Genomic DNA, 115,343 nt, shown 5'->3' on the forward strand with positions numbered 1-115,343 from the left:
CCACTTGTTTCTTCTACAAGGTCTGGTGCACAATCAACTGAAAGGCCTGTGACAACATTCATGCTGACTAAAGGAAATCAAGGGCAGAATAAAGAGGTGTTTATCTTTCACATTAGAGAGGGAGGAAAAGGAGAGTTTAGTGAGAAAAAAATACCCATTAACCTACCAACAGTCAGTAAAATAACAGAAGTATGTATAAGTTTACAAGAGGAAAGAAGATCAGATTTTTTCGATGTAGAGAAGGTTAATAGATATAATTCCTTGGATAAGTATAGGCAGGGAAAAAGTTTTTTTGGTGGAGAGTGGAAAAACATTCCTTATCCTGCTGGGTTAAAGGAAACATTTGATGAGGTATTGAAGTCTCAGCTTGCTTCTTCACAAGATCAATCTCAATCAATAGGCAAGTATAAGGAGTTATTTGGAAAATTAGGTGAGACAGTGCTACCTTTTAAGGTTCTAATAGAAAAGGAAGCGCATACTCAAGCTATATCTCACGGAGCATTTAGCCACTATAGTGATATAAAGCTAGGAGAACTACAAGAAAACAGGGCATTAGTATTAACTGAGTTTCAAACAGGCAGAGGAAAACGTATTGATATGCTGGTTCATGGTATCAAATTTGCAGATCAAGCTAGCAGTGCTAAAGAATACGATCCAGTAGGGTTAGAGCTTAAAGGACCAAGGGAAGGCAAGACAGCTGATGCATTAAAAGATGAGGCAAACAAACAAATAGCCGATGAGTATAAGAAAGGTGTAACTTATAAGACGCTGACAGATGGGAAAAAAGTAGATTTTATAGGTGTTGTATTTGATAAAGGTGCGAATAATGCAGATTCCCTTATCTTAATGAGCAAAGATGCGTTTACTCCTGTTAAGGTAGTTCATAGTTCTATCTTTAGTATTAGTCAGCAGCAATGTTCTAAAGGAAGGAAACAGCGCAGTACAGGTATGGTCTGTATAGATTCACGTGATGAAGAAAAGATTACAGAGAAAGAAAAGGAAAAACTTATTAAAGAGTTGTCTGGTATTGAAGCTTATGACACAAAAATTATAACTATAGATTCTCCTCAAGTGAGTATTGATAGTGATAAGGTGAATATAAAATTCAAGGACAATGACGGTAATGGTAAAGAATTAATAATAGATAACGCTACAAATATTAAAAGTATAGAAAATTATATACTGGATAAGGAAAATCTTGAGATAAAGTTAAAAGTAAGCAGCGATAAAGAGTATGCTATAATAGAAGAAATTAAAGAGCAAGGTAGTGAATATTATTTAAAAATTGATGATTATAGAATAAAATTAGATAGTATATTTAAAGATGGAAAAGAGGTAGTCTTTGATAAATTACATCAACTATCAAATGATAAGCAGTTGTTAGAGAATAAAAAATACATTGAAGACATAGGTGGTGTTCAAACTAATCAAGATTACAATGATATTGTAAAGGAAATTAAACAGAGCTTATTAGCAAAAGAAGTTAGAGAAGATACTTTCGATAGGTTTAAAAGTCATTTTGATGATCTTGGTGAAAAAGTTTTTGCAGATTATATTAGTAATGTAGAAAGCAGCCTTAAAGAAAAAGGAATTGCATTTGATCGTGATAAATTTGATTCAGCAAAAATAAAAGGAGCAAAAGGTGGAAAGTTTTTTTCCCTCATGGCCATATATGACTTGTTTGATAGCATAAGTGATGCAACAACACTTGGACGGCATGATAATGATGCTCTGAAGCAAGTGTTTGGTATCAATGGCATACTAGATGCTATGGATGATGTTAGAGAGAGTATAAGTATTTCTCCTAATAGTAAAGTAGGAAAACTGATTGGTAAAATACCAGGGCCTGCACGTCAAGCTTTTGTTAAGGTTATCAGTAATCCTGTAGTTCAAAGTATTACATTTGCGACTATCGCTTATCAATTTGGATATAGTGTAAATGAAATAGCTCAAGGTAATAATCATCCATTAAATTATTATTGGACAGCTAGTAGTGGTATAAAACTAGCAAGCATGAGTATAAGGCCTATAAGTGCAGGAGTTAGTTTTACGATAAAAAGTGTAAGTGCTACTACTAAGATTTTAAGAGGGTTATCTGCTGCAGGCAAAGTTTTAGGAAGGGTAGCAGTAGTTACTATGGCTGCTGATGTATTGATAACAATTGGTGTAGAAATCCATGAAAGAATGGAATATACAAAAGCAATAGCAGAACAAGTACCTCTGTTACCTGGTAATGAGCAGGCAGAAGTCTTTTTTGCAAAGGTGATCAAGTTTTTTACAGGAAGAGATGTAGAAAAGGAATATGGGGATATAATTAGAGTAAAAGGTTATTTAAACCATGTAAAAGAAGTAGCTATTAAATTGTTAGATGATAATTATAATATAGCTGCAATTGTACAATATGTAATCTCTATTGAAGAAAAATATAGTGAGATAATTAGAGATGCAGATCGTATATGTCAACCGGGTCCAGCGTTCACGGGGTTCTGTCATCAGACGTGTGAGTTAGAAGAAAAATACAATAACATCTCTTTTAGTAATGTTAACACAGCTTCTAATGCGGAGAAAGATTTATCTTCCCTCGATATCTCTAAAACACTACCTATGAGATCTTATACTTTGGTTATGAATGAAGGTTGGGAAAGGTTTATCTGTAACATAAAAAACAATCCTAAATGTGATCAAGATATAGATAAAAAGAAGGTTTATGTTGTTAATACAGATGCAAAACATATTCCTCATCTAACAAAATATGAGTACGAAAATCTTGGTTTAAGAATTATAGATGCACCATTAAGAAAACCGACACAAAAATCTCAGTGCAGTAAAATAATTAATGAAAAGGGTGGTGGATTTTTTCCATGCAATATCAACAAAATCCATAGGAATTGTCAAGAGACCTTTACTCTCTCAGGTAAACCTTTTATTTTTACTAATCCAAAAAGGAAAGATTCTTCCCTTATAAAAAAGGGAACATACCCTAAAGACTCGGTACTGTATATTTCAGGGCCAAGGACATTAACAGCAGCAGCAAATTATCCGGCGGTAATGCATATTCCAGAAGGCAGTGATATACGTTATATTGGCTCAAAAAATAATGAAACTATTTTTATTATTAATAATTCTATATCTGGTACTCTTGAAGGTGGAGCAGGAAAAGAAAATACTGTAGTAATGAGTGTTAAAGCTAATGATATCGTTGCTGATTTGCACAACGGAATTATAAATTATAGTAACAGCAATAACATAAGATTGGTTAACACATATAACTACGTATCTAATTCTGACAACAAGCAAAATATTACTACTCATTGTGAAACAAGATTGATTAATGTGAAAAACGCAGAGATTTGGCAGAATTCATCTAACTGTACAGACAAAGATTATGAAGTTAGAGTAGTTAACAAAGAAAATCTGCATCACAGGGGATTAAAGCAGACAATATTTGTTGTTAATGAAGATAGTGATAATGCTAGGATAGTAAGTGATTTAGGTAGTACAGGAAAAATAAAAGGAAATATTGACGTAATAAGGATTCAAGTTGCTAATATCACACAGTGGAGAATAAATGAAAATATAGAGGAAAGTGGCTATAACTTAGATCTTTTAGCTGATGATATGCAAAGTATTGTTACAAGTACTAAAATCGGTGATTTTAACAATCTATCAATCGAAGTAAATTGCAATGGAATAACAGAATCTGTTGCAATACAAGATAAGTCTTTGTCTGATACAGTAGAAGATATTAGATACCAAAAATTGAAAAATTCAGGAAATGATATTAGTGGAGAGATAATACAAAATAGCGAAAAAAAGTTAAGAGCATTTATACAAGCAAGTATTCTAGATCAAGAATTGACTAATACTTATCAAGTTGCAAAAGATATTGCTAGTAAGAGTAATTTGGACATACCAATATCTCAAATAGAAGTTACCAAAAATTACATGGGAATACCTAGTGAAAAAGTGATAATTGCAGGTATGTACTCAGATCAGGTAATTGTTGATTTTAGCCCCAGTGGTTCTAATATAGCAAACAGTTATCAGAAATATCGTGGAAACGGAGGAGAGCTTAATTATAATAACTATATTATGGCGTGTAACCATCCTCAGGATGTGACAGTGGAAGGAGAAAATTTTCAACATAAGTATATCATCAAGCTACCAGAATATGATCATGAATTAAGCAGGGAAATTTCATCATCGCCGATAAGGCTCAATCTAAAAATAAAAAACAAAGTAACACCTTACCAAAGTATACCCTACGATGTTATCGATTTTGCTGAGTTGAATGTAACAGATATTGATAGTATAGGTATAGAAGAAGGTGAAAGGAGTTATATAAATGAATGTTATAACCAATCAATCTCTGACCTTACAGAGGACAGTTTAGAGATAAAAGATATTACAGTACTTGGTAGTAAAGGTACTAAATGGTCTTTATCTATTGGTTTAGTTGATTATTTTGAAAGTCTAGAGCATCAACAAGTTGTATTACGAATGAACAATGAGCTTTATAAAATTGATAGTACAAATTCAAAGCTTGAGCATGTAGAGATGGATCCTAACTCTTTCAGATATTATCAGCCAGATGAACAAGGATTACAGATTTATCATAATCAACCTATTGACAATAATGATGTTGGGTTGGTTGATTTTAGAGATAAGTCTATATTGGGTTTTGATATGGAGATTGCTGATGGTAGTTTAGTGCTATCATATGGAAATAGTACCATTGCAAAAGTAGAGAATTGGAATAGTTATCAACCAGCAAGAGAAATGATGTTTGCTTTTAATGATACGATGGTTTCTAATTTGAAATGCATAGTCTCTGCTTGTAATTCGAAAGATGTTATAGAGGACTTTAATAAGGAGAAAGTAACTTTATTAAAGGAGCACATGTTTGATGCTATAGTGCAAAACAATATTAATGAAGCTAAAGGTTTAATTAGAAAAATTGAAAGTATTAATACTGAAAGTAAGCATGAATTAACACCTTTATATATGGCTATTCAAGAAGGTAGATTGGACATAGTAGAAATTCTTTTTGAGAGAAAGTATTTTAGTATTAAAGATAAAGACGTCCATCCTCTTCACTTAGCTGTTCAGGAAGATAAATTAAATATAGCTAAGTTTCTTGTTGATAGAGGTGCTGATATTCAAGCTAGAGATAGTGATGGTAGAACACCTCTACGTATGGCTGCTTACAACGGTGATTTAGAGATGGTCAAATTCTTCCTTGATAAGAATGCTAGTATTGAAGCTAAAGGTAACGACCCATATAAGATGATGGGAGTAGTTGAGGGCGTAAAGAAGGAAATTATTAACCAAGCAGATACTGCACCTAATGTAAAAAGATGGGCAGAGTTTTTTGTAGAGAAGTTAAGATATTCAATAAAAAGTGTAGCAAAAGAGAAGCTAAAGGATGGCATGTTGCGTAATAGGTATAGTTCAGTTAATGAACTTGCTAATGAAATTTATAAATCAGATGGAAAGCTGTTTGATGATATAATTAAAGGAGTTATAAATGATGTGTATGGGAGGGTAGATACGAAAGAAACATTAAGTTATGTACGCAGTCATAATAATGCTGGTCAGCGTATATCAGGTTATGTAGCTGTGTTTGATGCAATGCAAAGAAATGATGATTTAAATAATAGTGCAATATTTAAGTTAGCTTACTCTATTAAAGAGGCAATGAGTTTTGATAAATATTCTAGTCTCGATTCAGAAAAAAGATCTGATCTTGAAAGGCTAAAAAGTAAATTACCAGAATCAGTAAAGAATATAGTATTTGCATCAAAAGTATGTATTAAAAATACTTATCAAAATGAATATTTATATGCTGCTGTTGATTGTTTTAATTATGACACAGAAAGGAGGAGAGCGTTTACTTGGGTTCCTGGGAAAAATGATAAACAAAGTGTGTGGAAGATTGAGCCTGATGGTGATAGCTTTCGTATAGTAAATGTTGAGTTTAATGAACATTTATATGCTGCTAGTAATTATTTTAATTATGATAATGATAGACGAATGGTATTTACTTGGATTCCAGGGGGACAAGTTACGCAAGGTGTATGGAAGATTGAGCCTAACGGTGATAAATGTAATATAAGGAATGTTAAGCATAATGAGTATTTGTATGCTGCTGATTATGCTAAATATGACAAAGATAGGAGAAGAGTATTTACTTGGGTTCCGGGGGGCAAGGTTACACAAGGTGTATGGAGAATAGAAGATTGTGGATCTACTGTAAGAAAAGGTAGAAGTCAGGTTGAAGGTACAAGCGCTGTGGACAATACTGGTGGGGCTTTTGCAGATGCAAGTTCTAATCAAAGCATAATAGAGCCTCCTGTTTGCGATGTTTCCGTGAATAGCCATTTTGGAAAAGGTGTTGATGTTAATACTACAGATGAAAATGGTTGGACACCACTACATTTAGCTGCATGGGAAGGTCAATTAGATGATGCTAAGTTATTAGTCAAGGAGGGAGCTGATATTAGTGCTGAGAATATTTTTGGTAGGAAACCTATACATGTTGCTGCTGAAAATAATAATACAAACATCATAGAGTTTTTTCTCAGTAAGGGAATGAACGTTGATGATACTGATAGGTATGGTAGAACGCCACTATACTGTGCTTCTTGGAATGGTCACTTAGGTGTAGTGAAGTACCTTGTAGAAAAGGGAGCTGACATTAATGCTCAGGACAAAGGTGGTGAGACATCGCTGGATGCTGCTACTGATCAAAAACATGAAGATGTTGTAGGGTATTTAAAACAAGTGCAGCTAGATCAAGAATTACTTATTGCAGCACAATATGGTAATTTTGATGAAGTTAGAGATCTTGTAAGTCAAGGGGCTAGCTTGAATACTAAGTATAGTAATGGGATGACTGTTATGCATTCTGCTGCTTATGGTGGTAATCTGGATATAGTAAAATATTTTGTAGCAGATGCAAAAAATAGCTTAGAAATTAAAGATAATGGCAGTAGAGTTCCCCTGCACTATGCTGCTTACAATGGTAAGCTAGATGTGGTAAAGTATTTTATAGATGAGGAGAAAGTTGATGTTAATCTAAAAGATAGTGATGGGCAGACAGCATTGCACATGGCTTCTGGTGGCGGCCATCTGGATGTAGTGGGGTATCTTGCAAGTAAGGGAGCAGATATCAAAGCTAAAGATAAGGATGGTAAAACACCGCTAGATATCGCCATCAACCGAAAGTATGATAGCGTCGTAAAATACTTAAAACAAGCTCAATTAAATGAGCAATTACTGGCTGCAGTGCAAGATAGTGATTTTAGTAAAGTAAAAGATCTCATAAATCTGGGTGCTGATGTTAATATTAAAGATAAGGATGGTAAAACACCTCTACATTATGCTTCACAGTCTTATCATCGTTTAGGTATGGTAAAGTATCTTATAAGTAAAGGAGCTGGCATCGATGTCAAGGATAACAGTGGTAGAACTCCCGAAAATGAGGCAGATGATACTAATTCTAATACAATGATGGAAGTTTTTATGCAAACACGCTTAGATAAAGAATTGTTACTTACTGTAAAAAATGAAAAGGATCTAAAGACAATCAATGATCTTATTGCTAAAGATATTGACGACAGAACGCATGGCGGGTTTTATTATACTTGGAGTGGTAACTTAGGCACAGTGGAGTTTCTTGTTAGTAAAGATGTGAGTGTTAATGCGACTGATAAATATGGCTGCACATTACTACACTGGGCTGCATTGAAAGGTCATTCAGATATCGCTAAGTTTTTAGTTGATAAGGGAGCTAATGTGAATGCTAAAGATATACTTGGCAGAACTCCTATGCACTTTGCTGTTATGAATAATCACAAGGATATTCAAGGTGTCTATGGTAGGGGGCCTATGTATACTGCTGCTGAGAACAATGATAAAGAAATTATAGAACTTTTCCTCATGAAAGGAGCGAGTATTAATGAGGCTGATAGAAATGGCGAGACGCCACTACACTTGGCTTCTTGGGGTGGTCATTTAGATGTGCTGCAATATCTTATAAATAGTGGAGCTAATGTTGATACTAAAGATAATAGTGGTAAAACATCTCTAGACATTGCTAGAGATAAAGGACATAATAATGTTGTAGAGTACTTACAACAAACACAGTCAAGTCTAAATAGGCAATTGTTAGCTGCAGTGCAAGGTGGTGGTTTTAATGAAGCTAAAGGTCTCATTGCCAAGGGTGCTAACATTGATACTAAGGACGAGGACGGCAGTACACTACTATATTCAGCTGCTGAAATAGGTGATTTAGATAGAATAAGGTTCCTTCTTGACAATGGTTCTAATATTGAAACTGAAAATGGGGAATATCAAGCAACTCCTTTACATGGAGCAGTTGCAAACTACAGGCTAGATGCAGTCAAGTTACTTCTTAGTCATGATGCTAATGTTAATGCTGAAGACAAAGGTCATTGGACACCTTTACACTATGCTGCTGGCACCGATAGACTTGATATAGTGAAGTCTCTTGTAGATGCTGGTGCTAATCTCAGTGCTACAGATGATTACGGTAAAACACCACTAGATATTGCTAAAGATAAAGGACATAGTAGTATTGTGAACTATTTAAAAGAAAGACTCGAGGAAGAAAGATCTGCACGACGCGAACGCCGTCATTTGCCAAGTGAATCCCTAAATTCAGTAGCAAGTAGTGGCACAAGATCATCTTCATGGATAAATGGTTTGTGTGGTTGGGCAAAAGAAAAAGGTGGTAAATTGGCATCAGATTTAGTAAATGGGTTATACAGAGGTACAGCTAAAGAATTAAAAGATTCTAAACTTACAGATATTCAAATGGACTCAAGCAATCAATGGAAATCAAAACAGCCTAGCTACGATCAAGCACAAGAGATGGAATTTCAATATATGTCAAAGTATGATGCTCGTAAAGGTAATGATAAGAATGCCGGTGCCTACAGCAAAAAACGTGGCAATGACAGGCAAGCAAAACAACAATATGAAAGCAAAATAAACAATAAACAGAGTGTTATTAGCGGGAGTGTTAATCAATCCAAAATTATAAGTAATGAAAAACAGCAGAAGTCAGGGGTTTTACATAATAAGTCAAAACCTACTTTATCTTACAATGGCAACAAAAACCATAGTTACTTTGATGATCGATCTAAAAAGATTAGTGAAAGAAAGGAGCACATAGTAAATCATAAACAGTTTGATAACAGCTCCTATGAACATAGTAACCAATACAAACCAATGATTAGTGCAAACAATAAATGGTCTGAAAAGATTAGTAATGAAAGAATAGATAGTAGAAAAATGATAGGTGGTGCAAATCAAAAACAACAAGGTTTTCATCAAAACCAGCAAAGTTCTCATAATTCTAAACATGCGCATTTAACAAGAGCTACAGTGCAAGTTGATGTACCAAGTACATTGTTTGCATTGAACATGTTGGCCATGAAAGCGACAAATCAGAAATTTAACAATATGCCATTACCTAAGAAAATCCAAAAGGGAATGCTGCATGCTGAAAAAGTTAGAGCTGAGACTTTAGGAAGAAAAGTTGGAGGAAGAATTGAAGGTACTTTATGGTTTACCAAATAAGTAAAAAAGGATGTCATTCTGTTTAACTCTTCAACTTTATCAGAAGGGAGATCAGTAGCAAGTTTGAGGGTTATAGATAGATAAAGTAGAAATTAGAGGTACAAGACTGAGATTAGGAAATAAGTGGTAATGTACTCTCCGTGTTAAACTTACAGTATGTATTTTTGATATGGAAGGCTGAATAGGAGGGTTTCGTTATGATAGTAATTTAGTATCTGTTCAGGGGAACGGTTTAAGAAACGATAGATAGAAGATTGTGAAAAGGGTTTAGTCCCTTTTGCTTCCATGTTAAGTATAACGAAATTATCCGCTCAAGGAATGTGTTTCCTTGCTCCGGTTGTGTAAAATATGAATTTTTGCGGTAAATGACAAAATGCCGTATTTGCCGTTCAGCATGATTGTTTGTCAGTGGAATGTTTTCTGGATCATCCAAAAATTTCCACATCATCGTTTCGGATTTCAAAATATTTTTTGCAACTCGAGAAGCTCCTATTGCTTCAGGTAAACGGGATATTTCTCTCAAGTAATACCTTGTACGTTTTCGCAACTTTCTGGTACGTCTAGTAAATCTTAAAACATCTATTTCACTTTTTAGTAAAGCTTTTTTCAGTGCAAATAATTCAGTAGCTACGTTTCTTAAGTAACAACCCAGAACTTTAACTTCAATATTCCAACTATGTGCTAATCTTTCAAAATCTCTTGATAAATGTGCCCAACAGATCTGCCTTTTTTCTTTAGCAAAATGGTTATATGCTGCATATCTGTCGGTTACTACTAGACTTTGATAGTCAAAAAATATGCTACCTTTTAAAACTTTCATTCCTCTTGAGTTTGCTAACTTAACAAAACTTGCCTCTTTACTGCTGAACATCCAGCACCATCCTTGCTTACCTTTATTGTAATGGCTAGTTTCATCTATATGTAAAACATTGCTTTCTTTTATCTCTTGTGCTATTTGCTCATATTTTTGCTTACATTTAGCTGCAACTCTAAATTCACTGTTTGAGATACTACCTACACTTATGTTTAAATTGAAAATGTCATTTATAATACTTGTTATTTCACGTTTGGAATTTTTATAAAACCCACTTAGTGCTGCAATTACTGACTTAATTCTCGGTCCAAATACATCTGGTGTAACGTTTTCTGGCAATTTACTACTTCTTCTTTTGCCGCACTTTTTACAACGTCCATGTTCTAATTGGTATTCCACTACATAAGACCTAATTTCTGGAAGATCAACTTTCTGATGAATATACGGTTTTTTGCATATTGTGATCTCCCCTCCACATTTGCAAGTAGATGACAACTTTACTTTTACCACTTCATCTACATCCATTTTAGCCCGATAATTGCCTTTGTGCCCGACCTGACCACCGACGTTCCTGTCGCTCTTTGGCTTGTCCTTTTTTATTTTGTACAACTCTCTAGAGCTTGGTAGAGATGAATTTTTTGAGTTTAAACCAAGCCTTTCCTTTAATTCAGCGTTCTCTATCCTCAGGGCTTTATTTTCTGCTTTTAAGTTTTCTACTTCTACTTCCAACTTCTCTATTTTTTGCTGTAAATTTTTGCAGAGCTCTGACCTTACCCAGAAAAAGTAGAGAGGAAGTTAAGCCATTTTTGAGGTAAAATAAAACATGATTATGAGGGCTTATTATGGTAAACAATAGAAAAAAATACACAGTGGAATTTAAATTAGAGGCAATAAAGTTGGTAAAGGAAACAGGGCAGCCAGCAAGCAAAATAGCTAAAGATTTAGGAATAGATAACAGTACACTAAGTGACTGGATAAAAAAATATAAAGAAAAAGGATCAATAGAAGAAGCATTTCCTGGCAAGGGAAAGTTGGCACCATGTGATAAAGAAAAGTTTGAATTAAAGAAAGAACTAACAAGAGTTACTAGAGAAAGAGACATTTTAAAAAAAGCCCTGGGATATTTTGCAAGTCACAAAGAGTAAAACATTTATTTATAAAAAAGCATAGAAACTACTATAAAGTACAGGAGTTATGCAGGGTTTTGAAAATATCTGCTAGCGGCTACTACAAATGGACTAGTAAGAAGAAAAGTAGCAAAGAATCAACAAGGGAGCAGCCTCTAGCAGACATTCAAAAAATATACCAAGCATCTAATTGTAGATATGGAGCACCTAAAATTCATGCTGAACTAAAGGCTTTAGGCAAAAATTGCAACATCAAAACAGTGCAGGATATCATGCAAAAAAATGGTATTCAAGCTAGACTGAGGCGAAGATTCAAAAGCAAAAAACAGCAGACTGACAATAGGGTTATAACTCCCAATATATTGGACCAAAACTTTACTACTAGTCAGCCAAATAAAGTATGGGTAACTGATATTACATACATAAAAACTAAGGATGGCTGGCTATATTTGGCAGCAATAATTGATCTATATTCACGTATGGTAGTTGGCTGGTCAATGAGTAGTACAATAACTAAGCGATTAGTTATAGATGCTTTATTGATGGCTGTTGATAAGCGCAAACCAGCCAAAGATCTGCTATTTCATAGTGATCAAGGTTCACAATATACCTCTAAAAATTATCAGTTTTTGCTGAACACAAAAAACATCATTTCCAGCATGAGTCACACAGGCTGTTGTTATGACAACTCTGTTGTTGAAAGCTTTTTCAGCTCACTCAAACGGGAGCTTCTTATTGATACTTCGCAACACTCTGCTCAGCAAATTAGAACTGCTATATTTGAGTACATAGAAATTTTTTATAACAAACAGCGTAGACATTCTACTATTAATTATTGCATTCCTGAGAAATTTGATTCATCATTTTCATAATAAAAATGGCTTAACTTCCTCTCTACTTTTTCTGGGTAAGGTCACTCTTCTAGATCAATCATATTACCTCACGTTTACCCTATGATTATCTTTTTGGTTTATCTTGTCTACCTATTTTGCCACTCCCCTGAACGGATACGTAATTTATATAATTCTATGTTCAATCTTTATAGCCATTTTAGACAGTTCACTAGATTCTTAATTAGGGAATATGTCTAACTTAGAGAAGGTTTTCATAAATGTTAAAGTGAATAATTATGTTTTTTCTTTGAGTTGTGAAATTTCAGAATTAGAGAGACCGGTAATTTGAGCTATAACATCTATAGATACACCGGCCTTGAGTGAGTTTTTTGCAACTTCAATTTTACCTTCAATTTTACCTTTTTCATGGCCGATTAGGATGCCTTCTTGTTTAGCATCATCGAGTTTTTGAGCAAGGACAGCCTGTTCATCACGAATACGCTTGATCTCTTGTTCATAGGCTATAAATTCTTTTTCTGACCAGTTGAACCTATTTAGTTCTTCATATGCTCTTTTAATTATTAGATCACTTCCTATTATTCTCTCTAGCTCTTCTTCACTAGTTTCATCTGCATATCTAAAGAAGTAGACCCATTTTTCAACTATACTTGAAAGCTGATCTTCTTTGGTTTTTGGAAATTTAGGCAACTCAATAAATATAAAGTAAAAATCTTTTAGATCATGCTCATTAGTATATTCATCGCGAATAGTATGCTTTGATTTATACTCAGATTTATTAGGAAACAGTACACAATCTGCTATAGCAATAAAGATAATTTCCTTAAGGTCTTGGTATTGATCACCTTTATCAGCTTGTCTTGAATAGGCTTTAGCTGCATAGTATTGGGCACGTTTTTCGAAGCCTTTGGTTTTAGCGACCTGCATCTCGCAAACGTACTGAATACCTGAAGAATCTCTACAGAGAACATCAACAATACTTTGTTTTTTAGAGGCAATATCAGGGTCTTGAATAGTACTTAAAAACTCTATATCCTGTATTGCATTTTTGCCAGTAAAGCCGAGAATATCGTTGAGGAAGTGAATGAGGATATCTTTATTCTTTTCAGTACCAAAGATACGGCGAAAGGCGACATCATTTTTGGGATCAAGAAACTTAGAAAGAGCCATAACGAACTAACCTAAAAAGCATTAATAATTATACACAATTCTGAAGAAATGTTCAACAATTAAACGTAGTTGATTTATGTTAACCTGTATAATATTTATGACAAACATCTCGATAAGGTACCAGATAGCACAAAAAGTAAGGAGCTGGAGGTTAAAACAAAAATATACTCTGAAAAACTTAGCAGACAAGGCAGGCATAAACTATCATACACTGATAAGATACGAGCAAGGAACATGTGGCATTCCAACTGAAAAGTTAAAAATCCTAGCAGAGGCGTTATCAATTAATGTTAGAAATCTCTTTCCAAGACGAAAAGTACTAAAAGAAAGTAGTTGTTTCGACAAAGCTAAGATTGAGGAAATGTATAATTTCATAGAAAAAACAGGAGGACACAAAGCAATTTATGCATTAGCCAAATCTGTTCGAGCTGAAGAAGAAAGTAATATAAAAGCAGCAAGAATAAGAATTGCAAAGAATCTAGTTAAGGCGGGGTTTGATACTGAGATTATCTATCGAGCAACGGGCTTATCAATTGAAGAATATGCTGATAGAGAGAGTATCGGTTGTACAAGCCAAAACGGAGGACAAGAGATAAAAAAGTGGAAGAGGATATACTCAAGAAGAATTAGCAAAAAAGCTAGATGTAGGACCCTCGCAGGTACATCATTATGAACAAGACTCTTTTAAGTGAAAGGTTATGGGAAATAGCAAAAGAACTATCAGTAGATGTTGAAGATCTGATAAAGGAATACAAAGAAAATGATTGCGAAGATGGTGAAACAGAAAATGAATTATTAAGTTGGGCAAGAGAATATAGAAAAATTGACAATCAAGAATCACTAGATGAACTGAATATATGGGTAGAATTTTTATTGCAAAGAAAGCAAATTTACAAAGAGAAGATTGATAAAATAGAGGGAATGAAAGTTGCAAATAATTTACTCAAGTTAGGTTTTTCTACTGATGTTATTTCTAAAATAGTAACAACTTCTTTTACATAAAGGGTTAATTTTCAATTAGATAAACAAGCATCTGTTAATATCTTAATTTTTTGATGAAAAAATAAGTAAAAAAGATTGAAAAATTGATTTGACTTCACTCGGAAGCTATGGCTTTATGCCAAGACTGCTAAAAAAGTAGCAGTAAACAATTAAAAACAATTTGTTATTAACGAGGAGTATATTTTATGAATAATAGTGAAAAACTTACAGAAGAAATAGAGAGAGTACTACAAAGCGGAGGAGGAAGTGCTCTATTTGATCGCGAAATAGTGGCAGTGCTTCTAGGAGCAGTTCATGACAGAAAGCAAGCACAAGATGTGACTAAAACTTTAATGGATAATTGCCCAGGAATAGGAGAAATTTTAGGGCGAGAAATCGATGACCTGAAAATGATAGACGGAATGACTGAACATGCAGCCGCAGCAATTGAATGTGTTAAAGAAGCTTACAAGAGGGCACTAAGAGAAGGGTTAAAGAGAGGCCCTGCAATGGATAGCCAAGAAAAGCTCATAGAATATGTAAGGGTAAGTATAGGCTTTTCAGCAAAAGAAGCTGTCCAGATAATATATTTGGATACACAGTACCGTTTGATAAGAGACGAAGTGTATTTTGGTACAATAGATGAGGTGCACCTATCTGAAAGGAAAGTGGTAAAAAAGGCATTATCAATGGAGGCAGCATCGATAATATTAGCACACGATCAACCACCTTAATACCCCATTCAACAACCAAAAAGAGATTACAGTTACAGATCCAACTCATCCGCTATTTGGCAGAACTTTTCCTATATCCTTTATCAGTTCAAGAGCCCATTGTAGTAGTAATGTATTTGTTATTCATCGTAATAACATAATTCTGCGTATCCCGTTTCTTGCTACCAACTTAGCCAGTAAGCAAGATTTTCTCACAAGTAAATTAACATGGGATTCATTATACGAATTTGTTTCTTTAGCAAAGGAGTATAAATTATGCCATGTAAACCAAATAGAGTGTGGAAAAAAATGCCGCAATGTCTCAAATCAGAAATTTTAGAAAACATATTATTAGTGTCCAAAGAGGTCATCCATGAATACATCAGAGCTAATTACAGCACAACATTTAACACGCGAAGCGATAATTTACATAAGACAATCAACACCTCATCAAGCACTGAGCAATCAAGAAAGTTTGGAGTTACAGTATGCGCTGAAACAAAGAGCTATTGATCTTGGGTGGAAAGCTGATAATATTGTTGTTATTGATAATGATCTCGGCTTAACAGGTGCTAGTGCTGAAAAGCGTGAAGGGTATAAAGAGATTCTCGCTAAAGTCACTTTATCAAAGGTAGGGATTATCCTATCCTACGATGTGACTCGTTTGTCACGTAATTGTTCTGATTGGTATCCGTTATTGGATATATGTGGCTATAAACAGTGTTTGATAGCTGATCGGGATGGTGTGTATGACCCTGGTACTATTAATGGTCGGTTGTTACTTGGTCTGAAAGGACAGCTTGCTGAAATGGAGTTATCTACTATAAGAGCCAGACTAAATGCTGGACTAGTAAATAAGGCAACCAGAGGAGATTTAGCCTTATCTCTTCCAGTGGGTTTCGTTCGTAACATTGATGATTCCGTGAGTAAGGATCCTAACCTTGAAGTTCAGCAGCATATTAAGCTTGTTTTTGACACTTTTCTAGAAAAACGAACAGCAGCACAAGTTGTAAGGTATTTTAACAATAACCAACTTACCATTCCTAGGTATGACAATTTTAAAGAAGTGCATTGGAAAAAACCAACTTTTGACGCAATTATCTCAATGCTCAAAAACCCTGCTTATGCTGGAGCATTTGCTTATGGTCGTTCTTGTACTACGCGTCACAAACTATCTTCTGCTAATAAAACAACAAAAAGACTACCAATGGAAGAATGGAAAGTTCTAATTAAAGATAAATACCCAGCTTACATAGATTGGGAAACCTTTACAAAGATTCAGATCATACTTAAAGATAATCATGCGGATTACCGTCGCTGTAGAACACGTGGAATAGCTAGACCAGGTGCAGCATTATTACATGGAATAATCTATTGTGGAGAATGTGGACACAAAATGATAGTACAGTATAAAGGAGGAAATCATTATAAATGCAGTTACCAACATCAACGTGATCTTTCCCCTTCATGTCAGTTTTTACCTGCTGATATTATTGATAATGAAGTAATTCCTAAATTTTTTGCAGCACTTAGTCAAATTGAGCTAGATGCTTATACTAAGGCTATTAACTCGCAGCTACAATCTGAACAAGAAATTAATAAAGCTCATTTACAACAGTTTGCAAAATGCAAGGATTATCAAGATAGTCAAAGTACAAGTCCAGGTGGACTTCTTATGTATATAAAGTGTGGTGAAAATGAATATCGCATTACTGGTGCTAATAATGATAATCTTCCTAATACTATATGTATAAAATCAATACTAAAGAAAAGTAAAGATGGTAAATATGTAAATGGCAATATAGTGCTTGTTGAAGAAGAGATTAAGCATGTGAAAAAAATGTTAGAATTAAATAATGATGGAGTGGTTAAAGTAGATAGTGTATCTGACAAGTCATTCGAAGTTCCAACGCTGGAGCAACCTAATTCCAATGTTACTAGTCATAATGCAACACAACAGGTGGTTAACAATGAGGGAGTGGCTACTGAACTAAAGAAGTTTTTTGATGCAGAAGATGATGGAGTTACACAACCAAGATCATTAACTACTGACCCAGCAGTAGAACAATCAACTCCTGTCTCCTCGTCTAAAGCTCCTACTAATGGTACGCTACCAAAAGTAGCAAGTCCTAGTGAAACTAAAAATGGTAGCAATAATGGTGCTGTTGTGCTGTATCAAATGCTACATGATCAAGGGAGACTGCACCCTTCTCCAGAATTATACGACTATTTGCTAAGAGCAAGTTTGGTAAAAGAAATGCTGTTTTGCAAGGTGGCACCAAACTCGTTATTTACTCAACCAATACCAAAACAAGTTACTGGTAATGATCATTCTCGTTAATTAATAACCACTATAACAACCCCTTCATAAAAGAGCACCTAAAGAGGTGCTCTTTTTTTCTTTCTTATACACACAAAAATCATATAGAATTGTAAACACAGTTTTTTCATTCTGATGCTTTTCAATTTTATAGTTCTGGTTGTCTCTCTATTACTATTTTTCTACATTATCGTAAAAAAACTGAGCGAAAAGAAAGCAAACCTTGAGGGTAATTTATGTAAATTAGAGCAAGAACTTCAAGAAACAAAGCAAAGTTTGCTTACGAAGAATGAAGAAATAGTTGATTTAAGGGTCAAAAGAGCAGAACTTGAAGTAACTCTGCAAAAAGAACGTGAGGAAAAGAAAAGAGAAATAGAATTACTGACAAAAGCAGAGGAGAGATTAACAAACACTTTTAAAGCACTGTCTCTTGATGCTTTGCAAACAAATAACAATAATTTTCTGAACTTAGCGAAGGAAGTAATTGATAGTAAATTAAAAGAAACAGAAAGTGATTTCAAGAAAAGACAAGCAACGATCAACGAAGTTGTAACTCCAATAAAAGAAAAATTAGAAAAATTCGATAATGAAATACGTGAGCTAGAAAAGGAGAGGGTAGGGGCCTATGAAGGTTTAAAGGAGCAAATTGGAGCACTGATGAACCAAACTTCCAGCCTTGCTAATGCCTTGAGAAAGCCCCACATTAGAGGAAAGTGGGGTGAAATGCAACTCAAAAGAGTGGTAGAAATGGCGGGAATGATTGAATATTGCGATTTTTTTACTCAGCCATCGGTAATTGATAAAAATGAGGATAATTTATTGCGTCCTGATTTAATAATCAAAATGCCATCTGGAAAGCAAATAATAATAGATGCTAAAGTGCCGCTTGATTCTTACATGGATGCTATATCACAAAATGATTTGCAAATACAAAAGGAGAAATTAAAGAATCATTCCCTGGCAATAAAAAAACATATAAATGACTTGGGTAAAAAAGAGTATTGGAATCAATTTGAAAATACGCCAGAACTTGTGGTGCTTTTCTTAACAGGGGAGGGGGTTTTTAGCGCAGCACTGGAATATGAGCCTGCTTTGATAGAGATTGGAGTGGAAAAAAAAGTGATCATTGCAACACCGATCACTTTAATTGCGCTGCTAAGAGCAATAGCATATGGATGGAAGCAAGAGATGATAGCTGAAAATGCAAAGAAAATCAGTGAACTAGGTCATATTTTATATGAGCGCATTTGCACAATGGGTGAAAACTTTGATAATTTGCGCAGGAGCTTAAAAGGTGCTGTCGATCATTATAATAAAACTGCTGGTTCGCTTGAAGCAAGGGTGTTTCCTGCTGCCCGAGAATTCAATAAGCTTGGTATACATGCAAAAAATAAAAGTTTAAGTACTGCAAAGGAATTAGAGTCTTTACCACGCAATTTACATACTGGAGAATTGAAAGTAGATTAGACTTCTATTGCACTAGCAAACAAAGAAAGTATTGTTTGTGGCGGAAAATTATTACTTAAATATTTCTCACTCAAGTTTCATTTTATTAACATATTAAGAAAAATTGACTTTTTGTCTAAAATAATATAAAATAAAATAATAGTTGGTGAGTATCCGTTCAGCGGAGTGGTAGAATAAGGTAGACAAGGTGATCTAAAAAGATAATCATAGAGCAAAAGTGAGATAATATGGTAAACCTTTTAGAACTTTGCAAAAATTTACAGCAAAAAATAGAGAAGTTAGAAGCAAAAATAGAAAAACTGGAAGCAGAGATAGAAAACTTGAAAGCAGAAAATAAAGCTTTAAAAATAGAGAATGCTGAATTAAAGGAAAGGCTCGGTTTAAATTCAAAAAACTCATCCCTGCCCAGCTCAAAAGAGCTATACAAAATAAAAAAGGACAAGCCAAAAAGCGAAAGGAATGTTGGCGGTCAGGTGGGCACAATGGCAATTATCGAGCTAAAATGAACGCAGATGAGGTGATAAAGATAGAGTTGCCTAATACTTGCGAATGCAGAGGGGAGATTGCAGTGTGTGAAAAACCATATATTCACCAAAAAGTTGATCTTCCGGAAATTAGGTCTTATGTAGTGGAATATCAGTTGGAACATGGCCGCTGTCGAAAATGTGGAAAAAGAAAAAGTAGCAAATTACCAGAAGGTGTTACATCAGATACATTTGGTCCAAAAGTTAAATCGATAATTGCAGCACTCAGCGGATTTTACAAGAATTCAAAGCGCGAAGTGGCTAGCATTATAAATGATATTTTTAATTTGAATATAAGTGTTGGCAGCATATCAAATAGTGAACATAGAGTTGCATCAAAATGCGAAAAAACATATGAGCAAATCGAACAAGAGATAAGTAGGAGTAAAGTTCTACATATTGATGAAACGAGCCATTATAACAAAGGTAAACTCGCTTGGTGTTGGATGTTTGCAAGCAATACGGCAAGTTTTGTAAGATTTACAGAATCAAGAGGAATGAAGGTTTTACAAAATAGTAAGTTCTGCAATCGCAATAGCTTAGTAGTAACCGACAGGTACGCAGCATACAACTACTTTGCCGATAAAAACAGGCAAATCTGTTGGGCACATTTATCAAGAGATTTTGAAACATAGTTGGAATATTGAAGTTAAAGTTCTGGGTTGTTACTTGAGAAACGTGGCCACTGAATTATTTGCACTAAAAAAAGCTTTACTAAAAAGTGAGATAAAGATTTGCCAAACGTGCAAGAAAGTTGCGAAAAAGTACAAGGTATTATTTGAAGGAAATATCTCGCTTACCTGAAGCAATTGAAGCTTCTCGAGTTGCGAAGAATATTTTGAAATCTGAAAGAATGATGTGGAAATTTTTAGATGACCCAGAAAATATTCCGCTGACAAATAACCATGTTGAACGGCAAATACGGCATTATGTCGTTTACCGTAAAAACTCATATTTTACACAATCGGAGCGAGGAACTTGAGCGGATAATTTCGTTATACTTAACATGGAAACAAATGGGTCTCAATCCTTTCCAAAACCTTCTATCTATTGTTTCTTAAACCACTCTGCTGAACGGATACGAATTATCTTATTTTAGATCAAAATTTCCCAAAAAATAAATGTAACAAACAAGATACCCACTTTAAATGGTGCTATATTGGGCCTTAACTTGACGCGTATGGTACGACCGACGCGGCGTTGGTGTTATACAACCGTTTATATCAAGGTACACTAGCCCTCGATACGTTTGAATAGTTGCATGGGACATATGTATGCACCCGTTTACAATCTTAAATCAATAAACTATCGAGGTTATTAATATGGTTACATCTTATCAAAACTTTATTGACATCGGAAAATTTAAAAATGTTGTTGCGGTTCACACACAGAAGAGTGTTGTCGAATTTGATAATAATGCTTCTGGTTGGCAACAATTGTTTAAAAAGTTTTCAGATATCTTACCTAATTCTTTAGTAACTTTAGAAAATACAGGGAATTGGTTTATCGCATTTTCTTATTGACAAGAATATCGCTGAGCTAATACCCAAAAGCTTTATCTTGTCTCACGGAACTTTAGCAAAGTCTAGATGCAATGGCTCTTGCTCAGTATGCGTCGTAGAACTCTTTCTCTATTTGTACCTACCTCTAAAGAACAATCAACTTTGTTTGTCAACGTTGTTACACAAATGAGAGCCCAAGAGAAATGTAGGTTCTGAAAATGACTATACAAAAAAAAGTTGCCAAAAAACCATTGACTTTTTTAACAGTCAGATAAATAAGCTCAATAATGCCATACAAAAAATCATTGATAAAAATCTAGAGTTACAGAAGCGCCAAAAAATTCTGAGAACAGTGCCAGGCAAAGTTATCTCAAGATTTTGTGTGTCTGATGCCAGAGCTTGGCTACTTAAACAGAAAAGAAGTAGCAAGTCTTGCTGGCGCATCCAAAAGAAAGTGGAAAAGCTATTGGTTATCGAAGAATAACAGGCGGTAGAAGCAATGTTCGTACTAACGGCTGCAATGGCTGCTGCAAAGTCCAAATCTGTTGTTTGATATAAAATTTTTCTATGATAAATTAGGGTGTTTATTGTCAAAAATGCATTTTCTAATTGAATAAAAATACAAAATTATAAACAAGAGTTGTAATAAAACTAAATTCAAAAAATTTAAAAAAAGCATAGTTGATATGACGTAGGGAGATCTAATTTGTGCCAGCTATATAACCATAGTAATAGTCGTCAAGCCTAAAAGTAGTTAGCTAATAGGTTTAATAAAAATTCACATATACAGGAAAGATTGGTAACATTACTTGAATAGAGACCGTTATTGTAATTATGCCGAAACGCACAGATATAGAATCTATATTAGTAATAGGAGCAGGCCCAATAGTTATAGGTCAGGCATGTGAGTTTGATTATTCCGGAACGCAAAGCTGTAAAGTATTAAAAAGTGAAGGTTATAAAGTCATTTTGGTTAACTCCAACCCCGCAACTATAATGACAGATCCTGAGTTTTCTGATGCAACTTATATTGAGCCGGTACTGCCTGAAATCATAGAGAAAATTATAATGAAGGAGATGCCAGATGCAATATTGCCAACAATGGGCGGGCAAACAGCACTCAATTGCGCAATAAAACTTGCAGATGATGGAGTGTTAGACAAATACAACGTAGAATTAATAGGGGTAAATAGAGAAGCAATAAAAAAAGCAGAGGATAGAGAGTTATTCCGTCAGTCCATGGATAAAATAGGGCTAAAATACCCCAAAAGTATCATTATAAAAAATCAAGAACAAATAAGAAGGGCTTTGGATTACATTGGATTACCAGCAATCATCCGCTCGTCATTCACCCTTGGTGGTGCAGGTAGCGGCATAGCATACAATAAAGAGGAGTTTTTCAATATTGCAGAAAGTGCTCTCAAAATTTCGCCAATAAATGAAGTTCAGATAGATGAATCAATTATCGGCTGGAAAGAATATGAAATGGAAGTTATCCGTGATTGTAAAGATAACTGCATAATAGTCTGTTCGATAGAAAATATTGATCCAATGGGAGTGCACACTGGGGATAGCATAACAGTTGCTCCTGCTTTGACTCTGCGTGACGTAGAATACCAACAGATGAGAAATGCATCTATAGCAGTGCTGAGAGAAATTGATGTTAGTGCCGGTGGTGCAAATGTGCAGTTTGCAGTGAATCCTAAAGAAGATGGAAGCCTCGTTGTGATTGAAATGAATCCAAGGGTTTCTCGCTCTTCTGCACTTGCTTCAAAAGCAACAGGTTATCCTATTGCAAAAGTTGTAACTAAACTTGCTATCGGCTATTCACTCGATGAGATACGTAATGATTGCGCTCCAGTTATACCTGCTGCATTTGAACCAGTGATTGATTACATCGTCACTAAAATTCCTCGTTTTGAATTTGAGAAGTTTAAGGGGACGAATTGTGAACTATCAACTTCCATGAAATCAGTGGGGGAAGTGATGTCGATCGGCCGCACTTTTAATGAGTCGCTGCAGAAAGCTTTTCGCTCGCTTGAAACTGGGCTTACGGGACTTAATGAAGTATTTCCTGAAAATACTGATATTGATCACATCAGATCTCAATTAGCAAAATTGCTGCCAAACAGATTACTGATTGCTGCTGACGCAATGCGTCATGGAATAAGCATAGAAGAAATAAATTCGATTACAGGATATGACTTATGGTTTTTGCAGAATATACAGCAAATTATATTAGCTGAACAAAAAATCAAGGAAAACGGCCTTCCTGAGACTGCATATGAAATGTTAGAGCTGAAAAAAATGGGGTTTTCAGATGCAAGATTGGCAAAATTAAGCAATAAGAAAGTAGAGCAAATTGAAGAAATAAGAAAAAAATTTGGCATTAAACAAGTTTATAAGCGTGTAGACACCTGTGCAGCTGAATTTGAATCGAGCACTGCTTATATGTATGGCTGTTATGAGGGAGACATTACAAATAGGACAGAATGCGAAGCGGACATTTCTGACCGAGAAAAGGTTGTCATTTTAGGAAGTGGTCCAAATCGCATTGGTCAAGGTATTGAGTTTGATTATGCATGCGTACATGCAGCTTCTGCCGCCAAAGAAATGGGGTATGAAACAATAATGATCAACTGTAATCCAGAAACCGTTTCAACTGATTATGATACCGCTGATCGTTTATATTTCGCCCCACTGATTGCAGAGGATGTGCTTGAAATACTAAGTAAAGAGCAAGAAAATGGCACACTGGTTGGTGTAATAGTTCAAATAGGTGGTCAAACACCTTTAAAGTTAGCCAAAGTGCTTAACGAGAGAGGTTTCAAAATTCTGGGAACTTCGTTTGATTCTATTGACCTTGCAGAAGATCGCATGAGGTTTAAAAACCTTGCTTTGCAACTTAATTTAAAACAACCTGAAAGTTCTATCTGCCATTCAGTAGAAGAAGCGTTAACCAACGCAGAAAAGGTGGGGTTTCCACTAGTAGTCAGGCCATCATATGTCCTCGGCGGTCAGTCTATGTCGATTAGACACGATACTCAGAGCTTTAAAGAGTATGTCTTGAATCAAACCAAAATTTTTGAACACGGATCGCTGCTTCTTGATAAATTTTTAGTCAATGCAGTTGAGGTTGACGTTGATGCTGTATGTGATGGGGAAAAAGTTTTCATTGCAGCGGTCATGGAGCATATTGAAGAAGCTGGTATCCACTCTGGCGATTCAACATGCTCAATACCGACAAATACATTGAGTGACGAAGTAATAAAAGAGATCGAGCTCCAAACTGAGAGAATAGCATTAGCATTAAAAGTGAAAGGTCTGATAAACATTCAGTTTGCTGTTCAAGAGAATAGACCTCTTGCAGAACCTGTTTGTGATGAGAAATTTTTAGGAAAAGTGCAGATGAGCACCACAGAATACTCGAATGTATTTGAGGAGCGCAGACAAGCTTTGACGACAAAATTGCCTTCAGAAATCGAGTTATGCAAGAGGTCTAGTGATGTATACATACTTGAAGTAAATTTACGAGCTAGTCGAACCGTTCCTTTTATTTCCAAGGTAATCAATATTCCTATTGCAAAGCTTGCCACTCAGGTTATTTTGGGTAAAAAATTGAATCAGGAAAACAAGCCTTTCAATCATTTTGCAGTTAAAGCTGCTGTTTTTCCATTCACGCGTTTTTCGGGAATTGACACTCTACTTGGTCCTGAAATGAAATCAACAGGAGAAGTAATGGGAATTGACTCATCGTTTGAAGCTGCACTTGCAAAAACGCACATGGCTGCAGGATACAAGTTACCAATAGAAGGAACAGCTCTGGTTTCAGTAAAAGATGATGATAAAGAGTATATATTGCCTGTTGCACGAATGTTGAAAGAACTGAGTTTTGAAATATATGCAACCAAAGGCACAGCTTTATATCTGAATAATAACGGCATTGCTGCAAAAGCTGTAAATAAAGTGAGAGAAGGCAGACCCCACATAGTTGATATGCTCAAAGATGGAAAAATAAATCTAGTAATCAATACTTCAAAAGGTGTGAAATCAGTCTCAGATAGCAAAGATATCAGGAGAACTGCTATTTTGCAAAATATAGCTTACAGCACCACAGCTTCTGGGAGTAAAGCGTTAGTGCTTGCAATTCAATATGTAAAGAATAGCAAATTGGAAGTGAAATCATTACAGCAGATACAAAACGTTTAAATATCAAAACTAAAATAATTCATTACTCTATCTCGAAATCGTGGTAGAGTAATGTAAGTCAAATTTCTTTACTGACTTGCCTATGTATTATAGTATTTATCAAAGAATTAATGGGTAATGGTTATATAACATGACTTATGAGATAAAAAAGCAACAAACAATAGACCAACAAATTCTTGAAAGTGATATAGAAGATCCGACGAAGTTCTCTCTTAATCAAGAGTATAACTTTGCCAAAAATGATTTGTCAAACAAAACAGATGAACACGAAAGTGATAATCGACTACAGAACTCTAGTGATCATGATTCAGATGATAGTTCCGCTGATAGACGCCTTACTGAATCAAGTGATTGGGACTCAAATTCGAGCTGTAATTCAGATTATTCTTGTTTTTCGGAAGATGGCTCACTTTTAATGGATCTAGAAATACTATTAACTGAAAATGAAAAGAAGCTGATTGGTAAATTTTGTAAGAAGATGAAAAAGGTGGAAGAAGAAAATAACAAAGGAAGTGCTTTAAAGCTTATTCAATACATAACAAATGAATACTTAAGGAAAGGGATAAGACTAAATTTATGTTATGGTGATCGTTATAGAACTGTAACAAATTTGATATTTGAAGAAATAATAGATGTTATTAAGAATGAAGGTCTATGCCCTAGCAGTAAAGCGCATGCATTTGGAGGTCAGGATGTTTCCTGTAACAATGAAGATCAAGATGATGACAACACGAATGAAGCACTGGAAGATGGTAATTTAGACATCATAAGAAACACCATTAGGGATTTATTGTTAAAAGGTGGGAAAGTAGAAAGAGGTCTCTTCGATGGTGGTGAGCTAGGACATGTAACTTCTGATTTTGGTTATGTAAATGATCTCTTTGCACAATGTGAGAAAATTGAAAACGATCTAAAAAATGTAGCATATGAAAGTATTGTAAACAAAAATGAGCAAGCTCAAAAGGACAAATTAGAATTAAAAGTAGAGATAGATAATGAGTGCTTTTGTATAAAATATCCACAAGATAGTACTGTTGAAGTTGCAAAAATCCTAAGCAATGAAAAGAATAAAGGTTTAAACTTAAGAGTTGGTATACTGCAAATTGGAGAAAGTATAGTAAGAGTTGAAAGCTACAACGGAAAAAGAAATTATCTGGATGTTTGTAAGCAAGGTGTAACATTATCTTTTGATAGTGAAGCAGGAAAAATCAGTATTCATCTAAATCCTAAGGAAAATAGTAATGAAATAGAAGTAGAGATTGATAAGGAGAGCGAAGCAAGGCTTAACGAGTTAGAAGATAAGGGGAAAAATTTAGGAGAAAACTGTCTTTTAGGAGGAAAAAGCGTTCTGGAAGCTATACGAGATGGAAATTTTGAAAGAAATAGAAGTATTATACCAACTAGCGTAATTGAACAGCCAAATGCTGCAACGAATATTCCACAATCTTACCTAGAGAACATTTCCCTGGACGTAGACAATCACAGAACTAAATAAGTAACCGTTCACTGTTAGACTGCATTCTGTGATTTTTAGCAAAACACGATCTTTCATTTGAGCTTTCTTCAATTTAAAATAAATACAGAAACTAGCTATCTTCAAAAATATGGTTGAATAATTATTAATAATAGTGTATAATTATTAATACTTTTAAGCACTTTGGCTATGGCTCTTTCAAAATTTCTCGATCCTCGCAATGATTTGTGTTTCAAAAAAATCTTTGGAACGGAAAAAAATAAGAATATTCTCATACATTTTTTGAATGATATCTTAGGATTTGCTGAGGTAAATGCAATACAAGAAGTTGAGTTCCTCAGTACTATTATGGATCCCGAAGTTGCCTCTGATAAACAAAGTATTGTTGATGTTCTCTGCAAAGATTCTATTGGTAATAGGTTTGTGATTGAGATGCAGCTTGCTCGTGATAAAGGTTTTGAGAAACGCGCTCAACTATATGCTGCTAAGGCTTACTCAAGACAATTAGATAAATCTGGAAATTACATTGATTTAAAGAAAGTCTTCTTTATTGCTATATCAAATTGTAACTTACTTCCTGAAGAAGTTGATTATATCTCTACTCATAATATACGTGATATAAAAACTAATGGACATTACTTAAAAGATTTTCAATTTGTCTTTATAGAATTGCCCAAATTTTCAAAAAGTAAAGTAGAGCAGTTAGAAAGTACAGTAGAAAGGTGGTGTTTCTTTTTTAAATACGCAGAAGAAACAACAGAAGAGGACTTAAAAGAGATAGCAGAAAAAGCGCCAATAATAAAGCTAGCATATGATGAGTTAGATAAGTTTCGTTGGAACGAAAAAGATTTAGTAGCTTACGAAGAAAGGATAATGGATCTACGCAAAGAAGAAGCTATTCTTGAATACAGACTTGATCTTGCTGAAGAGAAAGGTAGAGAGGAAGGTAGAAAAGAAAGGGAAATTGAAGTCGCAAAAGCAATGCTGACTAATAATGTTGATGTCAACACTATTGTCAAGTTTACTGGCCTTTCTATTAGTGAGATTGAAGAATTAAGTGAAAATCTGTGAACGGTTACACTAAACAATAGGCCTATCTATCATTCTAATGTGATTTCAGTTTTTTTTACGTGCAAACTCTCTAATCCCACCTTATAGTTAGGATAAATTAGAGAGACATTAAGATCTTTTTTAATTTTAACATTACTTACTTTTTTTGACCCTAAATAAAAACTCTGTGCATAATCTGGTAAGGAAGAAACCTCAATTGGCTCTGGAGGACTAACATTGAGAAGTTTGGCTGCATACATTATCACTTCAGATTGTGTAGTGGGTAAATCATCTGCACAATTGTATATTTCACCAGGTTTTATGTTTTGCATGGAAGAAAATAGAATGTTCGATATATCTTCAACGTGAATACGAGAAAAAAAATGCCCTTCTTTTTTCACATTTTTTGCTTTGCCAAGCTGCAAGTCAATTAACACGTTCCTACCAGGACCGTATATTCCAGCTAAACGAAAAATATGTACAGGCAGTTTGCTATTCAGCCACTTCTTTTCAGATCTAAGGCGCTTTTCTCCTCTGATTTCTATAGGTTTTGTTTCAGATTCCTCATTCACCCAATTACCAGAGTAATCACCATAAACGCTAGTTGCAGACAAATAACCAAACCATTTAACATTTTGCAGGCAATCACCATATCTCTCCATAACATCATCACCATCTGGAGGAATAGAAATTAAAACGTGCGTTGCGCTTTTAAGCAGATCTTGACTAACTTTCTCATAATTAAAGAGGATTACATTTTGTATATTTTTACTTCTTGATGTGCCACTGACTTTCCAACCTAAGTTCAGCAGTTTTTTCGATAAAAATTTAGCTACATATCCATAACCAAAGCAAAACAAGTGCATGAAAATTAATTTTTAAAATTCTTCTTGATAAATTCTACTCCTAATTTTATCCCCTCTTCATTAATAATATGCCCTAATGCATGAATTGGGTGCCCTTCAACATTTATTCCATTTTCTTTCAAAGCTTTAACCGCTAAGTCGAGGGACGAAAAAGGTACCACGTCGTCAGCATCACCATGGATAACACATATGTTAGGTTTTGACTTGATCTCTGGTGCAGTTTTTGAAGGTGAAAGAAACCTACCAGAGTATGCAACAACTGATGCACATGATTGAGAGCGGGTGAGAGCTGTATGTATTGCAAGCATTGCTCCTTGAGAAAATCCAACTAAAGAAAGTTGCGTATCTTTTAAATTAAGCTCCTTTAATTTTGTATCAATGAAATGATTTACAATTGATGTAGCATTTTTTACTCCATTATATAGCGCTTCCTCACTACGATCTTCCAAGCTGAACCACTGATAACCATCACCTATTTCTCTTTCAAACGGAGCATTGGGTGCTACAAAATATGACTCGGGTAAAAACTTGCTCATAACTTTAGCAAGGTGAATGAAATTATCGCCACTTGAGCCCCAACCATGTAAAAAAATAATCAAATTTTTCTTATTTCCGCCTGCACAAATTTCTTGGCCTTTAAGTTCAATCATTTCTTTTCCTTTTGCATTTATATTTTTATTTAACACTAATTTTCAAATTTGTAAAAACATACTGTAATTGCTGTTGAATGATGGAGAGACATACTCCATTATTTTATACCTATAGCTAACTGAAAAAAGGTGACCTTACCCAGAAAAAGTAGAGAGAAAGTTAAGACGTTTTTGTCATGAGAATGATGCATCAAATTGTGTAGGAATGCAATAATTAAGGGAGTGTTAAATAAACCATGCGCGTCAAGTTAAGGAAAAAAAGATATGAAGGAGATAGAATAATAAGGTATAAGTTCTCCCAGATATGTTTTTAGTGAGAGAACTAACGATGAATAAAATAGCTTGCCTATCAAATAACCTCAACAAATTTTTCAATGAAAGGGCAAATGAGGTATCAATTGAAACAGGATTTGTGAAAAGGAAGAGAAAACTGAGCGGTTCATCATTCATAAAAGCTATAATTTTTGGCAATATAGGAATTGAAAATTGCAGCATAGATACAATGTGCCAATTATTAAACGAAGAATCTGTGGTAATGACGAAACAGGGTTTAGATTTCAGATTTACTAAAGAAGCAGTGGAATTTATGAAAAGAATGTATAATGAATCTATGGCTTTATTTAAAAATATCTTGCAAGTTGATTGTAGAATCTTGCAGCAATTTAAAAGCGTCAAGTTATTGGATAGTAGCTATATTAGCCTGCCTAACAGTATGGAAAACCTGTATAAAGGGTATGGTACTAGTTACAAGGTTATGAGAGTAATACTAAGTCTGGAATAAAGTTGCAATTAGTTTTTGATTACTTAAATCAGACATTGGATCAACTTAACATAACGGAGGGAATAAGGTCAGATCAAGGTTATAGGGAGCATTTGATCGATATATCAAGTAATGATTTGCTAATATCTGACCTTGGTTATTTTGTGCCAAGTTCTTTTAAACAGATCAATGAAACGGGAGCTTATTTTATTAGTCGTTGATACCAATATATATGCTATAGAAACAAATCAAAAAATGGAATTATTGGAATGTTTAGGAGACAAGCTATTTTTAGAAACTGAGGTATTATTGGGAAAAGAAGCAAAGATTAGAGTAAGAATGATATGTCAGAAACTAACTGAAGAGCAGTCTATAGCCAGAAGAAGAAAAGCTAATAAATTGGCAAAATCGCATGGATATACATCTTCCAAAAGGAATCAAAAATTGTTGAACTGGTCAATATTCATAACTAATATTCCAGAGGATAAAATTAGCGCTGAGCAAGTATTAACAATCTACAGAGTAAGGTGGCAAATTGAGTTGTTATTTAAACTATACAAGAGCTATATAAGACTTGATGAACTAAAAGGGAAGCCACATAGAGTATTGTGTGAATTATATGCTAAATTATGGTATCCGTTCAGCGGAGTGGCAGAATAAGGTAGACAAGGTGATCTAAAAAGATAATCATAGAGCAAAAGTGAGGTAATGTGGTAAACCTTTTAGAACTTTGCAAAAATTTACAGCAAAAAATAGAAAAGTTAGAAGCAAAAATAGAAAGGCTGGAAAGAGAGAATGAAAGTTTAAAAGCAGAAAATAAAGCTTTAAAGATAGAGAACGCTGAATTAAAGGAAAGGCTCGGTTTAAACTCAAAAAATTCATCTCTGCCAAGCTCTAAAGAATTATACAAAATAAAGAAGGACAAGCCAAAAAGCGAAAGGAATATTGGCGTTCAGGTTGGGCATAAAGGAAGTTTTCGTGCCAAAATGGAAGCAGATAAAGTAGTAAAGATAGAGTTGCCCTATAGTTGCGAATGTGGTGGAGAGCTTGCAATAGGTGAAAAGCCGTATATTCACCAGAAAGTTGATCTGCAAGAAATTAAGCCGTATGTAGTAGAGTATCAGCGTGTGTCCAGAGAAGGTGAGTATGTTCAGTAGGAGTTAAACCTACTGAGATAAAAGTCGGAGTCCCGTAGCTTGGGTAGCAGCATGTAGGGAGACCAAAGTGTTGAAGCCTACCGACAACGTTATCGTAGGATAATGGCGAATTACCAGGCCGTAGCGAAAGCGAACACATAGGTGGCCTCGAAAGCTACAAGTCCTAAAGGCTGAGCCCACGTTGGTAGGGTGAAGGCAATATGGATAGCTGAAAACCCGAATGATACGGCATATCTACTTTAGCGGGGTGATAGTGATGGCATAGTAATGAGGACATATGAAGCAACTGGAGAAGCCCTACTCATCCCAGGGAGAAATACCTTGGAGTGGTAGGTTCTATAACTGGAAAACAGGAAATGAATCGAAGATGAAAGGGTGGCGGATGGGTGCGTAGTAGTGAAGAAGTGAGGTAACTCTCATGGAGCAAAGGCACCCTGCTAGTAGAAATCATTTAACAAAAGGAAGGTAAAGGTAAAAATGATAAAAATGCCAATAAAATTACAAGACCTGAGAAGGAACCAAAGCAAAGGCAGAACCGGAATGGCGATTCTGGGGAATCTATGTTCACGTCTGCAAGATGGAGACACTAGAAGAAGCATATAAGCTAATAAAGAAAAGTAATGGGGCACCAGGAATTGATGGGGTGACATTCAAATCGATAGAGGCAGAAGGCTTAGAAAAGTATCTTCAGCAAATAAGACACGAACTAATAACCAAAACCTATAGCCCAAATAGGAATCGGAGAAAGGAAATACCAAAAGTTGGGGGGAAACTCAGAACGTTGAACATACCCTGCATCCGGGATAGAATAGTGCAAAGTGCACTAAAGCTAATAATTGAACCAATATTTGAATCGGACTTTCAGGACGGATCGTATGGATATAGACCAAAGAGAAAAGCGCATGAAGCAATGAACAGAGTAGCGGAAGCAGTAATCAAAGGCAAAACAAAATGTATTGACGTAGATCTGAAATCCTACTTTGATAATGTGCGACATCATACTCTTATGGAAAAGATTTCCAAGAGGATAGATGACAAAGAAATCATGCACTTGATCAAGCTAATTCTCAAGGTAGGAGGGAAACGAGGAATAGCGCAAGGGTCACCAATTACTCCGCCAACAACGTTGCAAAAAACATAAAATTAGAGAAAAGCATTTCTCGAAAACTTCTGTGTCCAAAGACAAGAGTGCCATTTATTTATAGTGCCAACAATCAATTAACCATCAGTTTCAATGAATGATATGAACATATTATTTCAAGGAAAGTTCATGGGAAATAAGAGATTAGCTATACGGATTAGCTGTAGCTATGAAACTAACCGGTTGGCAGAAAAGTATTTGTTAGATACTTATGAAAAAGCCGTGTCAAAGCAAGTAAGCCAAAAAAATTTAAAACATAAAAATGGGATTCAAGGAGGATCAAATGGTAACAGTGAGTTTATATGCAAGAGTTTCTTCGGGGAAACAAGCACAAGAAAATACAATAGCAAGTCAAGTTGCAGCTTTAGAGAAGCAAATTAGTACGGATGGGTACAAATTATTAAGAGAGTATAAATTTATTGATAATGGCTAAAGTGGATCTAATTTAGTCCGTCCTGATCTAGAAAAGTTACGTGATAAAGTAACAGAAGGTAAAATTGATAGATTCATTCACCTGATCGCTTATCTAGGAAATATGCATATCAAATGGTATTACTTGAAGAATTTGAGAAAGCAGGAGCAGAAATGGTTTTCTTAAATTATGAGGTTAACGATAAACCAGAATCTCAATTGCTGTTGCAAATGCAAGGTATGATAGCAGAATATGAACGAGCGAAAATTATGGAACGAAGCCGTCGCGGAAAGATTTATGCGGCTAATAAAGGTTGTGTAAGCGTAATGGGAGGAGCTCCTTATGGTTATCGTTATATAGATAAATATATGGGAGGAGGACAAGCTTTATTTGAAATAAACGAAGAAGAAGCTAATGTTGTTCGGAAAGTATTTTTGTGGGTAGGAAGAGAAAGGACAAGTATTGGGGAAGTCGGCTAAATACTATGTCTATTATAACACGAACAGGAAAAAAGTGCTGGGATAGAAGTGTGATTTGGGGTATGTTAAAAAATCCTGCTTACAAAGGACAAGCGGCTTTTGGTAAAACAAAAGTAGGTGTAAAGTTACAACATATCAGACCACAGAAACATTCTTGTGAACAACCGAAAGATAATTACTCTACCTATTCTGTTGAAAAAGCAAATTGGATTTATGTTAAAGTGCCAAATATAGTGGACGAAGATATATTTGATATAGTTCAAGAACAATTAGCTGAGAATAGAAAAATAGCAAGGACAAGAGAAAGAGGAGCAAAACATTTACTACAAGGTTTAATCGTATGTAAGCGTTGTCGTTATGCATATTACGGAAGTCCTGTAAGAAATAAGCGAGGAGAAAAAGTTGATCATTATGCTTATTATCGTTGTATTGGTAGAGATTCTTACCGTTTTGGTGGTAATAAAATTTGTGATAATAAACACATTCGTACAGATGCATTAGAAACAGCTGTGTGGGAAGAGGTTAAGCATTTATTAAAAAATCCAAATAGGGTTTTAGAAGAATACAAACATAGACTTTCAGAGTTTAAAAAATCATCGTGGGATAAAAAAAGCGATTTACTAGAGAAACAAGAAAATAAATTAAAACGAGGTATTGCTAGACTTATTGATAGTGATGCTCAATAATCAAGAAGAATTTGAACCACGAATTAAAGCAATGAAACAAAGCTTAAAAACAATTGAAGAAGGGAAAAAAAGAATATTCGATCAAAAGAAATTAAAACAGGAATTAACTCTAGTTGTAACCAATTTAGAAGACTTTTCTTCTAATATTGCATTGAACCTTGATAACGCAGACTGGCTGTGATACTATCAGAACGTTAGTCAAGAGAATTGAAATTAATCTTGAGGATGTAAACGTGGTGTTTCGCGTAAAAGAACTACCAAACTCTTCTAGACATAATGGAGAAGAAAAGAAAAATTTGCAACGTTGTTGGCGGAGTAACTGGTGACCCTTGCGCTATTCCTTGTTTCCCTCCTACCTTGAGAATTAGCTTGATCAAGTGCATGATTTCTTTGTCATCTATCCTCTTGGAAATCTTTTCCATAAGAGTATGATGTCGCACATTATCAAAGTAGGAGTGCGACCCGAAGTCGTGATTTTGTGATGGTTAAATTCCATCTTCCCTAGACATCGGGGATAAAGTATGTCTCACATTTCAGAGACTGGCAACCTCTGGGATGCAAGCATGAGATAAAAGCGGGTAATGTTAAACCTTATAACAAATCCCTGCGAACAGAGTTGGATATGATTATGAGAAGAACCTATGTTTGAATTATCGTGATGATAAATATGCGAAATAAGGTTGATTACGCATAGACCAAAAGGTATGAAGTAAAGAGGAATTAAGGTTTCCTATCCTTAATTATTGATGTTCTCAGCTTCCGGTAAACAGTAGGGATCTAAGTCCAACGGGAAACAAAATTATGGAACGGGGTAACCATATAAATGCTCTTATATTCATCTGGATATAAGTAGGTTGCCAGCCATAAGCATTTATGTTGGAAGGATTGTCTAAGAAGCTAAAGCCTAAAGTAATACTTAGGATATGCAGACGTGGACACTATAATTTGGAGGGTAAAGTTGTGAGTAGTAGTGTATATGTTATGGACCAACAAAAAGTTAGGTATGAATGGAATGAAATTCCTTGGCGTAAGCTGGAGAAATTTTCATTTAAGCTACAAAAAAGAATTTACCGAGCTTCTAAATGTAATGATATCAAAAAGATGCATAATCTTCAGAGATTATTACTCAAATCGACAAGCGGGAAAATGCTTGCTGTTAGGAAAATTACTCAGGATAATAGAGGTAAAAAGACAGCAGGAGTTGATGGGAAAGCTAGCCTTAATCAAAAGGAAAGATTGCAATTAGCATATTCTTTAGATATAAGAGAAGAGGCTAAACCATCAAAACGTGTCTGGATTCCAAAACCTGGAAAAACTGAGAAGAGGCCATTGGGGATACCCACGATAACAGATCGAGCAAAACAAACGCTTGTAAAAATGGTGATAGAACCAGAATGGGAGGCAAAATTTGAGCAGAACACATATGGTTTTAGACCTGGTAGGTCATGTCATGATGCTATTGGAGCCATATTCAGTGCACTCAAACAGAAAACAGCATATTGTTTAGATGCTGATATTTCTGGATGTTTCGACAATATCAAACACTATGCATTGCTTGAAAAACTCAATACCACACCAACTTTAAGAAGCATTATAAAAGGATGGTTGAAAGCAGGTGTAGTAGAAAACAGAACTCTCCAACCAACTAGAAGTGGTACGATTCAAGGAGGAACTATTTCTCCATTATTAGCTTGTATAGCACTACACGGTCTGGAACAATATATTAAAGAGTGAACTTTTTCTATATAGAAAGAAAAAATTTGGTACAACATCGCATCAACGGGCACAGCAAACTCTCAGTATAATTTTTTACGCTGATGATTGTGCGCCGTAGAAACACGGGAAGTGTTGAAGCTGTGCAGTAGATGAGGGAGGACCCCTCGAGCCGGTTTGCAAGAGCAGGCTTCAAACAGCCATAAGCTGCTTTGGTAAGGTAGTGAGCGTTATGGAAAAGGCACAATTATGTGTCATGTGTGAAATAGAGAGACGAACGCAAGTGAACCACTGATGAAGTGTCGAAAGCGTAGAGACGACGTCAAAACCAGGGGGTAGTCGTTAACCTGGTACCGGGAGCTTGTTTACTGGGTAGCGGCATAGAGGTGGCGTGAATCTATTTTAGGCTATTGCATGGAACTACGGGAACCTGTCGTTTCGATGATAAGGGAGAAGTCCAAAGAGCTGATCTCTGAGGATGAGAGTACCGATGCGAAAAACAGGGGCGCGTAGTAGCGAAGGAGTTTCTGTAATGGAAATGGAGTGAAGGGATTTAGTTTTAATTGTTTTGTTAATCGTAATGGGAGGAATTAATGAATAAAACAAAGTCTTTTGATATACCAAAGCAACTGATTTGGAAAGCTTATAAACAAGTATCCAAAAATAAAGGTGCGGCAGGTGTAGATGAGGTCTCGATAACAAAGTTTGAGGAAAATCTAAAAGACAATCTATACAAACTATGGAATCGGATGTCATCCGGAAGTTATTTTCCAGAGCCTGTAAAAGCTGTAGCAGTACCGAAAGATACGGGAGGAGGACAAAGAATTTTAGGTGTTCCTTCAGTGTTCGACAGGATAGGGCAAACGGCTGCTTCTATGTATCTTGAGCCGCTAGTAGAGCCAAAATTCCACGAAGATTCATATGGTTATAGACCAAATAAATCAGCACTGGATGCGGTAGATACAGCACGCAAAAGATGCTGGAGGTACGATTGGACGATAGATCTTGATATATCTGGATTTTTCGACAATTTGGACCACCAATTGGCATTGCAAGCTATCAAGAAGCATACAGACTGCAAATGGATTATACTGTATGTTGAAAGGTGGATGAAAGCCCCTATTCAGCTAGCAGATGGCAGTAAGGTAGTTAGGGAAAAGGGAGTTCCGCAAGGAGGTTCTGTAAGCCCAATCATTTCTAACATATTTATGCATCATGCATTTGATATGTGGATGAGGCAAAACTACCCCACAATACCATTTGAGAGGTACGTAGATGATGCAATAGTGCACTGCAAAACCAAGAGACAGGCAGACTATATGAGGGAGGCAATCGAAAGAAGATTGGCACAATGCAAACTAAAGTTAAATCCTGAAAAGACAAGAATAGTGTATTGTAAGGATGACAGTAGGAGAGGTGAGTTTCCAACACAGAGCTTTGACTTTCTGGGTTACACGTTCAGACCTAGACTGGCAAAGAACAATAAAATAGGAAACTATTTTGTCTCATTTCTACCTGCAATTAGCAACAAAGCCAAGAAGAAGATTAGTCAAATCATAAGGTCATGGAGAATACACAGGCAAACATCAACAACTTTGGAGGAAATATCGAAGAAGGTAAACCCAATAGTCAGAGGCTGGCTATGGCAGGTTTTATAAATCGGAGATGTATACATCTCTCAGAAACATAGAGAGATACCTCATAAGATGGGTCAGGACAAAATACAAGAAACTTCGGGATCATGGAAGGCTAGCAAAGCAATTTCTAGGAAAAGTGAGAAAGAGGTCTCCAAATATTTTCTATCATTGGACACTTGGGTTAGGATCAAAAGGCTAAATAATGGGAGCTGTATAAACCGAGAGGTTTCCGTACAGTTCTGCGAGAGACTGGTGCATAAGTGTTGAAAGTATCAAAAATGGCGTGATATAAGATGATCGACAACATGTAAATTACCTCCTGATAGTAAAACAATTGAGCGTATAAAAGAATCATTAAGATCTAGTGTAAATTGCAATAATGCCATTTTAAATCCATGTAAATTGTTTTTAATTTTATAAACGAGAAACAGCAGGGCTGTAATAATAATCATATAAATATATACTTTCATTCCGTTCATGCTATGGCTCAAAAAGTGTTTATATCCAAGGTTTTGCTTTATAAATTTGAAGAATACTTCTATGTCCCACCTTCGCCTATACGCCTGTGCAACATCATAAGCAGGCATTGTAAACAAGTTAGTTAAAAACCTTATTTCATTTCCTGCCTTGTTTTTGATTTTTATCAAACGTAAGTTATGCTTTTCTGCAATTTTGCCCTGTGCGCGATAAAGATTAACTATTATATCTTCTAAAATTTCTGATCCATCTTGCTGTTGTCCTTGAATAACTTTACTCCTACTTACAACATCATGCTTTCTGCTTGTTTCAACTCTTGTTATAAATTTGTATTCCTTCTCATCAAACTCAGCAAAAGTTCCAACCTTTCTGATTCCCCTATCAAATAGCAAAATATCCTCTTTTTTAACTTTTGCTTCGTTGATTGCCCTTACCAGTGCTATGTCTTCACTACCTTCTTCTTGCCCTTTACAAAACCTTATACTTGTTGGCAATTGTCCTTTTAATCCCAGACTTACTTTGACTTATTACTTTGGTTACCTAACTTTAGTCCATCTTTTATAAGATACCCTGATAAATTTATGATTGTTGAATCAAATCTATGTAAATCATGTGACGTTTTTTTGGGCAACAATTTTTCAACTTTGTTTATCAGATCAATATATACTCCCTTAAAATAATCAGAACTTTTAACCTTTTCGACAAGCCACTTTATGTGACTGTACTTTTGTCATCATTTTTATCTATCACACACCTGTTTATTACCATTGCTAATGCTCTTAAGCTTGTTTTCTGACCCATTAATATTAACTTCATTAAGCCTTTAAATATGATTTTGCCCACTAACTTAGTATTGCATTTATCTATCTCACTTAATTTTCCTAGCCTTTCCAAATCCTTGTCTTTAATTAAGTTTAATATGCCTTCTATTTGATCCATTATTGCCTCCATTTTTCTGCAATAATAGCTCTTTATATCCTTTTTGTATTACTTTCAACACTTATGGAGGCTGGCGGGGAAGGTCCGCTGGTCTACTCTCCTATGATCACAAAATATCGGTGGCAGAGATATCAAGTATTACTGACAAATTACTGCCTGTAATCAATGAATGGCGGAGCCGTCCACTGCAATCAGTATATCCAATAGTGTTTATGGATGGGATGTTTTTTAAGATCAAGGAGGACGGACATTGCGTGAGTAAATGTATGTACAACATATTAGCAAAATGGCAGAAAAGAAGTACTGGGCTTTTATTTGGCTGAAAGTGAGGGAGCTAACTTTTGGTTGGGAGTACTAAATGATCTAAAAGAGAGAGAAGTAGAAGATATTCTAATTGCCTGCGTTGATGGGCTAAAAAGCTTTCCTGCAGCTATAAACAGCGTGTTCCCTAATGCGGAAGTACAGCTATGTATAGTGCATCAGATACGCAACTCACTGAAGTACGTGGCTAGTAAAGATGCAAAAAGTTTTTTGAGCGATTTAAAGAAGGTATATCAAGCTTCAAGCAGGGAAATTGCCGAGAATTATCTATTGGAATTGGGTGAAAAATGGGGCACAAAGTACCCTATGGTTTTGGCAGAATAACTGGGAAAATTTATCTGGTTACTTTAAGTATTCTGACCCAGTTAGGAGGATAATTTACACCACCAATCCCATAGAGGGGCTACACAGACAGATCAGAAAGTTCACTAAAACTAAGGGCTCGTTTACCAGCTTGTACAAACAGGTATATTGTGCTATAAAGAAAGTAGAGGAGAAATGGACGATGCCTGTACATGATTGGGCATTGACTATATCTCAGCTCGACATTTTCTTTCCTAACAGACTGAAAATTGAGTTAAACTAAAAATGCGGTTTGACACAGTTTATTTAACACTCCCAATGGCCTTGGCATCATTCTACCTTATCTAAAGCCATTTTATACCTTTTTATCCCTTCTGGGGAAACCTTTTTTCAGTTAGCTATAGATTACTTGTCTACCTTATTTGCCGTTCTCCTGAACGAATATACAGCAGCTATAAAAACTGTTTAATAGCCACCCAAAACCCTTATTTCCCACTCAAGTTCAACATTAAATTTATCCTTCACTGCATCTTTTACTCTGTTGCCAAGGTTTTCCAAGTCAGATGCAGTTGCATTATCGTAATTGAGCAAGAAGTTACAATGTTTCTTAGAGATTCTAGCTCCACCAATATTTAACCCTAGGCAGCCAGATTTATCAATTAACTCCCATGCTCGGTAGTTTTTTGGATTTTTGAATATGCACCCAGCAGTTTTTCCTCTCGTTGGCTGGCTTTTGTTTTTTTTATCGATAATTTCCTTTAACTTACTGAGTATAACCTCATGCTCTGAGTTTACTCCTTTAAACTCAGCTTCAACAAAAATCCAATTTCCTTTTAGGCTATGTCCACGGTAAAAATACCCCATTTCTTCGCTGGAGAACTCATATAGGTTTCCATCCTCTAGATTCACTGCTTTTATGGATTGTACAACGCTTGCGATGTCACTACCATACGCACCTGCATTCATTTCTATTCCGCCACCAACTGTTCCTGGAATTCCAACTAGAAACTCGAGTCCACTAATTTGTTGCTCTCCTGCAAAGTAAGCAAGGTTCCTGAGCAGCGCAGCTCCCCCAGCTACAATAGAGTTGTTACCCTTACTTTTAATATATGCAAACTCCTTACCTAATTTTACTGTTATTCCTCGAATGCCACTATCTCGTACTATTATGTTGGATGTTGCACCAATAACACTAACTGGCAGTTCAGTATTTTTAATCAAGTATGTTAAATCTTCAATATCACATGGTTTAAATAACACATCAGCTCGTCCACCGACGTTTAACCACGTCGCTTTAGACATTAAGATGTCATAACGATAGATTCCACGTACTTTAGGTAAGCTTATAAGCATTTTGATTTCAACTCTAGTCCTGCATTCATACCCATTTTCTCCGCATCTTCTATAAATGAAGTGCGCTCAGTGAAGTATATATTTTTTCCACTTGCTAACATACAACAAAGGTGTAGCATATTTTCGTTCACATATTCAGCCAAAGCTGCAAGTGGTGTAAAACATGAACCATTCACTGTCTTCATAAAACTGCGCTCTGATTTCACTCTTATAAAAGACATATTATTATTAATTTTCTCTAAAAGATCGATAATTTTTACATCATTCCTTCTACATTGAATACAAATCGCTCCCTGTCCCACTGCACTTAACATAACTTTTGGTGGCAATACCTCTGTAATTAAGTGATGCTTTTCTAATCTTATGAGTCCAGCTTCAGCCAAAATTATTCCATCAAAACTTTGATTTTGCAATCTAGTTGTTACATTTCCACGTAGCGGTACTATATTTAAATCTGGTCTAACATTTAACAACTGAACTTTTCTTCTTATTGAAGAAGTGGCAATAGTAGCCTGCTGTGGCAAAGACTCAAGGCTATTGTGTTTATGAGAAATAAACGCATCGCATGGACTTAGCCTTTCTAAAACACAAGGAATTGTTAAACCCCCTGAGAAAAACGCAGGCACATCCTTTAGCGAGTGAACTGCCATGTCTATATTATTTTCGAGCAATTCAGCCTCAATTTCTTTAATGAATAATCCTTTACCTCCTATTTCAGCAAGGTTTGCATTTGCATACTTGTCTCCGGAAGTTTTTATTTTAACAATTTCAATAGATAAGTTAGGAAAAGAATCCAGCAACTTTTGTTTTGCTTCCAAAGCCTGGGCAACTGCAAGCTTACTTCCTCTGGTACCTATTTTGACTAGCATGTGTACGATTGTTTGTCTGATGTCATTCAAGTAGCTGACTACTTGGATCCAGTTTAATTCATTATATAAACCTTTGCATTTATTGTACTTTAACTTAAAACCAAAAGCAACTTTGACTTTACAAAATAATAACCTTTTATATGCATAAATAAGCTTACTGGATTCTAGTGCCCTTTCTTGTCATCCAAGTAGCTGACACTGGTTCATTCTATAATGGTGTCATCCAAGTAGCCTTCTCTTCCTGTCATCCCAGTGCCCTGACTACTTGGATCCAGAAAAAAGGACGGTGTCATGACAAAAAAGGGAGCTGCTTGGATAACGCCCTTTCTAATGATATGGAATAAACACTTCCTAGTGGAGATCGCTTCAAATCATGCAGTTACGGTGCTTCTTTAAGAAGCACCACCTAGCTAATGTTTTTTGAAACTTTAGATCTATGATGTACACGTTCCTGTTGCTGCATCCCACTTTCCACCGTTAGCAGTACATCCTGCTGTGGTACAAGTCGTCTCTTTTCCTGTTATTGCCTTTACAACTGCAGGAGCACCAAAAAACACAGCAGTAAATGAACCGAATGCAAAAAGAGCTGGCCATGGCATTCTGCCAAATATTGCAAGCAAAGATTTGCAACGCTGTCACATAGCACGCTCCTACGGGCATGCTTGCACTGTACCTGGTGCTATTGCCTTTACAATCTTAGGAGCACCAAAAAATACAGCAGTAAACACACCTAATGCAAAAAGAGCTGGCCACGGCATTCTGCCAAATATTGCAAGCAATGCTGCACCTATTATCACTATCGTGATCATCGGCCCACCTAGGTCTTGAGTGTATTTTACTATACTGCATATTACTGTTGATGTTTCATCAGCATTTGCGTCAAACGCAAAGGAGAGAATTAACGCCACAAGTAGAAGAAATTTTTTCATTATGCCTCCTATAGTTCCTATTTCACTAGATTATCCTTCACTTTGATTAAGTTTGAGTAAATGATACAAGAAGTATCACTTACCCAATACTTTTATTTACACTTATACTTCCCTGATCCTACAGGGTCCTCTTGCAATGTTTTATTACCCGTACATGTCTCGCACTTACTTGCTGTGCCTGGTGCTATTTTTGAAACGACGGCAGGAGCACCAAAAAACACAGCAGTAAATGCACCGAGTGCAAAAAGAGCTGGCCACGGCATTCTGCCAAATATTGCAAGTAAAGCTGCACCTATTATCACTATTGTGATCATCGGCCCACCTAGGGTGTGAGTATAGCCCATTATTTTGCATATCACTGCTGATGTTGCATCTAGATCAGCACGCGCATCGAATGCAAAGGAGAGAATTAACGCCACAAGTAGAAGAAAATTTTTCATTATGCCTCCTATAGTTTCTATTTCACTAGATTATCCTTCACTTTGATTAAGTTTGAGTAAATGATACAAGAAGTATCACTTACCCAATACTTTTATTTACACTTATACTTCCCTGATCCTACAGGGTCCTCTTGCAATGTTTTATTACCCGTACATGTCTCGCACTTACTTGCTGTGCCTGGTGCTATTTTTGAAACGACGGCAGGAGCACCAAAAAACACAGCAGTAAATGCACCGAGTGCAAAAAGAGCTGGCCACGGCATTCTGCCAAATATTGCAAGTAAAGCTGCACCTATTATCACTATTGTGATCATCGGCCCACCTAGGGTGTGAGTATAGCCCATTATTTTGCATATCACTGCTGATGTTGCATCTAGATCAGCACGCGCATCGAATGCAAAGGAGAGAATTAACGCCACAAGTAGAAGAAAATTTTTCATTATGCCTCCTATAGTTTCTATTTCACTAGATTATCTTTCACTTTGATTAAGTTTGAGTAAATGATACAACTTGTATCATTTACCCAATACTTTTTACTGACACTTGTATACTCCATTTGCATCAGGCTTCAATGTTTGTCCACCAGTACATGTCTCGCACTTACTTGCTGTACCTGGTGCTATTTTTGAAACGACGGCAGGAGCACCAAAAAACACAGCAGTAAATGCACCGAGTGCAAAAAGAGCTGGCCACGGCATTCTGCCAAATATTGCAAGTAAAGCTGCACCTATTATCACTATTGTGATCATCGGCCCACCTATGCCGTGAGTATAACCAATTATTTTGCATATTACTGCTGATGTTGCATCTAGATCAGCACGTGCATCAAATGCAAAGGAGAGAATTAAAGCTACAAGTAGAAGAAAATTTTTCATTATGCCTCCGATAATTTCTATTTAACGCTGGATTATCTACCATTTCGATTAAATTTAAGTAAACGGTGAGGATTTTTTGCTTAAAAGTATCCTTTATTTCATTTAGAATACTTTTCTTGGTTCGTTTATATTACAGTGCTACAGAAATTTTACAGCATCGTTTATTGCCTTTATCGTGCTTTGATTGACACAATTCATAATGATGGAGTGGAGCATGCAGGGTATCTATCATTTTTAATCCTGTTATCGATATTCCCTTTTCTTATTGTTTTAATGGCTGTGGCGTCAACATTCGCAAATTTCTTAGACCAGTATAACATTGGCTGGGTATTTATCATTGATAACATGCCACAGGATATTTTGGCATCTTTGATGCCGCGTATCAGAGAGATAATATCAGGCCCGCCGCAAAGCTTACTAACTTTAGCAATTGTAGGCGCTGTTTGGACCGCCTCGTCAACAATTGAAGGGCTAAGAACAATATTGAACAAAGCTTATAAAGTTCCGGTTTCACCACCTTATATATTAAGAAGGTTGTTAAGTATACTACAATTTTTAGTGATCACGCTTATTATAACTCTAACTATAGTGTTCTCTACATTAGTGCCAATGCTAATTGATTTTTCCTATCAGGGGATTAGTTATACTAAATATCTCCTCATTGAATTTGTACTTTTCACAGTAGTCTCTTGGCTATATTTTATGTTGCCAAACATAAAACAAAATTTATCAGACGTCTTTCCTGGATCTTGTGTGGCTGTTATTCTTTGGACAATTTCTGCTTCAGCTTTCAAGCAATACTTAAAAGCTTCCTTTGATCAACTGAATTTGATATATGGAAGTTTAGGTGGTATGGTAGTGTCATTACTATTTTTTTATATGCTAAGTTTGATTTTTATATATGGAGCAAAATTTAATTTTCAGCTAAAATATTTCAATGAATCTCGCTAAGGAGAAAGAAATGGGTAAGTTAGAAGGTAAAGTAGCTTTAATCACCGGAGCTTCAGGTGAAATAGGCTCTGCTGTTGCAAAAAGATTTGTAAAAGAAGGTGCATGTGTGATTCTGATTTCAAGATCTCTTGATAATCTCAAGCCACTATATAATGAAATTGAAGAGCTTGAAGAATTTAAAGAAGGCTCTGTGAAATTAATTCAGCTTGACCTTTTAGACTTTGAGAATGTAAAGATACTGACAAACATGATAGAAAGTCTGAAATTATCAGAATCTGGAGCACTTGATATATTAGTTGCATGTACTGGAATTTTAGGCAAATTGAACCCTATTCACGACTGTGAGATTGAAGAGCTACAGAACGTAATGAATACAAATTTTACTGCCAATTGGTACTTACTAAAAAACTTAGATCCAATGCTAAAGAAGTCTAATGCTGGAAGAGTGATATTCATGACCTCAGAGGTGACACTTTCTCCTTCCTCTTATCCATATTGGATGCCGTATGCTGCAAGTAAAGTTGCACTAGAAATAATGGTGCAGATATATGCATCTGAGACAAAACATACAAAATTATGTGTAAATGCTGTATACACGAAAGGACCTGTGGGTAGTGAGCAGGCATTTCCTGGATCTGAATTGGTGTCACCTGATAAACTAACAGATAAATTTGTGGAGTTAGCTTCTAACGATTGCAGCGTATCAGGAAAAATCTTACCACTCAGCAAATCTCTCGAATAAATTACATATAGCTAACGACAATTTGAGAAGCCGTCATCCCGCTACTTGTTAGCGGGATCTAGAGATACCGCGGCAGTTGTAAGTTAAAAATATGTTATAAAAGAAACAAGAGGGAAGATAACTCTACTCACTATAGGAATAGCGGGCGTGTGCGACCGACGCGGCGTTGACAACCGTTTATATCAAGGTACACTAGCCCTCGATACGTTTGAATAGTTGCATGGGACATATGTATGCACCCGTTTACAATCTTAAATCAATAAACTATCGAGGTTATTAATATGGTTACATCTTATCAAAACTTTATTGGTATTGACATCGGAAAATTTAAAAATGTTGTTGCGGTTCACACACAGAAGAGTGTTGTCGAATTTGATAATAATGCTTCTGGTTGGCAACAATTGTTTAAAAAGTTTTCAGATATCTTACCTAATTCTTTAGTAACTTTAGAAAATACAGGGAATTGGTTTATCGCATTTTCTTATTGACAAGAATATCGCTGAGCTAATACCCAAAAGCTTTATCTTGTCTCACGGAACTTTAGCAAAATCTAGATGCAATGGCTCTTGCTCAGTATGCGTCATAGAACTCTTTCTCTATTTGTACCTACCTCTAAAGAACAATCAACTTTGTTTGTCAACGTCGTTACACAAATGAGGGCTCAAGAAAAATGTAGACTGGAAGCACCGGAAAATGACCATGTAAGGGAAAGTTGTCAAAAAACTATAGAATTCTTTAATAGTCAAATAGATGAACTCAATAATGCCATACAAAAAATCATTGATAAAAATCTAGAGTTATAGAAGCGCCAAAAAATTCTGAGAACAGTGCCAGGCAAAGTTATCTCAAGATTTTGTGTGTCTGATGCCAGAGCTTGGCTACTTAAACAGAAAAGAAGTAGCAAGTCTTGCTGGCGCATCCAAAAGAAAGTGGAAAAGTTATTGGTTATCGAAGAATAACAGGCGGTAGAAGCAATGTTCGTACTAACGGCTGCAATGGCTGCTGCAAAGTCCAAATCTGTTGTTTGATATAAAATTTTTCTATGATAAATTAGGGTGTTTATTGTCAAAAATGCATTTTCTAATTGAATAAAAATACAAAATTATAAACAAGAGTTGTAATAAAACTAAATTCAAAAAATTTAAAAAAAACATAGTTGATATGACGTAGGGAAACCTTTCTTGGGTTAGGTGTGCCGTAGAGACACAAAGAATGTTCAAGTAAGAGCAAACTAAGTGCAAAAGCTACGCAATAGATGAGGGTGGGCCCCTCGGAGCCGGTTTACAAGAGCAGGCTTCAAACAACCATAAACTGCTTTGGCAAGGTAGTGAGCGTTATGGAAAAGGCGCAATTATGCGTCATGTGTGAAATAGAGAGACGAATGCAAATGAACCACTGATAAAGTGTCGAAAGGAACTAGACGACGTCAAAACCAGGCTAACCTGGTATCGGGAGCTTGTTTACTGGATAGGTGGCGTCTGGCATAGAGGTGGCGTGAATCTATTTTGGGCTATTGCGTGGAACTGCGGGAACCTGTCGTTTCGATGATAAGGGAGAAATCCAAGGAGCTAAACTCCAAGGGTGAGAGTACCGATGCGGAAAACAGGGGCGCGTAGTAGTGAAGAAGTCTCTGTAATGGAGATGGAGCGAAGGGATTTAGTTTAGTTACTTGTCAACCAGAAATGGGATGAGCAATTGATTAAAACAGAGTCCTTGATTATGCTATAATTAGTAGCAAGGGCCGAATAATGGGAGCTGTGTGAGTCGAGAGGTTCATGCACAGTTCTGCGAGAGGCTGGCGGGGAAGGTCCGCCGGTCTACTCTCCCTATACCTGTTTTGCCACTCTTCTGAACGGATACTTTGAAAGTAGATCTATTATAGAATTGATATGAGCCTTATTTTACCTTAATCGTTTATAACCTTTGGCACTACGAAATACCCATGCTCAGGTTTTGTATTGGACAATATCTCTTCTTTAATGTTTTGAGAATTTATAACATCATCGCGTACATGAATGTCCTTGTCTATACTGCCATAACGCATAGGAGAAACACTTTCAGTATTAACTTGCAATAAAGTATCATGTATCCAATCCAGCATTGTCAGTTCTTTGGAGTAGTGATCAATCTCGTCATTTGATAACTTAATCCTTACAAGCTGTGCAATTTTAAGCATTTCTTCCTTGGTAATTGTTATTTTTCTCTTATTTGCAAATTCTATTAGTGAAGTAATAACGTCTTCTGTTGACTTAGCTGGCATCTTTACCTCCTTGGATGAAGTGAGTTAAAATATCTACGACCGAAACAACTTCTATTTTACCAGTTTTTTCAAGTTTGTGAAGTATGGTATCCGTAATCACTAATTTATCTAAAGAAGAGGAAGAAATTTTTTCAACTGCACTTCCTGAAAGCACGCCATGTGTGATGCATGAAATTACGGACTTTGCTCCGTGGCCTTTTAAAGCAAGGGCTACATTACACAATGTTCCACCAGAGTCAACTATATCATCAACAATGACACAATTTTTATTCGCAACTTCTCCTATTATGTTCATTACTTGAGATGTGCCTGCTTTCTCCCTATATTTATCTACTACAATAATCTTATCACTTAACCCTATCTTGTACTTTTCCTCTAAAGTCTTTGCAAAAGCACGTGCTCTGCCAATTGCTCCAACATCAGGTGCAACAATTGCCAAATTTTCCGTGTGTATACAGTCAACAAATGCTTCAAAGCAGTTCAAATTAGTTATCGGTACATCAAAGAATCCTTCAATTTGACTTGAGTGCAAATCAATCACTGCAACACTACTTGCACCTGCAGTTTGAATAAGATTTGCAACTAATTTGGCATTTAAAGCAGATTGCATATCATTGTTCTTGATAATTCTATCTTGCCTGCTATATCCATAATAAGGAATAATTACTACTATCCTTTTGGCTCCTAATCTATTTACTGCATCAATTATAAGCAAAAGCTCCATAAGGTTATCATTCACAGGGGGAGAAAGAGATTGTACTATATATACTTCTTGATTATATAGATCATTTGCTACTTCTACATTTACCTCGCCATCGGTAAACTTTGATATCTGAACAGAGGATGGTTGAACATCTAGCCGGTTAACTACTGATTCCCCTAATTCCTTACTAGCATTACCTATTATTATCTTCATAACGCACTAATTGAGTTTTTAAGATTATACAGAAATTATGAAATAATTGAAATGTAAGTTTCTTTATCTAGCATTCTTGTCGGCGAATTAGGTACCTCTTGTACAATGACCTGTCATTTTCACGCATTATTTCAATAAATAGGTCTAAATTGAAACAATTACACAAAATCCTGCTTTATATTTCAAGATAAATCGCTTTAATGAAATATAATTTACCTTACCACTTCGTTTTGATTCTTCAGTTCAACATAGGATAAATTACTCATACATTCTTCTAGTATTTCCTCCTTTTTATCATTACCTAGTCCACTGCTAAACCCCTGACACTTTTTCTCAAGAGCTAAGCGTGTAGCTATGATATACATTACTGTTTCAGGTGAGACCTTTGGTAATTCATTTCGGACTTTTTCTTGTTCTTCTTCAGAAAAATTACTGAGGTTTTCCCTGGCCATTTCAGGAAATTTTTGAGTAATCGTTTCTTTTATCATTCCACCAACTTCCTGTTTATTTAGTGTAATAACTACCGATGGATGCAAGCCAGATAAAGACTCAACCATTTTATTATATGTTCCACCAGCACAACTTTGACCGTGATTACCATAAGTTGTTGCTGCATCTATAAGACCTTTAATAAACATATCCTTTCTGTTTTTTATGTCCTCATTACTTAAAGGAATTTTTTGGTCTATCGTTCCTGTGTTTCTATCGTTGCAAGCTTTCCAACACAAAACAGCTGTTTGTTTTAGTGTTAATTTGCTATAACTATCTTTAAAACTATCTCCTGTTGTTTTATTAATAAACTCCAAGCATTTAAGCGCATGAGATTTTTCATCTTCTGTAAATTCGCTTGACTGCCTAATATACTCTTCAACTTCAGTTGTATTTCCTCTATTTAGTTGTGTATAGAATTCATCCTTACTTAGGTTCTCCTTATATTTTTCTATGAGTCTATCAACACTTAAATTTATACTAGAAACTGCACTTGGATCATGAGTAGTTTGTGCAACAAAAGGAAGAACATTAACTAAATCGTGCACGAGAAAGTGCCTTTCTTCTTCTGGAGCTTCTTGTATAAAATTAAAAACCTGCCGTATCTCCTCAGTGAGTGCTTGGTTTAGCAAACTTAAGAACAACATAGGCAGCACTAAAAGTATACAGGAAATAATAATACATACGGTTAAAATAGCTTGCAATATTACCCTAATGATATTTTTTGGCCAGGCCGATAATCTTGTTTCATTTTCTCCTGGTTTAAAAAAATAATCTACTAACCATGAATACAAAATGAACTGTACAAGAAAAAAGGATGGAGGAATCATACTTACCAGTAAAATTATGTTAATAAATTTTTTGATTTTACCAGTATTGTTATAAACATTTTGTACTCTTTCTCTTATAGCTTGTACTCTATTTTGCTGTTGATTATTATCTGCATCTGCTAACATATTATATTTCCTCTAAAGCGCCAGATCTAGTATATTATACCAATTCCCGCTATACAAGTAACGGATAGACAATAATGAAAAAAAGCCATACTGAATTAAGTAAAATAGCGAGGTTTAAATGGCATTAAGATCAAAATTATTGGATGAAAAAGTGGTTCACTAATAATGAGAATTGGTATTAGAAGCAATAGAAGAATCGATAAGGAAACTTGACAAAATGCTCTCAGAGCAAGGTAAAAAAGATGAGGATTGTAAATTATTAACTACTGCTTCAGGAGTTGGTATTATAGTAGCAATGACATTTAAAGCTGCGATCATATAGGTTTGAAACATCTTATACAGTTGGAGCCTATATGGGCAAAAAGTACGCTTCTGGAGAAGTTGACCGACATGGTAGTATATCAAAAATGGGTCCCATGGAATGTAGAAGTATGTTGTATGAAGCTGCACAAGTCTTACTTACAATCAGTAGGAAAAATTTCAAGTTGAGAAGCTGGGGTTGCGAAGAAAAAAGGGATGAAAAAAGCAATTGTAGCAGTAGCAAGAAAATTAGCTGTAATTATGCATAGAATGTTAGTCAATAAAACAGAATTTTGTTATTAGAAAATGTAGGAGGAGCATGAGTGCGCCAAGCAAAGTGCGTAAAGTCCAGTTGGTGAAAATCCAGGCAAAGCCTAGCCAGCAGCCTGGAACAAACCACTATGCTGCGCAAGGTAACGAGCGTAGTAAAGCTAGTGGAATGGACAACGCAGGGTACAACGAAAGTGAAGGTAATGAGTCCCGAAATTCTCGATGAAATAGAGGTCGACACTTTTCATGTAGTGGAAGACAGCAAGAAGGGTAACAATAAGGCAAGTTATCACTCACTCTATCGGGATCTGAGGCCGTATCATGTGTTGAGATGGAGTTTTCGTAAACTTGGGAGATCCTTTGCATTCCTATTAAGGTACGTTGGAACAAAGGCGAGGACTGACGGAAGATGCAAAGGAAGTCGGACTGACTGATAGTACTCAGCAACTGAATTAGGCACACCTCAGGGGGGAATAGTAAGTCCTATACTAGCTAATATATACTTGCATTATGTACTGGATTTGTGGTTTGAAAAGAAATTCAAGCCAAGATCTAAAGGTTATATGGAGCTAGTTAGGTATGCAGATGATCACCTGTTTTGCTGCGAAAGAGAAGAAGATGCTAAAGAACTCTTAGAGTCGCTGAAACAAAGGCTAGGAAAATTTGGACTGGAAATATCTGAAGACAAAACAAGAATAGTAAAGTTTGGCAAAAAGGAATAAGGGAGAAACGAAAAACGGAAAGTTTCAACTTTCTAGGATTCACCCATTATGGTACAAAAAGTCGTAAAGGTAGAGTAATGATAGGTCATAAAACCTCGAAAGAAAGTCTATCTAGAAAACTTAAAGAAACCAAAGAATGGGTGAAAAAGATCCGAAATAAGGTTCACCTTAGAGACTGGTGGCCAGTACTTAAAGCAAAACTAACAGGGCACTATAACTACTTCGGAGTTAGCGGAAATTACCGTTGGTTGAATAAATTCTTCTGGCAGATAATCAAGCTAGCGTATAAATGGATAAACCGACGTAGTCAGAAGAAGAGTATGAATTCAAAGCAATTTACACACTATCTACAAGTTAATCCATTACCAAAACCAAGAATATGCTACTCATTATATACAAAATAGGAAATGCTGTGAATACTACATTGTGGAGCCGTGTGCGGGAAAGCTGCAAGCACGGTTCTGGTGGGGGAGTCATAGCGATAAAACTTAATCAGGAGGATTTAAAACTATGACTTCTACCAAACAACAATAATTTTACTCAAGGTAGTAATGCCGATGGAAGGGATAAGCAAGATTGCAGAGTGAAGCTTAGACTTCGTAAACAACATGTTGCCGTCCACTTCCGCCTAACAAGTATAGTGCAGCTTGGCTAAAATATAGACTAGCCATATCAGACCGCGGAGAGAACCATGGAAGCGTGCTACTTTAATCTATGTAAAATTATTAAAGATTATGGAGGAAATATGCTATTTTGATTTGTGTAAAAATTATTGTTGACTCATGCGCAATTAGAGAACTCTGCAATGCCTCTTATTTGATTCACTAATAATGAGAATTGGTATTAGCTATAGAAAACTTGTATAGATTTTTTCTACTTCTGTGATATCATAAGCCTGTAATGATAAAATAAGCAAATATGGATAAGTCAGCGTATGAGATCATAGAACATGAGTATGATGTGGTAGTAGTGGGTGCAGGTGGAGCAGGGCTCAGAGCAACGCTTGGGATGGCTGCAACTAATTTTTCAGTTGCCTGCATTTCTAAAATTTTTCCTACACGAAGTCATACAGTTGCAGCACAAGGCGGAATTAGTGCAGCTTTAGGTAATATTGGTGAAGACGATTGGCGCTGGCATGCATATGACACAATAAAAGGTTCAGACTGGCTTGGTGATCAAGATGCAATAGAATATATGTGTAAAAACGCTGCTAAAGCTGTTATTGAACTTGAAAATTTTGGCGTACCTTTTTCCCGTACAGAAAATGGCAAAATATACCAGCGCTCTTTTGGTGGAATGACAACTCACTTTGGTAAAGGAAAATCAGCTCAACGCACTTGTGCGGCGGCAGATAAAACTGGGCACGCAATCCTTCACACTCTATATCAGCAGTGTCTTAAATTCAACGCTGAATTTTTTGTTGAATACTTTGTGATTGATTTAATTATGGATAGCGAAACCGGAGCATGCTGCGGAGTTCTTGCTTGGTCGCTATGCGACGGCACATTACATAAATTTCGTGCGCATAAAGTGGTGTTAGCAACAGGTGGATATGGACGTGTTTATTTCTCTGCAACAAGTGCGCATACCTGCACAGGTGATGGTAATGGCATGGTAGTAAGGGCTGGATTACCACTTGAAGATATGGAATTTGTACAATTTCATCCAACAGGAATATATGGCTCAGGGTGCTTGATGACAGAAGGGTGCCGTGGTGAAGGGGGATATCTTGTTAATTCTCAGGGCGAAAAGTTTATGGAACGCTACGCGCCAAAAGCAAAAGATTTAGCTTCCCGTGATGTGGTAAGTCGTGCAATAACAATTGAAATTAGAGAGGGAAGGGGAGTTGGACCGAAAAAAGATCACATGTATTTAACTATAGCACATCTTGATCCGGAAGTAATAAAACTCAGATTGCCGGGCATCAGCGAAACCGCAAGAACTTTTGCTGGAGTTGATGTCACTAAAGATCCAATACCGGTCATTCCGACTGTTCACTATAACATGGGTGGCATTCCAACCAATTATCATGGAGAAGTGATCACGCTGAAGCAAGGTAAGGAAGAAGTGGTAGATGGACTATTTGCAATTGGAGAAGCTGCGTGTGTCTCTGTGCACGGTGCAAATCGACTTGGTTCTAACTCGCTTCTTGATCTTGTGGTTTTTGGTAGAGCTGCAGCACTCAAAGCAAAAGAGAAACTAAAATCCTGTACATCACATAAAAAATTGAGCTCAGATTGTACAGATTGGATAATAGATAGGTTTAATAAAATGCGATTTGCTTCTGGAAAGTTTAGGGTGGCAAAAATACGCAGCGAAATGCAGAACACTATGCAAAAGTACGCATCAGTGTTCCGTGTTGCTGAAGTTTTAGAAGAAGGTAAAAAAGCTATAAAAAAGGTAGCAAAAATGATGCCTGATATTTCACTTGAGGATCGCAGTATGATGTGGAACAGTGATTTAGTTGAAGCACTGGAGCTTGCTAACATGATTCCACAAGCGGTTATTACCATGGAATGCGCAGCCAATCGAAAGGAGAGTAGAGGTGCCCATGCTCGTGAAGACTTTCCTGAACGTGATGACAAAAACTGGATGAAGCACACTATAGCGTGGCTCGAAGAAAAGAAAGGTCAAATTAACGTAAAAATTGATTATAAAAAAGTGGCTGAAAAAACTCTGAGCGATGAGATTGACTTCATCGCTCCGGAAAAGAGGGTATACTAAACTAGGAAACCTTCAACTCATCTGCGGGAGATTTTGTTGATGTATCTTTTATTTTACTTTTTGGATGCTTTGTCTGTCGGTCATTGTCAGTAGGGTTCTTTGTTTTATTAGTTAATTTCTCAAAACGTTTCTTAACACCACTAAACCCTAAAGTGAGAGCAAGACATGTAGCTATAGCAATAGCTGCGAGGAATAAAGCTGCAAGGGCTCCAATGTAACCCCGAGAGAGACCATATGCTACAGCTGAAATGAAAATAACCGTTGTTATGGATATTAATGTTTGACGGGTTCTCTTTGCTGGATCTATGTACTTTCCAGCAGCAAATACTGCTTTTCCTGTAGTAGATGCTGCTTTCCTTATGGAAGAACCTGCTCTTTCAATGCCAGACTGACATTTTTTTAAAGGAGTTTTACAGTGGTATTCTTCCTCAAGTTCCTCTTTCAATTCTCTAGCTTTTTCTTGTGCTTTATGCGGAGTCTTCGGATAATCTTTTAAACCACATAAAGTTAGATAATACTTTCTAGTATCAAATGCTTGACCTTCCAACTCCAGAGAACGGGGATCAGCGCCCATTTCTAGCAGCATTGCACAAAACTTCGTTGTATTGCTATAACTAACCGTTGGATCAAAAATTTTTCCTTTCTTTAGATATTTAATTCCTCCTTTCCTCGCTTTTGTTTTCAGCGCCACTTGTAGAGGCGTGTTTTCTTTCTGGTTGGTAGCATCTATAGCTTCTCTCAATTTATTTTGAGATATCACTCCTTTTTCTACTAAATTCAAAATCAACTCCAAATATGCAACTTTTTGCTCTCCTTTAAGTAAAGCAATATGATGTAAAGCATTGTTGCCATTTGTGTCTTTCAGGCTAATATCCGCCCCTTTTTGTAGTAACTCCTCAAAAAGTTTTTTATCATTATTTTCAATTGCTGAATGTAATTGATAATTATCATTACTATCTGGAGTATTTATGGTATACTCTATAATTTCTTTGGTTTTTGTTTCTGTATTGGTTTTTATTTCTGGCTTTAATTTAGATTTCTTTCCTTGCTCTGCTAATTTTTCTAAGAAATTACGGTAGTATGTCTTTTGCTCTTCTTTTAAGTATTGTAATTTTTCTTCAAACAACTGCAAATCATCAATATTTGCTCCTAATTTGAGCAATTGTATAGCAGATGCTATTGTATTGTCGTAGTGTGGTATAATAAGTTTTTTTAAAGGTTTTCTAGGTGTAAAACTATGTTTTTCTTTTGTTACTTTACTAAGTAACAATGCTTGCAGTGGTGTTTGACCGTTGCCATTTTTATCGTTTACAGCTTTTTCAAGTTGTGCTTTAAGTTGCTCTTTTCCTTCCTTCTTACTCACATCTAGTACTGTATTTAAGAAATAAAACTTTTGTTTTTTCTCTAATTGTGTAACTATTAGGTGTAAAATATTATTTTCCTTTTCATCTTTTACACTGCTAATATCCGTGCAATTTTCTAGATATTCTTCAAATTCCCTTTGATTCCCATTTTTGATTGCTTTGAATATTGGCCGTTCCTCATCAGTATATTGAACACTGCTGTTCATTATTCTGTTCTCTACTTCTTGGTTTTCATTTGCTGTGTGGGAAATTGGTATACCCGAAATGTGGTCTTTCTCATCAGCATCTTCAGCTTCGCTGCTGTTGCCGCTTTCAATTCCACTGTCTTCACTGTTACCCGTTCTCTACTTCTTGATCTTCGCTTATTGTGTTAGCACTACTGATTGAATGCTTCTTACTAGCGTCATGATCATCTTCAGCTTTGCTACTGTTGCCGCTTTCAATTCCACTGTCTTCACTTTCTATACTCCCTCTACGACTTTGAGCAATGTTATTAGAAAGATCCTTATTGCTGCTCTGGCTAATAATTTCTGAAATTACTTGTTCTATCTTCTCTTTTTTTATTTCCTCTAGTTCTTTTGACTGTTTGATTTTTTCTTTCAATACTGGAAGGAAGCGTTGAGTATAATAATACTTATAATATTTTTCTTGTTCTTCCGGTAATTCTCCTAATTTGGTCAATACTTCGGTTAATACCTTAGGACTAGCCCCTTTCTTGAACAGTCTCTTGCATTCTTTGAGAGTCCCGTCTTTCTTAATTTCTGGGTATAGGTGTTCGTGCTTTTCTCTTGTTACTTTTTCCGTTATAATGCTCAATAATTTATTGTTGTGTACTAAAGGTGTAGAATTTTCTTTTGTCATACCAAAGCCTCGCTAAAAATTAACTATTTGTGTATCTTTGTAGTTGTAGGTGTTAACAATTTGAGATTGAGAACTAACAACTAAAAAACTAGATTTAAATTTTAAAATGTTATATATGTAATCGAAATATAGGCGGAAGAGCGTTTCTGCTAGTATCATAGTTAAACCTCACTTCAACGATTATCTACTATTTTAAATGTTTAGTTTTAAGAAAGGGTGAATATTTATAGAACGTTCCCTACTAGCTTATTCATGAATTGACGTAGTATTGATACATCGCTCATTTTAGTAGCTGGGTTTTCTGTATATTCTGATTGACTTGATGATTTTTGCACCTCTTGCTCTTCTAAATCGTTGGACTTATTTTCTATATCCTTAACAGAGTTATTGCATTGTGTATCATTTTTTGGTGCGTTATCTTGAAGTGTAAGTTGCTTTTCTTCAGTAAACTTTCCTTTAATTTTTCCAAATCCTTCATAAATATTTTCTAAATTCAAGTAAATAAGATAACAAACTCCAATAACTGCTATAATAGATGAGGCAGTTGCAATTGTAATACTTCCTTGAGAAGCGCTGAATATTACCGCACAGGCTAAAGCAGTAAATACAAGCGTTGTCACTACTTTACAAACAACATTATTGACATACTTCACAATATCGCGTGCTTTTAACTTCTTGCCAAAATTGCACTTCAGTTCAGTTCTCATATCATCTGGAATAAGCGCTCTACCCATTGATTTCTCTATTCCTTTTATAATTTTATAATACTCTTTGCTCCATAATCTTTCGGGTAGTATTAACTGCTTTGGGTCAACACCATTTTGCACTAATTTTACACAGAACTTGATCGTGTTATCACGGCTCTTAGGATTGACCAAATTATGTTTATCTTTTGTCGTCTTAGTAATTAGCGCTACTTGTAGTGGTGTGCGTTCTTTTTCGTTAGTGGCGTTTGCAGCTTTACTAAATTTCTCTTTTTCCACCGAATTTAAAATCAACTTCAAACATGCAACTTTTTGTTCTCCTTTGAATGAAGCAATATAGTGCAGAGCATTTTTTCCATCTTTATCTTGCACAGTAATATCTGCACCATTTTGTAGAAATAGTTCTAGGGTTTCATACCTTTTAGTTTTTTCAAATTTTCTATCTGTACATGATCGATCCTCATTCTTTCCTTTTATATGCTGAAGCAGCTGATGAAGAGGTGTTAATCCTTCCCTGTTAGTAGTATTTACAGCATCATCTTTATCTGAAATCAACTTCAAACATGCAACTTTTTGTTCTCCTTTGAATGAAGCAATATAGTGCAGAGCATTTTTTTCATCTTTATCTTGCACAGTAATATCTGCACCATTTTGTAGAAATAACTCTAAGGCTTTATACCTGCCAGTATCCTTAAATTCTTTTTTTACTACATTTTTTATTTTATGTTTCAATGAAGGTTCTTTACTCTTTTCTTGTATGCGCTGGAGTACCAGATGGAGCGGTGTTTGCCCTTCTTTTTTATCATTTACAGCTTTTATAAATTGTTCTTTTTGGCTTGCTTTTAGCAATATATTGAGAAGTTTAAGTTTTTGTTTTGTTTCAGGTTTAACAATCAAGTGTAAAGCATTATTACCATCTGTGTCTTTAAGGCTAATATCTGCCCCTTTTTGCAATAACTCTTCAAAACGTTCTTTATCATTATCTTTAATTGCTAAATGTAATTGATAATTATCATTACTATCTGGAGTATTTATGGTACGTGGTATAATTTCTTTAATTTTTGCTTCTGTATTGATTTTTATTTCTGGCTTTAATTTAGATTTCTTTCCTTGCTCTGCTAATTTTTCTAAGAAATTACGGTAGTATGTCTTTTGCTCTTCTTTTAAGTCTTGTAATTTTTCTGTAGATAATCCTAAATTATCAGAGCTGGCTCCATGCTCTAACAATTTTGTAAGAAACTTAAGTGTGTTATCATTATTTTGGATCGTATGAGACTCATGTTTTTCTTTTGTTATCTTGTTAATTAGTGCCACCTGAAGAGCGTCCTGATTTTTACTATCAACAAGTTGTGCTAAATCTTCCTCGGTGACCGTTTTTATTAGGGTACCCAGAAACTTGCATTTCTGTTTCTTTTCCAACGACGCAATGAGGTGTAAAATATTATTTCCTTTTTCATCTTTTATGCTGCTAATATCCGTGCAATCTTTGAGATATTTTTTAAATTTCCTGTTATTTCCATTTTCGATTGCTTTTAATAATTGAACATTATTATGCGTTACTTTATGATCGTTTTCAACATCGCTACCGTAGCCACTCTCTGTTTCACTGTCCCTACGATCATTTTGGTTACAATATCTGCTATTACAAGTAATTTTTAAAATTATTTGCTTTACTCGATCTTTTGTTTCATTTGGTATTTTTTTCGATCGTTCTATTGCTTTATCTAGCACTGGAAGGAAGCATTGGACATAATACCTATAATATTTTTCTTGTTCTCTAAGTGATTCTTCTAATTTAGTTAATACTTCAGAGCTAGCACCTTCCTCAAATAACCTTTTACACTTCTTGAGGGTTCCATCTTGACCTCTTGGTTTTTCACGCTTATGTTCTTCTTTTTTTGCCTTTCTCTCTATAGTGCCATACAATTGCTCGTCTTTTCTATCCTGCTCTCGCTCTTGCTTTTTATTTTTATCTATGCATTCGTCTAATTTATTTGCATTAGTAGTTAGTGCGCTTAGATCTATACCCATACTAAAACCTCAATATTAAAAGCTGCGTATCTTTTGGCTGTAAGTATTAATATTTTTTTCTACTTAGACTAACAACCAAAAAGTTGAATTTAAGATTCAATTTTTTTAATTAAGTCAAACGTTGTATATAGCTAACGAAGCCCACTTCTGTCATCCTATGGCTTGACCATAGGATCCAGTTTAAAAAGATCTGGATTCCAGCGTCACGCGCTGGAATGACAACTTAAGATATCGCCTATAATTAACCATAAACATATTTCGGTAAACCTAAGTTACTTTTAGCTATATGTAGTTGAAATACAGATAGAAAGGCAGGTAAGAAGGCAGAAAATTAATTTCTGTGAGAAAATTTGCCGTCATAGTTGAACCTCACTTGAACAGTTGCTACTATTTTAACCGTTTAATCTTAAAAAATAATAAATATAGCTAAAGTGAGTAACTGCAAAACGTGCTACTAGCTAAAATATAGCTAAACTGACTTACGATAATTTGAAAAACAAAAATTCGTCATCCCGCTACTTGTTAGCGGGATCTATACCGCGAATGAATCCACAACTGTACGAACATTGCAATATGGGCCTACCAGAAGGGCAATACCTCTTATCCAAGTACCCTCTTCTTGTCATTCCAGTGCTTGACACTGGAATCCAGGAAACTTAATTGCAAGTAATGCATTGGGTTTGGTGAGTATGGGTTTTGCGTTATAGAATGAAGCACTTTTGGTGAATTTGTAAAGAAAACTGGATCCCAGTGTCAAGCACTGGGATGACACCCTCCTGGTAGGCCCATATTGCAATGTTCGTACAGTTATGGAATGAATCGCGGATGACGGTTCGCGGCGGTATAGCTATAGGATAAGAAACTATAGCTGCAAATATCCAAATTGATGTTTTTATCAGTCTTCCAGACTTGGTTTTTCTTTTAGTTTTTTAAGTCTTTCTTTATTTAGTATGGAGCTTATCTCTTCTACACTTTTATCAATATCATCATTGATTATTACATAATCATATTTATCACGTTTGCTTATCTCTTTTTGAGCTTCGGCTAATCTGCGCTCTATTTCGCTTGCATCATCACTATTACGCTTTTGCAAACGCAACCTAAGCTCTTCCATTGAAGGGGGAAGTATAAAAACACTCACAACTTTTTTTCTCATGAGCTTGAATAAGTGAAATGCCCCTTGCCAGTCTATGCTTAGTAAAACGCTTATTCCACTGCTCAGGTTTTGCTCTATAAAATCTCTTGGTATACCATAAAAATTCTCAAAAACTTTGGCGTATTCAAGCATCCGACCAGCTTTGCATAACTCGTGAAATTTTTCTTCGGTAACGAAAAAATAGTCTTTTCCATTTATTTCGCCGGGGCGAGGCTTGCGCGTAGTCGTAGAAACAGACCTAACTAAATTAGTTGATCGCTCAAGTAATTTTGCTGATATAGTAGTTTTTCCAGCTCCAGAAGGGGAGGATAGAACCAATAATACGCCCTCACTTTTTACGGTCATTTTTCTTTGCATTTTTTAACATGGCACTTTTTGGATCAGAGTTTAAAAAGCTAGAGCCTTCTAAATTAGAATTTGATAAATTGGTGCCAATAAGAGAAGAGTTATCAAAGACAGTATAGCGCAAATCGGTTTTTTCAAGATTTGCCTTATTCAAATTAACGTTTACAAACTTTGCTCTACTCAATGTTGAATTAGAAAAATCAGCATTTTCTAAATTCATATTCTTAAATTCAAAGTAAGAATAATTTACATTAAATTTTTCACCCTGTGATATTTTCTCTTGCAAATCTCCAATTGAAGTTATAGCATTTTCTAAACCTGCAAGTTTTTTCTGCCCTTGATTGTCAATCAAAATTGAATTATCAAACTTGCAATCTGTTAAATGAGCATCAGCAACTGAACTTTTATATATGCTTGAAGAGTGAAAAGACGTATCACTAATTGTTGAATTGCTCAAATTGCTAAGAAAAAAGCTAGTTTTCCTAAAGGCATTAGCGTGAAGCAAAGAAGATCTGAAATCGCTTTCAATAAAATTTGAATTAGTTACTTTTAAATTGGACCAACTCGAATTATCAGCTAATAAATTAAAGAATGTTGAATTTTCTATTTCACTGGAATCAATATTATGGCGAGAAAGTGTACTGTTATAAACTTGAGAGTCTTGGATTTTTATCTTATACATTGAAGTTGTAGAAAGGTCTGAATCTTCTATCTTCGCAGAGGTGAATAGTGAATGGTCAAAAAATGAGCCATTCATGTTAGAATTCGCAACTTTAGTATTATGAAACTTTCCGTGACGAATGTCAGCATTAGAGACATTAACTTGATGCAGTTCACTAAAACTAAAATCAATATTGGATAAATCAGCATCCTGAAGACTTGCTTCAGAAACATATACATGTTTTATCTTTGAACCATTTAGTATAGATTGAACAAAACTTGAATTATCGTCATTCACATAGGAAATTTGTGTGTTGCTTAAATTAGCTTCGTCGAAGTTACTGTTAATTATGATAGAAGAATTAAGGCAGGCATCGGAAAGATTGCTACCTGTAAAGTCTGATTCTTTTAACTCTGCACCATATATGTTAGCATTTTTTAATGAAGAAAATTGTATCTTTAATTTATATGCATCCACTCCAAAGAAACTTGCATTATCAAGGTTATTTTTCTGCATAACAGTATCGTTTATTTCACTATCATTAAAATTTACGTAGCTAACATTCGAGTTTGATAAGTTGGAGAGATTCATTTTCACATTCGAGAAATTAGTATGCAAACCAATTACGTTGTGCATACTCACTTTTTTAAGATCGGAATTGATAAAATCAGCATAACTAACATTAGACTGATCAAATACGATGTCTGTTAAGTTTGCAGAAACAAATTTTGTAAAACTCAAATTTGTACCTTTTATTTTAATGCCATGTAAATTAGCATTGGAGAAATTAGCACCACGTAAATCAACATTAATGAAAGACACGTCGGATAAATCGGTGTTAGAAAAATCGGCACCAATCAGACTTACTCCATCAAAAACAGATTTACTTAGGTACAGTTGGCTAAAATTAGCTCCATTTAAGTTAGAACCAAAACCTTTCTTAAAATCTTCTGGCACGCCCTCTTTGTGGCACTGCACCAAAAATTCAGCAAAGTCTTTTTTACTGTAAGATACGTATTTTGCATCATGTAGAGCGTTTAAAAAATCACTAACCTGATTTTTTTCATCATTTGTTTCGTTTCCATAACATAAATGACCAACTAAAATTAATATCAAAAATCTAATCATCTTGCTTATCGCACTGCGACTCATTGTTTTCTTTCGTTTTCACAGCCCAATCGTACATTGCTGAGCTTTCTTTATTGTCTATTTTTCTATCCTCCAAAAGGTGTGGCATCATTTCGGCAATCGCATTTATTATATTGATCTGCTTTTTTTCGATTGCTATATCAATTGGGGATTGAAAATTATTATTAACTACTCTAAGATCAGCGCCTTGTAATAAGAGAAAGCGCACTATGTCTACCTCACCTTGTTTAACTGAATAAATGAGAGGAGTATCACCCAATTTATTTCTAAACCTTAGTATCTCTTGAGTTGTTAATCCAATTTTTTCTAGCTTACTTATTATTCCTCTTAAGCAAGGTAAGTTATTTTTCTTAATACAGTAAAAAAATTGCTTACTGTAATCATCAATAAATACAGTTGTAGGAAGATGCTCATTAAGGCTATCATATTGTCGTTTATATACTAACTTGCTTTGTATATCTTTATGACCCCATTCTTTTATTGATTCTCTGTTTAGCTTTGTCCATTTTTGTAAATTTTTCTTTTCACTTTGCTCTTCTTCATCTTTTTTAGTTATAGGTTTTACTCTATTGCGGTTCTTAGAATTATTGTTTGTTTCTTTCACTTTTTTTTCTTCAAACTGATTCTCTACTTTTTCTTTTTTTCCCTCTAATAATTGACTCGCATCACTTTTTGAAAGTTCATTATCTTTTATATCAATCTTCTGATCAGCTTGTAGATTTTTTTGTGGGTCAGTTGTATTCTCATTTAAATCAGCACTTAAAGGCAAAGGCTCTGATTTCAAATCTTTATTCATTTCTTTATTGGCCACATTTGGTAAATTTCGAGCAAATTTGTCTGTGCTTTCTTCTAGCGGGTCATTTGGCAAATCTTTATCAATCCTTTCACCTTCACTTATAGTTTTTTCAACCACAGAAGCTTTATTCTCGTTGTGTTGCAGCTCCTCTTTATCGGTTACTCTTTTGCTCTCAGCCTCTTGTGTTTGTTTAGCATCGACGTTGCTTTTCAACTCATCTTTTTGATTTGTGCTATCTTGCTTCCTTGCACCTACATTTTCGTTTTTATGAACTGATTCAATTTTCTTTTCTTCAAATTGCTCTACAGCAAATAGGTTCAGTGATCCAAATACAACAACTAATAATACAAAGTATAAAATACTCTTCATAAATATTCCAAGCATAAGCTTAATTAAGATGATACTATAATCAAATGATTAATCTACAGTAAAAAATGCCTTAGGATTTTATTTATAAAAAACCAATAGATTTTTTGTATCTGTTCAGGGGCATCGCAAATATTGAAGCAAAGTGGTCAGTGCTTACTGTACGAACATTGTGATTTGAGAGCAATCTCCGCTAGGGAGGATGTCATCCTAGTGCCCAGACACTGGGATCCAGGAATTTTATTAAGTTGGTGAGTATAAAAGTAGCTAACCTTATGTTAAAACACAATATTTTTGGTGAGGGGTTGTATTAAAAGCTGGATTCCAGTGTCAAGCACTGCTGTCATAAAGGAACCAGTGTCAGCTACTTGCATGACACCCTGACAACCGTCATCCCGCTACTTGTTAGCGGGATCTATGCTAAGAGATACCGCGAATGAATCGCGGTATGACGTAGGACTGCTCCCCAGAAAGCTACACATTAAACCTAAAGTGCATTATATCACCATCTTGTACGATATAATCTCTGCCTTCAAAGCGAATTTTTCCTGCGTCTTTGCAAGCTGATTCACTTCCATACTTTATGTAGTCTGCAAAGCTTATAGTTTCTGCTTTTATGAAGCCTTTCTCAAAATCAGTGTGGATTACACCTGCTGCCTTATCAGCTGTTGATCCTATTTTTACTGGCCATGCCCGTGCTTCTTTGGGGCCCACAGTAAAGAAAGTTATCATACTCAGCACTTCATACATAATACGCGCTACTCCATCAAGGCCTGATTCTTGTAAGCCAAATTCTGACAAGAAACTCTGTTTTTCCTCTTCACTATCAAGATTTGCAATATCTGCTTCAAGTTTTGCTGAAATGCAATAAAATTTGCTTTTATTTTCCTCCGCCATTCTCTCTACCTTTTTAGATAATTCATTGCCAGTTATAACATTTGTATCTTCAACATTGCAAACGTACATAACGGGCTTTGTTGTCAGCAATTGAAGCGACTTCATCTCATCTCCATCGATATTCTCCAAGCTTCTTGCAGGGTTACCTAATTTTAAAGTAGCTAATACCTCCTGCATTAATTCAAGTTGTCTCTTTAGCTCTTTATCACCTTGTTTTGCTTTCTTTTCCAATTGAGGAAGCCTTTTTTCTATGCTATCAATATCAGCTAGGATTAATTCCATTTCCACCACTTCAGCATCTGATATTGGATCTATTTTACTGTGTACATGGCTGATATCGTCATCCGTAAAGCACCTGAGCAGATGAACAATGGCATCAACTTCTCTGATATGGCTTAAAAATTTATTGCCGAGCCCTTCACCTTTGCTCGCACCCTTTACCAGGCCTGCAATATCCACAACTTCTAATTGGTTATAGATTGTCTTCTCTGAACCGGCAATTGCTGCGATTTGTTTCAAACGCTGATCTTTTATCGAAATCTTGCCGATATTTGGCTCGATTGTGCAGAAAGGGTAGTTCGCAGCTTCGGCTGCACTTGACTCTGTAAGTGCATTAAATAAGGTTGATTTTCCTATGTTTGGTAACCCAACTATACCGCAGTTAAAGCTCATATTTGCTATGTAAAATTATAACTATTGCATAATTTAAAAATTTCTGCTATACTTAATTAGTTACTTATTGACAGTTTTGTTGGTATAGTAATATGTATTAAATTGAGGTAAAACCATGACTACAGCTCAGAAGCAGAAGCTACTAAGTGATTTTTACAATGTTGAAAGTGAAGTAACTTCTTTAAATAGTAATTCTTACCCTGACAATTTCTATGTAGGACAAGCAATTGGTAATGGAAGCTGCTTTTTTGACTCGTTTAGACAAAGTTTAGAGCAACAAAAGGGGATAGAAGTTACTGTCGAGCAGTTACGAGAAGACTGTAAAGAATTTGCACAAAACAATCCGCCAGAATGGTTTGTACATTCTATTGCTAACAGTTACGATAATGATGGCCAGCACCGTAGTGAAACTGTAGATGATTATACAGCAAACATTATGCGTAACGATAGATGGGGTGATCCTGAAGTTGAAGGCAGAATACTTTGTGAGAAGTATGATGTAAAATTGCATGTTATAGAGAACCAGACTGTTGATAACCAAGATCTGTCTTTGCATGAATTAATAGACAATTCAGGTTCAAAAAGTGCAGATGAATACAATAAAGTTGATTATGATGATAGTAGTATTGTGCATATAATAAACAAAGGCTATGCTCATTTCGAACCATTGCTTGATATAAACAAAAGTTTAGCAAAACAACTGCAAGAGGAAACCAAACTTAAACAAGAGCAAGAAGATTTCCTATTAGCAAAAAAACTGCAGCTAGATGAGATCTTAGAATATTGTAACGTTTCAAAAGACAACCCTAAGAGAGCAGAGGTTGAGAAGAGATTTGATGAGTTATTGGCAGAAAATGCTGATGGAAAAATTGGTGATGTTGTAGGGCAGTGCGTTAGTGATATAAAGCAGCGCATAGTACGCTCTGAAGAGCAAAACCCTTCAAGTTTACTAAGTTCAAGATGTGGTACGGAATCGATGGCAGAACAACCATTTCATCCACAACAAATACTTGTAAAATAAATTTTCATAGCCCTGTATATTTTTATATAGGGCTTTTGCAAGCATTTCATATAATATGAACTTGCAGTACGTACTAATCTAAATGCAAGTTGACCATGAAACTAGTTTAATCATTGATGCCATAGAGGAATTTGGTGGTGAGGCTAGGCTTGTCGGCGGGTGTGTGAGAGACTCAATTTTGCAACGTAATGTCCACGACATCGATTTAGCTACTAATTTGCTTCCAAATCAAACGATCAAAGCGCTAAAACTCCGTAATATAAAAACTATTCCAACTGGTCTGAAGCATGGAACTATTACTGCAATTTTAAACAAAAGATCCTTTGAGATCACAACGCTAAGGCATGATGTGAAATGTGACGGTAGGCATGCAAAAGTAGAATTTACCAATAATTGGCAAGCGGATGCTTCAAGGCGCGACTTTACATTTAACGCTCTATACGCAGATAAGCATGGCCATATATATGATTACTTTGGTGGTATCGAGGATTTAAAGGCGCGAAGGTTAAACTTTATAGGCAACGCTGAAGATAGAATTAAAGAAGACTATCTACGTATTTTAAGAGCATTTCGTTTTCATGCAAAAATATGTGTCGGAGATTTGAGTGATGAAATACTAAGCGTATGCAAAAAGCATTCGCATATGATCCAAAACCTCTCTGGAGAGAGAATAAGAGATGAAATACTTAAATTGCTGGAGTGCAATGATCCTTTTCCAACACTTAAGAGCATGCAAGAATCTGATGTTTTGCAAAAGATTATCCCAAAAGAAGTAAAATGTGAAATTCTGTCTTCGTCACTTCTTTTGGGCACTGATGCACTAGTAAAATTAGCGTTACTCCTTAGGACTACTAAAAAAAATGACAGGCTAAGTCTTGGAGAATATGTAAGCAAATTTTTACGTCTTTCGAACAAGCAAAAGAAAAAGCTGCTATTTTTACTATCCAACGATATCAAAACAGAACTCTCAGAAAAAGAGCAAAAAAAATACATATCTTTATTTGGTAGAGAACTATATTTTGATTTAGTAAAAATTTGTGGTGTTGAGTCTGGAGAAAATGTTGATAAATACATTTCGTTTGCTAATACATTCAATATTCCAAAATTTCCTTTATCTGGCGATGATTTAATAAGTATAGGTCACCAGCCAGGAAAAAGTTTAGGTAAAAACTTGGAATTGCTAAAACAACACTGGGAAGACAGCTCCTACACTTTAACAAAAGAGGAGCTGGTGCTTTATGCTAAGGATCTACTTTAGGCTACTCTCTGAGCATTCAATGAATGTACGCTTACAGTATTAGTGTGACTCATCGAGGAATTAGGTGTGTATTCTTTTTTAGCTTTTTCTGTTAATTGGTATTCGTTTACTCCTCCTTGAGTTTGATTACACATCCCCTGATCTGTAGATAAAAATTTATCTCTTATGCTTGATGTCAGTTGTAACTCTTGAATCTTATCTGAAAAAAATCTCATTCTAGCTTCTACTAGCCCTTTCACAACAATTTCTTTAAGTAATTCTCCTGAGTCGTTATTATTATTATTTTTGCTATTAAAGCTGTGCAAGATAGAGTCTACAATCTTATTTACCCCTTCCTGTTTGTTAAATTCTAATTTTTTTACGCATTTTCTAACAGAAGGTGACAACTTGGCTTTTAACGTGTCATTTCCTAGTTCTTTACCTACATTTTTTCCAATGTTACAATGTTCGTTGACAACTTTTTTTACCTTAGCTTCTATGATCTCCCTTGCGGATTTTTTCAAATTATTCTCCAATAATTCAAGCAGCTCACTGCTTTTAAATTTGCCATCATCTTGATTTGATAGAAATTTTATGGTTTTATTATGTACGTTATGGCAAAAGTGCTTTTCTTTAAATTCAGGAAACCCTTTTTTTAACTCCTCGTTTTTCCTAGATAAAAAGTTATTGAGATTCTTATCCCTAGAAAGCTTATTGGGCAAGTTTCGTAATTTTGAAAGAGTTGATTCAGTAGTTGATTTTGCAGTAGATGCTGCGCTTACCAAACTCACTGTATCTGACGCTTTAGTTTTTGTTTGTCCTTGTGATTTTTGAGTTTCTCCATCAATATCTTCTAACCTTTTATCAACATCCTTTAACTTTTCTTCCAACTTTTGTTGTTCTTGATTATTTAGTGGTAGTTGCTGCACTAACAATTCCATCACGCTCAAAGAAGTTTTATTTAAGGTATCACCTATTCCAGCTAATTCCCATTCTTTACTTTCTTCTAAGATCTGCACCTGTTTTTGTAATTTAGAAACCTCATTTTCTGAGCTCTTTTTCTCTACTTCAGCAGCACTTAATTGACTACTTAAATCTTTCAATTTACTTTCTAAATCAATTCTTTCTCCAGTTGTTGTTTAGATTCCTGAGCACTTTGCAAGTGTTTTCTAAGATCCTCTACTTTAGCTTCCATTTCCTTTTTATCTTCATCTAATCCTTCATTTAACCGCATTAAACTATTTATTTTCCTGACTTCTCCCACCCTTTCTAAAAGCTCGTTTATTTTATCGGTAAATTCTGCTCTGAGTTCAGTTAATTCTCTTCCCTGGCACTCTATCATCTCAGATTTTGCCTTCAACTTTACTAAAAACTCTTTCTCTTGTTTATCTGTAACTTCTACCAATTCTCTATAATCCTTTTTAAGTCTTTCAATTATAGATCGCAATTCTCTATTTTCCTTTTTTAACGAGCTATTTTTTGATTGTAAGTCCGCTTTAAGCCTTATGATTATAGATCGCAATTCTTCAATTTTCACTTCCAATAAGCCATTTTCTGATTGTAAGTCTGCAATCTGCTGTGCTTGATCACTATTTTTATCCGTTGTTTCAACACACTCGGTCTGCATTGCTATATCGTGAAATGTTACTTTACTAGTTTGAACCTCTCCATCCTTACTTATTACTTCACTCTGGCTCCCTTTTTCTGCAACCTCAGGTTTTAAGTCAGCTCCAATACTTTTATCCGTTGTTTCAACACATTCGGTCTGCATTGTCGTATCTTGAAATGTTACTTTATTAGATAGAATATTTTCCGCCCATTTGTTCCATTTCTTTGGTAGTATTCGTCCAATCGTTTTTAAGTACAACCAAGCAAATACAGTAGACCAACTGTATTTTTGTTTAACATTAGTTTCATAATCAACCTTATTATTAGTATTGTACATAAAATTACCTTGTTTTTTAACTTTAATTTACAGAAAATTTTAACAGTGATAAAGTTATATATATTAGTATAAATATTAAATAAATACTAACGCAGGTGTCAAATTATGGTAAAGTCTTTGCCCGCCTAATACACTTTAAGCAGAAATACACATATCTGTAAGTACAGCATTTGCTTTTCCTATCGCTCTTGCTAACATTTCCTGTTCATTGTTCTGATTTTTCACATTGATTACCTGAGCAGCTAAGTTTGCAGGAAAAGTGACCAAACTGACTTCCCACAATTCCACTTGTTTTAACACTCTAGCTCCGCTTTTATGATCAACATCATACTCTATAGGTATATAGCCGATGGAAAGTCCATTGATTACTCCAGTTTTGAGCATTAAGTACGCTTCCTTTGCTTTTTGGATGCCCAAAAGTAAGTGTGCGGTTATATACAGGCCAACATCATTTTCGCAAATATCTATAATATTACCTATAGGTTCACCTGGATTATGTTGCCAAAGGAGTTTTATCTTATTTTTATTTAAGTTTTCCTTAAATGCCCCAGGTAAGATCAGGTCATTTTGTTTATCAACTATGTTAAAAACACTTGCGTAACCAGAAAATACACCGTTTTCTCCTATGCTTTTTATTGACAATGGTGAATAGAGAAATTTCTTATTCATAAAGCCTCCTGTAGTATTGGGAATTTTATTTCGCAATGCACTGCGATATAATTCTATTATATGCAGTGCTCTAAAAGGGGGAAGCACTTTTCTTAGTTACCAAAAACGCTAACTGGAATCCAGATTGGACACTGGGTTATAAAATTCTACGTCATACCACCGCGGCGCTAACAAGTAGCGGAATGACGATTGTCAAGGTGTCATCCTAGTGCCTCTATGATGTCATCCCAGTGCCCTGACTACTTGGATCCAAGAAAAAGAATGATGTCATGCAAGCCCCTATGATGTCATTTCAGTGCTTGACACTGGGATCTCATTTCACTCTATAATAGCAGTGCTCCTTTCTTGTCATCCGAGTAGCCTCTTTTTTGTCATCCCAGTGCTTGACACTGGGATCCAGCCTTTCCATAATCATCAAAACATTGTATTGTAACGTAAAATGGCTACTTTTATGCTTACCAACTTAATAAAATTCCTGGATCCCAGTGTCAAGCACTGGGATGACAAAAAAAGGAGCACTGGGATGACACCCTCCTAGTAGAAACGCTTTTGTAATTGCAACATTCGTGCAATCTTTAGCCATGAATATTAAGAAATTTACCAAACGAAAAAAAAGGCAAAAGAAGCCCTGGTCATTGTCTATTTTCAGTATTTGGCGTTTTTTAAGTCTTAAACGCTGCAATTTAGCTGCTTTTAAGTGCAACTCACCTTAGTTTAAATGTTTAAGAAATTTACTAAGCAGAAAAAAAGGCAAAGAAAACCTAGGGTAGCTAGTATTCAAATTCTCCCTTGTTCTATTTGACGTCTTTTGATGTCTTAAACGCTTTATAAGCGCGTTTCGGCTTGTATAGGTAGAAACCCAGAAGTTTTATAAAGACATGAGGTGCACATAGTGCAAAAAATTAAGCATGATTTACGCCAAATACAAAGTTCCCTTTGTCGTTTTAATCTGCAGATTGCGAAGATAAATAAATAGCTTCAATTTTATGATAAGGGGGCTGGCGGAGTTTGTAAAGCAATTTTTTAGCCCTGTCTCCTTGCTATAATGTTCATATCGATAGAAAAGCAAAAGAATAGAATGAAATATCAAGTGATATCCTCTATAATTAAATTTTTTGAATGAAGAGATGACGATTCGTGTAGGAATTAATGGTCTGGGTAGAATAGGCAGAGGCGTATTGCGTGCTATTTTCGAAATAGAAGAATATAGCAAACAAATAGAAGTTGTAGCTGTGAATGGATCGCTCAATGCAAAGCAGCATGCACATTTGATTAAATATGATTCTGTTCATGGCAAATTCAGTGGTGATATTGACTTTAATGAGTCTCAAAATTGGCTATCTATAAATGGCAGAAAATTTTCTTTATATAGAGAACGGAGCCCTGAAAGTATTCCTTGGAATGTTGATGTAATACTTGAATGTACTGGTGCATTTAACAAGCGTGAAGAAGCAATAAGGCACAATGCAGAGAAAGTGATTGTCTCTGCTCCAGTTCCAGATGCTGATGTCACTATAGTTTATGGTGTGAATAATGATATGCTCAAAAAAGAGCATAAAGTAATATCAGCAGGTTCTTGCACTACAAACTGTCTGGCTCCAATTGTACACGTTTTACACTCCAATTTAGGTATAAAAAGTGGTTTTATGACTACTATACATGCCTACACGAATGATCAAAATGTTCTTGATGGTAATCATAAAGATTTGCGCAGGGCAAGGGCTTGCGGATTATCTATGGTGCCAACTACAACCGGGGCAGCAAAAACAATTGGTTCTATAATTCCTGAATTAAAGGGCAAGCTAGATGGCACTGCCGTCAGAGTTCCGGTTAGCAATGTTTCTATGGTTGATTTTAAATTTACGACTGATAAGAAGGTAACAGTTGGAGAAATAAATGAAATGTTTAAAAACGCAGCAAGTAATGTGCTCTCCGTATGCGCGGAACCTTTAGTCTCAATAGATTTTGTGCATAACCCTTATAGTGCAATTGTGGATTTAACTGGTACATATGTTACAGGTGACATCTGTAGAGTTGCAGCGTGGTATGACAATGAGTGGGCTTTTTCGTTGAGAATGTTAGACATAGCATTATTGAGCCATAGTAAAGTATGAATGGAAACCCAAACAAATATGCTTCATTTTGTGAGCACTTTGCAGAACTCAGAAAAAGAGTTATCTTTTGCTTTCTATTTTTTTGCGTTGCTTTTGGTTTTTGTTATTACTTTAAGGAAAATATATACCGTTTTTTACTCGCACCTTTAATAGAAGCAACAAAAGGTAGCGAAGGTTTTTCTTTAATTTACACAGACTTAACAGAGGCATTTTTTGTGTATCTCCAAGTTGCAATAATGAGCGCACTTTTGTTTTCTTTTCCTGTGTTTGCATGGCAATTTTATATGTTCTTAGCACCTGGGTTATATAAAAGTGAAAGGGCAGTGTTGTTGCCATACTTAATTGCAACACCGGTTTTATTTGTAACGGGAGCTACTGTAGTCTATTACTATATATTTCCTTTAGCCTGGAAGTTTTTCATCACTTTTGAACATAGTGGGAAATCTTTCGGTATACCAATAGAGTTTATGCCATCAGTTAGCGAATATTTAGACCTTGTTCTCCAATTTATGTTTGCATTTGGCACTGCATTTCAAATTCCAGTAATACTCACATTGATGGTGAGAGTAGGGTTACTCACTACACAAAGTTTGTCAAATAAACGCAGAATCGCGATAGTGGTAATTTTTATTATTGCTGCAATCTTAACTCCACCTGATGTATTAAGCCAAGTAGGGCTTGCAATACCTATGCTGATTCTATATGAATTGTCCATTTTGATATGTAGGTATATTGAAAAAAAGAAGACAAAGGTTTGAATAAATATTCTTGACTTTTTTATGGAATATGTGATAATTAAATTTTGGGGTATAATATGGATTTAAAACAGTGGGAACGGATATTAAGTACAATAAATGATGACAGCGATTTGAGTGGTAATGACGTAGTTGAAAAAATAAAAAAGAAACTACAAGAAATAGACTTAAGGGTGTATCAAGAGTGGGAGAAGAAAAAATTTGACATAAATCACCGATTCAGCCAGCCAGACAAGTATGACATGAATGAATTCACATTGTTGCACATAGCAGTCCAGTGTAGTGACGAAAAGGTAGTATAAGCTCTATTAGACAAAGGGGCTAATGTTAATGCGCAAGATAGATGTAAAGAAACTCCTTTACATAATGCTGTTATATTCAGCAATATAAAGGTGGTACAAGCTCTATTAGACAAAGGGGCTAATGTTAATGTGCAAGATGGATATGGAAAAACTCCTTTACATAATGCTGTTATACTCAGCAATATAAAGGTGGTACAAGCTCTATTAGACAAAGGGGCTAATGTTAATGTGCAAGATGGATATGGAAAAACTCCTTTATATCATGCTAAGGTACTTAGCAAAATAAAGACAATGAAAGCTCTACTAAAAGCAGGCGCTGATCCTGATATAGATGAAGAAAACAACCAAATAGCCACTAAAGCAATAAAAACTGGTATTGCTTTTGGTGTTATAGCTGGATTAGCAATCGGTGTTGGATGTGGTGTTGCCGGTGTTCAATTATCAGTATTAGCTATAGTTGGCATAGCTGTAGCTGCTGCGCTAGCAGTTGGACTTGTTGCTGGTGGTATTACACATGCAGTATTAAAACCTAGTAATAAACTAGATGAACTAGACTCAAACAAAGTAGCGAGTGCTGCTCAGACAGTGTAAAGCATTACGGTCAAGACCATATATTTGGGTTATTCACGGCATTGTGAATAACTTGGTTGATAACCCAGTGGAATACATAGTTTACGCGTTATGAGTACTTTGGAGATCTATAATAAGTATGATCTCCAAATACTAATATATAATACTTAAAGAGATACTTTAACGCTTTCTCTTAAGTACTAATCTGGAGGTTCGACAAGTTGCTGTTTAAAAGGTTGGGAAATAGTTTTATTAGCATTAAAAATTACATAATATATATTATGGAAAATAAAATTACATAATATAAGAAGCAAGGTTTTCCTACGTCATACCACGATTCATTCGCGGTATCTCGGCATAGATTCCGCTAACTAGTAGCGGAATGACGAATTTGTCGTTTTTCAAATTGTTGGTAAATCTAAGTCAGTTTAGCTATATAAAACATAGTATAAAAAGAGCTATTTCAGCAAAATTTTAAACAAATAAAGTTCATTAGCTTCACAATTGGCACCTTACGAGAAAAGTACATTTGATATACAGATTTAAAATATAAGTTAACGAATTATTATGATTTTTACCAAGATAATAATATAGTAAGGTTTGGTAGTGAGGTATCAAAATGGGAAAATACACTAACGCATGGTTTTATAAGAAGACTGACCCAAATCATCACGATTGTGCAAACGATGGTACTTGCGGACAATCTATAGAAAATTGTGAAATTGGTAATACAGACATTTCTTTTTTTTTGATAGTAACAAAAACTTAATTGCCAAAGTACCTAAACTACCAAAGTATTCTAGTGATAAATATGGGCATCAATTGTATAAGGAAGCTGAGTCAAAGCAGTTCAATTATTTTTCCACAAATATACATGATGTTTTATCTAACAGCTTTACCGTTAAATACGGGTATATAAATTGTACTATAAAATACGACAACTTATCTGAGCAGGAACAAAACCAAATAGAAACAGACATTAAAACTGCCTATGAGGCATTTAAAGAAAAGTTTTGCTTCAAAGATAGTAGCATAAGTAAAGATATAACGGTTTACATTTTTAATAATAGAAGCGATTATACAAAGTATAACAATCTTCTCGGCATAGATCAAGATGGTAGTCCAGGATATATTACACGAGGAGTAACAGATTATCAGAATATTCTGACATATAAGCAAAGTGCCATGGATTTTGTTCTAGGTCATGAGCTAGGCCACATATTTCAATTGCGTTTTTCACCATCGGCAACAGTCAAAGCTTTGAGTACTCAGGATACTGAATTCATAGCAAATGTTGTTGGACGAGAAGTAGAAGAAAAAAATTATAAAGCTATTTGCAAGCAGATGGGTGTAGATGAATATAAAGACCATGGATCGATGTTTAGTTTTAAATACAAAGGTACAACTTGTAGTATATACCGCAAGGATCTTTCAGAAGAAGAAAAATTTCAAATTATACAACGTGTCAAGAATTCTGGACTAGATGAATATGAAGACCATGGATGGATGTTTCAATTTAAATATAAAGGTACACTTTATAAATATCACAAGAACCTTTCAGAAGAAGAAAAATTTAAAGCTATACAAAATGTCAAGAATATTCGTGAACTAGTAGATGAATATGAAGATCATGGATCGATGTTTAGTTTTAAATACAAAGGTACAACTTGTAGTATATACCGCAAGGATCTTTCAGAAGAAGAAAAATTTCAAATTATACAACGTGTCAAGAATTCTGGACTAGATGAATATGAAGATCATGGATGGATGTTTAGTTTTAAATACAAAGGTACAACTTATAGTATATACCGCAAGGACCTTTCAGAAGAAGAGAAATTTCAAATTATACAACGTGTCAAGAATTCTGGACTAGATGAATATGAAGACCGTGGATCGATGTTTACATTTAAATACAAAGGTACAATTGGTAGTATATACCGTGAGGACCTTTCAGAAGAAGAGAAATTTCAATTTATTCAAGATATAAAGAACTCTCATGAATCGCTCGTTAGTGAATGTGATGGATTGGGGAATGAGAATACAGCTTTATCGATTTACGTTGATGAAAATAAGGAGATAAGTCGAATGTATTTTCAAAACTCCGACAAAAATATATTCAAACAGCTAGATAAGACGCTTATAAGCAGAAGTAAGTCTGAAGAAGAGGCAAATGAAAACCGCACGAATCCAGAACCAGAAGAAGAACAAAAAGGCGATGAATACACAGAGTTTACAGGAGTGTTGCAATTTAAGTACAAAGGGACCAATTATGATATACAACACAGAGGTTACCTTTCAGCAGAAGAAGAAAAACTTCAATTTATCAAAGACATTAAGAACTCTCATAAATCGCTCGTTAGTGAATGTTATAGATTAAATGAAGGGCCATTAAGTCAGAATGCAGCTGTAGTAATTTTTGTTGATGAAAATAAGGACATAGAGAAAATGTATTTTCATAATCCAGACAAGGATATATCCAAATGGTTAGATAAGACACTTATAAGCAGAGGTAAACCTGAACAAGATGTGGATGACACAGATCCAAAACCAGGAAAAGAGCCTGAACCAGAATCAGGAAAAGAACCCAAAGAGGATATAAGCAGAAGTAAACCTGAGCAAGATGTGGATGAAGCAGATTACACAGAAGGAAAAGAACCCAAAGAGGATACTCAGCAACCCAATAATTTCTTATCCAATATTTTTTCAACAATTAAATCCATTATTGATTCTATCTCATCACTCTTTTCATGGTTATTTGGGTCTAAAGAGGAAGAACAATCTGATAACAACCTTTCTTTGCTTGAACTTAATGTTGACGACAATATTGCAGGAAATTTTACAAACAATCACCACTTATTAGACGATTATCGCTCACCTGATGAGTTCATGTAGTGAAACTATTTTATAGCCACTTCCCTACCCTTTCTAATTGTTTATAGCCTCAGCAAATATAGAGAGGCTAAAGGGAGTGGTATTACTTAAACAACTAGATAAAAAACCAGGTGGATCATTCTGAAATTCTTGCATTTTTTGTCTATAATTTTGTTAAACAACTTCCCTTTTGGTCATATCGAACCAAATTTCTTTTTCACACCACCTTTTAAGCCACTTTCGTTAGTTTTTGTCATAATGCGATCAAACACTCCCAATAACCTCTTTAGTAGGCTTGGAGTTAGCGAAGAGATAAGATCAACAGATACGTTATTGTTTTTGTCATCACCACTTGCTTTATAGTCTATTGAAATGATTCCCCTACTTTTCCCGCCAGTAAGAAATTTCCCAATTATAGGAATTTTTAACAAAGATTTATTAATTGAATATGCTGGTATTACCTGTCCTTCAACTTGGAATTTATAATTTCTAATGTCGAGCTTACCGCTAGTGCTAATGCCTAATTCCGCCCCTTCAAGCCAAGATTCTTCAATTTCGACAGAGCCGTCTTTGTATGAGAAAGGTACATTACATTTATAAAAGTATACACCTTCATCCTTTATAGCATTCACAATACCAGGAAGTGAAGACATCGATAATAAAGTAGTGAGTAGTGGAGCATCTTTGATATAAAAATTACTAATAGATAACATGCCATAATGTTCTTCATTTTCTCTCTGAGGAGATAGATAAAAAGAAAGTTTACCATTTTTGACTGATTTACTAATGCCTAAGGAACGCAAAAGTATACCTGCATTATCCGCATATATTTCGAGCCCTATTCCACTATATTCCGCTAGTATGTTGCTGCTATCTTCTAGAAACTGTCCTGTAAATTGACTTCCATTGCAATTACCTTTAGTACAGGTTACATTCAGCTTAGCATTTTTGATAACGATGCCTTCTTTCATAATTACATTGTCAACATTCATACTAATTTCTATATCTTTGTTTAATCCATTACTGTTTTTGCCAAGCAAGCCTAAAATATCACTCAAATTAATTTTCTCACCATAAATAGTTATGGCATTTTTTTCCTTACCTGATTCAAATTCTATACTAAAATCATTATCAGGCAATTTAAAGCTACTAGAATTTAAATATAAATTTCCATTTCCTACTCTTCCGCTGAATTTTACATCTAAATCACTTCCTACAATGTCTAATTTATCTACTAACAATTCATCGGCACCTTTTAACTTTACAGAGAACAAAACTTTATTGTGATCTTCAAAACGATTTTTCCACCCAAAATAACTTGAACGTGATTCAAGCTCTGATAAATCCATATTACCATTAACATGCCCCGTCTTATCTTGATTTATCACCGATTCTATATTTGTATTGACATAGCCACCTATATTTTCATCAAAATTAAGTATTTGAGCGGGTAAATCTCCGGTCAAATTCCAGGCAAAACTTTCATTCCTATTGCTACTTTTCAGGTCAAATAATAGCTGTGTGTTATTCACCATACCACTACCATTTAAATCTATAAAGTCACTGCCAAAACTAAGCTTAATGTCATATTTACTAAGACTTGCATTATAGATAGCTAAATTGTCAATTTCAGAATGAAAATTTGCTGAAAAGTCTACTTTTTTGTCATCAGCATTTAGATTAAAAATGCGAAAACTGAATACAGATTTTGCCATTCCACTTACTTTATCCCTTTCAACCTTCACCACATCATCCAGCTTAAATCTTATAGGCTCATATAAACCATATGCATCACTTACAGCTTGGCCATTAATGGTTAGAACTGAATTTTCCTTATTGAGAGATTTCATTTCAATATCACCACCATTAATAGTGAAATTCTGAAACTTAGCGCTATTTACAGTAATTTCAAGATCGTTATTCTTGATGATCAAATCACCCTTTAATTCTTTTACTTGCTCAAAATCTTCATCAAACTTTACGCTACCATTTTCTATATCAGCAACAATTACAATGTCTGACAGATCGTCATCAACCAAATTGTTAATTTTGCCATTGAAACTTACAATGGTATTTAAAACATCCCCATCAATATTATCACAATACCAGCTTTTAAATTTACTATTCACTACACCATCTGGTACATAAGTACATAAATCCTTTGCAGCAAACTTACTAATATTAATTCTAAGCAAAGCATGACTTGTACTAAAGTTCATCTTGCCTATCAAAGAGAGATACGTGTCATTTAATTTAAAGTGGAAGTTTTTTACACTAATAATTCCATCACTATATGTTAAATTTATATTTACATTAGTTAAGGCCAAATTTTTGTTCAAATAATTTTCTGTATTCAATACGTATATATTTCCATCTACAATTTCATCCTTTTTATTAATTTTCACTGAGAAGCTTCCTTTGAATCCTATATTTTTGTCCAAATTGTAGCTTTTAACTAATGTAGAAAACTTGTTCAATAGTCCCAATTTTAGATCATAAAATGTCCCGTACACATTTAGCAAATTGTTGCGATTTTTTATCGTAATTGATAAATCATCCAAAAATCCCTTTCCATCTTTTGTATTCACATGAATATCTAAAACATTAAAATCTTCCCCCTTCCCTATATATAATTTATCAATAAAAAATTCATCTTCTGTGCTTTTATCAATAGCGATGTTAGTAAATTCAATTTTTGAATCCGCACTTAAGTCAAAAAAAAATTCCCTTATTGTTTTTACTGAGTTTTGCAGATTAAAATTTACTGCTTTAAAGTCAGCTTCTTTCTGATTGATACATACATGCACATTATCAGCTGAAACCTGAGAGAGATTTGTGCTAGCTTTAAATAAGGAACTTAACTTAAAATGTACAAAAAGCTCAGGAACTTTTATAGTAAAATTAGGGTTTGCTATTGCCAAATCTGTAATGACTAAATACGGATCTTTGCCATCTTTCTGCCAAACAACTGAGGTATTCTCCATATTAACGCTTGAGCCAACAAATATTTTTGATATTTTATGTTTAACATAAAAATTAATATAATTAATATTGATTTCTAAAGGCTTTAAAAAAATAAAGAAGCACAATATGAACAATAAAGCTATGGAAAATAATATAGTAATTTTTTTAAGCATCGATTATTGCTTTTCTTGCTAAACTATCAGCCTCCTCATTATACTTATCGCCACTGTGTGCTTTAACCCACTTCCAGTCAATTTCGTGTTGTGAAGCAACGTTGTCTAGCTCTTTCCACAATTCCATATTTTTTACTGATTTTTTATTACTTGTTTTCCAGCCATTCATTTTCCACTTATTTATCCATTCTGTTATGCCATGCTTAACATAAAGACTATCCGTATATAAATTAATACTACAAGAAAATTTCAATACTTTCAGCCCATTGATCACCGCTGTTAACTCCATTTTATTGTTTGTGGTATTTTCTTCTCTACCATAAATGTCTTTTCTATAATCTTGAAATAATATGATAGCTGCCCATCCTCCCGCTCCAGGGTTACCAGAACACGCCCCATCCGTGTATATTATCACTTCTTTTTTACTCATCTTTGTTTATATCGGTTAACAAAGTATATAGTTGCTTTTATGAAAGCACAATTTCTAAAGGTAGTTTAAGCTGCACCTTTAAATTTTATTATAGAAACAAAAAAAAGTGTGACAACGAGCATTACCAAAAGGAAAAGTAAAAAATAGTTTTTATGCTTCTGCCGTTCTTTCATAACTAAAATAAATCAATAGAACAAAAAATAATACTGGCGAATAGGGAAAATAGATAAGAAATTGAATAAGAAAACATTTGTTTCTGTGAGTTGTGGTTCTTGAATCTGAGAATTGATATAGCGTACCAAATAAAGATGCAACCTGCAAAAATTGCCATGCTTAGATAAAGTAAAGCCTTTTTCAAAAATAGAGCTGGAAGCAAGCTGGTTAATACCAGCAACACACTATAAATTAATATATATTTTCTTGTTTTTTTCGGACCATAAACAATATTGAACATTGGAATCGATGCTCTTGCATAGTCTTCGGACTTATTTAAAGATAGGGCCCAAAAGTGTGGTGGAGTCCACATAAAAATTACTAAAAATAAAATGAAACTTTCCCAACTTACAGAATTAGTCACAGCTGCCCAGCCAATCATTGGAGGAAAAGCACCTGCTGCACCACCGATAACGATATTCTGCGGAGTACGCCTTTTTAGCCAAATTGTATATACGAAAACGTAAAATAATATGCTAACTGCAAGCAAAGCAGCAGAAATATAGTTTACTGCTATTGCCATGATAAATACTGACAATATTCCAAGAATTATACCAAATTCAAGCGCGCTTTCTGCAGAAATTCTACCTGAGGGTATAGGGCGGTTTTTTGTCCTTTCCATGAGCAGATCTATGTCTCTGTCATACCACATATTTATAGCACCTGCAGATCCTGAGCCAAGAGCAACACATATAAGAGATATTAGTGCTAGAAAAGGGTGCATACTACCTGGTGCAGTAACCATACCAGCAACTGCAGTAAATACCACAAGATACATTATCCTTGGCTTCAGCAAACGCCAAAAATCCAGTATTGTTGATTCAACATTTAGCAAAACACTTGTGTACATTCTATTTTATCACTGGTGGTTTTTCGAAAGTATGAAAAGGCGGTGGTGAAGATACCGTCCATTCCAAGGTGTCACCTTCCCAAGGATTATCTCCAACTTTCTTGCCCCATTTAAAGAGATGTATAACTATAAACACAAAAAACATAACTGAAACAAAGGACATATATGAGCCAATTGAGGATATATAATTCCAAGGGATAAACGCATCAGGATAATCGGGTATACGCCTTGGCATACCAGCTAATCCCAAGAAATGTTGAGGTAAAAAAGTGATATTGGTGCTAATAAAAGTAAGCCAAAAGTGGATTTGACCTAAGCGCTCATTATATTGTTTACCCGACATTTTACCAATCCAATAATAAAAGCCAGCAAAAGTTCCAAATAATGCAGCAAGTGACATGACATAATGGAAGTGAGCAACAACATAATAGGTGTCGTGCAGGAGCTTATCTATTCCACCATGAGAAAGAATTATTCCCGTTATGCCACCGCCAACAAACATAAAAATAAAACCTAGTGCAAATAGCATAGGGGTTTTAAACTCAATTGCTCCGCCCCACATAGTTGCAATCCAGCTAAAGACTTTTACACCAGTTATAACACCGATAAAAATTGTGGTAGTGCTAAAAAATGCAGCAGCGTCAGCACTAAGCCCAACAGTGAACATATGATGAGCCCAAACCATAAAGCCAAATACTGCTATACCTATCATTGCATAAACCATCCCTATGTAACCAAATACAGGTCTGTGAGAAAAAGTTGATACAACCTGACTTATGATGCCAAATGCAGGAAAAATAATTACGTAAACTTCTGGATGACCAAAAAACCAAAATAGATGTTGAAATAACACAGGATCGCCACCACCGGCAGGATCAAAAAAGGAAGTACCAACATTGCGATCAGTAAGAAGCATAGTTATAGCACCGGCAAGCACTGGTAAGGCAACAATCAACATAAATGCTGTTAACAAGACAGACCAAACAAACAGTGGCATCTTAGTTAATGACATTCCTTTTGCGCGCATGTTAAATATAGTAACTATAAAGTTGATCGCCCCAACAATTGACGACATACCAGCAACATGAAGTGCAAGTATAGCAATGTCGACTCCTGCACTTGGATGGGACATTACCTGTGATAAAGGTGGATATAAAGTCCAACCTGTACCTGGACCTTCACCAATAAACACTGAGAGAATGAGCAAAATAAAAGATGACACTAATAACCAAAAACTTAAATTATTCATACGAGGAAATGCCATATCTGGTGCGCCAATCATGAGAGGTACAAACCAGTTACCAAATCCTCCCATGAGGGCTGGCATTATCATAAAAAACACCATTATCAACGCATGCCCTGTAACCATTACGTTATATAATTGATAATTATTGTTAAGTATATTAATGTGCATTAGCTGAGTGCGAATAATCACCGATAATAATCCACCAATAATTCCAGCTAATATGGAAAAAATAATGTACAATGTCCCTATGTCTTTATGATTAGTGGAAAATAACCAACGCTTTATGCCCTTTGGTACGTCACTCATATCTATACTCCAAATTTAACTCACTAATTTTCTATTTTCAATCCACTTATTAAAATCTTCTTTGCTTACTGCTTCAACAACAATTGGCATAAATCCATGGCCTTGACCACACAATTCGTAGCACTGCCCGTAATAAACACCAGGCTTTTTGATATTAAACCACGCCTCATTCAGCCTACCTGGTATCGCATCAATTTTTACACCGAAAGCTGGTACTCCCCAGCTGTGTATCACATCTCCTGCTGTAACTTGTAAACGAACGTTAGCATTAACGGGTAAAACGATGTTGTTATCAACAGAGAATAGCTTTAAATCTCCTTCGATAAAGTCTTCTTTTCCCTTAATATAACTATCAAATGACACACCTTGATATTCTGGATATTGGTAGCTCCAATACCATTGATGGCCAATAATTTTCAGTGTTATATCAGCTTTCGGTATTTCTTCCTGTAGCTTCAGTAATTTAGCGTTTTCAAAGGCTAATATTCCAACAATAATCGTTGGTATAACAAACCAAACAATTTCTAAAAGGACATTGTGGTTAGTTTGGCTTACGTTTGCCACTTTGCTTTTACGAAAGCGAAATACTACATAAGCAAGCAGCGCCCACACAAAAAGCATTATTGCAACCATCACAACCATTACAAACGAATGTGACCTAACTACAGCCTCCATTACTTCAGTTGCAGGAGCAGGAAATCCAAATTGCCAGGAAGTAGGAGCAGAGGCAACAGATATATTTGAGTAAAATATTATCAATAGTGCAAATAACTTCACCATATCTTTTGTTTGTTTGCTATAAAACTAAATGATATACTGTATAATAGTATATATAAACTTACTATGCAAATAGAGATTAGTGATGGTTAATAATTTTTTAGCATTCAACAAGTATAATAGTACAATACTAATTTGAGTAAAAAAGCATTTACATAAATCTATTGTAAGTAAAAATATTATAATATTTTAAATTAAGTATTTACTTTAAGTAAATTCTATAATAAGTTTAATAGTGTCTGTTACTGCTAATAACCCTCTAGCCTCACACCTAAAAGCAGTAACAGACACTATTAAACTTTATGACAAGTTTATAATCTGTAAGATCAAAATCTTACAAGTTTCTTTATTTTATTATACATTGCAGTTTGTTAATTAACTTTTAATGCCTATGGTAGCATTTACAGCTTGAACCAAAGGTTTACGCATTATAGAAAATAATTATAAAAAAATACATTATATTTGTATACCATACAAACTTTTTTCATTCTGCATAGCTGAGTTACTAGATTCTGTAAACGAAATCTTTAGAGAAGCCAAATGGGCAAAGTTTCATGAAGGTCTTTCGCCAAAACAAGGCAAAATACGCTAAAATTCCTGATTTGACAAAAAAATATTCAATTATGGACGTTTTATAAATATGTTCATCTTCTCTCCTATTACATTTTTGCCCACAGAACCTAGAAAATTTTGGAATTTATATGCATAATTAGACAAGTAGTTTTTAACACATAACTCAAAAGACGGCGTGGTGTATGTTGCAAAGAGTTAGGGAATCATGGACAATTGAAAATGTTATGTTTCTAGGTATCCGTTCAGGGGAGTGGCTTAGGAGACAATAGACAGAAGATTTTGGAAAGGGTTTAACTTCTTTTGTTTCCAAGTCAAATACAGAGAGATTATCCGTTCAAGGAATGCATTTCCTCGCTTCGATTGTGTAAAATATGAATTTTTGCGATAAACGACATAGTGTCGTATCTGTTGCTCAGCATGGTTGTTTGTCATTGGAATATTTTCTAGATCATTCAAAGGAGAGTAGACCGGCGGAACTTCCCCACCAGTCTCCATAAGTGTTGAAAGTATCAAAAATGGCGTGATATAAGATGATCGACAACATGTAAATTACCTCCTGATAGTAAAACAATTGAGCGTATAAAAGAATCATTAAGATCTAGTGTAAATTGCAATAATGCCATTTTAAATCCATGTAAATTGTTTTTAATTTTATAAACGAGAAACAGCAGGGCTGTAATAATAATCATATAAATATATACTTTCATTCCGTTCATGCTATGGCTCAAAAAGTGTTTATATCCAAGGTTTTGCTTTATAAATTTGAAGAATACTTCTATGTCCCACCTTCGCCTATACGCCTGTGCAACATCATAAGCAGGCATTGTAAACAAGTTAGTTAAAAACCTTATTTCATTTCCTGCCTTGTTTTTGATTTTTATCAAACGTAAGTTATGCTTTTCTGCAATTTTGCCCTGTGCGCGATAAAGATTAACTATTATATCTTCTAAAATTTCTGATCCATCTTGCTGTTGTCCTTGAATAACTTTACTCCTACTTACAACATCATGCTTTCTGCTTGTTTCAACTCTTGTTATAAATTTGTATTCCTTCTCATCAAACTCAGCAAAAGTTCCAACCTTTCTGATTCCCCTATCAAATAGCAAAATATCCTCTTTTTCAACTTTTGCTTCGTTGATTGCCCTTACCAGTGCTATGTCTTCACTACCTTCTTCTTGCCCTTTACAAAACCTTATACTTGTTGGCAATTGTCCTTTTAATCCCAGACTTACTTTGACTTATTACTTTGGTTACCTAACTTTAGTCCATCTTTTATAAGATACCCTGATAAATTTATGATTGTTGAATCAAATCTATGTAAATCATGTGACGTTTTTTTGGGCAACAATTTTTCAACTTTGTTTATCAGATCAATATATACTCCCTTAAAATAATCAGAACTTTTAACCTTTTCGACAAGCCACTTTATGTGACTGTACTTTTGTCATCATTTTTATCTATCACACACCTGTTTATTACCATTGCTAATGCTCTTAAGCTTGTTTTCTGACCCATTAATATTAACTTCATTAAGCCTTTAAATATGATTTTGCCCACTAACTTAGTATTGCATTTATCTATCTCACTTAATTTTCCTAGCCTTTCCAAATCCTTGTCTTTAATTAAGCTTAATATGCCTTCTATTTGATCCATTATTGCCTCCATTTTTCTGCAATAATAGCTCTTTATATCCTTTTTGTATTACTTTCAACACTTATGGGTTTAGCTCCCACTGAACATACACGCCTTTTCTGGACGCACTTTAAGGTTTCTTGAAGTGTAGCCATAATTCATTATTAATAATTTCAAGCTCACCTTCATACGATGCTCTTGTTTTTGAATTAGCATTTTGGAGGTTAGATATTGGATAATCTCCTGTTGGTTTGATATTTGTTTTAGGTGGATTAACCACAGGTTTTTTAGGTTCATCTGGTATTGTTGTTGGTTGATTAGGAGTATGTGTTTTAATAGGTTTATCATCTGGAGTTTCTGGTTCTGAAGACTTCCCTCGCTGTGATGTATCCTTGTGATCAGCATTTGCATTATCACCAAACAACCACTTCCAACCTGATGAAATTTTTCTTGCAATTCATGAAATTCCTGTGTGATCAGCAATCCACTTAAAAAACTTTTTTATTTTTTCCCACATATTTTACTCCTATAATTAATAATAAATTAACTCGATTATTACATATAAAGTCTAACCTGTCAATTCTTTTCCTGTGGAGAGAAAATATATGGTATAAAAAGAAGTAAAAAGGTTTTGAAGCTGGTGCTGCGGAAGTTTTTAGTACTTGCTCGCAACTTTCAACAGTTTAATAGCACTGGTGTTTACAACCTCTCCGCCGACACGCTTAGTGACAAAGAACCTCACATAAGGTTTATTCGTATAAGGGTCTCTTAATATTCTCATTCCTTGTATATTTACAAAAGTACATTCGCAGTCGAAATAGCAACTTACAATGCTATTTGCTATTTCCACAGCTTTATTAGTATTTTTAGCACAGAGATTAACCTTTGTACCATCAAGCAAAAAATCTAAAATCATCCACTCAGGTTTATGACCATGAACAACTTTGTTTGAATTAAGCAGTAAATCCATGTCACTTCCTCGACGTACAAACATATATATCCGATCTTGATGATGGAAAAAACCCTGCAACTGGTCATCATCCTTAAGTATCTGCTCTACGGCTTCTTGTGACATAAATTCCTTAAATGAAGTATTTATTTGTCTTGGTGATTTCTGTAGAGCAAATGATACGAAACCTTTCTTTTGTACTTTATCAAAGTGATAGACAGATTTTAGAAGTTCACAATTTATGTGAAACAGTAAAAACAATAAGGATCTTTTATCATACTTAGTATTATTTTTTATCAGGTACGATCTCATTAGCTCTTGAGTGAGGGCAAATCTTGCTACTTCACTAACTGTAGCTTCAAGTTTTGTACGATCAAAGTGGCTAATGAGATAATAGTTAAAAAGAGAGTCAGAGTAACCGGTAAGTATCTTACGTTTTTGTTGAGTGGATCTATCGTCATAATCTCCGTCCTGAAAAAGGTGTCCATTTAAATGATTTTTAAAGCAATGCTGAAAAATGATGCTCAGTTGTTTACCAGAAAGGGAATCTAACCAAGATTGACGTATATTAGAATCCTGAAAACGATCTAATAAAAGGTTAACAGGAACTTCTAAATCGCTTTCCCAAAATTCATGGCTTGGATGAACATTCATATTACATAAAATAAGCTATATTATACATAATATGACAATTCAAGCAAAGATTTTTTGGACATAATTTTTTCAAATCTTGTATATTTAATTAGGGAGAATTTGTGTAAACTAGATAGCTTTCTTAAATAAGGTGTGCATTGGTTTAGTTTAATAGAAGTCTCCTAACCTATAAAAAAATTCACAGGAAGAAAAACATGCAAAAAGGGGATTTAACTATTTATTGCCGTTATGAACCTCACAGATTGGCGGGTACATATTTGGCAAATGCTTATGAACAATTATTGAAATATAAAATAAAGGAGGTAGAAGAAAATGGTAACGGTAAGCTTGTATGCAAGAGTTTCATCAAGACAACAGGCACAGGAGAATACAATAGAGAGTCAGATTGTAGAGTTGGAGCGTCGCATTGGTAGTGATGGACATGAGTTATTAGATGAGCACAGGTTTGTTGATAATGGCTACAGTGGATCAAACTTAGAACGTCCTGGCTTAGAAAATTTACGTGATAGAGTAGCAGAAGGTAGGATTGATAAGATATATATTCATTCACCTGATCGGCTATCACGTAAATCTGCATACCAAGCGCTCTTACTCGAAGAGTTTAGAAAAGCAGGGTCAGAGGTTATTTTCTTAAATCATAAATTTGAGGATAACCCAGAATCTAATATGTTTTTAGGAATTCAAGGATTAGTAGCAGAGTATGAACGTGCAAAGATTATGGAACGTAATCGCAGAGGAAAACTCCATGCAGCTAAAACTGGCCGTATAAGCGTAATGAGTAATGCACCTTATGGTTATCGCTACATAGCAAAACATGTAGGTGAAGGAAGTGCTCAGTTTGAAATTAATCAAGAAGAAGCAGATGTAGTGCACAAAATATTTAATTGGGTTGGTCAAGAAAGAGTAAGCATCAATGAAGTTGTACGTAGACTTAGTGAGATACCGGTAATAACACAAACAGGAAAAGAACGTTGGAAAAGAAGTACTATCTGGAAAATGTTAAGAAATCCTGCTTATATAGGACGAGCAGCTTATGGTAAAACTAAAGCATGCTCGAAACCACAAGTAAGGAAATCCAAAAAAGGGACTTATGGTAAACTAAAAAATGGTCATTTTAGTAATGATAAAGAGAACTGGGTTTATGTTCCAGTGCCAAGAATAATCAATGATAATTTATTTGATTCAGTGCAAGTACAGCTAACTGAAAATAGACAAAGGGCAAGAGCCAGGGAAAGAAAAGAAACGTTTTTGTTGCGGAGTTTAATGGTATGTCAGCGTTGTCAATATGCCTATCACGGTGCAATGTGTACTAACAATAGAAATAAGTTAATATATTACTACTACCGTTGTTCTGGCTCCAGGTTTAATGGCAACAGAGTATGTGACAACAAATCAATACGTACTGATGTACTCGATACAGTTATATGGGAAGAAGTTAAGAGTATATTAAAAGAGCCAAATAGGATTGCAAATGAATATCAACGTAGATTGTCAGAGAGCAAAAAACCTTTACATAATCAAACACGTGAAAAGCAAGAAAGTAAGCTAAGATTAAGTATCAAAAAATTTATTGATAGCTATGCCAAAGGGTTTATAAGCCAAGAAGAATTTGAGCCAAGAATTACAACAATGAAACAGCATTTGAAAGAAATTGAGGAGGAAAAAGAAAAAGTACTTGATCAAGAGAAATTACAACAAGAATTGAGCCTTGTTACAGATAGCTTGAAAAACTTTTCCTCAAGTGTTGAATCAAAGCTTGATCAAGTAGATTGGCAGACTAAGCAAAATATTATTAGAATGTTAATTCATCAAATTGAAATCAACCATAACCACTTGTATATAGTATTTCGAATAAAAAGTCTTGCAAATTTTGATCAAAATAGCCATAATAGAATTATGCAATGTTGTACTAGTCGTACAGACACTGGGATCCAGCTTTTTGGTAATTTTATCGAAAATGTTTGCTCGTTTACAATCAATTTTCCTGGATCCCAGTGTCTGGGCACTGGGATGACACCCTACTTAACCGTCATGCCGCGATTCATTCGCGGTATCTTAGCATAGATCCCGCTAACAAGTAGCGGGATGACGTAGGAAAACCTTTCTTGGGTTAGCTATAGGCAGCAATTTTCTGTATTTATTTTAAATTGAAGAGAGCTCAAATGAAAGATCGTGTTTTGCTAAAAATCACAGAATGCAGTCTGGTTACAATCTAAGTTGCTTTAGCTATAAATTCAAGTTTTATCAATGTCTTGTGTTGTTACCCAAATAATGGTTATGCAAGCGCTTGAATCTTTGATCAAAAAAGAACAAGTTTGGTAAAAAATAATGATATTATTAGTGGAACATAAAATAGTCCCACTGCAGTACTGATTAGAAGCAACAGAGTAGCTTTATCTGGTTGATAATTCAAAATATTAGCAAGTATTATACTGGACCCAGAAACTGGAATAATAGCCAGCAACATCAGTGCTTTATATATGCTCTCATCGTATATACCTATAACATGCTTGTCTAAAAGGACAATTCCTAAAACAAACAGTGGCCAGAATACGTACTTTGCTGTAATAGTGATCAAAGCAAGCTTCCAATCTACTTTAAAGCTTGTAATATTCGCAATGCTCACTCCAAGTAGCACCATTCCTAGTGTAACAAATGTACTTCTAATATTCATCATAACATCTGTTAAAAAAGTAGGTATTTGTATATCGTATATACTTAAAAAGAAGCCCAGAACCATCGCATAAAGCGAAGGAAGTTTGAACAACTTTAATATGCATTCTTTTGCGGTATAAATACCATTTGCGGCTATGTAAAATCCTAAGCTATTTTCAAACAACGCCATTCCTATATAACAAACAACATATACAGATACTGAATCTTCATCAAATAAAGCCATGGCAATCGGCAGGCCAAAATAACCCATACTTGTGCTGCCCGAGCTAAACGCTAATATGTTTCTTGTGTTATCCTTAAATAAAAAAGAAGAAAGATAATACACTGATAAGGACATAGTGCTACCTATAAACCATATCAAAATCGGCAGAGAAATTACTTTTAAATTAACTTCTGTATGAGAGACTCCATATAAAATCACTATTGGATTAGCTATATAAAAGAGTATTTGAGATATAGTGTTTCTGTCAATTTTAAGACATTTTCCTGCTAAATAACCAATAAATATTGTAATATAAATAGGTAATATTTTTAGGAAAAGAGTAAGGAACATACTAGCCTATTGTGATACTTTTGACTGATAAAGTGATATTAGATCTTAAGGTATTATAAAAGTAAACAAAATTTATTTTCCAATTTATCCAGCTCATAGTTAATTAAAAAAGATTCACTTAGTGTCAAAATTTGTTTTTACATAGGACTTAAGAATGACATTTTTATGATAAAATTATGTTAAGTTTCTATAAAGCTTCTTGCATATTTTTAAATAATGACATATTTACTAAAAATTAAACTGCTTGTAGTAATTTAGACGGACTGTTGAAAAAGTAAGAGGAAATAAGTAAAGTTAGGACAGAGAGTAAGGGCTTTAACATAGTTGTCATATTTTTCTTTAATTAACCCTAGTGTCCAATGAATATCCTGATCCCACCACTTCTTTACATGGGGTGTTTCTAGCCATTTTAATAACAGTGAAAAATGTTTCTCGCTTAATGTTTCAAACGTGATATTTTTATCCATATATTCTTTCAAAATTTTAATGCTATTACCCTTTCTGTTAATCCTGTCTCTAATTGCTAAGTTCATTGAAATTGACATTTCCGTACCTAGTTTTCCTGATATGGTGCACTATTTTAACGTATCAGAAGGCACAATTCAATTAACTATTGCTTATAATTTCCTAGGCTTTTGCATAGGAGGGTTGTTTTTTGGTCCATTGTCTGAATGCTATGGCAGAAGAAGGATTATGATCATAGGTAACACTTTGTTATTAATCGGCGCTGTTGGTTGTGTTTTTGCACCGTCGATTTTTTGGCTTTTAATCTCTCGCTTTGTTCAGGGCATTGGTGTCAGCACATCTGTAGTTGTGTTTGCAATCGTTGCAGACAGCTATAAAGGTGACGAAGCGGTGAAATTTATTGGAATCATGAATTCTGTTCTTACAGTTGTCATGGCAATTGCGCCAGTGTTAGGCAGTTTCATCAATGAAATTGTAGGATGGCGTGGCAATTATGCAAGTGTTGCAGTAATTTGTTTGATCTCTTGGATTTTGCTGCTTTTAGCGTTACCAGAAACAAAAAAGGACCGCGATATTTTCAGTTTGAAAAAAATGACGAAAGATTACAGAAAACTACTATCTAGTCCGAGGTTTGTTACGTTGTCTTTGATGTCAAGCCTCTTTTCTGCTGCGTATATGTCATTCATCACTTGTGGACCTTTTCTGTATATGAAGACTTTTGGTTTATCTAGCACTATTTATGCACTACATCAAGGTGCAATAGTTGGGTGCTTCTCACTCATCAGTCTATTTGCTGGCAAAATCTTGCAGAAACTTGGAGCAATAAAGTGTGTAATTTCTGGTACGAGCGTGGGTGCTATTGGGTCTCTATTGCTTGTAATATTCAGTATAATTGTACCCCACTCTTTCTACTTAGTAACACTGTCTATGATTATTTTTTCTATCGGTTGTGCAATTTGCCAGCCAGTGATTTTTAATGCATCAATAAATGTTTTCCCTGAAATTAAAGGCACAGCTTCTTCTGCAGTCTCGTTCATTAGAGCTTTTATCATGGCTATTTTTATCGGCTTAACAAGCTACGTTTATAATGGTCAAACAATCAGTGTAGCTGTTCTTGTGCTATCTGCAATAGTGCTAGAACTTATTTTTACTGCCTATTTATTACTAACTACACCCTTAAGATCTGGGACAAATCTGTAATTAACAACCTTTTTACAGATATTCCATTGTAGGCGATTAACTTTCCCCGGCCAGCCTTTCTGCTTCATTACGTGAAATTAATGCCTCAATAAATTCATCTAGTTCACCTTCTTTTATGATCTGCTCTAGCCGATGTGAAGTTAGATTAATTCTATGATCTGTTATTCTTGATTGTGGAAAGTTATATGTTCTTATGCGCTCGGAGCGATCCCCAGAGCCAATCTGACTTTTTCTCATTGTTGACCTTTCCATTTCTTTTTTTTGTCTTTCAATTTCGTATAGCCTTGCCCTCAATACTTTGAGCGCTTTAGCTTTATTTTTGTGCTGCGATTTTTCATCTTGCTGTATTACAACTATCCCTGTTGGCGAGTGGGTGACCCTTACTGCGCTGTCAGTTGTATTCACTGATTGCCCTCCAGGACCACTGGATCTATAAACATCTATTCGTAAGTCTTTTTCTTCTATTTTAAAGTCAACTTCTTCTACTTCAGGTAATATCGCAACAGTAGCGGCAGAGGTATGTAACCTTCCTGAGGATTCAGTTTCTGGCACTCTCTGTACTCTGTGCGCTCCTGATTCAAATTTCAACCTTGCAAAAACTTCTGTTCCATTAATGAGTGCAGAAGCTTCCTTATAGCCACCTATACCTGTATTAGAAATGCTTATTGGCTCGAACTTCCAATTTCTTCTTTCTGCATATTTTTGATACATACGAAATAACATTGCTGCAAATAATGCTGCTTCTTCTCCTCCTGTACCTGCTCTGATTTCCAATATTGCATTTCTTGAGTCATCTTCATCTTTAGGCAATAATGCTAACTTTAGTTTTGCTTTTACTTTTGGCAATAATACCTTGTGCTTTTCGAAAAATTCTTCTTTTGCTAACTCTTTTATATCATGTTCGCTATTTTCATCTTTCATTATTTCTTCTAAGCCTGAAATTTCCTCTTTCAGCGTGTTATATTCATCAATTATCTTGATTATTGGCCTGAGCTCAGAGTATTCCTTTGAAAGGGTAATGAATTCTTTTTGACTTAAATTGGTAGGATTTTCCAAGTTCCTCTCTATATCATTAAATTTTTTCTTTAAGTCTTGTAAATTATTCTCTATATTCATATAGCACAGATCTAGTATTTTAACTGAGTAATATATACTGAAATAAAAAATTTCTTATATCAAGCAATAACACTATAATATATCTACTACCTTCTACTTGAATATAATGGCAAGACAGATAACATCAAGCTGCAATTTCATATTTGGAGCTTCGGACATAAAATCATTACCAGATGAGTCGGCTCCAGAGATTGCATTTGCTGGTAGATCAAATGTAGGAAAATCCAGTCTGATCAACTTACTGATAAACAGCAAAAAAGCTGCCAGAGTTTCCTCTAAACCTGGATGCACTAGACAAATAAATTTTTACTCTATGTACAATGATAAGTTCAGGCTTATTGACCTACCAGGGTATGGCTACTCTCATGCAGGTAAGGAGGAAATTATACAATATTTAAACTTAATTGAGTATTATCTAATTCAAAGAAAAAATCTAAGAAGAGTGTTTGTGTTGATAGATAGCAAGGTAGGATTAAAAGAAATAGACAAAGACTTCATTTATTGGTTAATATATAATAATATTAACTTTAACGTTGTGCTAACAAAAATAGATAAAGTGAGTCAAAAAAGCCTAGATGCCATTCTAGAAGATACTCAAAAATGGATTAATAATGAGAATGTGTCAATTCATCAAATAAGCATCCATATTAAGCATAAAATAACCAAGGTAAGAGATGAGTTTTTCAAGTTTACAAGATAAAAAAATGAAAAGCAGTGAATTTTTAAAGGGTGAGGTATCATTTGAACAAAAAGCAGAAATATTACTTGAAGTGCTGTCTAGCATACCTAGCTTTGTGGGTGAAACTTTTGTCATTAAATGTGGCGGCGTAACAATCTCAGATGAAACACTATTCTATACTTTTGTGCATAATGTTGTCTTATTAAAGCAGCTTGGTATAAATCCGGTGATAATTCATGACGGAGAATATGAAATTAACTCGGTGTTAAAAATGCTGGGTATGGACAGTAAGTTTGTGAATGGTATCAGACTTACAGACAAAGACACTATGAAAATCATTGAAATGGCACTGTGTGGTTCAGTTAATAAAAAAATTGTTCAGCATATAAATTCTGCTGGTGGTTCAGCTATTGGATTATGTGGAAAAGACGGCAACTTAATAAAAGCTGAAAAGATAAGCACTACGCTTAAGGAAGACAGATCAAATAACATCGAAAAAATACTAGATATGGGATTCATCGGTAGGCCCACTGAAATCAATCCTGATATATTATTTTTTATTGAAGAATCAGATTTTATACCAGTTATTGCACCTATCGGTCATGGAAAAAATGGGGAAACATATCATATTGATGCCGATAGTACTGCAAGCACAATCGCAATTGCAGTTTCTGCATCTAAAATGATAATCTTGAGTGACACAGATGAAGAAATAGATAAAATTGGTAGCAGGAAGATATCTGTTAAAAATTTAAATGCATCGATTAATTGTGGCAAAATTCAAGGAGAAAAATTTATTGGAAGGCTTATGGCATATACTAAAATGGTAGAGGAATGTGCTGGAGTTGTTCACATAGTTGATGGTAGAATACCTAACATTATGCTTGATTTATTTACTGAGAATAATTCGAGCATATCAATTGTGAGTGATTTATAACTAGACAACTACACGAATAGACTTCTTGCGTAACCATATAACATTGGGAATAGAAACGAAAAAACTTACTTGACAAACTCCGCCAGCCCCCTTATCATGACAGTGAAGGTATTCAGTTATCTTCATCTGTGCAGATTAAACAGCAAGAAAACAACGTAGTTGGCGTCTTATTTTTAATTTTTTGCACTATGTGCACTCTATGTCTTTATAAAATTTTCGGGTTTTTACCTATATAAGCTGAAACGCGCTTATAAGTCGTTTAAGACAGTATAGTACGCCAATTTGCAGGATTAGAGAGTGACAACTAGCTAACGCGGGGTTTCTTTTGCCTTTTTTTCTGCTTAGTAAATTTCTTAAACATTTGCAGCGTAGGTTAGTTGCAATTAAAAGCAGCTAAATTGCAGTGTTTAAGACTTAAAAAACGCCAATACAGAAAATAGACAGTGACTAGGGTTTCTTTTGCCTTTTTTTTCACTTGGTAAATTTCTTAATATTTATGGCTAAGAGATACCGCGAATGAATCGCGGTATGACGGTGTAGATGATGGTTAAGTATCCCGCTACGTGTTAGCGGGATCTAGAGGTACCGCGGCGGTATGACGGTTCGCGGTGGTATGACGATAACCTCGTCATCCCGCTACTTGTTAGCGGGATCTAGAGATACCGCAGCGGTATGACGGTTCGCGGTGGCATGACGATAACCTCATCATCCCGCTACTTGTTAGCGGGATCTATGCTAAGAGATACCGCGAATGAATCGCGGTATGACGGTCTGCGGCGGTATGACGGTTCGCGGTGGTATGACGATAACCTCGTCATCCCGCTACTTGTTAGCGGGATCTAGAGATACCGCGGCAGTTGTAAGTTAAAAATATGTTATAAAAGAAACAAGAGGGAAGATAACTCTACTCACTATAGGAATAGAGCTATCACGGGGTATCCGTTCAGCGGAGTGGTAGAATAAGGTAGACAAGGTGATCTAAAAAGATAATCATAGAGCAAAAGTGAGATAATATGGTAAACCTTTTAGAACTTTGCAAAAATTTACAGCAAAAAATAGAGAAGTTAGAAGCAAAAATAGAAAAACTGGAAGCAGAGATAGAAAACTTGAAAGCAGAAAATAAAGCTTTAAAAATAGAGAATGCTGAATTAAAGGAAAGTAAATTCAAAAAACTCATCCCTGCCCAGCTCAAAAGAGCTATACAAAATAAAAAAGGACAAGCCAAAAAAAGCGAAAGGAATGTTGGCGGTCAGGTGGGCACAATGGCAATTATCGAGCTAAAATGAACGCAGATGAGGTGATAAAAGTAGAGTTGTCATCTATTTGCGAATGCGGAGGGAAGATTGCAGTATGTGAAAAACCATATATTCATCAGAAAGTTGATCTGCAGGAAATTAAGCCGTATGTAGTAGAGTATCAGCTAGAGCATGGCCGTTGTCGGAAGTGCGGAAAAAGAAGAAGCAGCAAATTACCAGAAGGTGTTACATCAGATACATTTGGTCCAAAAGTTAAATCGATAATTGCGGCACTCAGCGGATTTTACAAAAACTCAAAGCGTGAAGTGGCTAGTATCATAAATGACATTTTTAATTTGAACATAAGTGTTGGCAGCATATCAAATAGTGAACACAGAGTTGCATCAAAATGCGAAAAAACATATGAGCAAATCGAACAAGAAATAAGCAGAAGTGAGGTTTTGCATATCGATGAAACCAGTCACTATAACAAAGGAAAACTTGGATGGTGTTGGATGTTTGCAAGCAATACGGCAAGTTTTGTAAAATTGACAGAATCAAGAGGAATGAAGGTTTTGCAAGACAGCACATTTTGCAATCGCAATAGTTTGATAGTAACTGATAGATATTCAGCCTACAACTACTTTAATGATAAGAAAAGGCAAATCTGCTGGGCTCATTTGATAAGAGATTTTGAAAGGCTGGCTCATAGCTGGAACATTGAAGTTAAGATTCTTGGCTGTTATGTAAGAGATGTCGCTACTGAATTATTTGCACTAAAAAAAGCTTTACTAAAAAGTGAGATAGATGTTTTGAGGTTTGTCAGACGTGCCAGAAAGTTGCGAAAACGTACAAGGTATTACTTGAAGGAGATATTCCACCTACCTGAAGCAATTGGAGCTTCTCGAGTTGCGAAGAATATTTTGAAATCTGAAAGAATGATGTGGAATTTTTTAGATGACCCAGAAAATATTCCGCTGACAAATAACCATGTTGAACGGCAAATACGGCATTATGTCGTTTACCGTAAAAACTCATATTTTACACAATCGGAGCGAGGAACTTGAGCGGATAATTTCGTTATACTTAACATGGAAACAAAAGGGGCTAAACCCTTTCCAAAATCTCCTATCTATTGTTTCTTAAACCACTCTGCTGAACGGATACAGTTGCAGAAGCTTTAAGTAATCCTTCTACAAATTTCTTTTCAAGCTATGTAGAGTCATTTAAAAACCACTCTGCACGTGCAGTTTTAGGTGATAAAGAATGCGACAAATTAGTTAAAACTCATCTTAGTAATCTTCAGTACAATAGCACAATATCTCGCTTTACCTAAAGTAATCACTTAACTAACGGCAAAGTGATACCATGCTGATTCATATATTTTCCTTTCATATCATCATATGATTTCTCGCATTCACTTGCGCCACTTAGAAATACGAATTGGCACGCGCCTTCATTAGCGTAAATTTTTGCAGGAAGTGGAGTGGTGTTTGAGAATTCGAGTGTGACATGACCTTCCCATCCAGGTTCTAAGGGAGTAACGTTTACTATAATTCCACATCTTGCGTAAGTTGATTTACCAACACAAATGACCAGTACATTCCTTGGTATACGAAAATATTCCACTGTACTTGCAAGCACAAAGCTATTTGGTGGAATTATGCATACGTCTGTTTCCTTATCTATGAAACTATTCTCAGAGAAATTTTTAGGGTCCACGATGGCTGAATTAACATTAGTAAAAATTTTAAATTTATTATCCACTCTTGCATCGTAACCGTAAGATGATAGTCCGAAAGATATAACACCTTTGCTGCTTTTGTGATCCACAAAAGGCTCTATCATTCCAAAGTTTTCAGCTTTTTCTCTTATCCATTTATCTGGCATAACTGCCATAATTGCCCCTTAAAGTTGTATAATACTTACAATAATATAAAATAAAATTTAAATGTAAACTGTAGCTTTTGTCATGCAATTAAAGCTTTTCAGTTTGATTTTTTATTACAATAATTAGATTTATGTTCTTAACTAAAAATAATGCTTAGAAACTTTCTCCTGATTTTTGTATTCGTATTATTCACGCCGCTGTCAAATGCTGATGCCAGGAAATACATCAGAATTGTTGGATCTTCAACTGTTTTTCCTTTTATCTCATTTGTAGCCGAGGAGTTCAATCGTGTATTCTCTTTTAAGACTCCAGTTGTGGAATCGATAGGAAGTGGATCAGGGTTCAAAATGTTTTGCTCAGGAATAGGGGAAGACACGCCAGACATCACCACTTCATCTCGCCCTATAAAGGAAGTAGAAAGAGAACTATGTAAAAGGAATGAAATTAATGAAGTGATAGAGATCATCATTGGCTATGATGGAATTGTCATTGCAAATTCAAATCAAAGCCATAGATTTGATTTCACAAAGAAGGACTTATTTGAAACTTTATCTGCATATTCTCAAGAAAATGATAAATTAGTAAAAAATAATAAGAAGTTTTGGTCTGATGTAAATCAAGCCTTACCAAAAACAGAAATTGAAATTTATGGTCCACATCAAAATACAGGCACATACGAAACTTTGGTTAATTCTATTATGTTCGATCAATATTCATGTATGAACTCAAGAATTTTCAAAGAGAATTATAAAGATCAGGAAGAAAGAAAGAAAGCATGTGGTAATATAAGGGATGACGGAAGGTATATAGAAGTTGGAATTAATGAAAACATAATAATACAAAAATTGAAAAGTAACAAGAACGCTTTAGGGATATTTAGTTTTAGCTTTTTAATGAGGAATCAAGATAAAATACAAGGGAGCACAATTGCAGGAATTGAGCCAACTTACGAAAATATATCATCGGGAAAATATATATTAGCAAGACCTCTATACCTTTATATAAAGAAAGAACACTTGGATACTGTTGATGGATTAAGAGAATTCATAAAAGAAATTATAGATTCGATCGGCATTGAAGATGGGTATCTATCTAGGCTTGGTCTAATTCCACTTTCAAGTGAAGATATAAAGAAAGCTTCAGCAAAGGTTTATGTATCCGTTCAGGAGAGTGGCAAAATAAAGTAGACAAGGTAATCTAAAAAGATAATCATAGAGCAAAAGTGAGTTTACAACAAATGGTGTCATGCAAGTAGCTGACACTGGAATCTAATTTCACTTTATGATGGTGTCATTCCAGTGCTTGACACTGGAATCCAGGAAACTTAACTTTACACCAGGTAATAAAAACTGGATCCCAGTGTCTGGGCACTGGGATGACACCCTCCTGGTAGCACAACGTTCGTACAGTTATGTGTCAGCTACTCGGATGACAGGAGATAATGCAAGAAGTCTATTAATTCAATAACTGCTCGTTTTTGTCAAATACCTTGTCTACACTTGGATTTTCCACTTTCTCACAAACCTTAGCAATACCAGCACCCATTAATATAACTGCTGCCAAAACTGCTAAAGCCAGTGCAACTGCAGGATACGCTAGCACATAGGCTGCAACAGCACCAACTGCGCATAATCCAACAACGCCTAGAGAAATCTTCCCTTTGTGTTCACTCCAGAAGTTTGTATCGTTCTTTTTTGGGGTTTTGTTGCCATTTGTTGAGGTTACAGTAGTTGCACCAACGGTATCCTCTTTCTCGTCGCCCTGGAGGCTTGCACCGTCATTTCCTGGGATCGTAGTATTTATTGAGGATATGGATGCGTTCTGTCCAAGTTCTTCTTGCAATCTCTCTACAATCTCTCTATCATTTTGGGCAATACGCTCTTCTTCCTCAATTTCTTTCAATACAGGTTTATTAAGCTCTATTTCTCTGTCCTTTCTATAATCCTTAACTTCTTGAATAAAGTCTTCAAGCCATCCCTCACCAGCTATATCCCTAAAGCGTTCTTGTCGCTTTTCAAGAGAATCTATTATATAGTTATCTCCTGTATTTTTACCTTCTCTATTAACCACATAGTCTTCAAGCCAGAAGTTACGAATATCAGGGGAAGCTTTGTCCCAAAGAAGTTTAGTGATCTCTTTTATCTTTTCAAATTCTTCTTTGTCAAGATTTCTTTTATAGTCAACTATCAGAGGAAAAACTAAAAGGGCATCTACGCCTCCATTATTCCAATATACCTTTCGCTCTAAAACACTTTTTACATCTTCACCACAATTCTCTAATGCTGCTTTAACTTGATTAACATTAAGACTTTTTATTGCAAGTATTAGTTCACTATTAAAATCCTTTACCCTCTTGTGCTCTTCCATTTCTTGAATAACTTGTGCAAGAGCAGAATATTCTGTGTTATTAGGGTCAATTTTTTGTTGAAAGTGTTTAAGATCATTTATTGTATTCATAAAATGTGGTCGACCTTCAAAAAGATTTACTACATTGTGATAACACAAAGAATCACAAGTTTTTTGATCAGCTTTTTCCCAAATTAGTTTAATGATTTTTACTTTATTTTCTTCATTATCTTCATCACGATAAGTAACATAACTTAAAATGCTATCTATTGCACCGTTTTCAGGAATCAGTTCCCTCAAAACTGCTTGTATATCATCATATTCCTTATTGTTGAATATGGTCTGGACTTCTTGAGGATTGTCCTGCTGGATTGCTGCAATTAATGAAGTTCAAATTTTTTGTTGTATGTCAGTTAATTCAGTCATATTTTACCTCTATTTTTTATAACAAGTTTAATTATCACACATATTTACAAGTAAGTCAAGTATATTGTTAATAAAGGCCAACAAAATGCTTGACGTTAGAGTAGCTTTTATGGCTTTGTATAGCTAAAAAGTAACTCTATGGAACGCTTACGTTCAATTGTATTTATTGTGGGAATATTCCTATTGCTGTTTAGCTTAGCAATGCTTATTCCTGCTATTACTAATAAATGTCTCAGCTACGAATGGAAAAATTTTCTCGCTGGATTCATAATTACCTGCACATCTGGCGTAATTTTTATTTTACTCGGTAAATTAAATGGCATGCCGGCAATTTTTGCGGTTACTAGTTGCACCTGGATTGCCTTGTCTCTGTTTGCAGCTATTCCTTTCTATTTTGATAATCTGAGCTATGTTGATGCATTATTTGAAACGATATCTGGCATCACAACCACAGGGGCAACTATATTTAATGATATTGAAAAGCAATCTCCAGGAATACTGCTGTGGAGAGCAATGCTACATGGCATGGGGGGTTTTGGTGTAATCACTTTAGGAATTGCAGTTTTTCCTATGCTCAAGATTCTCAGCCTAAATAATTTACTTTATTCTGAATATTCAGATGCTACCAAAAGGAAGTTGCCGAACACGCGAAGCGTAGTGATTCATGTTACGGCAATATATTATGGCCTAATTTTGTTATGTATATTTTCCTATTATCTAGCTGGTATGCCACTGTTTGATGCAATATGTCACGGAATGTCCGCTGTATCAACTGGTGGATTTGCTAACTATAATGATTCTATAGGGCACTACAATAATCCCATACTGGAAGCCATAACGATCGTTTTTATGATTTTGGGTTCTCTGCCTTTTCTTAGCTATTTAAAAATCATAAGACGGTTAGACATTTGCTATGATGAACAGGTCTCTTACTTTGTTAAGATAGCTATTGTTTCATCTTTATTTGCTTATTTTTGGTTGCGTAAAAATGTTGATTTAGGAGTGTTATTATCATTTAGATGCAGCACATTTACCATCACCTCCCTGATTACGTCAACTGGTTATGCAATTTGTAATCATATAGATTGGAGCTTCATTTCAGTCTTAGCTTTTTTTCTAACCTTTGTTGGTGGATGTAGTGGTTCTTCAAGTGGTGGTGTCAAAACCTTCCGCTTGATTGTTCTTTTAAGGTCTATAAGGAATTACTTTCGCCTTTTATTAAACCCTAATGCAGACAATAGAGTAAAATTCAATGGAAAAACCCTGGAGAATGATGAAGTTCACTCTGTCTTTATATTTTTTGCGATTTTCATGTTAACGTTTACCATTTCATCAATAGTGATGTCTTACTTAAGCAATGCAGACTTTATAACTAGCGTCAGCTCAGTCTCTGCAACGCTTACAAACTCTGGTCCAGGATTTAGTAATTTAATAGGTCCTTCGGGTAACTATTCTTCTTTCAGTAATGAAGTAAAATTATTTCTATCGTTTTTGATGCTGCTTGGCAGACTTGAAATATTGCCAATCTATTTTTGTATAGGCAATTTATTCTTATTTAATAGAAAGAAATAGTTGGTGAAACTTGATATTATAGCTAAACTGACTTACGACAATTTGAAAAACCGTCATTCCGCTACTCGTTAGCGATATCTATACCGCGAATAAATCTACAACTGTACGAACATTGTCTATCAGGAGGGTGTCATCCCAGTGCCCAGACACTGGGATCCAGGAATTTTATTAAGTTGGTAAGCATAAAAGTAGCCGTTTTATGTTACAATACAACGTTTTGATGATTATGAAAAGGCTGGATCCCAGTGTCAAGCACTGGGATGACACCGAAGGGGCTACTCGGATGACACCATCTGCCACCTGCAAATTGCAATGTTCGTACAGTTGTGGAATAAATTGCGGTATGACGTGTTAGCTATAGATAGTATTAGCTATTTAATAAAAAAATCGTAGCTAAACCAAGAAATATAAAAGCTGAGAGAATATCAGTTGTTGCCGATGTTAGGATTGAAGAAGAAACGGCAGGGTCAGACTTTAAACGGTGAAGCATTATAGGAATGAAAGTTCCGATAAACGTTGCAATAATTGACATCATAATCATGGAGACCACAAAAATCATCTCCACTTTGAAGCTGTGAAACCTTATTGCTAACACTACTAATGAAATAGTAGATAAGATCACCCCGTTTATAAGACCTATTAAAAATTCTTTCATCAGTACTCTTTTTGCATTTTGCTCAGTTAGATATTTTGTTGCGATTGCCCGGATGGTTAGCGTTACTGTTTGGGATCCTGCATTTCCGCTCATTGATGCAATTATCGGCATGATTATTGGCAGTACTATAAAACTTTTTATTACATCATCGAAAAAGCCAACTACTATGGAACACATTGTTGCAGCTAAGAGGTTAAACAGTAACCAAGGTAGCCTTTTAATTATAGTTTTATGTATAGGGGCATTTATATCGGCTTTAGAAGATACACCGCTTATTTTGAGTACATCCTCTTCTGTTTCTTGTTGAACAACTTTTATCACATCTTCAATTAAGATCACACCAATAATTTTACCATTCTTATTTACTACCGGAGCTGATAATAGAGAGTAATCTTTAAATATTCTTGCTACTTCCTCTTGGTCTACTCCAGTTTTAATGATTTTTATGTCAGGATCCATTATCTCTTTTATTATTGTGTCTCCTGAGTGAGATATTACCTTATTTAAATTAACACTGCCTATAGGCTCTAATTTTGAGTTGATAATGAATATCTGGTGAAATTTTTCTGGTATTTTTTTATAGTTGCACACAAATTCTGTCAGTTGATTTATTGTCCAATAATATGGAGCTATAACCATATCTTTATGTATTAACCTCCCTGCACTTTCTTCTGGATATGATAGCAACTCCTCTACCGATTTCTGAGTTTTGCTGGGCAAATAGTAAAGTATATTTTCTACAGACTTTCTATCTAAATCTTTCACTATGGTTACTATATCTTCTACATCAAGGAGCATTAGTAACTTTGCTGTATTTTCTATTCCCAATGTTTCTATGATCTCTATTTGTAAAGCTGGCACTACATGCACTAGGGCATCACTTAACAAATGTTGATCAAGGATATTAACTAATTTCTCCCTGTGATCACTGATTGAAGTAGATAAAAAATAAGCTAACTGAACACTGTCTATCGTTTTTACAATATTACGAACATTTTCTAGCTCCTCGTTATCAAGTGACTCTATTAAGTCATCAATAGCCTTTTTTTCTAAACCATAATGAGAACTTATTTTAATATTCATTACTTTACCTTATTTTTTAATAAATATACGAGCTTGATTCCGTTGAACATTAAAGTATAATAAGATTATTTCAAATTAACTACTATATGGTTAAATTTCTATTTTGTTTGCTGTTATTGTTAGTAATAGTAAATATATTAAAATCTAAAGTATAATGAAAACTTATTCAGAAATTCTCGAACACTTTCAAAGCTTAAATAAAAGTATTTCTCTTATCAGGAGGTGTCTTTGACATAGAAAAATTAAAGTTGCGTCTTGAAGAGCTGGATTCCCAAGCGTCGAATGATAGTCTGTGGCAAGACAACCAAAAGGCACAAGAAATTTTAAAAGAACGTTCTAAAATTAAGAATGACGTGGAGTCGTTTTTAAAGCTGGAAAGCGATTACAACGATGCCATTAGCTTAATGAAGTCTGCTATTGATGAGAATGATGAAGAATTTTTCTCTGAAGTTGAAAGTGAATTAGCTAAGCTAGAGAAATTAATCAAGTGTAAAGAAACAGAATCCTTATTTACTGGTGAAGCAGATAATAATGACTGCTTTTTAGAAATCCACTCAGGAGCTGGCGGAACCGAGAGCAATGATTGGGCTGAAATGCTGATGCGCATGTATGTAAGGTGGGCAGAAATTTATCACAACTTTAAAGTCGAAGTTGTAGAAAAATTAGAAGGAGAGTCGGTTGGTATAAAATCTGCAATGATAAAAATCGTTGGAGAAAAAGCTTACGGGTGGGCAAAAAGTGAAAGTGGAATTCACAGGCTGGTTAGAATATCGCCATTTGATGCAAATGGTAAACGTCATACCAGTTTTGCAAGTGTAGGAGTAACTCCAGTGATAGAAGATTCAATTGATATTGCTGTGGATGAAAAGGATCTAAAGATCGACACCTACCGTGCTTCCGGAGCAGGCGGTCAGCATGTGAACAAGACTGAAAGTGCGGTACGCATTACGCATATTCCAACTGGTGTTGTAGTTCAATGCCAAAATGGTCGTTCTCAACACAGAAATAAAGATGAGGCATTGAAATTACTTAAAGGACGTTTGTACCAAATTGAACTGGAAAAAAAAGAACAAAAGATGGCTGAAGAATATGGTAAAAAATGCGATATAGGCTGGGGTAATCAGATCAGATCGTACGTTATGCATCCATATCAAATGGTGAAGGATTTAAGAACCGGACATGAAGTGGGTAATATAAATTCTGTTTTTGATGGTAATATAGATTGTTTCATAGTTAGCGTACTTACTAATCAAAATTAAGTGGGTTGACTTTCTTGCCATAATATATGATAATTAAAATATTGTTAAAGTAGGAGTAAAGTTATGACAATTAAACACGAGTAGTGGGAAAGAATGCTAAGTGCAATTGATGCTGACAAAAATTTAAGTAAAGATAACGTAATTGGGAAGATAAAAGAGAAATTATCACAATATTCAGATGAATATAAAGAGTGGGAAGGAGCTGGTTTTGGTGTAAACCACTTATTTGCAGTAGAATATGGATTATTGCATTTAGCTATCCACAATAATTTAGAAAATGTGGTGAATGCTCTATTGGGAGTAGAAGGAATCAATGCTAATGCAAAAAATGGATATGGAGACACTCCTTTATGTAAGGCTGCTCGCCGTGGCTGCACTAAAACAATAAGAGCTCTAATAGACAACGGAGCAGATGTTAATGAAAAAGATAATCATGAATGTACTCCTTTGCATTTGGCTTGTGAAAATGGTCAAACAGAAGTAGTAAATCTCCTATTGAAAAGAGAAGATATAGATGTTAATGCAATAAGTAAAGATGGGTATACTCCTTTACATTTGGCTACTGAAAAAGGTTACATAGAGATAGTAAAAACTCTAATAGAAGGAGAAGGAGATGTCAAAGCGGTAGATAAATATAGGAATACTCCTTTACATTTGGCTGCTAAAAAAGGTCGCATAGAGATAGTAAAAACTCTAATAGAAGCAGGAGCAAATGTTGATGCAATAGATAGAGATGGACGCACTTCCTTACATTTGGCTATTCAATATGGTTGTAAAGAAACAGTAAAAACTCTAATAGGAGCAGGAGCAAATGTTAATGCAGCAGATGAAGATAAACGCACTCCCTTGCATATAGCTACTCAATTTTGCCGTAAAGAGATAGTAAAAATTCTAGTAGAAGCAAGAGCAAATGTTAATGCAGCAGATAAATATGGATGTACTCCTTTACATTTTGCTGAAGATGCAGAGACAGTAAAAACTCTAATAGGAGCGGGAGCAAATGTTAACGCATTAGATAAAGATAAACGCACTCCCTTGCATAATGCCAAGAATGAAGAGACAGCAAAAGCTCTAATAGGAGCAGGAGCAAAGGTTAATGCAGTAGATAAAGATAAATGCACTCCCTTACATATGGCTGCTCGACGTGGTTGCAAAGAGGTAATTGAGACTTTAATAGGCAAAAGAGCAGATCTTTTGTCAAAGAATAATGATAATAAAATTCCGAGCGATTTTGACAAAAATCATTATATAGTTCGGCATGTGAATTTTCTTTTATCTGAAGAAAGAATGAAACGACATGACCAACAGGGTAAAATATCTCTTGTTGCTTTCAGTTTAACAATATTGTTTGGTACTGCTATAACGATAACACTTTTTGCAACTGGAACAATTACAGCTGGGCTATATCCTGTAATAGGAGCAGTAGTTACAGTTGTAGCAGCAGCATTAGCGGTAGTTTATACTACAGTTAGAATGTTAGAACCTAGTACTAAAATGGATGAAACGAAAGAAGCGCAAAACGTAAATGGGAATGTGCAGGAAGTATTTCCTTAATATAATTCCAATTGTGGGATCTCTTATTCCATTTTATCAACAGTTTGTTTTGCAGTATCAAACAATTTTAATCCTATAATCCCGAATGTAACTAAAATAAAGCATATTACTTCGAATAAATTAACTGGTTCATTAAATAGGTAAACTCCAAGTATTGAAGCTCCTATAGCGCCCACTCCAGTCCAAATTGCATAGCATACTCCGATAGGTATAGAACGTATAGCGAGCGAAAGTAAATACGTACTAAGAGCCATGGAGAATATGCTAATTATTGATGGTACGAGATGAGTAAATCCACAACTATGCTTAAGTGTTATGACCCAGAACACTTCAATTAGTGAAGCTAAGAGTAAATATATCCAATTCATGCATAAATTTTCAGGTTTAAGTAGAGAGCTTTAGCCCTATGGTTCCTATTACAATTAAAATGATACATAAAACTTGAGATAAATTAATATTCTCTGTGAAAGCGGTTGCACCAATTATAGTTATTCCAATTGTGCATATTCCAGAGGAAACTGCATAGCATACTCTAATAGGTAGAAAGCATGCTGCAAGAGATAAAAAGTAAATGCTAATGATCATAATTACTAATGTTGCAATCGAAGGCACAACTTTAGTAAAACTGTTACTAAACTTTAGCGTTACAGCCCACAGTATCTCTAGGATACTAGACAGCAACAAATATAACCAGCACATTTTCGTAACATTTCAATCTTGTATTGTAACAGAAATTGTTAGTTAAAACTACACTAAAGTGCAATAGATCTCTCTTTCGAAATTACTTTAATATCAAACTTAAAACAACATTCTAAAAAACTTTTCTACGAAATTCAATTCCTGCACGTCATTTGCTGCATAAAGAGGTGTAGTTTGTTGCTCAATACCTGGTATTTCTACAAAAATTTTGCCCACTTCTTGACCTTTTTTAATGGGTGCAGGTATCATATCTTTATATTCAATACGCACCTTAATTTGGTCATGCAATTTGCGGTTGTAAGTTATGGTAACATCGTTTGCAACTGTAATAGGCACTTTTTTATCTTTTCCATAGAGAACATTTACTTCCTCAACTACACTGTCTTTAACGAATATTTTCTTAGTATTAAAATGATTTAAGGAGTATTGTATCAGTCTTTTTGCTTCTTCTATTCGCTCTTTCTCAGTGTTTAAACCATTTACGACAGCAAAAATTCTCCTATCATTTCGTTTTGCAGATGCTACAATGCCGTAACCACCAGCATTTGTATAACCGGTTTTTAAACCGTCAACCCCAATGTCGTGAAAAAGTAGAAAATTTTTATTCTTTTGTGCAATTTCATTATATGTCAAATATTGTTCAGAAAATAAATCATAATATTCAGGAAAATCAGTGAAAATCCTTTTTGCCAGCATTACCAAGTCTTTTGCGCTCATAAAATGATCTCCATCTGGCCACCCGCTTGAGTTGACAAAATGACTGTCATTCAGGTTCAAATTTTGTGCAACTTCATTCATTTCAGCCACAAAATTCTCTTCTGATCCTGCAATACCCTCGGCTAGTGTTATGCAGGCATCATTACCTGAGACTATTGTAATTCCTTCAAGTAATTCCCTTACCGTAACGGATTGACCTTCTTTCAAAAACATAGAAGAGCCTTTTCTTTCCCACGCTTTTCTGCTTACTCGAAATTTATCCTCCATGTTTATTATTCCAGCTTTTAGATAATCGAAGGCTATATATAAAGTCATTAACTTGCTCATTGAAGATGGGGCCATTTTTTCATCGGAATTATGGTCAAAAATGAACGAGTCTGAAGCTAAATCTAAGACTACTGCTTGCTTTGCTTTGGTTCTAAACTGGTATGAGTATGAAGAAAAAGGAAGTATAAAAACTAATAGCAAAATTACCAATCTGCTTAACATATCTATAATTTTAAATTTACAGTGCACTAATTAATAGTATAATTTTACAGGGGCATTTCAATAGATCTCTTGCATAAAAATTCCTTGACAAACTCCGCCAGCCCCCTTATCATGAAACTGAAGCTATTTATTTATCTTCTCTGTACAGATTAAATGACAAAAAAACTCACGTATCTGGCGTCTCATGTTTAATTTTTTGCACTATGTGCACCTTATGTCTTTATAAAATTTCTACCTACATAAGCTGAAACGCGCTTATAAAGCGTTTAAAACATAAAAAAACGCCAACTTAAAAAATGGATAGTGAATAACTAGCTACCCTAGGGTTTCTTTTGCCTTTTTTTCTGTTTAGTAAATTTCTTAAGCATTTATGACTAAAGGTTAGTTGCATTAAAAAGCAGCTAAATCGCGGTTATTAAGTGTTTAGAATAAAAAAACGCCATACTTGAAAGTATAATGTAAGTAATTAGCCAACCACGGGGCTTCTTTTGCCTTTTTTTTCGTTTGGTAAATTTCTTAATGTTTGTGGCTAAACGACAACCGTCATCCCGCTACTTGTTAGCGGCTGAGATACCGCGGCGGTATGACGGTTCGCGGCGGGATGACGATAACCTCGTCATCCCGCTGCTTGTTAGCGGGATCTGCTGAGATACCGCGAATGAATTCACAACTGTACGAACGTTGTAGTTTGGGCCACCAGTGGGGTGTCATCCCAGTGCCCAGACACTGGGATCCAGGAATTTTATTAAGTTGGCAAGCATAAAAATAGCTGTTTTATGTTAAAACACAACGTTTTAATGATTATGGAAAGGCTGGATCCCAGTGTCAAGCACTGGAATGACAAGAAGAGGGTACTTGGATAAGAGGCATTGCCCTTCTGGTAGGCCCAAATCGCAATGTTCGTACAGTTATGGAATGAATTGCGGTATGACGTAGAGCTCGCGTTAGCTACTTTCATGACACCATTTGCTGTCTTTAAAAATGAATGTTCTTACAATTGTACGTCATGTGCTTTATTAAACATTTTACTTAAAAATCTAATTTCTTATTATACAAAAGATAAGCAATTCATTAATGATGAAAGATTACAAAAAGGGGCATAGAAAGCGCCTAAGAGAGAAAATTATTTTAGATAATGGACAATCATTACTTGATTATGAAGTTTTAGAGCACATTTTATATTCAGCATACAGTAGAATTGATGTGAAACCGATAGCAAAGAGTTTGATAGAAAATTTTGGCAGTTTGAATAAAGTTTTTAATGCTGACCTGGAAGCACTGCAAAATGTTGATGGTGTCAGCAATGCAGCAATATCTGCCATCTTTTGTGTGAAACAAGCCTTTGTTCGTTCTGCAAGAGAAGAAATAAAAGACCTGCCTATAATCGATAACTGGGAAAAATTGCTTGATTATTTAAGAATAAGCATAGGAAGCCTCAATAAGGAAAATTTTCGCGTCATCTACATGAATAAAAAGTATCGTCTAATAGCGGAAGACCTGCAAAACGTTGGTACAGTAGATCAAACTCCTCTTTATATCAGAGAGATCATCAAGCGCGCGCTTTTGATTGGCTCAACGTCCATTGTAATATCTCACGATCAACCACCTTAATACCCCATTCAACAACCAAAAAGAGATTACAGTTACAGATCCAACTCATCCGCTATTTGGCAGAACTTTTCCTATATCCTTTATCAGTTCAAGAGCCCATTGTAGTAGTAATGTATTTGTTATTCATCGTAATAACATAATTCTGCGTATCCCGTTTCTTGCTACCAACTTAGCCAGTAAGCAAGATTTTCTCACAAGTAAATTAACATGGGATTCATTATACGAATTTGTTTCTTTAGCAAAGGAGTATAAATTATGCCATGTAAACCAAATAGAGTGTGGAAAAAAATGCCGCAATGTCTCAAATCAGAAATTTTAGAAAACATATTATTAGTGTCCAAAGAGGTCATCCATGAATACATCAGAGCTAATTACAGCACAACATTTAACACGCGAAGCGATAATTTACATAAGACAATCAACACCTCATCAAGCACTGAGCAATCAAGAAAGTTTGGAGTTACAGTATGCGCTGAAACAAAGAGCTATTGATCTTGGGTGGAAAGCTGATAATATTGTTGTTATTGATAATGATCTCGGCTTAACAGGTGCTAGTGCTGAAAAGCGTGAAGGGTATAAAGAGATTCTCGCTAAAGTCACTTTATCAAAGGTAGGGATTATCCTATCCTACGATGTGACTCGTTTGTCACGTAATTGTTCTGATTGGTATCCGTTATTGGATATATGTGGCTATAAACAGTGTTTGATAGCTGATCGGGATGGTGTGTATGACCCTGGTACTATTAATGGTCGGTTGTTACTTGGTCTGAAAGGACAGCTTGCTGAAATGGAGTTATCTACTATAAGAGCCAGACTAAATGCTGGACTAGTAAATAAGGCAACCAGAGGAGATTTAGCCTTATCTCTTCCAGTGGGTTTCGTTCGTAACATTGATGATTCCGTGAGTAAGGATCCTAACCTTGAAGTTCAGCAGCATATTAAGCTTGTTTTTGACACTTTTCTAGAAAAACGAACAGCAGCACAAGTTGTAAGGTATTTTAACAATAACCAACTTACCATTCCTAGGTATGACAATTTTAAAGAAGTGCATTGGAAAAAACCAACTTTTGACGCAATTATCTCAATGCTCAAAAACCCTGCTTATGCTGGAGCATTTGCTTATGGTCGTTCTTGTACTACGCGTCACAAACTATCTTCTGCTAATAAAACAACAAAAAGACTACCAATGGAAGAATGGAAAGTTCTAATTAAAGATAAATACCCAGCTTACATAGATTGGGAAACCTTTACAAAGATTCAGATCATACTTAAAGATAATCATGCGGATTACCGTCGCTGTAGAACACGTGGAATAGCTAGACCAGGTGCAGCATTATTACATGGAATAATCTATTGTGGAGAATGTGGACACAAAATGATAGTACAGTATAAAGGAGGAAATCATTATAAATGCAGTTACCAACATCAACGTGATCTTTCCCCTTCATGTCAGTTTTTACCTGCTGATATTATTGATAATGAAGTAATTCCTAAATTTTTTGCAGCACTTAGTCAAATTGAGCTAGATGCTTATACTAAGGCTATTAACTCGCAGCTACAATCTGAACAAGAAATTAATAAAGCTCATTTACAACAATTAGAACGCTTAAGATACCAAGTAAGATTGGCAGAACGACAATTTAATCAAGTTGATCCTGACAATCGTCTTGTAGCTGCAGAACTTGAAAGACGTTGGGAACAGGCATTGAATGAACTCAAGCAAGCGGAAATTACATTTGAACGTCAGTATCCAAGTAAACCTACTCCTCAATTATCCGAGGAACTGAAAACAATATTTTTAGATGTAGGTAAGAAACTACCAGAAATTTGGCATAAGTCAGTTCTGTCACGTCAGCAAAGAAAATCTTTTGTTCGTTGTCTGATTGATAAGGTAGTAGCACACCGAATCATGCGTGATTGCTTGCAGATACGTATTGTATGGCATGGTAGAGAAACTACCACTTTCCATGCTCCTATTCCAGTAAGCTCCTTTCGTGCATTGACTACTGCAACAGAAATGGAGCAATCGATAATAAAGTCAAGTAAAGAGGGTAAAACGGATATAGAAATTGCCAAGTACTTAGAAACACAAGGGTATCGTTCTCCCTCACAATCAAAGAATATTGTTTTAGAAAATACAGTAAAAAATATTCGGTTAAAAAATAATATTATGCGAAAAAAGGAGCAATCACACCCCATTAAAGTGCCTGGCTACCTTACTATTTCACAAGTTGCAAAAATCCTTGAAGTTTCCAGGCAGTGGCTTTACGATAGAATAAGGAGAGATAAAATAAAAATACAAAAAGACTATAGCAAAACCAGAGGCAAGTATTTATTTGAAGATAGACCAGAAACTGTTAGAACCCTTATGGATTTTAAAAATGGTAAACTCAACAACCCAAATTTTTTATAGGAGTATCAATATGTATAATCGCACAATCATCCAAGCGGAGATACACAACCTTCAAATAGCGATATATCTCTCACTAGACAACTAGCAGAAGCTTGCCAAAGTATAGGAATAGAATTAATAGACCACATTATTATTACATTCAGTAGCTATTTTAGTTTCAAGGAAAATAGGCTGTTGTGAAAGCTTTTATAGCTACAGTAACTTAGGTTTACCGACAATCGTCATCTTGCTACTTGTTAGCGCCGCGGCGGTATGGCGGTTAAGTATCCCACTACTTGTTAGCGGCTAAGAGATACCGCGGCGGTATAGTAATTCGTCATCCCGCTACGTGTTAGCGGGATCTAGAGATACCGCGAATGAATCGCGGTATGACGGTTAAGTAAGGGATCTATGCTAAGAGATACTGCGGCGGGATGACGGTAAGTTTTATTGTGGCACGATGGTGTAGTATAATGTTGGTAAACCTCAGTTACTTTAGCTATAAACGATTAAGATGAAGTTATCATATATCTATATACTTACAAATAAAGCTAATAGCACATTATATATTGGTGTAACTGCAAATTTGATCAAGAGGATTTGGGAACACAAAAACAAAATTGTTTCAGGTTTCACATCAAGATATAATGTAAATAAACTTGTATATTTTGAAGAGTTTGAAGATATAAGTTTAGCTATTGCAAGAGAAAGGCGCCTGAAAGAATGGCCAAGGCAATGGAAAATTAATTTGATCAATCAAAAGAATCCTAGCTGGGTTGACTTATATTACTTAGCTTTAAGATAGCTATGCTGAGATCCCGCTAACACGTAGCGGGATGACGAGAAAGGAGCAGCAGGATAACGGTTAAGTAATTCGTCATTCCGCTACGTGTTAGCGGCTAAGAGATACCGTGACGGGATGACGTAGGGGTTGCCGAGAACTTGTCATTCCAGTGCTTGACACTGGAATCCAGTTTTCTTTACAAATTCACCAAAAGTGCTTCATTCTATAACGCAAAACCCATACTCACCAAACTCAATGTATTACTTGCAATTAAGTTTTCTGGATCCCAGTGTCACGCACTGGGATGACAAGAAAGAGGGCACTGGAATAACAGGAGAAGGAGGCACTGGAATGACGAATTTGTCGTTTTTTAAATTGGTTGCTAAACCAGAATTACTTTAGCTATAGATTCTTTTACCGCACTCTTGCAATCAAGTTTCATCAAAAGTCAGATTGCAGAGTTAAATCTTCCACCCAAATAACCACGCACTCTACTTGCTTGTTTGGATATATCTCTTGTACTAAGGTTTTATAGGTCAACATTTGCTTTTTTATTTCATTTAATAAGGAAACAGAAACGTTACGGTGTGATTTGTAGTCAATTATGATTGCTTTGTCTTGCGTTATGCATAGCCTATCTAGTCGTACTAATACTGGTTCGCCATCGATTATTCCACTCAGTGTAATCTCTGACTTGCCTTCTAAGTCAAACAAATAGCCATATTTTTCATTAAAGGCCAATATTTTACTGTAAATTTCATCCTTATCTTCACTGGTGTTTATATTGTCAAGATATTTTCTGACCCAGTTTTTTCTCCTTTCTTTTTCTATCTTGGGCATATACTGCAATATGCTGTGAATGATCAGGCCTCTTGCATAACCATCTGTCATCCCAGTGCTCCTTTTTGTCATTCCAGCACTCTCATCTGTTATCCCAGTGCTCCTTTTGTTGTCATCCCAGTGCTCCGACACTGGGATCCAGAAATTAGATTCCAGCGTCACGCGCTGGAATGACGAAAGAGAGTGCTGAAATGGCACCAGAGAGTGAGCTGATGCTGGCTTTTCTTCTTTTTTACTGGATCCCAGTGTCAAGCACTGGGATGACAGGGGAGAACGCTGGGATGACAGGAAAGGGTGTTGGAATGACGAAAGAGAGTGCTGAAATGACACCGGAGAGTGAGTAGCTGATGCTGGTTCTCCTTCTTTTTTACTGGATTCCAGTGTCAAGCACTGGAATGACATTGATAGGTTTGGCGGAAGCGAAATCACTGGAACGTCAAAATAATCACGTTTTTTATAAATGTAAGGGTAGTTTGCATTCACACATAGCACTTCAACTTTTTCTTTAAATATTGGTTGTAAGTATACTTGTTTCTTTTCATATGGTTCTCCATACTGAGTGATTAGATCATACCAAGAGCCCTTTTGCACCGGCTCTTTACTTAAGATGTATAACTCATCTTCAGCACGCGTGAGTGCTACGTATAATAAACGCAAATATTCATTATAATCCTCTAGTTTTTTCTCTCTTTTTATTTGATCGCAATAAGCGTTGTTGTTTTTTCCACACCAAAATGGCACTTCTGTTCCATCAAAGATAATGCTT

General features: G+C 35.2%; 96 protein-coding genes and 11 pseudogenes (2 of these 107 cut by a window edge). 59 read left to right on the forward strand and 48 right to left on the reverse strand.

Going from position 1 to position 115,343, the window contains the following annotated elements; translation table 11 throughout:
* Positions 1-9,606, forward strand: the 3' portion of a protein-coding gene (locus tag ABWU58_RS03510) for an ankyrin repeat domain-containing protein (RefSeq protein ID WP_353283632.1). The gene continues 1,383 nt to the left of window position 1, outside the view; 9,606 of the gene's 10,989 nt are visible here — the last part of the coding sequence; its start codon lies beyond the left edge, outside the window; it ends in the stop codon at positions 9,604-9,606.
* Between the two features lie 232 nt (positions 9,607-9,838).
* On the opposite strand, the gene tnpC (ABWU58_RS03515) is transcribed toward ABWU58_RS03510, so the two are convergent.
* On the reverse strand, positions 9,839-11,158 hold the full coding sequence (tnpC, locus tag ABWU58_RS03515; protein ID WP_353283708.1) for an IS66 family transposase: 1,320 nt from the start codon (positions 11,156-11,158) through the stop codon (positions 9,839-9,841).
* A 104-nt stretch (positions 11,159-11,262) separates the two neighbouring features.
* Between tnpC (ABWU58_RS03515) and ABWU58_RS03520 the strand changes: the two genes are divergently transcribed.
* Together ABWU58_RS03520 and ABWU58_RS03525 are read left to right on the forward strand one after the other, a co-directional pair.
* Positions 11,263-11,565, forward strand: coding sequence for a transposase (locus ABWU58_RS03520; RefSeq protein ID WP_353283633.1), 303 nt, complete (start codon positions 11,263-11,265; stop codon positions 11,563-11,565).
* 11 nt (positions 11,566-11,576) lie between these two features.
* On the forward strand, positions 11,577-12,419 hold the full coding sequence (locus ABWU58_RS03525; protein ID WP_353283709.1) for an IS3 family transposase: 843 nt from the start codon (positions 11,577-11,579) through the stop codon (positions 12,417-12,419).
* A gap of 255 nt (positions 12,420-12,674) precedes the next feature.
* Here ABWU58_RS03525 and ABWU58_RS03530 read toward each other — a convergent pair whose 3' ends face one another.
* Positions 12,675-13,568 (reverse strand): Rpn family recombination-promoting nuclease/putative transposase, encoded by an 894-nt coding sequence (locus ABWU58_RS03530; RefSeq protein WP_353283634.1) that lies wholly within the window; start codon positions 13,566-13,568, stop codon positions 12,675-12,677.
* Between the two features lie 97 nt (positions 13,569-13,665).
* Here ABWU58_RS03530 and ABWU58_RS03535 point away from each other — a divergent pair.
* From ABWU58_RS03535 to ABWU58_RS03585, 11 genes and pseudogenes are all read left to right on the forward strand, one after another.
* A pseudogene (locus ABWU58_RS03535) lies at positions 13,666-13,797 on the forward strand (XRE family transcriptional regulator); the annotation flags it as partial.
* Positions 13,798-14,206: 409 nt separating this feature from the next.
* A pseudogene (locus ABWU58_RS03540) lies at positions 14,207-14,260 on the forward strand (hypothetical protein); the annotation flags it as partial.
* A complete protein-coding gene (locus tag ABWU58_RS03545; protein ID WP_341817122.1) occupies positions 14,238-14,570 on the forward strand; it encodes a transcriptional regulator in 333 nt (110 codons plus the stop codon). The pseudogene ABWU58_RS03540 and the gene ABWU58_RS03545, both read left to right, overlap by 23 nt.
* Before the next feature lie 185 nt (positions 14,571-14,755).
* Positions 14,756-15,283, forward strand: coding sequence for a JAB domain-containing protein (locus ABWU58_RS03550; protein ID WP_353282916.1), 528 nt, complete (start codon positions 14,756-14,758; stop codon positions 15,281-15,283).
* A 352-nt stretch (positions 15,284-15,635) separates the two neighbouring features.
* Positions 15,636-17,603, forward strand: a complete 1,968-nt coding sequence (locus tag ABWU58_RS03555; RefSeq protein ID WP_353283635.1) for a recombinase family protein — start codon at positions 15,636-15,638, stop codon at positions 17,601-17,603.
* A gap of 114 nt (positions 17,604-17,717) precedes the next feature.
* Positions 17,718-19,049, forward strand: a complete 1,332-nt coding sequence (gene rmuC / locus ABWU58_RS03560) for a DNA recombination protein RmuC (RefSeq protein ID WP_353283636.1) — start codon at positions 17,718-17,720, stop codon at positions 19,047-19,049.
* A gap of 227 nt (positions 19,050-19,276) precedes the next feature.
* A pseudogene (gene tnpC / locus ABWU58_RS03565) lies at positions 19,277-20,634 on the forward strand (IS66 family transposase).
* Between the two features lie 261 nt (positions 20,635-20,895).
* Positions 20,896-21,625: pseudogene (locus ABWU58_RS03570) on the forward strand (IS110 family transposase); the annotation flags it as partial.
* Positions 21,626-21,909: 284 nt separating this feature from the next.
* Entirely contained in the window at positions 21,910-25,284 is a 3,375-nt protein-coding gene (gene carB, locus ABWU58_RS03575) for a carbamoyl-phosphate synthase large subunit (RefSeq protein ID WP_353283637.1), read from the forward strand.
* 130 nt (positions 25,285-25,414) lie between these two features.
* Positions 25,415-26,779 (forward strand): hypothetical protein, encoded by a 1,365-nt coding sequence (locus ABWU58_RS03580; protein ID WP_353283638.1) that lies wholly within the window; start codon positions 25,415-25,417, stop codon positions 26,777-26,779.
* A gap of 168 nt (positions 26,780-26,947) precedes the next feature.
* Entirely contained in the window at positions 26,948-27,829 is an 882-nt protein-coding gene (locus ABWU58_RS03585) for an Rpn family recombination-promoting nuclease/putative transposase (protein ID WP_353283639.1), read from the forward strand.
* A gap of 29 nt (positions 27,830-27,858) precedes the next feature.
* On the opposite strand, the gene ABWU58_RS03590 is transcribed toward ABWU58_RS03585, so the two are convergent.
* Together ABWU58_RS03590 and ABWU58_RS03595 are read right to left on the reverse strand one after the other, a co-directional pair.
* A complete protein-coding gene (locus ABWU58_RS03590; RefSeq protein WP_353283640.1) occupies positions 27,859-28,674 on the reverse strand; it encodes an SDR family oxidoreductase in 816 nt (271 codons plus the stop codon).
* A 5-nt stretch (positions 28,675-28,679) separates the two neighbouring features.
* Positions 28,680-29,324: an alpha/beta hydrolase gene (locus tag ABWU58_RS03595; protein WP_309166945.1), complete on the reverse strand. Its 645-nt coding sequence runs from the start codon at positions 29,322-29,324 to the stop codon at positions 28,680-28,682.
* Positions 29,325-29,652: 328 nt separating this feature from the next.
* Between ABWU58_RS03595 and ABWU58_RS03600 the strand changes: the two are divergent.
* The 7 genes and pseudogenes from ABWU58_RS03600 to ABWU58_RS03630 all read left to right on the forward strand — a co-directional run.
* Positions 29,653-30,714, forward strand: a pseudogene (locus tag ABWU58_RS03600) (IS4 family transposase); the annotation flags it as partial.
* Positions 30,715-30,794: 80 nt separating this feature from the next.
* A pseudogene (locus ABWU58_RS03605) lies at positions 30,795-31,208 on the forward strand (DUF6444 domain-containing protein); the annotation flags it as partial.
* 610 nt (positions 31,209-31,818) lie between these two features.
* Positions 31,819-32,382 carry a reverse transcriptase domain-containing protein gene (locus ABWU58_RS03610; RefSeq protein WP_353283641.1) on the forward strand — a complete coding sequence of 188 codons (564 nt, stop codon included), beginning with the start codon at positions 31,819-31,821 and terminating at the stop codon, positions 32,380-32,382.
* A gap of 283 nt (positions 32,383-32,665) precedes the next feature.
* On the forward strand, positions 32,666-32,815 hold the full coding sequence (locus ABWU58_RS03615; protein WP_353282848.1) for a recombinase family protein: 150 nt from the start codon (positions 32,666-32,668) through the stop codon (positions 32,813-32,815).
* Between the two features lie 113 nt (positions 32,816-32,928).
* Positions 32,929-33,273 carry a recombinase family protein gene (locus ABWU58_RS03620; RefSeq protein ID WP_353282847.1) on the forward strand — a complete coding sequence of 115 codons (345 nt, stop codon included), beginning with the start codon at positions 32,929-32,931 and terminating at the stop codon, positions 33,271-33,273.
* A gap of 5 nt (positions 33,274-33,278) precedes the next feature.
* Positions 33,279-33,959, forward strand: coding sequence for a recombinase zinc beta ribbon domain-containing protein (locus ABWU58_RS03625; RefSeq protein WP_353282846.1), 681 nt, complete (start codon positions 33,279-33,281; stop codon positions 33,957-33,959).
* Entirely contained in the window at positions 33,949-34,140 is a 192-nt protein-coding gene (locus tag ABWU58_RS03630) for a hypothetical protein (protein WP_353282845.1), read from the forward strand. The genes ABWU58_RS03625 and ABWU58_RS03630 overlap by 11 nt, the downstream gene beginning before the upstream one ends.
* Before the next feature lie 73 nt (positions 34,141-34,213).
* On the opposite strand, the gene ABWU58_RS03635 is transcribed toward ABWU58_RS03630, so the two are convergent.
* Positions 34,214-34,381, reverse strand: a complete 168-nt coding sequence (locus ABWU58_RS03635) for a hypothetical protein (protein ID WP_353283642.1) — start codon at positions 34,379-34,381, stop codon at positions 34,214-34,216.
* 451 nt (positions 34,382-34,832) lie between these two features.
* Between ABWU58_RS03635 and ABWU58_RS03640 the strand changes: the two genes are divergently transcribed.
* From ABWU58_RS03640 to ABWU58_RS03650, 3 genes are all read left to right on the forward strand, one after another.
* Positions 34,833-35,693, forward strand: coding sequence for a reverse transcriptase N-terminal domain-containing protein (locus ABWU58_RS03640; RefSeq protein ID WP_353283643.1), 861 nt, complete (start codon positions 34,833-34,835; stop codon positions 35,691-35,693).
* Positions 35,694-36,265: 572 nt separating this feature from the next.
* Positions 36,266-37,330 carry a group II intron reverse transcriptase/maturase gene (ltrA, locus tag ABWU58_RS03645; protein ID WP_353283644.1) on the forward strand — a complete coding sequence of 355 codons (1,065 nt, stop codon included), beginning with the start codon at positions 36,266-36,268 and terminating at the stop codon, positions 37,328-37,330.
* A gap of 7 nt (positions 37,331-37,337) precedes the next feature.
* Positions 37,338-37,508 (forward strand): hypothetical protein, encoded by a 171-nt coding sequence (locus tag ABWU58_RS03650; protein ID WP_245970122.1) that lies wholly within the window; start codon positions 37,338-37,340, stop codon positions 37,506-37,508.
* Between the two features lie 73 nt (positions 37,509-37,581).
* Here ABWU58_RS03650 and ABWU58_RS03655 read toward each other — a convergent pair whose 3' ends face one another.
* Together ABWU58_RS03655 and ABWU58_RS03660 are read right to left on the reverse strand one after the other, a co-directional pair.
* Positions 37,582-38,280: an IS4 family transposase gene (locus ABWU58_RS03655; protein WP_353282850.1), complete on the reverse strand. Its 699-nt coding sequence runs from the start codon at positions 38,278-38,280 to the stop codon at positions 37,582-37,584.
* A gap of 217 nt (positions 38,281-38,497) precedes the next feature.
* On the reverse strand, positions 38,498-38,725 hold the full coding sequence (locus tag ABWU58_RS03660; RefSeq protein ID WP_353282963.1) for a hypothetical protein: 228 nt from the start codon (positions 38,723-38,725) through the stop codon (positions 38,498-38,500).
* Between the two features lie 101 nt (positions 38,726-38,826).
* On the opposite strand from ABWU58_RS03660, the pseudogene ABWU58_RS03665 reads away from it, so the two are divergent.
* Positions 38,827-39,632: pseudogene (locus ABWU58_RS03665) on the forward strand (IS256 family transposase); the annotation flags it as partial.
* A 182-nt stretch (positions 39,633-39,814) separates the two neighbouring features.
* On the opposite strand, the gene murB reads toward ABWU58_RS03665, so the two are convergent.
* The 7 genes from murB to ABWU58_RS03700 all read right to left on the reverse strand — a co-directional run bounded on the left by murB (position 39,815) and on the right by ABWU58_RS03700 (position 43,815).
* Complete coding sequence (gene murB, locus ABWU58_RS03670) at positions 39,815-40,702, reverse strand: UDP-N-acetylmuramate dehydrogenase (protein WP_353283645.1); 888 nt, start codon at positions 40,700-40,702, stop codon at positions 39,815-39,817.
* Positions 40,693-41,571 (reverse strand): hydroxymethylbilane synthase, encoded by an 879-nt coding sequence (gene hemC / locus ABWU58_RS03675; RefSeq protein WP_353283710.1) that lies wholly within the window; start codon positions 41,569-41,571, stop codon positions 40,693-40,695. The genes murB and hemC overlap by 10 nt, the downstream gene beginning before the upstream one ends.
* Before the next feature lie 434 nt (positions 41,572-42,005).
* The gene (locus ABWU58_RS03680; protein WP_410542047.1) at positions 42,006-42,170 is read right to left on the reverse strand and encodes a hypothetical protein; all 165 of its coding nucleotides are present in this window, start codon (positions 42,168-42,170) and stop codon (positions 42,006-42,008) included.
* 51 nt (positions 42,171-42,221) lie between these two features.
* Positions 42,222-42,500: a TrbC/VirB2 family protein gene (locus tag ABWU58_RS03685; protein ID WP_353283646.1), complete on the reverse strand. Its 279-nt coding sequence runs from the start codon at positions 42,498-42,500 to the stop codon at positions 42,222-42,224.
* Between the two features lie 92 nt (positions 42,501-42,592).
* Positions 42,593-42,940: a TrbC/VirB2 family protein gene (locus tag ABWU58_RS03690; RefSeq protein ID WP_353283647.1), complete on the reverse strand. Its 348-nt coding sequence runs from the start codon at positions 42,938-42,940 to the stop codon at positions 42,593-42,595.
* A gap of 92 nt (positions 42,941-43,032) precedes the next feature.
* Positions 43,033-43,380 (reverse strand): TrbC/VirB2 family protein, encoded by a 348-nt coding sequence (locus ABWU58_RS03695; protein WP_353283647.1) that lies wholly within the window; start codon positions 43,378-43,380, stop codon positions 43,033-43,035.
* A 93-nt stretch (positions 43,381-43,473) separates the two neighbouring features.
* Complete coding sequence (locus ABWU58_RS03700; RefSeq protein WP_353283648.1) at positions 43,474-43,815, reverse strand: TrbC/VirB2 family protein; 342 nt, start codon at positions 43,813-43,815, stop codon at positions 43,474-43,476.
* A 135-nt stretch (positions 43,816-43,950) separates the two neighbouring features.
* Between ABWU58_RS03700 and ABWU58_RS03705 the strand changes: the two genes are divergently transcribed.
* The 3 genes and pseudogenes from ABWU58_RS03705 to ABWU58_RS03715 form a co-directional block, all read left to right on the forward strand.
* On the forward strand, positions 43,951-44,766 hold the full coding sequence (locus tag ABWU58_RS03705) for a YihY/virulence factor BrkB family protein (RefSeq protein WP_265015758.1): 816 nt from the start codon (positions 43,951-43,953) through the stop codon (positions 44,764-44,766).
* Positions 44,753-45,508 (forward strand): SDR family oxidoreductase, encoded by a 756-nt coding sequence (locus ABWU58_RS03710; protein ID WP_353283649.1) that lies wholly within the window; start codon positions 44,753-44,755, stop codon positions 45,506-45,508. The genes ABWU58_RS03705 and ABWU58_RS03710 overlap by 14 nt, the downstream gene beginning before the upstream one ends.
* 281 nt (positions 45,509-45,789) lie before the next feature.
* Positions 45,790-46,533, forward strand: a pseudogene (locus ABWU58_RS03715) (IS110 family transposase); the annotation flags it as partial.
* A gap of 881 nt (positions 46,534-47,414) precedes the next feature.
* Here ABWU58_RS03715 and ABWU58_RS03720 read toward each other — a convergent pair.
* The 3 genes from ABWU58_RS03720 to ABWU58_RS03730 all read right to left on the reverse strand — a co-directional run bounded on the left by ABWU58_RS03720 (position 47,415) and on the right by ABWU58_RS03730 (position 50,129).
* A complete protein-coding gene (locus ABWU58_RS03720; RefSeq protein ID WP_353283650.1) occupies positions 47,415-47,768 on the reverse strand; it encodes an aspartyl/glutamyl-tRNA amidotransferase subunit C in 354 nt (117 codons plus the stop codon).
* Complete coding sequence (locus tag ABWU58_RS03725; protein WP_353283651.1) at positions 47,758-48,684, reverse strand: ribose-phosphate diphosphokinase; 927 nt, start codon at positions 48,682-48,684, stop codon at positions 47,758-47,760. Before ABWU58_RS03725 ends, ABWU58_RS03720 begins: the two co-directional genes overlap by 11 nt.
* Positions 48,685-48,896: 212 nt before the next feature.
* Complete coding sequence (locus ABWU58_RS03730; RefSeq protein ID WP_353283652.1) at positions 48,897-50,129, reverse strand: hypothetical protein; 1,233 nt, start codon at positions 50,127-50,129, stop codon at positions 48,897-48,899.
* A gap of 172 nt (positions 50,130-50,301) precedes the next feature.
* Here ABWU58_RS03730 and ABWU58_RS03735 point away from each other — a divergent pair, with 172 nt between their 5' ends.
* From ABWU58_RS03735 to sdhA, 5 genes are all read left to right on the forward strand, one after another.
* Positions 50,302-50,451, forward strand: coding sequence for a hypothetical protein (locus ABWU58_RS03735; protein WP_353283653.1), 150 nt, complete (start codon positions 50,302-50,304; stop codon positions 50,449-50,451).
* Entirely contained in the window at positions 50,438-50,698 is a 261-nt protein-coding gene (locus tag ABWU58_RS03740) for a transposase (protein ID WP_353283711.1), read from the forward strand. Before ABWU58_RS03735 ends, ABWU58_RS03740 begins: the two co-directional genes overlap by 14 nt.
* Positions 50,699-50,748: 50 nt before the next feature.
* On the forward strand, positions 50,749-50,925 hold the full coding sequence (locus tag ABWU58_RS03745) for a hypothetical protein (protein ID WP_353283397.1): 177 nt from the start codon (positions 50,749-50,751) through the stop codon (positions 50,923-50,925).
* A gap of 277 nt (positions 50,926-51,202) precedes the next feature.
* A complete protein-coding gene (locus ABWU58_RS03750; RefSeq protein ID WP_353283654.1) occupies positions 51,203-51,421 on the forward strand; it encodes a reverse transcriptase domain-containing protein in 219 nt (72 codons plus the stop codon).
* 918 nt (positions 51,422-52,339) lie between these two features.
* Positions 52,340-54,145, forward strand: coding sequence for a succinate dehydrogenase flavoprotein subunit (gene sdhA / locus ABWU58_RS03755; RefSeq protein ID WP_353283655.1), 1,806 nt, complete (start codon positions 52,340-52,342; stop codon positions 54,143-54,145).
* Between the two features lies 1 nt (position 54,146).
* Here sdhA and ABWU58_RS03760 read toward each other — a convergent pair whose 3' ends face one another.
* The 7 genes from ABWU58_RS03760 to ychF form a co-directional block, all read right to left on the reverse strand.
* The gene (locus tag ABWU58_RS03760; RefSeq protein WP_353283656.1) at positions 54,147-55,715 is read right to left on the reverse strand and encodes an ankyrin repeat domain-containing protein; all 1,569 of its coding nucleotides are present in this window, start codon (positions 55,713-55,715) and stop codon (positions 54,147-54,149) included.
* Positions 55,716-55,842: 127 nt separating this feature from the next.
* Positions 55,843-56,370 carry a hypothetical protein gene (locus ABWU58_RS03765; protein WP_353283657.1) on the reverse strand — a complete coding sequence of 176 codons (528 nt, stop codon included), beginning with the start codon at positions 56,368-56,370 and terminating at the stop codon, positions 55,843-55,845.
* Between the two features lie 224 nt (positions 56,371-56,594).
* On the reverse strand, positions 56,595-59,105 hold the full coding sequence (locus ABWU58_RS03770) for an ankyrin repeat domain-containing protein (RefSeq protein WP_353283658.1): 2,511 nt from the start codon (positions 59,103-59,105) through the stop codon (positions 56,595-56,597).
* 895 nt (positions 59,106-60,000) lie between these two features.
* Positions 60,001-60,606: a guanylate kinase gene (gene gmk, locus ABWU58_RS03775; protein WP_353283712.1), complete on the reverse strand. Its 606-nt coding sequence runs from the start codon at positions 60,604-60,606 to the stop codon at positions 60,001-60,003.
* Complete coding sequence (locus ABWU58_RS03780; protein ID WP_353283713.1) at positions 60,590-62,395, reverse strand: pentapeptide repeat-containing protein; 1,806 nt, start codon at positions 62,393-62,395, stop codon at positions 60,590-60,592. Before ABWU58_RS03780 ends, gmk begins: the two co-directional genes overlap by 17 nt.
* The gene (locus tag ABWU58_RS03785) at positions 62,388-63,581 is read right to left on the reverse strand and encodes an ankyrin repeat domain-containing protein (RefSeq protein WP_353283659.1); all 1,194 of its coding nucleotides are present in this window, start codon (positions 63,579-63,581) and stop codon (positions 62,388-62,390) included. Before ABWU58_RS03785 ends, ABWU58_RS03780 begins: the two co-directional genes overlap by 8 nt.
* A gap of 471 nt (positions 63,582-64,052) precedes the next feature.
* On the reverse strand, positions 64,053-65,147 hold the full coding sequence (gene ychF / locus ABWU58_RS03790) for a redox-regulated ATPase YchF (RefSeq protein WP_353283660.1): 1,095 nt from the start codon (positions 65,145-65,147) through the stop codon (positions 64,053-64,055).
* Between the two features lie 115 nt (positions 65,148-65,262).
* Here ychF and ABWU58_RS03795 point away from each other — a divergent pair, with 115 nt between their 5' ends.
* Entirely contained in the window at positions 65,263-66,168 is a 906-nt protein-coding gene (locus tag ABWU58_RS03795; protein WP_353283661.1) for a hypothetical protein, read from the forward strand.
* A gap of 82 nt (positions 66,169-66,250) precedes the next feature.
* Positions 66,251-67,426: a CCA tRNA nucleotidyltransferase gene (locus ABWU58_RS03800; protein WP_353283662.1), complete on the forward strand. Its 1,176-nt coding sequence runs from the start codon at positions 66,251-66,253 to the stop codon at positions 67,424-67,426.
* Here the strand turns inward: ABWU58_RS03800 and ABWU58_RS03805 are convergent.
* The 4 genes from ABWU58_RS03805 to ABWU58_RS03820 form a co-directional block, all read right to left on the reverse strand.
* The gene (locus tag ABWU58_RS03805) at positions 67,423-68,508 is read right to left on the reverse strand and encodes a hypothetical protein (RefSeq protein WP_353283663.1); all 1,086 of its coding nucleotides are present in this window, start codon (positions 68,506-68,508) and stop codon (positions 67,423-67,425) included. The genes ABWU58_RS03800 and ABWU58_RS03805 overlap by 4 nt on opposite strands.
* A gap of 8 nt (positions 68,509-68,516) precedes the next feature.
* Positions 68,517-69,350: a hypothetical protein gene (locus ABWU58_RS03810; protein ID WP_353283664.1), complete on the reverse strand. Its 834-nt coding sequence runs from the start codon at positions 69,348-69,350 to the stop codon at positions 68,517-68,519.
* 135 nt (positions 69,351-69,485) lie between these two features.
* Positions 69,486-70,019, reverse strand: a complete 534-nt coding sequence (locus tag ABWU58_RS03815) for an HK97 family phage prohead protease (RefSeq protein WP_353283665.1) — start codon at positions 70,017-70,019, stop codon at positions 69,486-69,488.
* Positions 70,020-70,482: 463 nt separating this feature from the next.
* Positions 70,483-70,722 carry a hypothetical protein gene (locus ABWU58_RS03820; RefSeq protein ID WP_353283666.1) on the reverse strand — a complete coding sequence of 80 codons (240 nt, stop codon included), beginning with the start codon at positions 70,720-70,722 and terminating at the stop codon, positions 70,483-70,485.
* Positions 70,723-71,146: 424 nt separating this feature from the next.
* On the opposite strand from ABWU58_RS03820, the gene gap reads away from it, so the two are divergent.
* The 7 genes and pseudogenes from gap (at position 71,147) to ABWU58_RS03855 (ending at position 76,652) form a co-directional block, all read left to right on the forward strand.
* Positions 71,147-72,133, forward strand: coding sequence for a type I glyceraldehyde-3-phosphate dehydrogenase (gap, locus tag ABWU58_RS03825; protein WP_353283714.1), 987 nt, complete (start codon positions 71,147-71,149; stop codon positions 72,131-72,133).
* On the forward strand, positions 72,130-72,891 hold the full coding sequence (tatC, locus tag ABWU58_RS03830) for a twin-arginine translocase subunit TatC (RefSeq protein WP_353283667.1): 762 nt from the start codon (positions 72,130-72,132) through the stop codon (positions 72,889-72,891). Before gap ends, tatC begins: the two co-directional genes overlap by 4 nt.
* A gap of 56 nt (positions 72,892-72,947) precedes the next feature.
* The gene (locus ABWU58_RS03835) at positions 72,948-73,190 is read left to right on the forward strand and encodes a hypothetical protein (RefSeq protein ID WP_353283668.1); all 243 of its coding nucleotides are present in this window, start codon (positions 72,948-72,950) and stop codon (positions 73,188-73,190) included.
* Positions 73,191-73,241: 51 nt separating this feature from the next.
* Positions 73,242-73,406 (forward strand): annotated as a pseudogene (locus tag ABWU58_RS03840) (ankyrin repeat domain-containing protein); the annotation flags it as partial.
* Positions 73,407-73,418: 12 nt separating this feature from the next.
* Positions 73,419-73,781, forward strand: coding sequence for a hypothetical protein (locus ABWU58_RS03845; protein WP_353283715.1), 363 nt, complete (start codon positions 73,419-73,421; stop codon positions 73,779-73,781).
* 598 nt (positions 73,782-74,379) lie between these two features.
* Complete coding sequence (locus ABWU58_RS03850) at positions 74,380-74,529, forward strand: hypothetical protein (RefSeq protein WP_353283669.1); 150 nt, start codon at positions 74,380-74,382, stop codon at positions 74,527-74,529.
* A 53-nt stretch (positions 74,530-74,582) separates the two neighbouring features.
* Positions 74,583-76,652, forward strand: a complete 2,070-nt coding sequence (locus ABWU58_RS03855) for a hypothetical protein (protein WP_353283670.1) — start codon at positions 74,583-74,585, stop codon at positions 76,650-76,652.
* A 173-nt stretch (positions 76,653-76,825) separates the two neighbouring features.
* Here ABWU58_RS03855 and ABWU58_RS03860 read toward each other — a convergent pair whose 3' ends face one another.
* From ABWU58_RS03860 to ABWU58_RS03905, 10 genes and pseudogenes are all read right to left on the reverse strand, one after another.
* Positions 76,826-79,768 carry an AsmA-like C-terminal domain-containing protein gene (locus tag ABWU58_RS03860; RefSeq protein WP_353282604.1) on the reverse strand — a complete coding sequence of 981 codons (2,943 nt, stop codon included), beginning with the start codon at positions 79,766-79,768 and terminating at the stop codon, positions 76,826-76,828.
* Positions 79,761-80,198: a ribonuclease HI gene (gene rnhA, locus ABWU58_RS03865; protein ID WP_353282605.1), complete on the reverse strand. Its 438-nt coding sequence runs from the start codon at positions 80,196-80,198 to the stop codon at positions 79,761-79,763. The genes ABWU58_RS03860 and rnhA overlap by 8 nt, the downstream gene beginning before the upstream one ends.
* A gap of 175 nt (positions 80,199-80,373) precedes the next feature.
* Positions 80,374-81,261, reverse strand: a complete 888-nt coding sequence (locus tag ABWU58_RS03870) for a heme o synthase (protein ID WP_353282606.1) — start codon at positions 81,259-81,261, stop codon at positions 80,374-80,376.
* 1 nt (position 81,262) lies between these two features.
* A complete protein-coding gene (gene ctaD, locus ABWU58_RS03875) occupies positions 81,263-82,813 on the reverse strand; it encodes a cytochrome c oxidase subunit I (protein ID WP_353282607.1) in 1,551 nt (516 codons plus the stop codon).
* 15 nt (positions 82,814-82,828) lie between these two features.
* On the reverse strand, positions 82,829-83,593 hold the full coding sequence (gene coxB / locus ABWU58_RS03880; protein WP_353282608.1) for a cytochrome c oxidase subunit II: 765 nt from the start codon (positions 83,591-83,593) through the stop codon (positions 82,829-82,831).
* An 825-nt stretch (positions 83,594-84,418) separates the two neighbouring features.
* Positions 84,419-84,619 (reverse strand): annotated as a pseudogene (locus ABWU58_RS03885) (IS66 family transposase); the annotation flags it as partial.
* Positions 84,620-84,672: 53 nt separating this feature from the next.
* Positions 84,673-85,371 carry an IS4 family transposase gene (locus ABWU58_RS03890; protein ID WP_353282609.1) on the reverse strand — a complete coding sequence of 233 codons (699 nt, stop codon included), beginning with the start codon at positions 85,369-85,371 and terminating at the stop codon, positions 84,673-84,675.
* A gap of 217 nt (positions 85,372-85,588) precedes the next feature.
* Positions 85,589-85,816: a hypothetical protein gene (locus tag ABWU58_RS03895; protein WP_353282610.1), complete on the reverse strand. Its 228-nt coding sequence runs from the start codon at positions 85,814-85,816 to the stop codon at positions 85,589-85,591.
* A 109-nt stretch (positions 85,817-85,925) separates the two neighbouring features.
* Positions 85,926-86,219, reverse strand: a complete 294-nt coding sequence (locus tag ABWU58_RS03900) for a hypothetical protein (RefSeq protein WP_353282611.1) — start codon at positions 86,217-86,219, stop codon at positions 85,926-85,928.
* Between the two features lie 231 nt (positions 86,220-86,450).
* Positions 86,451-87,398 carry a phage major capsid protein gene (locus ABWU58_RS03905; protein ID WP_353282612.1) on the reverse strand — a complete coding sequence of 316 codons (948 nt, stop codon included), beginning with the start codon at positions 87,396-87,398 and terminating at the stop codon, positions 86,451-86,453.
* A 312-nt stretch (positions 87,399-87,710) separates the two neighbouring features.
* Between ABWU58_RS03905 and ABWU58_RS08100 the strand changes: the two genes are divergently transcribed.
* Positions 87,711-89,462, forward strand: a complete 1,752-nt coding sequence (locus ABWU58_RS08100) for a recombinase family protein (protein ID WP_410542032.1) — start codon at positions 87,711-87,713, stop codon at positions 89,460-89,462.
* Between the two features lie 235 nt (positions 89,463-89,697).
* Here ABWU58_RS08100 and ABWU58_RS03920 read toward each other — a convergent pair whose 3' ends face one another.
* A complete protein-coding gene (locus tag ABWU58_RS03920; protein ID WP_353282613.1) occupies positions 89,698-90,627 on the reverse strand; it encodes an AEC family transporter in 930 nt (309 codons plus the stop codon).
* Between the two features lie 254 nt (positions 90,628-90,881).
* Complete coding sequence (locus ABWU58_RS03925) at positions 90,882-91,172, reverse strand: acetyltransferase (RefSeq protein WP_353283750.1); 291 nt, start codon at positions 91,170-91,172, stop codon at positions 90,882-90,884.
* Between ABWU58_RS03925 and ABWU58_RS03930 the strand changes: the two genes are divergently transcribed.
* Positions 91,114-92,292 (forward strand): multidrug effflux MFS transporter, encoded by a 1,179-nt coding sequence (locus ABWU58_RS03930; protein WP_353282614.1) that lies wholly within the window; start codon positions 91,114-91,116, stop codon positions 92,290-92,292. The two genes, ABWU58_RS03925 and ABWU58_RS03930, sit on opposite strands and share 59 nt — an antisense overlap.
* 36 nt (positions 92,293-92,328) lie before the next feature.
* Here ABWU58_RS03930 and prfA read toward each other — a convergent pair whose 3' ends face one another.
* Positions 92,329-93,408, reverse strand: coding sequence for a peptide chain release factor 1 (gene prfA / locus ABWU58_RS03935; protein WP_353282615.1), 1,080 nt, complete (start codon positions 93,406-93,408; stop codon positions 92,329-92,331).
* Positions 93,409-93,511: 103 nt separating this feature from the next.
* Between prfA and yihA the strand changes: the two genes are divergently transcribed.
* From yihA to tnpC (ABWU58_RS03950), 3 genes and pseudogenes are all read left to right on the forward strand, one after another.
* Positions 93,512-94,108: a ribosome biogenesis GTP-binding protein YihA/YsxC gene (gene yihA, locus ABWU58_RS03940; protein WP_410542052.1), complete on the forward strand. Its 597-nt coding sequence runs from the start codon at positions 93,512-93,514 to the stop codon at positions 94,106-94,108.
* Between the two features lie 4 nt (positions 94,109-94,112).
* Complete coding sequence (gene argB, locus ABWU58_RS03945) at positions 94,113-95,024, forward strand: acetylglutamate kinase (RefSeq protein WP_353283717.1); 912 nt, start codon at positions 94,113-94,115, stop codon at positions 95,022-95,024.
* 1,013 nt (positions 95,025-96,037) lie between these two features.
* A pseudogene (tnpC, locus tag ABWU58_RS03950) lies at positions 96,038-97,405 on the forward strand (IS66 family transposase).
* 195 nt (positions 97,406-97,600) lie between these two features.
* Here the strand turns inward: tnpC (ABWU58_RS03950) and dcd are convergent.
* Positions 97,601-98,158 (reverse strand): dCTP deaminase, encoded by a 558-nt coding sequence (gene dcd, locus ABWU58_RS03955; RefSeq protein WP_353282617.1) that lies wholly within the window; start codon positions 98,156-98,158, stop codon positions 97,601-97,603.
* A 141-nt stretch (positions 98,159-98,299) separates the two neighbouring features.
* Here dcd and ABWU58_RS03960 point away from each other — a divergent pair, with 141 nt between their 5' ends.
* Positions 98,300-99,337: a substrate-binding domain-containing protein gene (locus ABWU58_RS03960; protein WP_353282618.1), complete on the forward strand. Its 1,038-nt coding sequence runs from the start codon at positions 98,300-98,302 to the stop codon at positions 99,335-99,337.
* 115 nt (positions 99,338-99,452) lie between these two features.
* The gene (locus tag ABWU58_RS03965; protein ID WP_353282619.1) at positions 99,453-99,617 is read left to right on the forward strand and encodes a hypothetical protein; all 165 of its coding nucleotides are present in this window, start codon (positions 99,453-99,455) and stop codon (positions 99,615-99,617) included.
* Here the strand turns inward: ABWU58_RS03965 and ABWU58_RS03970 are convergent.
* Positions 99,606-100,796 (reverse strand): hypothetical protein, encoded by a 1,191-nt coding sequence (locus ABWU58_RS03970; RefSeq protein ID WP_353282620.1) that lies wholly within the window; start codon positions 100,794-100,796, stop codon positions 99,606-99,608. The genes ABWU58_RS03965 and ABWU58_RS03970 overlap by 12 nt on opposite strands.
* Before the next feature lie 264 nt (positions 100,797-101,060).
* On the opposite strand from ABWU58_RS03970, the gene ABWU58_RS03975 reads away from it, so the two are divergent.
* Positions 101,061-102,494, forward strand: coding sequence for a TrkH family potassium uptake protein (locus ABWU58_RS03975; RefSeq protein WP_353282621.1), 1,434 nt, complete (start codon positions 101,061-101,063; stop codon positions 102,492-102,494).
* Between the two features lie 199 nt (positions 102,495-102,693).
* A complete protein-coding gene (locus ABWU58_RS03985; RefSeq protein WP_353282622.1) occupies positions 102,694-102,849 on the forward strand; it encodes a hypothetical protein in 156 nt (51 codons plus the stop codon).
* Between the two features lie 12 nt (positions 102,850-102,861).
* Here ABWU58_RS03985 and mgtE read toward each other — a convergent pair whose 3' ends face one another.
* On the reverse strand, positions 102,862-104,232 hold the full coding sequence (mgtE, locus tag ABWU58_RS03990) for a magnesium transporter (protein ID WP_353282623.1): 1,371 nt from the start codon (positions 104,230-104,232) through the stop codon (positions 102,862-102,864).
* A 154-nt stretch (positions 104,233-104,386) separates the two neighbouring features.
* Between mgtE and prfB the strand changes: the two genes are divergently transcribed.
* Positions 104,387-105,491 (forward strand): peptide chain release factor 2 gene (gene prfB, locus ABWU58_RS03995; protein ID WP_353282624.1). Its coding sequence is split into 2 segments (ribosomal slippage): positions 104,387-104,461 and positions 104,463-105,491, totalling 1,104 coding nucleotides; the frame shifts between segments, so codons are not numbered across the junction.
* A 93-nt stretch (positions 105,492-105,584) separates the two neighbouring features.
* Positions 105,585-107,045, forward strand: coding sequence for an ankyrin repeat domain-containing protein (locus tag ABWU58_RS04000; protein ID WP_353282625.1), 1,461 nt, complete (start codon positions 105,585-105,587; stop codon positions 107,043-107,045).
* A gap of 23 nt (positions 107,046-107,068) precedes the next feature.
* Here ABWU58_RS04000 and ABWU58_RS04005 read toward each other — a convergent pair whose 3' ends face one another.
* The 3 genes from ABWU58_RS04005 to ABWU58_RS04015 all read right to left on the reverse strand — a co-directional run bounded on the left by ABWU58_RS04005 (position 107,069) and on the right by ABWU58_RS04015 (position 108,950).
* Positions 107,069-107,413: a DMT family transporter gene (locus ABWU58_RS04005; protein ID WP_353282626.1), complete on the reverse strand. Its 345-nt coding sequence runs from the start codon at positions 107,411-107,413 to the stop codon at positions 107,069-107,071.
* A 16-nt stretch (positions 107,414-107,429) separates the two neighbouring features.
* Entirely contained in the window at positions 107,430-107,729 is a 300-nt protein-coding gene (locus ABWU58_RS04010) for a DMT family transporter (RefSeq protein WP_353282627.1), read from the reverse strand.
* Between the two features lie 114 nt (positions 107,730-107,843).
* Positions 107,844-108,950 (reverse strand): D-alanyl-D-alanine carboxypeptidase family protein, encoded by a 1,107-nt coding sequence (locus tag ABWU58_RS04015; protein WP_353282628.1) that lies wholly within the window; start codon positions 108,948-108,950, stop codon positions 107,844-107,846.
* 896 nt (positions 108,951-109,846) lie between these two features.
* Between ABWU58_RS04015 and ABWU58_RS04025 the strand changes: the two genes are divergently transcribed.
* From ABWU58_RS04025 to ABWU58_RS04055, 6 genes are all read left to right on the forward strand, one after another.
* Positions 109,847-110,053 (forward strand): hypothetical protein, encoded by a 207-nt coding sequence (locus ABWU58_RS04025; protein ID WP_353282629.1) that lies wholly within the window; start codon positions 109,847-109,849, stop codon positions 110,051-110,053.
* Positions 110,025-110,561, forward strand: coding sequence for a RadC family protein (locus tag ABWU58_RS04030; protein ID WP_353282630.1), 537 nt, complete (start codon positions 110,025-110,027; stop codon positions 110,559-110,561). Before ABWU58_RS04025 ends, ABWU58_RS04030 begins: the two co-directional genes overlap by 29 nt.
* A gap of 352 nt (positions 110,562-110,913) precedes the next feature.
* Entirely contained in the window at positions 110,914-112,974 is a 2,061-nt protein-coding gene (locus tag ABWU58_RS04035) for a recombinase family protein (RefSeq protein WP_309165575.1), read from the forward strand.
* Between the two features lie 63 nt (positions 112,975-113,037).
* The gene (locus ABWU58_RS04040) at positions 113,038-113,154 is read left to right on the forward strand and encodes a JAB domain-containing protein (protein ID WP_410529897.1); all 117 of its coding nucleotides are present in this window, start codon (positions 113,038-113,040) and stop codon (positions 113,152-113,154) included.
* 313 nt (positions 113,155-113,467) lie between these two features.
* Entirely contained in the window at positions 113,468-113,758 is a 291-nt protein-coding gene (locus tag ABWU58_RS04045; protein WP_007549156.1) for a GIY-YIG nuclease family protein, read from the forward strand.
* Positions 113,759-114,001: 243 nt separating this feature from the next.
* On the forward strand, positions 114,002-114,139 hold the full coding sequence (locus tag ABWU58_RS04055) for a hypothetical protein (protein ID WP_353282631.1): 138 nt from the start codon (positions 114,002-114,004) through the stop codon (positions 114,137-114,139).
* Positions 114,140-114,178: 39 nt separating this feature from the next.
* Here the strand turns inward: ABWU58_RS04055 and ABWU58_RS04060 are convergent, their stop codons facing one another.
* A protein-coding gene (locus tag ABWU58_RS04060) for a UvrD-helicase domain-containing protein (RefSeq protein WP_353282632.1) crosses the window boundary here: on the reverse strand, positions 114,179-115,343 show its 3' end. It continues 2,369 nt past the right edge of the window; only the last 1,165 of its 3,534 coding nucleotides appear in the window; its start codon lies off the right edge, out of view; it ends in the stop codon at positions 114,179-114,181.

This window comes from Wolbachia endosymbiont (group A) of Pogonocherus hispidulus (genome assembly GCF_964028195.1).
GTDB lineage: Bacteria > Pseudomonadota > Alphaproteobacteria > Rickettsiales > Anaplasmataceae > Wolbachia.

Bases quoted from the DNA above. Each gene is read 5' to 3' on its own strand.
- ABWU58_RS03520 (WP_353283633.1), top strand. From the start codon at position 11,263: ATGGTAAACAATAGAAAAAAATACACAGTGGAATTTAAATTAGAGGCA.
- ABWU58_RS03530 (WP_353283634.1), bottom strand. From the start codon at position 13,568: ATGGCTCTTTCTAAGTTTCTTGATCCCAAAAATGATGTCGCCTTTCGC.
- ABWU58_RS03545 (WP_341817122.1), top strand. From the start codon at position 14,238: ATGAACAAGACTCTTTTAAGTGAAAGGTTATGGGAAATAGCAAAAGAA.
- ABWU58_RS03550 (WP_353282916.1), top strand. From the start codon at position 14,756: ATGAATAATAGTGAAAAACTTACAGAAGAAATAGAGAGAGTACTACAA.
- ABWU58_RS03555 (WP_353283635.1), top strand. From the start codon at position 15,636: ATGAATACATCAGAGCTAATTACAGCACAACATTTAACACGCGAAGCG.
- rmuC (WP_353283636.1), top strand. From the start codon at position 17,718: ATGCTTTTCAATTTTATAGTTCTGGTTGTCTCTCTATTACTATTTTTC.
- carB (WP_353283637.1), top strand. From the start codon at position 21,910: ATGCCGAAACGCACAGATATAGAATCTATATTAGTAATAGGAGCAGGC.
- ABWU58_RS03580 (WP_353283638.1), top strand. From the start codon at position 25,415: ATGACTTATGAGATAAAAAAGCAACAAACAATAGACCAACAAATTCTT.
- ABWU58_RS03585 (WP_353283639.1), top strand. From the start codon at position 26,948: ATGGCTCTTTCAAAATTTCTCGATCCTCGCAATGATTTGTGTTTCAAA.
- ABWU58_RS03590 (WP_353283640.1), bottom strand. From the start codon at position 28,674: ATGCACTTGTTTTGCTTTGGTTATGGATATGTAGCTAAATTTTTATCG.
- ABWU58_RS03595 (WP_309166945.1), bottom strand. From the start codon at position 29,324: ATGATTGAACTTAAAGGCCAAGAAATTTGTGCAGGCGGAAATAAGAAA.
- ABWU58_RS03610 (WP_353283641.1), top strand. From the start codon at position 31,819: ATGGAGACACTAGAAGAAGCATATAAGCTAATAAAGAAAAGTAATGGG.
- ABWU58_RS03615 (WP_353282848.1), top strand. From the start codon at position 32,666: ATGGTAACAGTGAGTTTATATGCAAGAGTTTCTTCGGGGAAACAAGCA.
- ABWU58_RS03620 (WP_353282847.1), top strand. From the start codon at position 32,929: ATGGTATTACTTGAAGAATTTGAGAAAGCAGGAGCAGAAATGGTTTTC.
- ABWU58_RS03625 (WP_353282846.1), top strand. From the start codon at position 33,279: ATGTCTATTATAACACGAACAGGAAAAAAGTGCTGGGATAGAAGTGTG.
- ABWU58_RS03630 (WP_353282845.1), top strand. From the start codon at position 33,949: ATGCTCAATAATCAAGAAGAATTTGAACCACGAATTAAAGCAATGAAA.
- ABWU58_RS03635 (WP_353283642.1), bottom strand. From the start codon at position 34,381: ATGGAAAAGATTTCCAAGAGGATAGATGACAAAGAAATCATGCACTTG.
- ABWU58_RS03640 (WP_353283643.1), top strand. From the start codon at position 34,833: ATGTTGGAAGGATTGTCTAAGAAGCTAAAGCCTAAAGTAATACTTAGG.
- ltrA (WP_353283644.1), top strand. From the start codon at position 36,266: ATGAATAAAACAAAGTCTTTTGATATACCAAAGCAACTGATTTGGAAA.
- ABWU58_RS03650 (WP_245970122.1), top strand. From the start codon at position 37,338: ATGTATACATCTCTCAGAAACATAGAGAGATACCTCATAAGATGGGTC.
- ABWU58_RS03660 (WP_353282963.1), bottom strand. From the start codon at position 38,725: ATGGATCAAATAGAAGGCATATTAAACTTAATTAAAGACAAGGATTTG.
- murB (WP_353283645.1), bottom strand. From the start codon at position 40,702: ATGCTTATAAGCTTACCTAAAGTACGTGGAATCTATCGTTATGACATC.
- hemC (WP_353283710.1), bottom strand. From the start codon at position 41,571: ATGCTAGTCAAAATAGGTACCAGAGGAAGTAAGCTTGCAGTTGCCCAG.
- ABWU58_RS03680 (WP_410542047.1), bottom strand. From the start codon at position 42,170: ATGCCATGGCCAGCTCTTTTTGCATTCGGTTCATTTACTGCTGTGTTT.
- ABWU58_RS03685 (WP_353283646.1), bottom strand. From the start codon at position 42,500: ATGAAAAAATTTCTTCTACTTGTGGCGTTAATTCTCTCCTTTGCGTTT.
- ABWU58_RS03690 (WP_353283647.1), bottom strand. From the start codon at position 42,940: ATGAAAAATTTTCTTCTACTTGTGGCGTTAATTCTCTCCTTTGCATTC.
- ABWU58_RS03695 (WP_353283647.1), bottom strand. From the start codon at position 43,380: ATGAAAAATTTTCTTCTACTTGTGGCGTTAATTCTCTCCTTTGCATTC.
- ABWU58_RS03700 (WP_353283648.1), bottom strand. From the start codon at position 43,815: ATGAAAAATTTTCTTCTACTTGTAGCTTTAATTCTCTCCTTTGCATTT.
- ABWU58_RS03710 (WP_353283649.1), top strand. From the start codon at position 44,753: ATGAATCTCGCTAAGGAGAAAGAAATGGGTAAGTTAGAAGGTAAAGTA.
- ABWU58_RS03720 (WP_353283650.1), bottom strand. From the start codon at position 47,768: ATGCCAGCTAAGTCAACAGAAGACGTTATTACTTCACTAATAGAATTT.
- ABWU58_RS03725 (WP_353283651.1), bottom strand. From the start codon at position 48,684: ATGAAGATAATAATAGGTAATGCTAGTAAGGAATTAGGGGAATCAGTA.
- ABWU58_RS03730 (WP_353283652.1), bottom strand. From the start codon at position 50,129: ATGTTAGCAGATGCAGATAATAATCAACAGCAAAATAGAGTACAAGCT.
- ABWU58_RS03745 (WP_353283397.1), top strand. From the start codon at position 50,749: ATGAGTGCGCCAAGCAAAGTGCGTAAAGTCCAGTTGGTGAAAATCCAG.
- sdhA (WP_353283655.1), top strand. From the start codon at position 52,340: ATGGATAAGTCAGCGTATGAGATCATAGAACATGAGTATGATGTGGTA.
- ABWU58_RS03760 (WP_353283656.1), bottom strand. From the start codon at position 55,715: ATGAACAGCAGTGTTCAATATACTGATGAGGAACGGCCAATATTCAAA.
- ABWU58_RS03765 (WP_353283657.1), bottom strand. From the start codon at position 56,370: ATGACAAAAGAAAATTCTACACCTTTAGTACACAACAATAAATTATTG.
- ABWU58_RS03770 (WP_353283658.1), bottom strand. From the start codon at position 59,105: ATGGGTATAGATCTAAGCGCACTAACTACTAATGCAAATAAATTAGAC.
- gmk (WP_353283712.1), bottom strand. From the start codon at position 60,606: ATGACCGTAAAAAGTGAGGGCGTATTATTGGTTCTATCCTCCCCTTCT.
- ABWU58_RS03780 (WP_353283713.1), bottom strand. From the start codon at position 62,395: ATGATTAGATTTTTGATATTAATTTTAGTTGGTCATTTATGTTATGGA.
- ABWU58_RS03785 (WP_353283659.1), bottom strand. From the start codon at position 63,581: ATGAAGAGTATTTTATACTTTGTATTATTAGTTGTTGTATTTGGATCA.
- ychF (WP_353283660.1), bottom strand. From the start codon at position 65,147: ATGAGCTTTAACTGCGGTATAGTTGGGTTACCAAACATAGGAAAATCA.
- ABWU58_RS03795 (WP_353283661.1), top strand. From the start codon at position 65,263: ATGACTACAGCTCAGAAGCAGAAGCTACTAAGTGATTTTTACAATGTT.
- ABWU58_RS03800 (WP_353283662.1), top strand. From the start codon at position 66,251: ATGCAAGTTGACCATGAAACTAGTTTAATCATTGATGCCATAGAGGAA.
- ABWU58_RS03810 (WP_353283664.1), bottom strand. From the start codon at position 69,350: ATGTACAATACTAATAATAAGGTTGATTATGAAACTAATGTTAAACAA.
- ABWU58_RS03815 (WP_353283665.1), bottom strand. From the start codon at position 70,019: ATGAATAAGAAATTTCTCTATTCACCATTGTCAATAAAAAGCATAGGA.
- gap (WP_353283714.1), top strand. From the start codon at position 71,147: ATGACGATTCGTGTAGGAATTAATGGTCTGGGTAGAATAGGCAGAGGC.
- tatC (WP_353283667.1), top strand. From the start codon at position 72,130: ATGAATGGAAACCCAAACAAATATGCTTCATTTTGTGAGCACTTTGCA.
- ABWU58_RS03835 (WP_353283668.1), top strand. From the start codon at position 72,948: ATGGATTTAAAACAGTGGGAACGGATATTAAGTACAATAAATGATGAC.
- ABWU58_RS03850 (WP_353283669.1), top strand. From the start codon at position 74,380: ATGGGAAAATACACTAACGCATGGTTTTATAAGAAGACTGACCCAAAT.
- ABWU58_RS03860 (WP_353282604.1), bottom strand. From the start codon at position 79,768: ATGCTTAAAAAAATTACTATATTATTTTCCATAGCTTTATTGTTCATA.
- rnhA (WP_353282605.1), bottom strand. From the start codon at position 80,198: ATGAGTAAAAAAGAAGTGATAATATACACGGATGGGGCGTGTTCTGGT.
- ABWU58_RS03870 (WP_353282606.1), bottom strand. From the start codon at position 81,261: ATGTACACAAGTGTTTTGCTAAATGTTGAATCAACAATACTGGATTTT.
- ctaD (WP_353282607.1), bottom strand. From the start codon at position 82,813: ATGAGTGACGTACCAAAGGGCATAAAGCGTTGGTTATTTTCCACTAAT.
- coxB (WP_353282608.1), bottom strand. From the start codon at position 83,593: ATGGTGAAGTTATTTGCACTATTGATAATATTTTACTCAAATATATCT.
- ABWU58_RS03895 (WP_353282610.1), bottom strand. From the start codon at position 85,816: ATGGATCAAATAGAAGGCATATTAAGCTTAATTAAAGACAAGGATTTG.
- ABWU58_RS03905 (WP_353282612.1), bottom strand. From the start codon at position 87,398: ATGAATGTTCATCCAAGCCATGAATTTTGGGAAAGCGATTTAGAAGTT.
- ABWU58_RS08100 (WP_410542032.1), top strand. From the start codon at position 87,711: ATGGTAACGGTAAGCTTGTATGCAAGAGTTTCATCAAGACAACAGGCA.
- ABWU58_RS03920 (WP_353282613.1), bottom strand. From the start codon at position 90,627: ATGTTCCTTACTCTTTTCCTAAAAATATTACCTATTTATATTACAATA.
- ABWU58_RS03930 (WP_353282614.1), top strand. From the start codon at position 91,114: ATGCTATTACCCTTTCTGTTAATCCTGTCTCTAATTGCTAAGTTCATT.
- ABWU58_RS03925 (WP_353283750.1), bottom strand. From the start codon at position 91,172: ATGTCAATTTCAATGAACTTAGCAATTAGAGACAGGATTAACAGAAAG.
- prfA (WP_353282615.1), bottom strand. From the start codon at position 93,408: ATGAATATAGAGAATAATTTACAAGACTTAAAGAAAAAATTTAATGAT.
- argB (WP_353283717.1), top strand. From the start codon at position 94,113: ATGAAAAGCAGTGAATTTTTAAAGGGTGAGGTATCATTTGAACAAAAA.
- dcd (WP_353282617.1), bottom strand. From the start codon at position 98,158: ATGGCAGTTATGCCAGATAAATGGATAAGAGAAAAAGCTGAAAACTTT.
- ABWU58_RS03960 (WP_353282618.1), top strand. From the start codon at position 98,300: ATGCTTAGAAACTTTCTCCTGATTTTTGTATTCGTATTATTCACGCCG.
- ABWU58_RS03975 (WP_353282621.1), top strand. From the start codon at position 101,061: ATGGAACGCTTACGTTCAATTGTATTTATTGTGGGAATATTCCTATTG.
- ABWU58_RS03985 (WP_353282622.1), top strand. From the start codon at position 102,694: ATGTTACAATACAACGTTTTGATGATTATGAAAAGGCTGGATCCCAGT.
- mgtE (WP_353282623.1), bottom strand. From the start codon at position 104,232: ATGAATATTAAAATAAGTTCTCATTATGGTTTAGAAAAAAAGGCTATT.
- ABWU58_RS04000 (WP_353282625.1), top strand. From the start codon at position 105,585: ATGCTAAGTGCAATTGATGCTGACAAAAATTTAAGTAAAGATAACGTA.
- ABWU58_RS04005 (WP_353282626.1), bottom strand. From the start codon at position 107,413: ATGAATTGGATATATTTACTCTTAGCTTCACTAATTGAAGTGTTCTGG.
- ABWU58_RS04015 (WP_353282628.1), bottom strand. From the start codon at position 108,950: ATGTTAAGCAGATTGGTAATTTTGCTATTAGTTTTTATACTTCCTTTT.
- ABWU58_RS04025 (WP_353282629.1), top strand. From the start codon at position 109,847: ATGTTCGTACAGTTATGGAATGAATTGCGGTATGACGTAGAGCTCGCG.
- ABWU58_RS04030 (WP_353282630.1), top strand. From the start codon at position 110,025: ATGATGAAAGATTACAAAAAGGGGCATAGAAAGCGCCTAAGAGAGAAA.
- ABWU58_RS04035 (WP_309165575.1), top strand. From the start codon at position 110,914: ATGAATACATCAGAGCTAATTACAGCACAACATTTAACACGCGAAGCG.
- ABWU58_RS04045 (WP_007549156.1), top strand. From the start codon at position 113,468: ATGAAGTTATCATATATCTATATACTTACAAATAAAGCTAATAGCACA.